The organism is Aquabacterium sp. (genome assembly GCF_016195855.1).
Classification (GTDB): Bacteria; Pseudomonadota; Gammaproteobacteria; order Burkholderiales; family Burkholderiaceae_C; genus Aquabacterium.
The window spans coordinates 1-113883 of sequence record NZ_JACPYU010000010.1 but is presented as its reverse complement, the minus strand read 5'-3'; the positions used below and the strand labels follow the sequence as shown (position 1 = coordinate 113883).

At 65.8% G+C, this 113883-nt stretch carries 107 protein-coding genes and 1 pseudogene (1 of these 108 only partly in view); 47 read left to right on the top strand and 61 right to left on the bottom strand.

Translation table 11 applies throughout. The features are described 5' to 3' along the window. From HY019_RS08955 to HY019_RS08925, 7 genes are all read right to left on the bottom strand, one after another. On the bottom strand, nt 1–379 hold the start of the coding sequence (locus HY019_RS08955) for a class I SAM-dependent methyltransferase (RefSeq protein ID WP_290690718.1). The gene continues 548 nt to the left of window position 1, outside the view; the window shows 379 of its 927 coding nt (coding positions 1–379); it begins with the start codon at nt 377–379; its stop codon lies beyond the left edge, outside the window. Then, entirely contained in the window at nt 376–1083 is a 708-nt protein-coding gene (locus tag HY019_RS08950) for a thioesterase domain-containing protein (protein ID WP_290690716.1), read from the bottom strand. Before HY019_RS08950 ends, HY019_RS08955 begins: the two co-directional genes overlap by 4 nt. After that, on the bottom strand, nt 1020–4679 hold the full coding sequence (locus HY019_RS08945) for an amino acid adenylation domain-containing protein (RefSeq protein ID WP_290690714.1): 3660 nt from the start codon (nt 4677–4679) through the stop codon (nt 1020–1022). Before HY019_RS08945 ends, HY019_RS08950 begins: the two co-directional genes overlap by 64 nt. Further along, nucleotides 4680–5528, bottom strand: a complete 849-nt coding sequence (locus HY019_RS08940) for an iron-containing redox enzyme family protein (RefSeq protein WP_290690713.1) — start codon at nt 5526–5528, stop codon at nt 4680–4682. 267 nt (nt 5529–5795) lie between these two features. Then, nucleotides 5796–6068, bottom strand: a complete 273-nt coding sequence (locus HY019_RS08935) for a cytochrome C oxidase subunit IV family protein (protein ID WP_290690712.1) — start codon at nt 6066–6068, stop codon at nt 5796–5798. A gap of 26 nt (nt 6069–6094) precedes the next feature. Further along, nucleotides 6095–6691 carry a cytochrome c oxidase subunit 3 family protein gene (locus HY019_RS08930; protein ID WP_290690710.1) on the bottom strand — a complete coding sequence of 199 codons (597 nt, stop codon included), beginning with the start codon at nt 6689–6691 and terminating at the stop codon, nt 6095–6097. Nucleotides 6692–6708: 17 nt separating this feature from the next. Further along, nucleotides 6709–7590, bottom strand: coding sequence for a LysR family transcriptional regulator (locus tag HY019_RS08925; protein WP_290690709.1), 882 nt, complete (start codon nt 7588–7590; stop codon nt 6709–6711). A gap of 111 nt (nt 7591–7701) precedes the next feature. Here HY019_RS08925 and metE point away from each other — a divergent pair, with 111 nt between their 5' ends. Continuing rightward, a complete protein-coding gene (metE, locus tag HY019_RS08920) occupies nt 7702–9984 on the top strand; it encodes a 5-methyltetrahydropteroyltriglutamate--homocysteine S-methyltransferase (RefSeq protein ID WP_290690706.1) in 2283 nt (760 codons plus the stop codon). A gap of 12 nt (nt 9985–9996) precedes the next feature. Here metE and HY019_RS08915 read toward each other — a convergent pair whose 3' ends face one another. Next, nucleotides 9997–12108: a diguanylate cyclase gene (locus tag HY019_RS08915; protein ID WP_290690703.1), complete on the bottom strand. Its 2112-nt coding sequence runs from the start codon at nt 12106–12108 to the stop codon at nt 9997–9999. A gap of 187 nt (nt 12109–12295) precedes the next feature. On the opposite strand from HY019_RS08915, the gene HY019_RS08910 reads away from it, so the two are divergent. The 5 genes from HY019_RS08910 (at nt 12296) to HY019_RS08890 (ending at nt 19378) form a co-directional block, all read left to right on the top strand. After that, on the top strand, nt 12296–12991 hold the full coding sequence (locus HY019_RS08910) for a hypothetical protein (protein ID WP_290690699.1): 696 nt from the start codon (nt 12296–12298) through the stop codon (nt 12989–12991). A 221-nt stretch (nt 12992–13212) separates the two neighbouring features. Then, complete coding sequence (locus tag HY019_RS08905; RefSeq protein WP_290690696.1) at nt 13213–16173, top strand: PAS domain S-box protein; 2961 nt, start codon at nt 13213–13215, stop codon at nt 16171–16173. An 86-nt stretch (nt 16174–16259) separates the two neighbouring features. Then, nucleotides 16260–17690 (top strand): glutamate-cysteine ligase family protein, encoded by a 1431-nt coding sequence (locus tag HY019_RS08900; RefSeq protein WP_290690692.1) that lies wholly within the window; start codon nt 16260–16262, stop codon nt 17688–17690. A 17-nt stretch (nt 17691–17707) separates the two neighbouring features. Further along, on the top strand, nt 17708–18757 hold the full coding sequence (locus tag HY019_RS08895) for a M14 family metallopeptidase (protein ID WP_290690690.1): 1050 nt from the start codon (nt 17708–17710) through the stop codon (nt 18755–18757). 105 nt (nt 18758–18862) lie between these two features. After that, nucleotides 18863–19378, top strand: a complete 516-nt coding sequence (locus HY019_RS08890) for an SRPBCC family protein (protein ID WP_290690687.1) — start codon at nt 18863–18865, stop codon at nt 19376–19378. A 33-nt stretch (nt 19379–19411) separates the two neighbouring features. On the opposite strand, the gene HY019_RS08885 is transcribed toward HY019_RS08890, so the two are convergent. From HY019_RS08885 to HY019_RS08850, 8 genes are all read right to left on the bottom strand, one after another. After that, nucleotides 19412–20326, bottom strand: a complete 915-nt coding sequence (locus tag HY019_RS08885) for a cupin domain-containing protein (RefSeq protein WP_290690684.1) — start codon at nt 20324–20326, stop codon at nt 19412–19414. A gap of 10 nt (nt 20327–20336) precedes the next feature. Beyond that, nucleotides 20337–21056 (bottom strand): sigma-70 family RNA polymerase sigma factor, encoded by a 720-nt coding sequence (locus tag HY019_RS08880; RefSeq protein ID WP_290690672.1) that lies wholly within the window; start codon nt 21054–21056, stop codon nt 20337–20339. Nucleotides 21057–21284: 228 nt separating this feature from the next. After that, nucleotides 21285–22628, bottom strand: a complete 1344-nt coding sequence (locus HY019_RS08875) for a HupE/UreJ family protein (RefSeq protein ID WP_290690668.1) — start codon at nt 22626–22628, stop codon at nt 21285–21287. Next, nucleotides 22625–23827, bottom strand: a complete 1203-nt coding sequence (locus HY019_RS08870; RefSeq protein WP_290690664.1) for a tetratricopeptide repeat protein — start codon at nt 23825–23827, stop codon at nt 22625–22627. The genes HY019_RS08875 and HY019_RS08870 overlap by 4 nt, the downstream gene beginning before the upstream one ends. Nucleotides 23828–23850: 23 nt before the next feature. Continuing rightward, entirely contained in the window at nt 23851–24129 is a 279-nt protein-coding gene (locus HY019_RS08865; RefSeq protein ID WP_290690659.1) for a hypothetical protein, read from the bottom strand. 10 nt (nt 24130–24139) lie between these two features. Further along, a complete protein-coding gene (locus tag HY019_RS08860) occupies nt 24140–25798 on the bottom strand; it encodes a DUF4331 domain-containing protein (protein ID WP_290690656.1) in 1659 nt (552 codons plus the stop codon). An 88-nt stretch (nt 25799–25886) separates the two neighbouring features. Beyond that, complete coding sequence (locus tag HY019_RS08855; RefSeq protein ID WP_290690653.1) at nt 25887–26579, bottom strand: DUF305 domain-containing protein; 693 nt, start codon at nt 26577–26579, stop codon at nt 25887–25889. Next, entirely contained in the window at nt 26554–28047 is a 1494-nt protein-coding gene (locus tag HY019_RS08850) for a hypothetical protein (protein ID WP_290690648.1), read from the bottom strand. The genes HY019_RS08855 and HY019_RS08850 overlap by 26 nt, the downstream gene beginning before the upstream one ends. Before the next feature lie 151 nt (nt 28048–28198). Here HY019_RS08850 and HY019_RS08845 point away from each other — a divergent pair, with 151 nt between their 5' ends. Then, the gene (locus tag HY019_RS08845) at nt 28199–28996 is read left to right on the top strand and encodes a Crp/Fnr family transcriptional regulator (protein WP_290690638.1); all 798 of its coding nucleotides are present in this window, start codon (nt 28199–28201) and stop codon (nt 28994–28996) included. Nucleotides 28997–29050: 54 nt separating this feature from the next. Next, the gene (locus tag HY019_RS08840; RefSeq protein ID WP_290690635.1) at nt 29051–29587 is read left to right on the top strand and encodes a TlpA disulfide reductase family protein; all 537 of its coding nucleotides are present in this window, start codon (nt 29051–29053) and stop codon (nt 29585–29587) included. Between the two features lie 30 nt (nt 29588–29617). Here the strand turns inward: HY019_RS08840 and HY019_RS08835 are convergent, their stop codons facing one another. Next, the gene (locus tag HY019_RS08835) at nt 29618–30574 is read right to left on the bottom strand and encodes a TonB-dependent receptor (RefSeq protein ID WP_290690632.1); all 957 of its coding nucleotides are present in this window, start codon (nt 30572–30574) and stop codon (nt 29618–29620) included. Between the two features lie 159 nt (nt 30575–30733). On the opposite strand from HY019_RS08835, the gene HY019_RS08830 reads away from it, so the two are divergent. Genes HY019_RS08830 through HY019_RS08820 form a run of 3 tightly spaced genes read left to right on the top strand, consistent with a single transcriptional unit; the run spans nt 30734 to nt 34533 of the window. After that, nucleotides 30734–32632 (top strand): protein kinase, encoded by a 1899-nt coding sequence (locus HY019_RS08830; protein ID WP_290690622.1) that lies wholly within the window; start codon nt 30734–30736, stop codon nt 32630–32632. 18 nt (nt 32633–32650) lie between these two features. Further along, nucleotides 32651–33724 (top strand): polysaccharide deacetylase family protein, encoded by a 1074-nt coding sequence (locus HY019_RS08825; RefSeq protein WP_290690619.1) that lies wholly within the window; start codon nt 32651–32653, stop codon nt 33722–33724. Then, on the top strand, nt 33721–34533 hold the full coding sequence (locus HY019_RS08820) for a hypothetical protein (protein ID WP_290690615.1): 813 nt from the start codon (nt 33721–33723) through the stop codon (nt 34531–34533). Before HY019_RS08825 ends, HY019_RS08820 begins: the two co-directional genes overlap by 4 nt. Here the strand turns inward: HY019_RS08820 and HY019_RS08815 are convergent. Continuing rightward, nucleotides 34517–35461 (bottom strand): LysM domain-containing protein, encoded by a 945-nt coding sequence (locus HY019_RS08815; protein ID WP_290690613.1) that lies wholly within the window; start codon nt 35459–35461, stop codon nt 34517–34519. The two genes, HY019_RS08820 and HY019_RS08815, sit on opposite strands and share 17 nt — an antisense overlap. A 143-nt stretch (nt 35462–35604) precedes the next feature. Between HY019_RS08815 and HY019_RS08810 the strand changes: the two genes are divergently transcribed. The 6 genes from HY019_RS08810 (at nt 35605) to HY019_RS08785 (ending at nt 43063) form a co-directional block, all read left to right on the top strand. Then, nucleotides 35605–36060, top strand: a complete 456-nt coding sequence (locus HY019_RS08810) for a hypothetical protein (protein WP_290690611.1) — start codon at nt 35605–35607, stop codon at nt 36058–36060. Nucleotides 36061–36218: 158 nt separating this feature from the next. Continuing rightward, nucleotides 36219–37529 (top strand): TolC family protein, encoded by a 1311-nt coding sequence (locus HY019_RS08805; protein ID WP_290690609.1) that lies wholly within the window; start codon nt 36219–36221, stop codon nt 37527–37529. A gap of 8 nt (nt 37530–37537) precedes the next feature. Beyond that, entirely contained in the window at nt 37538–38197 is a 660-nt protein-coding gene (locus tag HY019_RS08800; RefSeq protein ID WP_290690607.1) for a hypothetical protein, read from the top strand. Between the two features lie 14 nt (nt 38198–38211). Then, the gene (locus HY019_RS08795; RefSeq protein ID WP_290690605.1) at nt 38212–39384 is read left to right on the top strand and encodes an efflux RND transporter periplasmic adaptor subunit; all 1173 of its coding nucleotides are present in this window, start codon (nt 38212–38214) and stop codon (nt 39382–39384) included. A 30-nt stretch (nt 39385–39414) separates the two neighbouring features. Next, nucleotides 39415–42528: an efflux RND transporter permease subunit gene (locus tag HY019_RS08790; RefSeq protein ID WP_290690603.1), complete on the top strand. Its 3114-nt coding sequence runs from the start codon at nt 39415–39417 to the stop codon at nt 42526–42528. 40 nt (nt 42529–42568) lie between these two features. Beyond that, complete coding sequence (locus HY019_RS08785) at nt 42569–43063, top strand: hypothetical protein (RefSeq protein ID WP_290690601.1); 495 nt, start codon at nt 42569–42571, stop codon at nt 43061–43063. Between the two features lie 7 nt (nt 43064–43070). Here the strand turns inward: HY019_RS08785 and HY019_RS08780 are convergent, their stop codons facing one another. The 4 genes from HY019_RS08780 to HY019_RS08765 form a co-directional block, all read right to left on the bottom strand. Further along, entirely contained in the window at nt 43071–44468 is a 1398-nt protein-coding gene (locus HY019_RS08780; protein ID WP_290690598.1) for a hypothetical protein, read from the bottom strand. Between the two features lie 103 nt (nt 44469–44571). Next, entirely contained in the window at nt 44572–45453 is an 882-nt protein-coding gene (locus HY019_RS08775) for an acyl-CoA thioesterase II (protein ID WP_290690596.1), read from the bottom strand. A 138-nt stretch (nt 45454–45591) separates the two neighbouring features. Further along, the gene (locus tag HY019_RS08770; protein WP_035036842.1) at nt 45592–45783 is read right to left on the bottom strand and encodes a hypothetical protein; all 192 of its coding nucleotides are present in this window, start codon (nt 45781–45783) and stop codon (nt 45592–45594) included. Between the two features lie 138 nt (nt 45784–45921). After that, nucleotides 45922–46821 carry a LysR family transcriptional regulator gene (locus HY019_RS08765; RefSeq protein ID WP_290690591.1) on the bottom strand — a complete coding sequence of 300 codons (900 nt, stop codon included), beginning with the start codon at nt 46819–46821 and terminating at the stop codon, nt 45922–45924. A gap of 144 nt (nt 46822–46965) precedes the next feature. Between HY019_RS08765 and HY019_RS08760 the strand changes: the two genes are divergently transcribed. Both HY019_RS08760 and HY019_RS08755 read left to right on the top strand, forming a co-directional pair. Next, nucleotides 46966–47343: a cupin domain-containing protein gene (locus tag HY019_RS08760; RefSeq protein ID WP_290690589.1), complete on the top strand. Its 378-nt coding sequence runs from the start codon at nt 46966–46968 to the stop codon at nt 47341–47343. A 20-nt stretch (nt 47344–47363) separates the two neighbouring features. Beyond that, nucleotides 47364–47927 (top strand): c-type cytochrome, encoded by a 564-nt coding sequence (locus HY019_RS08755; protein WP_290690587.1) that lies wholly within the window; start codon nt 47364–47366, stop codon nt 47925–47927. On the opposite strand, the gene HY019_RS08750 is transcribed toward HY019_RS08755, so the two are convergent. Together HY019_RS08750 and HY019_RS08745 are read right to left on the bottom strand one after the other, a co-directional pair. Then, nucleotides 47920–50109, bottom strand: a complete 2190-nt coding sequence (locus HY019_RS08750; RefSeq protein ID WP_290690585.1) for an EAL domain-containing protein — start codon at nt 50107–50109, stop codon at nt 47920–47922. The genes HY019_RS08755 and HY019_RS08750 overlap by 8 nt on opposite strands. Beyond that, nucleotides 50103–50927 carry a response regulator gene (locus HY019_RS08745; protein ID WP_290690582.1) on the bottom strand — a complete coding sequence of 275 codons (825 nt, stop codon included), beginning with the start codon at nt 50925–50927 and terminating at the stop codon, nt 50103–50105. The genes HY019_RS08750 and HY019_RS08745 overlap by 7 nt, the downstream gene beginning before the upstream one ends. 331 nt (nt 50928–51258) lie before the next feature. Between HY019_RS08745 and HY019_RS08740 the strand changes: the two genes are divergently transcribed. The 7 genes from HY019_RS08740 to arsA all read left to right on the top strand — a co-directional run bounded on the left by HY019_RS08740 (nt 51259) and on the right by arsA (nt 57526). Next, nucleotides 51259–51600 carry a metalloregulator ArsR/SmtB family transcription factor gene (locus HY019_RS08740; protein ID WP_290690579.1) on the top strand — a complete coding sequence of 114 codons (342 nt, stop codon included), beginning with the start codon at nt 51259–51261 and terminating at the stop codon, nt 51598–51600. A gap of 11 nt (nt 51601–51611) precedes the next feature. Beyond that, complete coding sequence (locus HY019_RS08735) at nt 51612–52130, top strand: ArsI/CadI family heavy metal resistance metalloenzyme (RefSeq protein ID WP_290690575.1); 519 nt, start codon at nt 51612–51614, stop codon at nt 52128–52130. An 8-nt stretch (nt 52131–52138) separates the two neighbouring features. Then, entirely contained in the window at nt 52139–52642 is a 504-nt protein-coding gene (locus HY019_RS08730; protein WP_290690573.1) for an arsenate reductase ArsC, read from the top strand. An 11-nt stretch (nt 52643–52653) separates the two neighbouring features. Then, complete coding sequence (arsB, locus tag HY019_RS08725) at nt 52654–53736, top strand: ACR3 family arsenite efflux transporter (RefSeq protein WP_290690570.1); 1083 nt, start codon at nt 52654–52656, stop codon at nt 53734–53736. After that, on the top strand, nt 53733–54158 hold the full coding sequence (arsC, locus tag HY019_RS08720) for an arsenate reductase (glutaredoxin) (protein WP_290690567.1): 426 nt from the start codon (nt 53733–53735) through the stop codon (nt 54156–54158). The genes arsB and arsC overlap by 4 nt, the downstream gene beginning before the upstream one ends. A gap of 69 nt (nt 54159–54227) precedes the next feature. Next, nucleotides 54228–55487: a hypothetical protein gene (locus HY019_RS08715; protein WP_290690564.1), complete on the top strand. Its 1260-nt coding sequence runs from the start codon at nt 54228–54230 to the stop codon at nt 55485–55487. A gap of 35 nt (nt 55488–55522) precedes the next feature. Continuing rightward, nucleotides 55523–57526, top strand: coding sequence for an arsenical pump-driving ATPase (gene arsA, locus HY019_RS08710; RefSeq protein ID WP_290690561.1), 2004 nt, complete (start codon nt 55523–55525; stop codon nt 57524–57526). A 46-nt stretch (nt 57527–57572) separates the two neighbouring features. Here the strand turns inward: arsA and HY019_RS08705 are convergent, their stop codons facing one another. Together HY019_RS08705 and selD are read right to left on the bottom strand one after the other, a co-directional pair. Beyond that, complete coding sequence (locus tag HY019_RS08705) at nt 57573–58478, bottom strand: bestrophin family ion channel (RefSeq protein ID WP_290690559.1); 906 nt, start codon at nt 58476–58478, stop codon at nt 57573–57575. 29 nt (nt 58479–58507) lie between these two features. Then, a pseudogene (selD, locus tag HY019_RS08700) lies at nt 58508–59560 on the bottom strand (selenide, water dikinase SelD). Nucleotides 59561–59605: 45 nt separating this feature from the next. Here selD and mnmH point away from each other — a divergent pair. The 6 genes from mnmH (at nt 59606) to HY019_RS08670 (ending at nt 65167) form a co-directional block, all read left to right on the top strand. Continuing rightward, nucleotides 59606–60655, top strand: coding sequence for a tRNA 2-selenouridine(34) synthase MnmH (mnmH, locus tag HY019_RS08695; RefSeq protein ID WP_290690546.1), 1050 nt, complete (start codon nt 59606–59608; stop codon nt 60653–60655). A gap of 1 nt (nt 60656) precedes the next feature. After that, entirely contained in the window at nt 60657–61424 is a 768-nt protein-coding gene (locus HY019_RS08690; protein WP_290690539.1) for an ATP-binding cassette domain-containing protein, read from the top strand. Further along, a complete protein-coding gene (locus tag HY019_RS08685; RefSeq protein ID WP_290690527.1) occupies nt 61411–63090 on the top strand; it encodes an ABC transporter permease subunit in 1680 nt (559 codons plus the stop codon). Before HY019_RS08690 ends, HY019_RS08685 begins: the two co-directional genes overlap by 14 nt. 42 nt (nt 63091–63132) lie before the next feature. Further along, the gene (locus HY019_RS08680; protein ID WP_290690521.1) at nt 63133–63999 is read left to right on the top strand and encodes a putative selenate ABC transporter substrate-binding protein; all 867 of its coding nucleotides are present in this window, start codon (nt 63133–63135) and stop codon (nt 63997–63999) included. A gap of 112 nt (nt 64000–64111) precedes the next feature. Beyond that, nucleotides 64112–64630, top strand: coding sequence for a hypothetical protein (locus HY019_RS08675; protein ID WP_290690519.1), 519 nt, complete (start codon nt 64112–64114; stop codon nt 64628–64630). 69 nt (nt 64631–64699) lie between these two features. Further along, nucleotides 64700–65167 carry a CBS domain-containing protein gene (locus HY019_RS08670; RefSeq protein ID WP_290690508.1) on the top strand — a complete coding sequence of 156 codons (468 nt, stop codon included), beginning with the start codon at nt 64700–64702 and terminating at the stop codon, nt 65165–65167. A gap of 44 nt (nt 65168–65211) precedes the next feature. Here HY019_RS08670 and HY019_RS08665 read toward each other — a convergent pair whose 3' ends face one another. Beyond that, nucleotides 65212–65826 (bottom strand): hypothetical protein, encoded by a 615-nt coding sequence (locus tag HY019_RS08665; protein ID WP_290690499.1) that lies wholly within the window; start codon nt 65824–65826, stop codon nt 65212–65214. Nucleotides 65827–66044: 218 nt separating this feature from the next. On the opposite strand from HY019_RS08665, the gene HY019_RS08660 reads away from it, so the two are divergent. Next, complete coding sequence (locus HY019_RS08660) at nt 66045–66545, top strand: NAD(P)H-dependent oxidoreductase (RefSeq protein ID WP_290691451.1); 501 nt, start codon at nt 66045–66047, stop codon at nt 66543–66545. 38 nt (nt 66546–66583) lie between these two features. Here HY019_RS08660 and HY019_RS08655 read toward each other — a convergent pair whose 3' ends face one another. Next, nucleotides 66584–67348, bottom strand: a complete 765-nt coding sequence (locus HY019_RS08655; RefSeq protein WP_290690494.1) for a sulfite exporter TauE/SafE family protein — start codon at nt 67346–67348, stop codon at nt 66584–66586. A gap of 75 nt (nt 67349–67423) precedes the next feature. On the opposite strand from HY019_RS08655, the gene HY019_RS08650 reads away from it, so the two are divergent. Then, nucleotides 67424–68362 carry a LysR family transcriptional regulator gene (locus HY019_RS08650; RefSeq protein WP_290690490.1) on the top strand — a complete coding sequence of 313 codons (939 nt, stop codon included), beginning with the start codon at nt 67424–67426 and terminating at the stop codon, nt 68360–68362. 3 nt (nt 68363–68365) lie between these two features. Here the strand turns inward: HY019_RS08650 and HY019_RS08645 are convergent, their stop codons facing one another. Both HY019_RS08645 and HY019_RS08640 read right to left on the bottom strand, forming a co-directional pair. Further along, the gene (locus HY019_RS08645) at nt 68366–68656 is read right to left on the bottom strand and encodes a hypothetical protein (RefSeq protein WP_290690479.1); all 291 of its coding nucleotides are present in this window, start codon (nt 68654–68656) and stop codon (nt 68366–68368) included. Between the two features lie 38 nt (nt 68657–68694). Continuing rightward, on the bottom strand, nt 68695–69396 hold the full coding sequence (locus HY019_RS08640; protein ID WP_290690476.1) for a glutathione S-transferase family protein: 702 nt from the start codon (nt 69394–69396) through the stop codon (nt 68695–68697). A 78-nt stretch (nt 69397–69474) separates the two neighbouring features. On the opposite strand from HY019_RS08640, the gene HY019_RS08635 reads away from it, so the two are divergent. Both HY019_RS08635 and HY019_RS08630 read left to right on the top strand, forming a co-directional pair. After that, entirely contained in the window at nt 69475–70359 is an 885-nt protein-coding gene (locus HY019_RS08635) for a LysR family transcriptional regulator (protein WP_290690467.1), read from the top strand. A gap of 39 nt (nt 70360–70398) precedes the next feature. Beyond that, nucleotides 70399–70662 (top strand): helix-turn-helix transcriptional regulator, encoded by a 264-nt coding sequence (locus HY019_RS08630; protein ID WP_290690462.1) that lies wholly within the window; start codon nt 70399–70401, stop codon nt 70660–70662. Between the two features lie 14 nt (nt 70663–70676). Here the strand turns inward: HY019_RS08630 and HY019_RS08625 are convergent, their stop codons facing one another. After that, on the bottom strand, nt 70677–71249 hold the full coding sequence (locus HY019_RS08625) for a flavodoxin family protein (protein ID WP_290690456.1): 573 nt from the start codon (nt 71247–71249) through the stop codon (nt 70677–70679). A gap of 50 nt (nt 71250–71299) precedes the next feature. Next, nucleotides 71300–71800 carry a DUF2938 domain-containing protein gene (locus HY019_RS08620; protein ID WP_290690447.1) on the bottom strand — a complete coding sequence of 167 codons (501 nt, stop codon included), beginning with the start codon at nt 71798–71800 and terminating at the stop codon, nt 71300–71302. Nucleotides 71801–71881: 81 nt separating this feature from the next. On the opposite strand from HY019_RS08620, the gene HY019_RS08615 reads away from it, so the two are divergent. Then, nucleotides 71882–72370, top strand: a complete 489-nt coding sequence (locus HY019_RS08615) for a helix-turn-helix domain-containing protein (protein WP_290690443.1) — start codon at nt 71882–71884, stop codon at nt 72368–72370. Here the strand turns inward: HY019_RS08615 and HY019_RS08610 are convergent. From HY019_RS08610 to HY019_RS08530, 17 genes are all read right to left on the bottom strand, one after another. Next, nucleotides 72367–73491 (bottom strand): TonB family protein, encoded by a 1125-nt coding sequence (locus HY019_RS08610; protein WP_290690437.1) that lies wholly within the window; start codon nt 73489–73491, stop codon nt 72367–72369. The genes HY019_RS08615 and HY019_RS08610 overlap by 4 nt on opposite strands. Next, nucleotides 73488–73982 carry a biopolymer transporter ExbD gene (locus HY019_RS08605; RefSeq protein WP_290690434.1) on the bottom strand — a complete coding sequence of 165 codons (495 nt, stop codon included), beginning with the start codon at nt 73980–73982 and terminating at the stop codon, nt 73488–73490. Before HY019_RS08605 ends, HY019_RS08610 begins: the two co-directional genes overlap by 4 nt. A gap of 7 nt (nt 73983–73989) precedes the next feature. After that, entirely contained in the window at nt 73990–74493 is a 504-nt protein-coding gene (locus HY019_RS08600) for a biopolymer transporter ExbD (protein WP_290690429.1), read from the bottom strand. A 1-nt stretch (nt 74494) separates the two neighbouring features. After that, a complete protein-coding gene (locus HY019_RS08595; RefSeq protein ID WP_290690420.1) occupies nt 74495–75151 on the bottom strand; it encodes a MotA/TolQ/ExbB proton channel family protein in 657 nt (218 codons plus the stop codon). Nucleotides 75152–75204: 53 nt separating this feature from the next. Beyond that, on the bottom strand, nt 75205–75540 hold the full coding sequence (locus HY019_RS08590; protein ID WP_290690416.1) for a hypothetical protein: 336 nt from the start codon (nt 75538–75540) through the stop codon (nt 75205–75207). Next, nucleotides 75537–76220 carry a tetratricopeptide repeat protein gene (locus HY019_RS08585; protein ID WP_290690410.1) on the bottom strand — a complete coding sequence of 228 codons (684 nt, stop codon included), beginning with the start codon at nt 76218–76220 and terminating at the stop codon, nt 75537–75539. The genes HY019_RS08590 and HY019_RS08585 overlap by 4 nt, the downstream gene beginning before the upstream one ends. Continuing rightward, the gene (locus HY019_RS08580; RefSeq protein ID WP_290690407.1) at nt 76207–79020 is read right to left on the bottom strand and encodes a tetratricopeptide repeat protein; all 2814 of its coding nucleotides are present in this window, start codon (nt 79018–79020) and stop codon (nt 76207–76209) included. Before HY019_RS08580 ends, HY019_RS08585 begins: the two co-directional genes overlap by 14 nt. Next, nucleotides 79004–80887, bottom strand: a complete 1884-nt coding sequence (locus HY019_RS08575) for a tetratricopeptide repeat protein (protein ID WP_290690405.1) — start codon at nt 80885–80887, stop codon at nt 79004–79006. The genes HY019_RS08580 and HY019_RS08575 overlap by 17 nt, the downstream gene beginning before the upstream one ends. A gap of 30 nt (nt 80888–80917) precedes the next feature. Then, nucleotides 80918–81505: an AraC family transcriptional regulator gene (locus HY019_RS08570; protein WP_290690401.1), complete on the bottom strand. Its 588-nt coding sequence runs from the start codon at nt 81503–81505 to the stop codon at nt 80918–80920. 12 nt (nt 81506–81517) lie between these two features. Beyond that, complete coding sequence (locus HY019_RS08565; protein ID WP_290690396.1) at nt 81518–82633, bottom strand: DUF3570 domain-containing protein; 1116 nt, start codon at nt 82631–82633, stop codon at nt 81518–81520. After that, nucleotides 82620–82850 carry a DUF4266 domain-containing protein gene (locus tag HY019_RS08560; protein ID WP_290690393.1) on the bottom strand — a complete coding sequence of 77 codons (231 nt, stop codon included), beginning with the start codon at nt 82848–82850 and terminating at the stop codon, nt 82620–82622. The genes HY019_RS08565 and HY019_RS08560 overlap by 14 nt, the downstream gene beginning before the upstream one ends. Further along, a complete protein-coding gene (locus tag HY019_RS08555; protein WP_290690391.1) occupies nt 82847–83356 on the bottom strand; it encodes a TlpA disulfide reductase family protein in 510 nt (169 codons plus the stop codon). The genes HY019_RS08560 and HY019_RS08555 overlap by 4 nt, the downstream gene beginning before the upstream one ends. A gap of 13 nt (nt 83357–83369) precedes the next feature. Continuing rightward, nucleotides 83370–84047, bottom strand: coding sequence for an outer membrane beta-barrel domain-containing protein (locus HY019_RS08550; RefSeq protein ID WP_290690387.1), 678 nt, complete (start codon nt 84045–84047; stop codon nt 83370–83372). Between the two features lie 19 nt (nt 84048–84066). After that, nucleotides 84067–84927: an SH3 domain-containing protein gene (locus HY019_RS08545; RefSeq protein ID WP_290690384.1), complete on the bottom strand. Its 861-nt coding sequence runs from the start codon at nt 84925–84927 to the stop codon at nt 84067–84069. Then, on the bottom strand, nt 84924–85559 hold the full coding sequence (locus HY019_RS08540; RefSeq protein ID WP_290690381.1) for a hypothetical protein: 636 nt from the start codon (nt 85557–85559) through the stop codon (nt 84924–84926). The genes HY019_RS08545 and HY019_RS08540 overlap by 4 nt, the downstream gene beginning before the upstream one ends. Before the next feature lie 14 nt (nt 85560–85573). Then, the gene (locus tag HY019_RS08535; RefSeq protein ID WP_290690378.1) at nt 85574–88561 is read right to left on the bottom strand and encodes a hypothetical protein; all 2988 of its coding nucleotides are present in this window, start codon (nt 88559–88561) and stop codon (nt 85574–85576) included. 62 nt (nt 88562–88623) lie between these two features. Further along, nucleotides 88624–89637, bottom strand: coding sequence for an FAD:protein FMN transferase (locus tag HY019_RS08530; RefSeq protein WP_290690375.1), 1014 nt, complete (start codon nt 89635–89637; stop codon nt 88624–88626). A 212-nt stretch (nt 89638–89849) separates the two neighbouring features. Here HY019_RS08530 and HY019_RS08525 point away from each other — a divergent pair, with 212 nt between their 5' ends. Next, on the top strand, nt 89850–90326 hold the full coding sequence (locus HY019_RS08525; protein WP_290690372.1) for a hypothetical protein: 477 nt from the start codon (nt 89850–89852) through the stop codon (nt 90324–90326). Between the two features lie 25 nt (nt 90327–90351). Here the strand turns inward: HY019_RS08525 and HY019_RS08520 are convergent, their stop codons facing one another. Continuing rightward, nucleotides 90352–92013 carry a GMC oxidoreductase gene (locus HY019_RS08520; RefSeq protein WP_290690366.1) on the bottom strand — a complete coding sequence of 554 codons (1662 nt, stop codon included), beginning with the start codon at nt 92011–92013 and terminating at the stop codon, nt 90352–90354. A gap of 340 nt (nt 92014–92353) precedes the next feature. On the opposite strand from HY019_RS08520, the gene HY019_RS08515 reads away from it, so the two are divergent. Beyond that, nucleotides 92354–92539: a CsbD family protein gene (locus HY019_RS08515; protein WP_290690362.1), complete on the top strand. Its 186-nt coding sequence runs from the start codon at nt 92354–92356 to the stop codon at nt 92537–92539. A 126-nt stretch (nt 92540–92665) separates the two neighbouring features. After that, a complete protein-coding gene (locus tag HY019_RS08510) occupies nt 92666–93235 on the top strand; it encodes a ferritin-like domain-containing protein (RefSeq protein ID WP_290691448.1) in 570 nt (189 codons plus the stop codon). Between the two features lie 60 nt (nt 93236–93295). Here HY019_RS08510 and HY019_RS08505 read toward each other — a convergent pair whose 3' ends face one another. Next, nucleotides 93296–93664 (bottom strand): PRC-barrel domain-containing protein, encoded by a 369-nt coding sequence (locus tag HY019_RS08505; protein WP_290690359.1) that lies wholly within the window; start codon nt 93662–93664, stop codon nt 93296–93298. Between the two features lie 169 nt (nt 93665–93833). On the opposite strand from HY019_RS08505, the gene HY019_RS08500 reads away from it, so the two are divergent. Together HY019_RS08500 and HY019_RS08495 are read left to right on the top strand one after the other, a co-directional pair. Beyond that, nucleotides 93834–94841 carry a PHB depolymerase family esterase gene (locus HY019_RS08500; RefSeq protein ID WP_290690354.1) on the top strand — a complete coding sequence of 336 codons (1008 nt, stop codon included), beginning with the start codon at nt 93834–93836 and terminating at the stop codon, nt 94839–94841. Nucleotides 94842–95101: 260 nt separating this feature from the next. After that, a complete protein-coding gene (locus tag HY019_RS08495) occupies nt 95102–95686 on the top strand; it encodes a L,D-transpeptidase (RefSeq protein WP_290690351.1) in 585 nt (194 codons plus the stop codon). A gap of 6 nt (nt 95687–95692) precedes the next feature. Here HY019_RS08495 and HY019_RS08490 read toward each other — a convergent pair whose 3' ends face one another. Together HY019_RS08490 and HY019_RS08485 are read right to left on the bottom strand one after the other, a co-directional pair. After that, nucleotides 95693–96400 (bottom strand): hypothetical protein, encoded by a 708-nt coding sequence (locus tag HY019_RS08490; protein WP_290690348.1) that lies wholly within the window; start codon nt 96398–96400, stop codon nt 95693–95695. Between the two features lie 76 nt (nt 96401–96476). Beyond that, a complete protein-coding gene (locus tag HY019_RS08485; RefSeq protein ID WP_290690345.1) occupies nt 96477–96989 on the bottom strand; it encodes a hypothetical protein in 513 nt (170 codons plus the stop codon). Nucleotides 96990–97108: 119 nt separating this feature from the next. Here HY019_RS08485 and HY019_RS08480 point away from each other — a divergent pair, with 119 nt between their 5' ends. Then, complete coding sequence (locus HY019_RS08480; RefSeq protein WP_290690342.1) at nt 97109–97885, top strand: DUF4142 domain-containing protein; 777 nt, start codon at nt 97109–97111, stop codon at nt 97883–97885. 32 nt (nt 97886–97917) lie between these two features. Here HY019_RS08480 and HY019_RS08475 read toward each other — a convergent pair whose 3' ends face one another. Beyond that, complete coding sequence (locus HY019_RS08475; protein WP_290690340.1) at nt 97918–98361, bottom strand: PA2169 family four-helix-bundle protein; 444 nt, start codon at nt 98359–98361, stop codon at nt 97918–97920. A gap of 255 nt (nt 98362–98616) precedes the next feature. Here HY019_RS08475 and HY019_RS08470 point away from each other — a divergent pair, with 255 nt between their 5' ends. After that, a complete protein-coding gene (locus HY019_RS08470; RefSeq protein ID WP_290690312.1) occupies nt 98617–99522 on the top strand; it encodes an AraC family transcriptional regulator in 906 nt (301 codons plus the stop codon). Between the two features lie 230 nt (nt 99523–99752). Here HY019_RS08470 and HY019_RS08465 read toward each other — a convergent pair whose 3' ends face one another. The 5 genes from HY019_RS08465 to HY019_RS08445 all read right to left on the bottom strand — a co-directional run bounded on the left by HY019_RS08465 (nt 99753) and on the right by HY019_RS08445 (nt 107123). Further along, nucleotides 99753–101921: a phage infection protein gene (locus tag HY019_RS08465; protein ID WP_290690309.1), complete on the bottom strand. Its 2169-nt coding sequence runs from the start codon at nt 101919–101921 to the stop codon at nt 99753–99755. A gap of 444 nt (nt 101922–102365) precedes the next feature. Then, the gene (locus HY019_RS08460; RefSeq protein WP_290690307.1) at nt 102366–103805 is read right to left on the bottom strand and encodes an amidase; all 1440 of its coding nucleotides are present in this window, start codon (nt 103803–103805) and stop codon (nt 102366–102368) included. A gap of 36 nt (nt 103806–103841) precedes the next feature. After that, the gene (locus HY019_RS08455; RefSeq protein WP_290690305.1) at nt 103842–104909 is read right to left on the bottom strand and encodes an MBL fold metallo-hydrolase; all 1068 of its coding nucleotides are present in this window, start codon (nt 104907–104909) and stop codon (nt 103842–103844) included. Continuing rightward, nucleotides 104906–105751 (bottom strand): fumarylacetoacetate hydrolase family protein, encoded by an 846-nt coding sequence (locus HY019_RS08450; RefSeq protein ID WP_290690302.1) that lies wholly within the window; start codon nt 105749–105751, stop codon nt 104906–104908. Before HY019_RS08450 ends, HY019_RS08455 begins: the two co-directional genes overlap by 4 nt. Nucleotides 105752–105827: 76 nt before the next feature. Further along, nucleotides 105828–107123 carry an alpha/beta hydrolase gene (locus HY019_RS08445; protein ID WP_290690298.1) on the bottom strand — a complete coding sequence of 432 codons (1296 nt, stop codon included), beginning with the start codon at nt 107121–107123 and terminating at the stop codon, nt 105828–105830. Nucleotides 107124–107332: 209 nt separating this feature from the next. On the opposite strand from HY019_RS08445, the gene HY019_RS08440 reads away from it, so the two are divergent. Beyond that, a complete protein-coding gene (locus HY019_RS08440; RefSeq protein WP_290690295.1) occupies nt 107333–107980 on the top strand; it encodes a TetR/AcrR family transcriptional regulator in 648 nt (215 codons plus the stop codon). Between the two features lie 225 nt (nt 107981–108205). Beyond that, nucleotides 108206–108835, top strand: coding sequence for an MBL fold metallo-hydrolase (locus tag HY019_RS08435; protein WP_290690293.1), 630 nt, complete (start codon nt 108206–108208; stop codon nt 108833–108835). Here the strand turns inward: HY019_RS08435 and HY019_RS08430 are convergent, their stop codons facing one another. Beyond that, nucleotides 108836–109735, bottom strand: coding sequence for a M48 family metallopeptidase (locus HY019_RS08430; protein ID WP_290690290.1), 900 nt, complete (start codon nt 109733–109735; stop codon nt 108836–108838). Between the two features lie 60 nt (nt 109736–109795). Continuing rightward, on the bottom strand, nt 109796–111322 hold the full coding sequence (locus HY019_RS08425) for an MFS transporter (protein WP_290690286.1): 1527 nt from the start codon (nt 111320–111322) through the stop codon (nt 109796–109798). A gap of 153 nt (nt 111323–111475) precedes the next feature. Here HY019_RS08425 and HY019_RS08420 point away from each other — a divergent pair, with 153 nt between their 5' ends. Continuing rightward, nucleotides 111476–113176, top strand: a complete 1701-nt coding sequence (locus HY019_RS08420) for a methyl-accepting chemotaxis protein (RefSeq protein WP_290690282.1) — start codon at nt 111476–111478, stop codon at nt 113174–113176. The last annotated feature ends 707 nt before the right edge of the window (nt 113177–113883 follow it).

The following is a 113883-nucleotide window of genomic DNA, read 5'->3' as shown; positions in this document are numbered from 1 at the left end:
GATCCAGCAGGGCGCAGAACCGGTAGGTGTCGGGCCCGAAGAAGATGCTGTCGGCCGCCGTGGTGGGGTAGGCCGAATGGGCCAGCAACAAATCACCCAAGCTGGAAAAACGCAGCCCGGATCGGTAATGTGCCCCCACGCGGTGCAGTTCACCAGCCTGGTCCAACAAGCCCAGCAGTTCATCGCCCAGGAGCGAAGCCTCAAACGGGCGGCTCCAACCGAAGACGTCGCGCAGGTCGCTCGCCAGGCGCAGCCCACCTGGGGCGCGCTCGTCAAGGCCCCGGGCCAGCACGCGCTCGTGCGTGGCAGGGGTGGTGGTAGTGAAGTGGTAGCCAGCCTGGCGCAAGCGCCGGCCGAGATGGACCAAGGCCTGGTTCATGTCAGGGCCTCCTGATGAAATGAAGGGTGGGCCGCGGTAGAAGCAGGCGCCTGCGCCACCGCATGGGATGAGGGATTCAGGCGCGCGCTGAGGTCTGCGGCGATGGCCTCGACATGGCCGGGCGCCATCATGCCCATGTGGTCCCCATCGATCTCGACCTGAGCCCATGGGCCACGCACCATGTGGGCAAAGCCATGGCCGGGGGCCACGCTGCGGTAGGCATCCTCGCCACGAGACCGGTACAGCACCACCGCACCGTGATACGGCTGCAGGCTTTGTTCAAACGCGCTCAGCACACGCGCAAACTCGGCCATCATGTGCGCGTGCATGCGGCGGCGTTCGCTGTCGCCGGGGTCGGGCGGGCCGGCCTGCCTGGCCGCTTCGACCAGCCGCATCCCACGGGCCAGGAGCACGCGCCACCCGCTCTGGGTCAAGGCGTGCCACTGCCTGGTCAACCAGGCTTGGGGGCCTCGCCCCAGTGTCCCTGGGCCCAACGCGCCGGGCAGGCAGGTGTCGATCATGACCATCTGCTCGACACGCTCACCCTGCTCGGTCAATTGCCTGCTGACTTCGTAGGCAATGGCCCCGCCAACGGAGAAGCCGCCAATGACGTAAGGGCCATGCGGGGTGTAACGCTGCATCACCGCCATATAGCTTGCGGCCAGCTCGGCCAGACCTGGCAAGGAGGCACCGCTGCGCACCATGGCCTCCTCGACGGCAGCGAGACCACGTAGATGGGGTTGGGCCCCGTCATGGCCCGAGCGAAAGGCTCGTACAACAAGACCCCAGCAAACAACCATATCGGCGTGCCATGCCCCGCACGCAACTGCATGATCAGCGGCGCCCCCCCCTTGCTGCCCGCGCGAAGATGGGCAGACAAGGCCGCCACCGAGGGCGCCGCCAACAACTCGCTCAAGGAGAGCCGGACAGACAGCGCTGACTCCAGTTGCGTGATCAAACCCATGGCCGCCAGCGAATCGCCGCCCAGATCAAAGAAGCTCTGGTCGGGCTGCGCAGCCACACCGGGCAAGGCGCGCGAGAAGGCTTTCGCCACGATGAGCTCGATGTCATCGCGGTAACACGCAGGCTGGGCCGATGGCCTGACAAGCGGCGCTGGTGCAGGCAGCGCACGCCGATCGACCTTGCCATGGCCCGTGACCGGAAACCGGTCCAGCACGATGAAGGACTGGGGCACCATGTAAACAGGCAGGCAGGCCCTGCAATGCGCATCCAGCGCAAGCGACTGGGGCTGCCCCCCGTCCAGGGCAAGGACATAGGCCACCAGGCACTTCACACCAGGCGCGTCTTCCCTCAACAGCACAAGCGCATCGCGCACCTCCGCATGCTGGCGCAGCGCTGCTTCGATCTCGCCCAACTCGACCCGATGCCCGCGCACCTTGACCTGGAAGTCTGCCCGGCCCACGTAAACCAACTGCCCGTCTGCCTCGAAGCGGCCGATGTCGCCGGTCTTGTATAGCCGGGCCTGTGGGTCAGGGCTGAAGGGGTGGGGCACGAAGCTGTGGGCCGTCAGGTCCGGGCGGCCCAGATAGCCCCTGGCCAGGCCCAAGCCGCCAATGTGGATCTCACCCTCGATGCCGACGGGAACGGGCTCCCCCTGCTGGTCCAGCACGTAGATTTCGGTGTTGGGCAGCGGCCGGCCGATGGGCAAGGCGCGGTCGACGTCCACCACGCCCTCATGCACATACATGGTGCTGGTGATGGTCGCTTCGGTGGGGCCGTAACCCTGGATGAAGCTGGCCGCCGCACCACCCAGGCTTTGCCATTGAGCCAGGTACTCGCCCAACACCTTTTCCGTGCCCACGCCCACGGCCTTCAAGCTGGGCGGCACCTGGCGCTGGTGCGCTGCCAGGTAACGCACCCACTCGTGCCAGAGTGCCGTTGGCAAAGTCAGCACGGAGAGGTGGTTGGCCCGCACGAACTGGTCAAATCGATCCAGCGATTCGAACAGGTCATCTGGCCGGATGACGATCTCGGCGCCGCCGATCAGCGCCGGGTAGATCTGCTCGGCCGCCACGTCAAAGCCGATGGGTGCAGACAAGAGGGTGCGCTCACCTTCACCGAGGCGGTAGACCGCGCGAACAGCCCGGGCGTGGTTGACCAGGGACCGGTGGGCCACTTCAACCCCCTTGGGCTGCCCGGTGGACCCGGAGGTGAAGACGCAATAGACCAGGTCTTGCGGGCTCACATCAGGCCACGCGGCCCGGGCCGACACCGCGGGTGGCGCCCCACCCTGGATGACCAGGAGCGCCTCGCCCAGAAAGACCAGCGCCTGACGCGCGGGTTCATGTGTCACCACGACACGCGCCCCGCTTTGCGCCAGCAGGGACTCGATACGGGCCCTTGGCGTGCCGGCATCCATGGGCACGTAGGCAGCGCCTGCTTTCATGATGCCCAGCATGCCGGTCAGGACATCGAAGCTGCGCCTGACGGACAAGGCCACCAGCTCGCCGGGCTGCACGCCACGCGCGATCAGCCGTCGCGCCAGATGATCCGAGCGCGCATCCAGCTCGGCGTAGCTCAACACGGCATGGCCACATCGTGCAGCCGGGGCATGGGGACTGCGCTGAACCTGCTCGGCGAACAAGGTGTGCATGCACTGCGCCGGAATGGCCGTGCGCGTGGCGTTCCAGCCGACGAGCATGCGCTCGCGCGTGGCCTGGTCCATCAGGGGCAGCCGGGAAATGGGCTGCGCCGGTGTGGCCAGGCTGGCATGAATCAAGGCGGCCACATGCTCATCCAGGGCATCCAGCAAGGGGCCCGGCCAATCAGGTGGGGCCAGCACACTCAGCTCACCCGCGTCGTCAGGCACGCACAAGACCAGGGCGGCATGCGCGGCCAAAGCCGGTGGGTGATCGCCACCGATCTGCATGGCGACCGGCCATCGGTCAGGCCAGACCGATGGGCCATGCAAACCGGGCGTGCGGGCCAGCAGATCCAGGGCAAAGGTGTCCATGTCCACACGCTGGCGGACACCCTGCTGGGCTCGCCCCAGCCACGCTTCAAATGTCAGTGCGGGGTCGTAACTCACGCGCCAGGGCACGATGGCCGCGAACAGACCCATGCCCTGCGTGAGCGCCTGTGGCCTCACCAAGCCGATGTCGAACTCAGCCTCGCGGTTCACGCGCGCCAGGTACAGCGCCCAGGCCGCCTGAACCCAGGCCTGTTGTTGGGACGCCGGCACCTTGGCGAGCGCACGGCGCGATCGCATCAAGGGCAAGCGCTGCAATGCGGGGGGTGGTGGCGCCGACGTGGGCAAAGGCAAGCCGGGATACGAGACCGCCTGTACCCCCCGCGCCAGACAGGACACCCATGCCGGTTCACGCCAGCACACCCGCTCATGCATGGCCGTGAGCTGTGCGCGTGCGGCGTCCGGCAAACTGCGCAGCGTCTTGCCCTGGTGGGGCGAGATCAGATCGATCAGCGCCGCTGGTGAAATGGCACGCCCATTCAGCTCGCAAAAGCCCGACAGCGCCACATCCCCCGATGCCGTGCCCAGCCGCCAAGTGGTGGGGGCCAGCTCAAGCAACGCCCCCGGACTGGCCGTGCCCGGCCCCGGCACAATCTCCGCGTGGCGGACCAGCAGGTAACGCTCACCCAGCGCCAGCTTGGGCAGCGCCAAAGGATTGGCGCCCAGGCCAAAGTCCAGCGACCGCACCAGATCCCGCACCGATGCGGCCGTGCCTGCGGGGTCGATCACCGCTTGCGCAGGCGGGCGCTGACGGGCCCCGAAGTAACTGCGAACGCCTTGCTGCGGCTCGGGCCGCCAGGCCCGCTGATGAAGGTCGTCCAGCAGCTGATCAAATGCTTCAGCTGCCGCATCAAAGCACCGCGTGTTGAGCGTGAAGGCCGTGTCTTGCGGGGACACGGCCAGGCGCCGCTGTGCCAGCACGCGCCCGGCGTCAATGCCGGGTGTGATCTCATGCCAGGTGATGCCGTGCGCTTGCTCGCCATGAAGCAAGGCCCAGGTCGTGGCATGCATGCCGGCATAACGAGGCAACAGGCTGTCATGGAAATTGACGGCCATGCCCGTCACGCAGGCCAACTCTTGAGGAGACAGTATCCAGGGGTTGCGAACGCTGAAGAGGTAGTCGAGGCCGCCATCGGTCAGGCGCGAGGCCCAAGCGCCGCGCTCGCTGACGTGGGCGATGGCCAGCCCTGCTGCGGCCTCAGCCAAGGAGCCATCGGGCGAGCACACCAGCGAGGGCGTCAAGCCGCGCGCGCACAGGGCATGAAGGCACCGGAGCGCCAGCGCGCCCTCACCAATGAGGCCGGTGCGCATTCAAGCCTGCAGCGCGTGATCAGCCAGGCCGAACTCCCGGCGATAGCGTTCATAGGTGCGCGCGCCCGCCTGCAGCCTCATCAGGGCCCCTTCGGCGATGAACCGGGCGACCTCGGGGCGCTCGGTGACCACCGGGATCAGCACCTCATCGCGCCAGGTTTGTGCATGCGCGAGGTCCACCACCGCATGCAGGCGGAAGTAGTGGCTGGCGGCACGGTCGATGCCCAGTCGGTCGAACGCCTGCACCACCTTGACCGCGCGGGTGGGTGCGGTTAGCTCGATGGCCCCCAGCGCACCCAGGGCATGAAAGGCATAACGCCGGTTGTAGCTCAGGCCGACCAGGACATTGCACAAGGCCTGGGACTCAGGCACGATGCCCTCGCCGTCGCTGCCATCCACCTCCAGGATGCGGGCCACGGTGGCCAGCATCGGGCCGTGCATGGCGCCCGATTTGCCTCGCCCCATTTCATCCCAGTAGTTGCGGGCCAGCTCCAGCTTGGCACGCTCGGGCATGCGCACTTGCGTCAGGGCCACCAGGTCGTCGAACCCGGCCTCCCCTGCGACTTCCTGCTGGATGAACCAACGCAGCTGCGCCAGCGTGGCGCGCTCGGCGAGGAACTCGAACAAGGGGTCGAACTGCCCCGGCCCGCTCTCTTTCAGGGCATCGAACCAGGCGGCGAAGGCGGCCGGCTCATGAGGCGCCTGGGCAGCACGCACAGTAATCAGCCGCCGCTCATGCTCCAGGAAGTCGTGCTCCAGCAAGGCCATGTCATGCGCGCGCTGGAGCTCGGCTGGCACATTGTCACCAGGTGTTGCCGGGCTGAGCCGGCCACGGTTGAACTCAGTCAACGCCCGCTGCGTTGACCACTGCTGACTGGATGAGGCATGGCATGACCTGCCAACGGCGAGATGGGCGCCCATGATGTTTCCCTGTGATTATTTATTGTTGAAGCGGCCGAACTCGTTGCGGTAAGCATCGCTGCCAACGACCAGAGACCCCCATCCGGGCTCGAGCGCTGCGCTTCATGTACGCGATTGTGGCGCCTGTCAACACCCTCGCACAGTCCCCTTAAGTGGGACCGGGTTGTTCCTAGTGAGCTGGAAGAAAATCGCCCCTCACCAGCGACTGCCCAGCCAGTAGGCCAGCACGATCGCCACGAGCACCAGGGTCAGCCAGCCCACCATCAAGCGCCGCCACAGCGCAGGGGCATGGCGCAGCTCCATGAAGTCCAGGATCACCAGCATGCCCTTGCCATAGGCCAGCGCAAACATCAGCAACACGGGTGCGATGCCGGCCCGGCCGGACAGGCCGCTTTCCCCCAGGCTGAAGGTGATGAGCGTGGCCACCACCAGGGCCAGCCAGATGCGGTTGATCTTGTTGTTCAGCATGGCAGCTCCGGGGTTCAACGCATCCATCAGCGCATGACGTAGACCAGCGGGAACAACACGATCCACAGCAGGTCGACCATGTGCCAGAAAGCGGCACCGGTTTCCAGCGAGTGGCAATCGTGGCGGCCATATGCGCCCTGCCCGGTCCGCACAAGCAAGATCGCCAGGATCACCATGCCGGCCACCACATGCAGGAAGTGGAAGGCGGTCAGCATGAAGTACAGCATGTAGAAGTCGTTGGTCGACAGGTCGATGCCGGCATGGAGCTTGGCCGCGAACTCGGTGACCTTCATGAGCACGAAGCCGCTGCCACACAGCAGGGACCCGATCAGCCAGCGCCCCCCTTGTGTGCTGTCATCACCGCGCACGGCCTGCACCGCGCGGGCCACGCACCAGCTGCCCGAGATCAGCAGCAGGGTGTTGACCACGCCCGAGTGCAAGTCCAGGGTGCGCTGCGATTCATTGAACAAGGCCACATGGCGTGCCCGCGTGAAGGCATAGGCCAGAAAGAGGATGCCGAAGGTGAGCAGCTCGGCCAGGATCACCAGCCAGATGGCCAGATCCCCCACCAGATGGGGCTCTTCACGAACGTCGTGGGCAAGCGTGGTTTGCGTGGCAGCCATGGCCCATCGTATCGCGCTCAGGCACCGTGGGCCAGCTTCACGAAGGCCTGCAGGTAGTCGATGTCGGCATCCGCTTCGCGCCAGCCCAGGAAGATCTGCTTGGCAATGCCCTTGCGGCCCAGCTTCACCGGTGTGACGGGCATGCTGCGCGCGTAGTCCTTGACCAGCCAGCGCGGCAAGGCGGCCACGCCGCGGCCACTGGCCACCATCTGCAACATGATGTCGGTTGTCTCAATGGTCTTGTGGCGCCTGGGTGCAATGCCTGCCGGCGTGAGGAACTGGTTGAACACATCCAACCGGTCAGGCGCCACCGGGTAGGTGATCAGCACCTCGTCGGCCAGCTGGGCCGGCTCGACATGGCGCGCCCTGGCCAAAGGGTGTCCCGGCCCCACCACCAGCACCTGCTCGTAATCAAAGACCGCTTCAAAACACAGGCCGGGCTTGTACAGCGGGTCAGGTGTCACCAGCAGGTCGATCTCGTAGGCGAACAAGGCCCCGATGCCGCCGAACTGGAACTTCTGTTTGACGTCCACATCCACATCGGGCCATTGCGCCAGGTAGGGCGACACGACCTTGAGCAGCCACTGGTAACACGGGTGGCACTCCATGCCGATGCGCAGGGTGCCACGCTCGCCTTGCGCGAACTGATGCAGGCGATCCTGTGCCTGCTCCAGTTGCGGCAGCACACGGTTGGCCACGGCCAGCAGGTACTGGCCAGCCTGGGTCAGGCGCAGGCTGCGGCCCTCGCGCAACCAGATGTCCGTGCCCAGTTGCTGCTCCAGCTTCTTCACGGTGTGGCTGAGCGCCGACTGCGTCAGGCACAGCACCTGGGCCGCCGCCGTCAGCGAGCCTTGGCGGTCAACCTCGCGAACGATGCTCAGGTGGATGCGCTCGATCATGGCAAATCATGAATGAAAGTAATGGATCGCTGAATTAATACCATTTTACTTCATGGATCGTGATCCCTACCATCGCCTTCGTTTTGAACAAGATCCACAGAAAGACGAAACATGGTCACGACACACAACCTGGGTTTTCCTCGCATCGGCGCCAAGCGTGAGCTCAAGTTCGCGCTGGAGTCGTACTGGAAGGGGCAGACACCGCGCGAGGACTTGCTGGCGGTGGGCGCCCAGTTGCGCCAGCAGCACTGGCAGGCGCAAAGCGGCCTGGACCAGGTGCCCGTGGGCGACTTCGCCTTCTACGACCAGGTGCTGGACATGAGCTTCACGCTGGGCAACCTGCCCGAGCGCGTGCGCGACTTCCATGGCGATGCGCTGGACAACGCCTTCCGCGTGGCCCGTGGCCGCACGGCCAGCCACAGCGAGTGCTGTGGCGGCGGCGGCGTGCAGGCCGGCGAGATGACCAAGTGGTTCGACACCAATTACCACTACATCGTGCCCGAGTTCGCGACGGGCACCACCTTCAAGCTGGACGCCACCCGCTTGCTGGCCCAACTCGATGAGGCCCACAGCCAGGGCGTCAAGGCCAGGCCCGTGCTGATCGGCCCGGTCACCTACCTGTGGCTGGGCAAGGCCAAGGATGCGTCCAACAAGCTGGCCTTGCTGGAGCGCCTGCTGCCTGTCTACGCGCAGCTGCTGGACTTGCTGGCCGCGCACGGTGTCGAGTGGGTGCAGATCGACGAGCCCGTTCTGGTGACCGAGCTGGACACCGACTGGCGCCACGCCTTGAGCCTGGCCTACCACCAGCTCAAGGCCTGCCGCGTCAAGCTGCTGCTGACCACCTACTTCGGGCCCCTGCGTGAGAACCTGCACCTGGCCTGCACGCTGCCAGTGGCTGGCCTGCATCTGGACGCCATCAACGCACGCGATGAGCTGGCGCCCGTGCTGAACCTGCTGCCATCGCACAAGGTGCTGTCACTCGGTGTGGTCAATGGGCGCAACATCTGGCGCACCGACCTGCAAGCCACGCTGGCCTGGCTGGAGCCCGTGCACGCCAAGCTGGGTGAGCGCCTGTGGCTGGCGCCCTCGTGTTCGCTGCTGCACGTGCCGGTGGACTTGAACAGCGAACACAGGCTCGATGCCGAGTTGCGATCGTGGCTGGCCTTTGCCTTGCAAAAGCTCGATGAGCTACGTTGCCTGGCCACGGCCTTGACGCAGGGCCGCGCAGCCGTCCAGGCCCAACTGGCAGAGAATGCCGCGGCCATGGCCTCGCGCCGCACCTCACCGCGTGTGCACAAGCCTGAGGTGCAGGCCGCACTGGCCCGCATCACACCGGCGCTGGGCCGCCGCCACAACCCCTATGCCGTGCGCGCCCGCCAGCAGGCGGCCCTGCTGAAGCTGCCGCCCTACCCGACCACCACCATCGGCTCCTTCCCGCAAACACCCGAGATCCGCCATGCACGCAGCCAGTACAAGGCCGGCGAGCTGGATGAAGCCGGCTACCAGGCCGCCATGCACGCCGAGATCGCCCGCAGCGTGAAAGAGCAGGAGGACCTGGGCCTGGACGTGCTGGTGCACGGTGAGGCCGAGCGCAACGACATGGTCGAGTACTTCGGCGAACAGCTCGACGGTTACGCCTTCAGCCAGTTCGGCTGGGTGCAATCCTATGGCTCGCGCTGCGTCAAGCCGCCCATCCTGTTTGGCGACATCAGCCGCCCGCAGGCCATGACGGTAGGCTGGACACGTTATGCCCAGTCGCTGACCACCAAGCCCATGAAGGGCATGCTGACCGGCCCGGTGACCATGCTGAACTGGTCTTTCGTGCGGGATGACCAGCCCCGTGCCGACACCTGTTTGCAACTGGCGCTGGCCATCCGCCAGGAGGTGCAGGATCTGGAGCAGGCCGGTGTGCGCGTCATCCAGATCGACGAGGCCGCCTTGCGCGAAGGCCTGCCGCTGCGCCAGTCGCAGTGGAAGACCTATCTGGACTGGGCCGTGCAGGCTTTCCGCATCTCGGCCAATGGCGTGCAGGACGACACCCAGGTCCACACGCACATGTGCTATTCGGAGTTCAACGACATCATCGCGGCCATTGCCGACATGGACGCCGACGTGATCACCATCGAGACCTCGCGCTCGGACATGGAGTTGCTCGATGCCTTCGAGCATTTCCAGTATCCCAACGAGATCGGGCCCGGTGTGTACGACATCCACTCGCCCAACATCCCCACACAAGCGCACATCGTGCAACTGATGCGCAAGGCCGCCGAACGCATCCCGGCCGAGCGCCTGTGGGTGAACCCGGACTGCGGGCTCAAGACACGTCAATGGGCGGAGGTGATCCCGGCCTTGCGCAACATGGTGGAGGCCGCCAGGACGCTGCGTGCGGCCTGATGAGGCAGGCGATCAGGCCTGAAGCTGAACGGGCGCCGCCTTGCGTGGCGGCTCGCTGAGTCTGACCGTGTGGCGCCCGGCCTGTTTGGCCTGGTACATGGCGCCATCGGCTTGCTTGATGCAATCGTCTTCGGTGCCCGGCTCGCCCAGGAACAGCGCCACGCCAATACTGGCGCTGCAGTGGTGCTCGATCACCGCGTGATCCCCATCCGGCCTGGGCAGGCGCAGGTGATAGGGCTCTGACAGCGTGCTCAGGATCTTGTCGGCCACGCTCATGGCATGGGCGCGGGCCGCGTCTTCACCGGCATCCAGGTCACCCAGGATCACGACGAACTCATCCCCACCAAAGCGGGCCACGGTGTCGGACTCGCGCACCAGGCCTTTGAGGCGATGGGCCACTTCCACCAGCAGCAGGTCGCCCGCATCGTGCCCATGGCGGTCATTGAGCGGCTTGAAGTTGTCCAGGTCCAGGAACATCAAGGCGCCATGCTGGCCCGTGCGTTTGTGGCGCGCCATTGCCAGCCCCAGCCGGTCCATCAGCAGGCGGCGGTTGGGCAGGCCGGTGAGGGCATCGTGGTAGGCGAACTGCCGCACGCGCTCTTCCATCTGCACACGGTCGGTGATGTCGGTGAGGAAGTTCAAGGTGGCGGGCTGCCCTTCCCACTCGAAGCTGGTGCCACTCAACTCGAACCAGCGCACGCCATGCTCACGCGTGAGCACCCGCACCGGGTATTTGAAATCGCCATCAATACCGGCCAGGCGTTTGCGCCGGTTGCGCACCACCAGGTCGCTGTCGTCCTCGTGGACAAAGTCCAGGAAGGAACGCCCCAGGATCACGTTCTCGGGGTAGCCGGCCAGCTCGCACAGCTTGGGATTGGCAAAGCGGATGAGGTCGCCCTGCACCACGCAGATGCCTTCGTTGGCCGAGTTGATCAGGCAGCGGTAGCGCGCCTCGCTCTGTTTGAGCTCCTGCGCTTCCCGGCTGCGCTCGATGGCGATGCTGGCCAGAGCAGCCGATTGCTCGATGAGCTGGATATCGGCTGGTGAGGGGGCATGGGGCTCGCGGTGGTAGATGCCGAAAGTGCCCAGCACCTTGCCCCCCGATGACAGGATAGGTTGCGACCAGCACGCCCCCAGGCGAGCCCGCGCCGCCAGGGCTTTGTAGTCGGCCCAGTAGGGATGATGCGCGATGTCCTCGACCACCACCCTTTGCCCCTTGAAGGCGGCGGTGCCGCACGAGCCCACGCCTTCGCCAATCTCCAGGCCGTTGATGGCCGCGCTGTAAAAATCGGGCAGGCTGGGCGACACGCTTTCTGCCAGATGGCGGCCTTGTCGGTCCAGCAGCACCACGCTGCACAGCATGCCCGGGTGCAGGCGCTCGATGCCTTGCACCATGGCCACCAGCACCTGCCGCAAGGGCAGGCCACTGGTCAGCAACTCCAGGATCTGGCTGCGGAACTGCTCGGCCCCGCGCTCGTTTTGCAGCGCCTGCTCGGCGTGCTCCTGGTTCATCATCACCAGGCCAATGGCCAGCAAGAGCAGCCCCACCAAGGAGATCACGAAGGTGGCGCTCTGCACGGGGTGGGAGTCCCCCACCGCGGCGATGTGAACCTCGCCCAGGAACATGCCGAGCACGCGCAGCAACATCACACTCAGGACCAGGGTCAAGCCGGTGGCCAGGATGTACTGGCCACGCCCGGGCGTGACACGTCGCCGCTGCCACAAGGTCACCAGCAAGACCAGCGACTGGGCACTGACCAGCAAACCAGCCAGCATGAAGCGCGCACGCTGATCGTGAAGAAGCAGACTGAAGCCCAGCAGGCTCAAGGGCACGGGCAACCACAGCAGCCATCGAACAGGCTGGCGTGCCTGGAACCGGTACAAGCCCTCGCCAAACAGGGCAAACGCGGCCGCAATGGCCATATTGGCCACCACGATGGACAGAAAGTCGGGGATCAGCCCGCGCAGGCAGTAAAGCGCATAACCCAGGCCATGCAGCGCCAGCGCCGTCGACCACAGCAGCAGATCCGGGTGGCGCCGGTATGCGATCACGGCGATGGCCGCACCCGTGACGGCGCTGACCACCATGATCATCAGGAGCATCGTCGGGGTGTGAAGGGCCATGTCAATGAAGAAGGAGGATCAGCCAATTTCGGCAGCAAGTGCCCTGACCTAAAGCCTGATAAGCGCAAACAAACACCGCCTTGAGCCACGACTGCCCCACCGCGGGCCTGACTAAAGTTCGGCTTCCCGTGATGCGCCATATTGCATGGTGCAACGGCACTCAACAAGCCCTTTCGAGGAGAGCCCCATGCTGAACCCACGCCTGACCGCCCCGCGCGCTGTCCTGAGCGCTGCCGCCCTCAGCGGCCTGATGTTCAGCATGGCCGCCATCTCGGCCTACGCCGGCGAGTCCTACGTGAGCGTGGGCCTGCCTGGGGTGGTGGCCGGTTACGCCATCACGGTCAACGAGAAGCTGGGGCTGCGCGCCGATGCGGGCACCATGGGCACCGTGCGGCGCACGCATTCGGTGTCGGGCGTGGGTTTCGACACCAAGGCGCAATACAACCGCTTCGGCCTGTTCGCCGACTACTTTCCCTTTGGTGGGCGCTTTCGGCTGACCGGCGGGCTGACCTTCAACAAGGCCCAGCTGGATCTGAACTCCCGCTTTGATGGCAACTCGTCCATCACCGTCAACGGCCAGACCATCACGCCCTCGTCGGCCGACTATTTCAACCTGCAAATGAAGTTCCCTGCAACCATGCCTTACATCGGTCTGGGCTGGGGCCACCAACCCCGCGCCGCCGGCATGGGTTTCATCGCCGATGTGGGCGTGTCGATCGGGCGGGCCAAGCTCGATACCGACACCAACATCGTGGGCAAGACCTACAGCGGCTACACCGTCACCCAGACTGATGTGGACGCCAAGACGGCCGAGATCCATGACGCCGTGGGCCACATCACCTTCCTGCCGAGTGCCAACATCGGCCTGAACTACCGCTACTGACTGTTTTTCAAGGCTTGGTCGCTGTCGCAGGTCGCCTCGGCAGGGCAAACGCAAGTCCTGGGCTTGAGCCCCGAATGCCGGTACCGTTTCACGACGGTGTCGGCATTTGTCTTTGTGCCTGCCGCCCCCCCTCTTGTCACCAGCACAGATATATCGACAATCGGGCAATGTGGCGAGTCTCGCCGGTCCAGATCAACTCATCGGGGTCGTCTGTAGCATCCATGAACGAACCCAGCTCCACCCGCCTGTTGACCCGTCTGGCCGTGCTGCTCGGCCTGCTGCTGCTTGGTTTTGCCGGCCTGTTTGGCTGGCACGCCTGGCAGGCAACCCAGCAGGAGCAGGTGCGCCAGATGCAGGCCGCCCTGCATATCTCGGAAACGGCGCTGGACCGCTACTTCACGCAGGTGGAAGCCGGCCTCAGGGGGCTGGCCCAGGACCTGGTCTCGGCCAACCGGCTCACACACCCCGAGCACGCCCAGCAGCTGGTGCAACGCTTTCATGCCCTGCACCCCGAAACGCTGGCGGTTCACCTGGTGGCCCCCGATGGCCAGTTGCAAGCCTCCTCACCGGCCCGGGCAGGCCCCCTGCCCTCCCTGGCTCACGAAGCGGCGTTCCAGTATTTCCTGAGCACGCTCGATGCCGACACCCGCATGGATCTGGGCCGCCCTTTGCGTGGTGCCGTGACCGGGCAATGGATTTTCCCTGTGCGCTATGTGCTCAAGGACACGCAGGGGCAAGTCCTGGGCTTCATCGTGTCTTCCATGCCCGTGGACTTCATGCAGACCTTCTGGCGTGGCGCCCCCGTCACCCCGAACGCCACCATCGGGCTGATCCGTGATGACCGCTACCTGCTCACCCGCTATCCCATCCCTGCCAGCGCCCCCCTGGAAACCGTCTATGGAGAACCGCGGGATGGCGCGCTGACGCGCTACCTTGCGCAGAACCAGTTCCCGCTGGAAGGCAAGGTCGAAGGGCCCAACCAGCTGGCGGGCAGCGCGTTCAGCAATGTGTTCCGCCGCATGGCGCATTTCCCGATCACGGTGTTCGTGGCCATGCCCGTGGCCGACATCCAGCGCCTGTGGTGGCAACAGGCGCGCGTGCCCTTTGTGTTGATCGGCCTGCTGTTTCTGGGCGGCTTCATGGGCTACCGCTTCACGCTCGCGCGCCAGCGAAGCTGGAACGCGGAAGCGCAACTCGCCGCGCAAGCGCTCCAGGCCAGCGAAGCAGAGCAGCGCTTCCTCATCGACCACCTGATGGCCGGGGTGGTGGTGCACAGCGCCGATGGCAAGGTGCTGCGCAGCAACCCACAGGCGTGCCGGCTGCTGGGCCTGAGCGCCGAGCAGATGCAAGGCCGCGCCGTGATCGACCCGGCCTGGTGCTTCCTGCACGAAGATGGCACCCACATGACCATCGACGAGTACCCGGTGGCCCAGGTGATCCGATCCGGGCAGGCCGTGGGCGATCTGGTGGTGGGGGTGCAACGCCCTGGTGCGCAGGAGCCGGAGTGGGTGCTGTGCAATGCCTACCCGGAGTTCACGGCGGACCAGACCTTGCGCCAGGTGGTGGTGACCTTTGCCGACATCACCGCGCGCAAACGCATGGCCCAGACCCTGGCCCGCAGCGAAAGCCGCTACCGCATGCTGTACGAAAACAGCATGAACGGCGTGATGATCACCTCGATCGAGGGCGACATCCTGAGTGCCAACCAGGCGGCCTGCGCCATCTTCGGCCTCACGGAAGCCGAGTTGTGCCAGCGCCATCGCCGGGATCTGACTGATGAACACGACCCCAGGGTGGCGGCGCTGATGCAGCAACGCCGGCAAGCCGGTCACGCGCAAGGCGAGATCACCATGCGCCGTGGTGACGGCAGCCTGTTCGACGCGGAGATCTCCACCGTGACCTACTCGGACGCCTTGGGTGAAACTTTGTCCAGCGTCGTGGTGCGCGACATCACCGACCGCCGGCGCGCGGAAGCCGCACTGGTCGCCAAGGACCTGGCCGAGCGGGCCAACCTGGCCAAGAGCGAGTTCGTGGCGCGCATGAGCCACGAGCTGCGCACCCCGCTCAACGCCATCCTGGGCTTTTCACAGATCCTGCAACTCGACCGGCAACAGCCCTTGGCGGGACGGCAACGCGAGTGGCTGCAGCACATCATGCAAGCCGGCGGCCATCTGCTGGCGCTCATCGACGACCTGCTGGACGTGTCGCGGCTGGAGTCGGGCAGCCTGAAGATCGAGCACAGCGATGTGGACGCCTGCGAGGTCGCCCGCGAGGGCGTGCGCGAGATGCGGGTCCAGGCGGCCGCAGCCAGCGTGGCGCTGAGCCTCGATCTGCCCGAGGTGCCCCTGCCTTGCATACGCGGGGACCGCACGCGGCTCAAACAGGTGCTGCTCAACCTGATGTCCAACGCCATCAAGTACAACCGCCCGGGCGGCCAGGTCAGCGTGCGTGCGGAAGTGGCGGGCCCTGTGCTGGGCCTGATCGTGCAGGACACCGGACTGGGCATGAACCCGCAGCAGATCGCCCAACTGTTTCAGCCCTTCAACCGCCTGGGGCGAGAGCAGTCCGCCATCGAGGGCACCGGCATCGGCCTGGTCATCACGCGCAGCCTGATCGAGCTGATGGGCGGCCATCTGAGTGTGCAAAGCCAGGAAGGGCTGGGCAGCGCCTTCCGCATCGAGTTGCCGCTGTGTCAGACGCCCGACGATGCCACCCCATCTGCCTCTCTTTCGCCCCCGGCCTGGCCCGAAGCCGCACACGCGTCGCCAACAGCCGGCCCCAGCACAAAGGTGCTCTACATCGACGACGAGGCCGCCAACCGAGCATTGCTGCTGGCATACGGGCAATTGCGCCCCGACTTGCAGCTGAGCGTGAACGAAGACGGCCTCAGTGGCCTGGCGCAGGCGCGGCAATGGCACCCCGACATCCTGCTGATCGACATGATGATGCCCGGCCTGAACGGCGTGCAGGTCCTGCAGATGGTGCGCGCCGACCCGCTGCTGCACGCCACCCCGTGCGTGGCGGTGTCGGCCAATGCCATGCAGACGCAGATCGACGATGCGCTGGAAGCGGGCTTTGACGGTTACCTCACCAAGCCGCTGGCCGCTGGCGACCTGTTCCGCGAAATCGACCGCATCCGGCAAGCCCTTGTCACGGGCGCGCCAACCAGGCAGGCAACTTGATACGCCTCAAGCCCGGTACGGTTATCGCGTGATCCCGCGCCCGCAAATGGCGATGATGCAAGCTTGTTCACCGCCATCACCACCTCATGGGCCAGGAGATCACCTCAACCCGCTTCACCGAGCAGGATCACACCCGATTCAGCCAGCGGCTGGCCGACGAAACCCGGCTGGCACAAGCCACCTTTGCACAAGGCGGTTTCGCGGCAGATGCCCGCGTGGCCGGCTTCGAGCTGGAAGCCTGGCTGCTGGACCGCCACTTCTGCCCCATCCCCTGCAACCAGGCCTTTCTGGCCCGCATGGCCGACCCACTGGTGGTGGCCGAACTCTCGCGCTTCAACATCGAGCTCAATGGTGAGCCGCAACCGCTCACGGGCCTGGCCTTGTCCCGGCTGGAGCAGGGCCTGAGCCAGACCTGGGCGCGCTGCCTGCAAACGGCGCACGACGAGGAAGCCACGGCCGTGGCCATCGGCACCCTGCCCACGCTGCGCGAGACCGACCTGAACCTGTCGACCATGACGCCCTCCAAGCGTTATGTCGCGCTCAACCAGCAGGTGTTCAAGGCCCGCCAGGGCCGCCCGATCACGCTGGACATCGCCTCACACCGGCCAGGTGAGCCGCACTTGCACACCAGCCATGCCGACGTCATGCTGGAGGCGGCCACCACGTCCTTCCAGGTGCACCTGCAGGTGCCCGCCGCGCAGATCAGCCGGCACATGAACGCCTCGATGATCCTGAGCGGGCCCTTGCTGGCCTTGTCGGCCAACTCGCCCTTCCTGTTCGGGCACAGCCTGTGGCACGAGACGCGCGTGCCGCTGTTCGAGCAGGCCGTGGACTGCGGCAGCGACCAGCATGCACAAGGCCGGCGCGTTGGCTTTGGTGAGGGCTACCTGGGCAGCGACCCCACCGATTACTTTGCCGACAACGCCCGCCGCTACCCAGTGCTGCTGCCGCTTTGCAGCGACACGCCCGACAGCGCCTTCACCCACCTGCGCCTGCACAACGGCACCATCTGGCGCTGGAATCGCCTGCTGATCGGCTTCAACGACAGCCGTCAACCCCATCTGCGCATCGAACAGCGCGTGATGGCGGCCGGCCCCAGCATCATCGACATGATCGCCAACGCCGCCTTCTACTACGGCGTGGTCCACATGCTGGCGCTGGGCGCCACACCACCCGAGGCCTTGCTGCCCTTTGCGCCCGCGCGCGACAACTTCTACCGTGCCGCCCGCGAAGGCCTGGATGCCCCGCTGAGCTGGCTGGATGGCCGCACCCGCTGCGCCGCCGACATCCTCATCGACCTGCTGCCCATGGCCCGCGAAGGCCTGCAGCAACAAGGCCTGGCCTCGCAAGACATCGAGCGTTACCTGGACGTGCTGGCCGTGCGACTGCGCACCCACCGCAACGGCGCAGCCTGGCAACTGGCGCACCATGCCCGGCATGGCGACCTGTTCAAACTCACTGCCGACTACCTGGCCAACCAGCGCAGCGGCCTGCCTGTGCACGAATGGCCTCTTTGACAGCCTCTTTGACATCCATGAAGCTCACCCGCCTCACCGCCCTGCCCGATGGTTTTCTGGACGCCACCGCGCGCGACCTGCACCAGCTCATCGACGGCCCCACCCTGATCCACCTGCCTGGCCGGCGCACACCCGAGCTCTTCGTGTCCGTGCTGCTGCATGGCAACGAGGACGTGGGCCTGGTGGCCATCCAGCAGGTGCTCAAGGCCCATGCCGGGCGCGAGTTGCCTCGGGCCATGAGCCTGTTCATCGGCAATGTCTCGGCCGCGCAAACCGGCATGCGTCGGCTGGACACGCAGCCCGACTACAACCGCATCTGGCCCGGCACCGTGGTGCATGCCGGCACCCCGGAGGCGGCCATCGCGCGCGAGGTGCAAGCCATCATGCTGCAACGCGGCCTGTTTGCCAGCATCGACATCCACAACAACACCGGCCTGAACCCGCACTACAGCGTGGTCAGCCAACTGGATGCGGCCACGCTGCACCTGGCCTTGCTGCTGACCCGCACGGTGGTGTGGTTCCGGGGGCCGCAGGGCTCACAGACCGCGGCCTTCGCCCCGCTGTGCCCCTCCGTGGCGGTGGAGTGCGGCAAGCCCGGCCACCCGGCCAACGAGGCCGCCGCCGCCCGTTTCATCGAGGCCTGCCTGCATCTGGCCGCCTTCCCCGAACATGGCGTGCGTGAGCCCGACATCGACCTGTACCACACCGTGGCCCTGGTGAAAGTGGCGCCCGATGTCGACTTCGGCTTTGGCACACCGCAGCGCCCGCTGAACCTCAAGGCCCAGCTGGACCACCTCAATTTCGTGGAGCTGAATGCTGGCGCGGCCTTTGGCGACACCGCTCTGGCCATGCCACTGGATGTGCGCGACGAAGCCGGGCAGGACGTGGCCCACACCTTCTTCGACACGGGCGACGGCACCCTGCGCCTCAAGCGCCCGGCCATGCCCGCCATGCTGACGCTGGACGAACAGGTGGTGCGACAGGACTGCCTGTGTTACCTGATGGAGCGGGTGCCGTTTGCCACCGTGCAGCAGGCAGATCGTTCGTCGGTCGCGGCCAAGCCGTGACAAGCCTCACGCCAAACGCCCTGGCCACAGCACTTTGCACACATTGCATCCAGCCCGACACGACCAGCGTATGAAGAGGGTTGCCCTCTTTGTGATCGCCCCTGCATGTCCCCGACCCGCTTTGTGCTCATCAGCCGCTGGCGCCTGCATTGTCCCGCGCCGCAGGTGTGGGCCTTGCTCACCCACCTGGAAGGCTGGCCGCAATGGTGGCCGCATGTGCGCGAGGTGAAGATCCTCAAGCGCTCGGCCCCCGGGCAGACGGGCACACATGCGCAACTGACCTGGCAGACCGCGCTGGGCTACCAGTTGACCATCGACGCGCTCAATACCCGCACGGAGCGCCACCCCGATGGCCACGGCGAGATCGAGGGCCAGTCCAGCGGCGATCTGCGCGGGCATGGACTGTGGCTGATCGACCCGGTCGCCCCCGATGTGGTGGACGTCACCTACCGCTATCAAGTCGAGTTGACCCGCCCGTGGATGCGCCGCTTCGCCCCGCTGTTGCGCGGCCTGTTCGCCTGGAACCACTTCACGGTGATGCGCGCAGGCGCCATCGGCATGGCCCGGCGCCTGCATTGCACGGTGTCAGAGATCGCCAACTGGCGAGGTGGCCCGGCCTGATCCAGGCCGAGCCGAGCCGGTCGATCGACGGGATCAGCCAGGGCGCACGCTGGGGTCCACCACCGCGGGGTCGATGGCGCCGTGGAAGTACAGCACGCAGCCCACGTCCGATTGCAGCGCGCCGTGCCCCGTGCCGCGCGGGGCGAACTGGAAGTCCCCCTGGCACAAGAGCACATCGCCCAGGAAGAGGTCGCCGGCCACCATCAGACATTCTTCGCCATGGCCGTGGCCATGTGCCGGCACGCTGGCGCCGGGCTCAAACTGCACCAGCATCGAGATGCGGTCCCCCTCGGCATACAAGGGCTTGATCTGCACACCACGGCGCAGCGGCTCCCAGGCCATGTCGTTGGCGCGGGCCAGATGCGGCATCGCCGTGCGGCCAAAGGCCTCTTCACCAGGCTCGATGCAGCGCCAGTACAGCCGTGTGCCGGCGCTGGCCTGCAGGCGCAGGGGCCCCTGCTCGTTTTCTTGCGGGGGGCACAGCAGGTAGTCCTGTTCATGCAGGGCCTGCCCGTTGACATGGACTTCGCCTTGCAGCACCAGGCACTCATGGGCCTGGCCCGTGGCAGGCAGGCTGCATGCGGCATCGGCCTGCCATTGCAGCAAGCTGCTCTGCGCGGCGTCATCGGCATGCAGCGGGCGTTGCTGCACGCCGGGGGCGAGCATCAGCCACTCGCCATCGTGCACACGCGTGGTCACAAAGGGGCGGTTGGCGGCGGCACTGCGGGCCACGCGCGCCAGCAGCTTGCCGCGCAGGCGGGCATCCTGGGCGGCGTCGGGCTCGATCGGGCTCAAGGCCGTGGCCAGCGTGGGCGCCAGGCCCAGCGCGGCCAGCGGCGCCACACCGGGCAGCGTCTGCGGCTCGAACTCGGCCGGGCCGATCAAGGCGGAGCTGGCGGTGCCGGACATGATGGACGGGGGGGTAGGCGAGGGTGTCAAGGGCTTCATGTCGTGGTCCTCACGCCGCATCATACGGATTGGCCACGTGGTCGCAGCCTGGGGTCAACCACTTGCGCAGGACCGTCAGGGCGCGTCGGATATGGGACTTGACCGTGCCCAGCGGCAGGCCGGTCTGCCCGGCGATTTCTTCATGGGTCAGGCCTTTGAAGAAGGCCAGGGCCACGAGTTGCCGCGGCACCGCCTCCAGCTGACGCAAGGCGCCATGCAGTTGTTCATGGCTTTGCATGGATGCCAGCAGGTCATGCGGGTTGTCGGCGTGATCGCTGTGCAGGCGCTGCGCATCCAGCGCGTCGCCCAGCGCATCAGCCGACACGGTGTCGGCTTGCGCACGGGTGCGGGCACGCAGGGCGTCCAGCGCACGGCTGCGGGCGATGGTCAGCACCCAGGCCAGGGCCGTGCCGCGCTGCGGATCAAAACGGGGGGCCTGCCGCCAGACCTGCCAGAAGGTGTCTTCAGCCACTTCTTCGGCCAGCGCGGGGTTGCGCACGATGCGCAGGGCCAGGCCATACACACGGCCCACCGTCGCGCGGTACAGATCGGCCAGCGCGGCTTCGTCCTGGCGCACCACGCGCGACAACCAGACCTGCAGCTGCACCTCGTTGGCGGTCGGGGGGGGCCGCAAGGGGGGAGCCTCCGCGCACGCCTCTTCAGACGCAGCGTCGAGCCACTCGGCTTCGAGGTCGTCCACGCAGGCGTTCAGATCAGAAAGATCGGTCATGGGAAGGTCCCGACAAGGCTGGGCTTGGGCAGGGCTGGCTCGGCAGTCTGAATTGAATCATGGGCGCGCCTGACTGTGTTTGGCAAATGCCTCGATTCCTTACGCCCTTTCATACCGCGTGGATTCACGCTACCCCTTTCGCCATCATGGCTTTATCGGCAGATGAGCCCGCCTGGGCCCGCCTGGGCCCGCTTGAGCCAGATTCGGCCTGATCAGCCGATCAGGCGCTCAACCCGGCACCCAGCCCAGGGCCACATCGGCCACACGCTGGTACAGCCACAGCGCGGCCAGCACGGCAATGGCCAGCGAGCCCGGCAAGACCACGGCCTGGCGGTACAAGGCCGTGCGCCGCAACCAGAAAGCCAGCGGCAGGACCAGGGCCACCAGCATCAACTGCCCCAGCTCGACGCCCAGGTTGAAGCCCAGCAGCGGCCAGGCCAGGTCTTGCCGGGAAAGGCCCAGGTCCTGCATGGCGCCAGCAAAGCCGAAGCCGTGGACCAGGCCGAAGCCGAACACCACGATCCAGCGGGGTGCGCGCAAGAGTGGCCAGAGGTTGTCCAGCGCGGCCACGAGCACGCTCAACGCGATCAGGGACTCGACCCAGCGCGAAGGCGGCGACACCACGCCAAAGGCCGCCAGGGCCAGCGTCAAGGAATGGGCCAGCGTGAAGGCCGTGACCAGGCGCAGGACCTCGCCCAGCGCGCTGCGCCATTGTTCACGTGGCAACCAACCGAGTGGGGCGGCCATGCCGGGGCCGGCCTCCGCGCGGCGCCACACCGACACCAGCAACAAGGAGACGAGGAAAAGAATGTGGTCCATGCCGGCGGCGATGTGGTCGACGCCGTCGTGCACGTAACGCAGCAGGAGGGCGCTGTGGGTTTCACCATGGGTTTCGCTACCGGAAGCGCTGTCCGCCGTGCGGGGTGGGGCCGCTGATGTGCTCATTGAGGTGGTCGATATGTTCGACACGGGCGAAGCGGCATCGGCCTGCGTGGACAAGGGCACGCCGCCCTGCAAGCCTGTCCAGCTCACATGGTGCTGCGTGCGTGTCACGCCCAGCACCACGCTGCTGACCTCGCGTGCCGTGGCCATGCCCGCGCCCTGCACACGCCAGCGCACGATGCCACGGTGCGTGGGGTCGCTCAGGGCGAAGAGGCGGTAATCCACATCCAGGTCGGACCAGGGCTGGGCCGCCGACAAGGGGCATTGCACGGTCCACGCCAACACCGCGTACTGCCCGTCGGTGTGCGCGATCACGGCCGGGGCCTGGTCGCTGCCGGCCACCGCGGTGCAGGCCACACCGGCATGCGTGAGGCGCATGTGCGGGCGGACGTAGCCCAGCATGTCGGCCCAGCGTGCGCGCACCTCGCCCCAGGTGAGCCGGCCATCGTCGTTGCCATCAAGGGAGAGCTCGCCGTCCAGGTCGCGCAGGGCCACGTGCCAGTTCACCAGAACCTGGCCACCATCTTGCGCGGTCAGGGTCATGTAGCTGTCGCTGGGTTTGTGGGGCCAGGCCGTGCCGGCACTGCACCAGGCCAGCACGCACAGCAAGAGGGCGCGCAGGTGCTTCACAGCCAGGCCTCCAGGCGCTTGTCAGACCAGCCCCAGCGGCGCATGAAGGCACGCACCGCATCGGCCGCCTGAGGCTCACCCGCAGCCTGAGCGGCTTCCAGCAAGATGCGCGCGTCTGCTGGTTCTTTCTGAACCTGCCAGTTCAGTTGCGCCAGCCTCAAGGCCTCTTGGGGGCGCTTGAGCAGGTGCAGCGTGAAGCGCGCTTCTTCGCGCCGGTGCACGCTGTCACCACGTTCGTGCGCGGCGGCAAAGCGCGCACGCAAGGCCTGCACGCTGCGGTCCAGTGCCGCATCGCCCGTGACGGCATAGGCCTGCGCCAGGCGCAGCAGCAGAGCGTCGTTGCGCTCGTGGCCTTTGAGCAGGCTCACCACCTCGGCTGCGCGGCCCTGGTCCAGCAACAAGTCTGCATACGCACCCTGGGTGTAGGCATCGTCCTCAGCGGCCAGCACGGCCTGGTAGAGCGCGGCCGCCTTGTCTGGCTGGCCTTGACGCTGTGCCAGCTCAGCCCGAATGAGGTTGAGGTAGCCCGACAGCTCACGCGGGGCACGGGTCACAAGTTCGGCCAGACCACGCTGGGCGGCGTCCGCAGCCCCCGCCTCCCCACGCTGGCTGTGCAGTTCCAGCGCGCAAGCCTGGGCATGCCAGGGTGCGCCGGCTGGCTTGAGCGCGTTGCAGGCGCTTTGTGCTTCATCGTATTGCCCGGTCACCTGCAGCACCGATGCCAGTGTCAGCCAGGCTTGCGGCTGATCCGGGCGGGCCCGCACCAGGGCGCGCAGATCACGCAGGGCCGCATCGAAGTCATGTGTGCTTTGCAAGATGGTGGCGCGCAACAGGCGCACCTCATCGGGTGGGGCGGGCTGTGACCACCAGGGCGTCAAGGCGGCTTGCGCCTGCCCCAGCCAGCGCGGGTCGCCGTCCTGCCTGGCCCAGCGCAGGGCCTGCCAGGCCACCTGCGTGGCCAGCGCCACATCGGTGGGCCTGGCACGGGCCTGGGCACGCAAGGCGCGCCAGGCTTTTTCCTGCGCAGACAAGGGCCGCTCACGCAGCACCTCCACCACCTCGCTGTCGAGCTGCGGCACGCGGGGCTGGGCGGCGAGGGCCGGCATGCCCCCGCTCAGCAGCACGGCCAGCCCGGCGAGCACCCCGCCCCGCAGGCCCACGCGGAGCCCGCTCGCACGCCTTGCCTCCACCCACTGCATGATGCCCTCCTGTCGCTCGGGGCTCAGACCGGCTCGGCCGTGTCGTCCGTGGCCAGCGACGCCGGGACCGGCAAGGGCTCCAGCGTGTCGGTCGTGGCCGGCGGGGTCGAGGCCAGGCTGCTGGTGTAGCTGGTGGCCACGGCCGCGTTGCTGCTGGCAGCAGGTGCCACTTGCACGGTGGGGTCCGCACTGGCTTGCGCGCTGGGGGCACCGCCGCCGCCACCGCCGCAAGCCGACAGCAACAACACACCCAGCACGGCACCGGCCGCACGCAGCGTCTTCAGGTTTGAAATGGCATGCATGGCGGGCTCCTTACTGCTTGGGGGTCGAACCGGAGTTCGGCGTGTTCAGGTAAGGAAAGCGCGTCAGGAAGGGCACCTGCGCCTGGTCCACCCCATCGTGCACATTGGCGGCATTGGGCAGGCCATTGCTGCCTGCGGCCTTGGCCGTGGCGGTCAGTGAGGCCGTCGTGCAGGTCGAGGTCAGCGTGCCGACCTTGGGCACCACCACCGAACTCAGGCCCAGGTCGATGCTTTCATTGATGGCGCACAAGCCACCCACCATGGCCACCAGGGCGATGTCGACCACGTCATCCTTGGGCCGGCGGCCATTGGGGAAGCCCGCCAGGTCCGTGGCACCGGCCACCGAGCCCGCAGCCAGGATGGCGCCTGCCGCACCCAGGCGGTTCTGGCTGCCCTCGGCCACCGGTGCCACTGCGGTGTTCAAGCGCAGTTCGTCGGCCGCCGCGGTGAGGTTGGCGGGCCGGTTCAAACCGGTGATGCCCGTCAGGAAGGCCGAGACCAGGTCGGTGCGTGGCAGGTTGGTGGGCGCCAGGCCCGCGGTGTCATTGACCAGCACCAGGCCCAGCAAGGCGGGCAAGGTGGGGTTGGTCACATAGGTGGCGAACTGCAGATCGTCCTTGGGCTTGGAGGCGTTGAACTTGTCCTTGTCACGCAAACCGATCACGACCTCGTTGACCAGCGGGTTGCCCAGGCGGGACACCTGCACCCAGGCGCCACCGGCCTTGTCCGTGGTCTGCAGGCCCGATGCGGGTGAGCCATCCAGCAGGCGTGCCTGGCGCATGCTGGCCGTGGTCCAGCCGCCGATGACCGGGTCGCTGCCCGAAGTCAGGCAGGACTTGTGCACCTCCAGCGCCAGCGTGGTCACGTTCTTGTCCTGGATGGAGTTGGCCGCGAAGGCGTTCTTCAGATCCGGGTTGAGGATCTGCGCGGGGGTGGCATTGACCAGGTCGAAGATCGGGCCCAGGTTGACGGCAAAGCCATCCTGGCGCTGGCCCACGAAGACCTTGGCCGGCATGCTGCAACCCGGGATGGTGACGGTGTGGACGTGCTGCTGGGCGTAGTTCTCGTAAGCCGTGCTGTTGCCCAGGGTCTTGTCGCCGATGTAGTCCACCGGCTTTTCAAGGGTGCTCGTGCTGCTGCCCACTTTGGTCAACAAACCGACCGTGCCTTTGCGCCGATCGCCACGCACCACCTTGACGGAATAGGTCTCGGCCACATTGAGGTGGCCATCAGCCACGGTGCTGACGGCGCCGGCCTGCGTCAGCGGGATCGCGACATTGGCATTGCCGATCGCCAGCTCCACGCCCTTGCCATTGTTGGCCAGCGTGTTGTTGAAGCGGAACTGGAAGGTGAGGTCCTCGACCGCATCGCCGTTGTTGTCCACATGGATCTCGTACAGCGCGTTCGGGTCCATCTTGAAGTAGTTGGGGCCGCCGTAGGCATCCTGCAGCGGCTGGTAGTTGGCAATGAGCGTGACGTAGCCCGAGCGGCCGGCCTCGTAGCTCATGAACATGTAGAAGTCGGTGCCGTCCACCTTGGGTGAGGTGGTGATGAAGGGGGCTTCGCGGTGGCTGGAGGCCAGGGCGGTATCCAGGCTGGTGATGCCGGCGCATGCGGCCAGGGTGCAGACAAACAGCCGGCGCAAGGCCGGACGACGAGCGTGTGACATGAGAGGCTCCTGAAGGTGCGAGGAAGAAGGTCTGGGTGTCGCGACCTGTTCTCTACGCCGGTGCGTCGCACATGGATGCACCCCACGCTCAATGCGTCTTCAACCACCTCAGCATCAGCATCAACTCCTGCTGCTGTTCCGCGCTGACGGCCCGGGCAAAGCCACGCACCGCATCCAGCTGCGCATACTCGGATGCGAAGCGTGCCATGACCACGGCCCCTTGATGGTGGCGGACCATCAAGGCGAGGAACATGGCATCAAAGGCCTCTGCCTGCGCCACCGCAGCCAGCGCGTCGAGCTCGGCCGGGGAGGCCAGGCCAGGCATGCCCCGCCCCTGGATGCAGTTGTCGATGAAGCGCTCATAGGCCGGGTCACGACGAGGCGAACGCCCGTAGGCATCGCGCATCCAGTGCATCTCGTCGGTGGGCGCGATGCCGGGTGCCTGCCACAGCATCAACCAGCCCTGCATGTAACCAACCTCCTTGAGTTGCTGGTTGACGATGCCCTGCGCGAGTTGCCGCACACGAGGCGAGCCTTTGGCCAGGGCCATCTGGGCCATGGTCAAGGCCTGCTCGTGGTGCAGGGACATGTCCTGCGCGAAGCCGATGTCGACGGGGCCATGCTCGGGGCCGACAGGGGCGGTCGAGGTGGCCTCGCCCCTCAGCCGTGGCATGGTCGCGAACTCGACCCCGACCACGACGGCCGCCACCAGCGTGATCATCGTCATCAAGGCCAGGGTCTTGAGCCGATCGCTCTCAACGGGCAAGTGGATAAACGCCATGTGTGAACTTCAAGACCATGAAGCCGTTGTCGTTGCAGGTGGCCCAGAGTTGGCCGTTGACGAACTGGGGCGCCGATGAGCACCAGTCGGCCGTCAGATCAGGCAACTTGCTCTTGCTGGCCTGCATCTGCAACAAGGCCGGGTCGGTGATCTGCTTGTCCAGGATGCTGCCAAACGCGGGTGAGGCCACGTGGTCGGAACCGGGCAGCAAGGCGTTCTTGCCTGTTTGCGCGGGCGGGTTGAAGTAGGCAATCTCTTTGGGCTTGAGCGGATCGCGGATGTCGAACACCCGGATGCCCGACTGGAAGTAGCCGCAGGCCAATGCAGTCGGCTCGATGGGGCGGTCTGCCGCGCAGTAGTGCGCGTCGTACTTGAAGACACCATTGCCCAGCCCATCCTGTTTGGCCGCGTCGGCGTTCTCCTTGAGCTGGATGGCCAGGCGGATGTGCGAGACGACAACCGGGTTGAGCTCGTCCGAGATGTCGATGAAGCGGATGCCGCCCCCCAGGCCATCCCCCCCGATTTCATCAATGGCGATCACATAGGGGCGCCCTTTGATCGTCGTGGGCACCGCCCTTTGTGTGGTGCTGCCATCGCGCCAGGTGAGCTTGGCGATCTGCCTGACCCGGCGGTTCGTCGCCTTGCGGTTCTGGATGTCGCTCACATCCAGGATGACCAGCCCTGCCGGAAAGATGCTGGCCAGGTACATGCGCGTGCCGTCGGCATTGAAGGACATGCCGTGGTTGACGAAGATGGTCGAGCCACCGAAGTAGATGTTCACGGGCTTGGCGGGGTTGCTCACGTCGATGGCGCTGAGCGTGCCGCCGGCCAGGCCCGATGTCCAATAGGTCCGGCCATCGGGCGACCACTCGCCCTCATGGGCCACATTGGTCACGGGCAGGGAGTCCCCCGTGTCCGACTTGTTGAGCAACCTGGGGTTGGCGCAATCGGTGATGTCGTACAAGTCCAGCTTGCCCGCGCCCAGCAAGGTACCCACGCCCGCCCCGGCCAGCATGGTGCCCGCCTCATTGACCTTCAGCGACTCCCAGGTGCCCAGCTCGAAAGCACGGGTGGCCAGCGCGCGGGCCAGGACGGGCTGGGCAGGGTTGGACACGTCAATGACCTGCACGCCGGGCGAGGCCTTCTTGCCCCGCCCCGAAGCCGACGTGGCCATGTAGGCGCAATGCCCACCCACCGCGCTGATGGTGGCCGAGCCTTCGCCCTGGTACTGGCCCACCAACGCCAGGTTGCAGGCATAGCCTTGTCGGCTGCGGCCATTGAGCCGGTCTGCCAGCGGCACCTGGCCTTGCAAGCCCGTCTCAGGCCGGTCGCCCGGCCCGCACACCGCGGCGGCCACAGCCACATTGACATCCGTGGAGCGGTCCTCGGCCGCCTGGGTCACCGAGATCTGGCCAGACAACAAGGCCAGCGCCAAGACTGCAAAGGGAAAGCGCGTGCGTTTATCCATCGGGGTCCTCTTGCGTTTGGATACCTGTTCATGACCTCGGTCAAGCCGGCATGCGCCACTGACACGGGCCGCTGATCCTAGGTGGCGATCAAGGCCACGTCACTGACCGTGCAGGCCAAACATTGGCCTTGGCGCAATTGGTTTTCCCTAGATGAATTCGGCCGCCGACACCATCAAGATGAGCCCCTTTCCGCCCCCCTGCACGCACCGCCAGCGCATGCCCGCCATGCAAGTCACCCGCACCTACATCGAAGACATCCTCGGCACGGACGCCTGGTTTGCCAGCCTGCCGCCGGCCATGCAGCAAGGCATGCTGGACATCGCCTCCACCAAACGTTTGAGCAAAGGCCAGAGCCTGTTCTCAAGGGGCGAGGCCACCGATGGCGTCTACTGCCTGCTGGAGGGGCGACTGTCCGCGCGGGATGGCAGCGAGCATGGCGATGAGGCCGTGCAGCTGCACCTCTGCCCGGTCTTCTGGTTCGGTGAAATGGGCCTGTACGACAAGCTGCCGCGCGCCCACCACATCCGCGCCGAATCGCCCGCGCTGCTGCTGTGGCTGGACAACCAGCGCTTGCGTCAGCTCCTGCACGAGCAGCCCTCGCTCTGGTTCCACTTCGGCCTGCTGCTGACACAAAAATTGAGGCTGGCGCTCTTCGCGCTCGATGGCCGCACGCTGCAATCCAATGAGTTGCGCGTTGCGCGCACGCTGCTGATGATGGCCAAGCTCTACACCCCCGGCAAGCAGGACGTGAGGCTGCGCCTGCCGGTGGCGCAGCACGAAGTGGCCGACATGCTGGGCATGTCGCGCCAGACCGTCAATCTCTCGCTGCAACGGCTCAAGGCCGATGGCCTGATCGACATGGCCTACAACAAGATCGAGATCACGCATCTGCTTGCGCTGCAAGAGAAAGTGCGCTTTGCCCACTGGCTGCCCGTGAGCGCGCAGTAAGCCGCCCCACGGCCCGCTCTACACTGGCGGCCTGGCTCTCTTCCTTGCCCGATCATGCTGTCGCACCTCACCTCGCCCAATGCCACCTGCGAAGACCACACTCGCCGCCAGGCCTTGGCCGGTTTGGCCAGTTTCGCCGGCTTGATGGTGACCAGGCCGGCACGCGCCTGGGGCGAGCCCCCCGCCGTGTCGATCAAGGGCGCCTTGCTGGACGGCCAGCCATTTGCCAGCGAGGCCCTCAAGGGCCAGGTGCTGCTGGTGAACTTCTGGGCCTCATGGTGCGCGCCTTGCCGGGCCGAGATGCCCGAGATCGAGGCCTACTACCGCGCCCACCGCGCGCAAGGGCTGGCCGTGCTGGCACTGAGCATGGACGAGCCCGCCGACGAGGCCAAGGTGCGCGAGCTGGCCAAGGGCTGGAGCTTCCCCGTGGCCCTGATGCCGCAGGTCAAGCTCAGCGGCTTTGACCGCATCTGGCGCATGCCCGTGTCGGCCGTGATCGACCGTCAGGGCAAGCTGGTCAAGCAGGACTGGTTCGTGCAGACCGGGCTCAATGCGGCCCAGCTGGATGCCGTCATCAAGCCCTTGTTGTGAAGCGCTGCCGCGGCAACGCCTCGGGCCGCATCAATAGCTGTAATGCACGCCCAGCGAGAAGCTGCTGCGCGGCTCGATCTGCAGGCCGTTGACACGCTGGTAGACCGGCACCTGGAAAAAACCATACAGCTTGAACTGGTTCGTGAGGTTCACAGTGGCACCCGGGCTCAGGTAGACCAGGGTGGCGCCGGAGTTGTCGACATCGGCGTTGTCACCGGCCTCGCGCCGCTCGATGCGCGCATTGAGCTGCAACTGCGGCACCACCATGCCCGCCGACACATAACGCACCCCGGCTGACAGGTTCATGCCCATGCCGGGCTTGAACTCGTCCTTGGCCGTGAGCGGCAGCTGCAGCAGGCCTTGGGCAAAGTAGTCAAGGTGCTGGTTGATGGGGCCAAAGCGGTACAGGCCCAGCAAAAGGTCGGTCGAGCCTGTGCCCGGCTGCAGGCCGCGGTCCAGGGCCTCACCGGCTTGCGGGCCGCCGTTGAAGCGCTCGCTCGTCTTGCCCGTGGGCAGCTTCAGGCCGAACTGCACGCCCCAGTTGCGCTCGGGTGAAAAGCCCTGGTAGCGGCCCAGCACGCGCGCATCACCCCAGGCGCCCGAACGCGAGGTGGACACATCCGTATCACCGTCCACGATGGTCTCGTGGTAGCGGTTGATGTAGGGCAGCTGCAGGCTGACACCCCAGTCGGCGTTGATGCCGTAATCCAGCGTCAAGGTGGTATTGCGGTTGGCCGTTTTTTGCTGGATTTCCTGCTCGGCCGGGTAGCTCACCTGCCCCGCGTCAAAGCGGCCCGTGCCCGTGCGCAACTCGTCCTGGTTGAAGTAGTCATAACGCAGGTCCACACTCAGGCCGGTGCGCGTCGTGAACCCCTGGCTCGCCCAATCGGCGTTCAAGGTGCAACCGCAGCTGGAGCAGGCCAGCGCCAGGGAGGGGCATGCGGCCATCAGGGCCATCGCGGCGTTCAGCGGGAAACGGGATTTCATGGGGTGGTGAGCAGACATCAGTGAAGCGGCGATGTTACCCGTGCCCCCCTGCACCATCCTTGATCTGCGGGGCTTGATTCGCGATCAGTCTGCTGCGACCATCAAAACTTGACCCGCATCACGTCAAGCACCATGACGACCAAACCAGGAGAAGGCCCCATGAACCAGCCCAACGCAGAGGGCCAGGACCTGCCCGACGAAGACAGCGAGGCCACGATCATTGTGCCGGTCTCGCAACAGGCCCGGTACTTTGCCGCCGCAGCGGCCGCGACCAAGGCGGCCCCGACACCGAGTGCGGCGGCCGACACCCTGCCCCCCGCTCAGCCCGCTGCCGCCACCGAGCCGCCTTCTGGCACCCACGGCAGTACGCTCCCGGGCACGCTCCCGCCTGGCACCCTGCCGGGCGCCGGGCAACACCCTGGTGATCTGATCACGCGCCAGGTGGGCCGCTACGAAGTGCGCGACTGCCTGGGCCGTGGTGGCATGGCCACGGTCTACCGGGCACACGACCCCGGCATCGGGCGCGACGTGGCCATCAAGTTCCTGCACGCCTCGCTGTGCGCCGACACCGACTGCCGCGAGCGTTTCCTGCGCGAGGCCCGTGCGGCCGGCGGCCTGTCGCACCCCAATATCGTGGTCGTCCATGACGTCGGCGAGATCGAAGACCGGCCCTATATGGCCATGGAGCTGCTGGACGGCGCCTCGCTGGCCGACATCCTGAGCGAAGGCAAGGCCCTGCCCATCCGCGACACCGTGGTGATGGGCATCCAGCTGGCACGCGCACTGGACTACGCGCACAAACACGGCATCGTCCACCGCGACATCAAACCCGGCAACATCGTGCGCCTGAAGGACGCCCACACCATCAAGGTGACCGACTTCGGCATCGCCCACGTCGAGAACACCAAGGGCGAGCAGCACACGCGCTCTGGCGAGGTACTGGGCACGCCGCAGTACATGTCGCCCGAGCAAACGGTGGGCGGCAAGATCGACGGTCGATCCGACCTGTTCTCGGCCGGTGTGGTGCTCTACCAGATGCTCACCGGCCAGCGGCCGTTCCAGGGCGACAGCATCGTGTCGATTGCCCTGAAGATCGCCAAGGAGCAGCCCACCCCGCTGGACAAGCTGCGCCCCGACGTGCCCACGGCCCTGCGCCGCATCGTGGACCGCTGCATGGCCAAGCCGCCCGAGCAGCGCTTTCAGTCCGGCAAGGAGCTGGCCGATGCCCTGGTCAAGGTGCTGGCCGAGATCGACGAAGCCGCGCTGGCCCGCAACCGCCCGCGCATCATCCCCTTGCGGGTCAAATGGGCCCTCACCATGGGCCTGATCGTGGCCGTGGTCATGGGCCTGACCGCCACGGTGACCACCAAGCGGCAGTACGCGGCCATGCTCAGCCAGGTGACCGACAACGGCGCCGCCCTGTCACGCTTCATCGCGGCGCAGAACGCCTTGGCCGTGCTGTCCGACGACTGGGTGGCGGTGGATGTGGCCTTGCAGGAGATCATGAAGACCAAGGACTTCGACAGCGTCACCGTCATCGACCGCGCGGGGGTGGTGCGTGCCGCCAGCAATGGGGCCCTGGTGGGCAAGCCTTACCAGCCCCCACCCAGCGAAGCCCTCGGAGACAAAGCCGGCCAGATCAAGACCTGGCGCTACACCATGCAGGGCAAAGGCAGCGGCACGGCCATTGGCTTTGAGGCCCCCATCACCTTTGCCAGCAAGAGCCTGGGCCGTGTCGTGCTGGGCCTGCCTGAAGCCCCGCTCACACAGGTGGCGCGCCTGTCCATGACGCTGATGGCCGTGCTGGTGGTGGTCACCGTGCTGGCCGTGGCCCTGGCCATGTACTTCGTGGCCAACTGGTTTGCCCGCCCGATCAAGCTGGTGGCCGACTCCATGGAGCAGATCGCCAAGGGCCGTTTCGACCACCGCATCGCCGAGCACCGCAAGGACGAGTTCGGCGAGCTGTACGTGTCCTTCGACCAGATGGCCCAGGCCCTGCAGGACCGTGCAGCTGGGGCCGCGGCCACCACCATGCCGCCACACAAGGCGGCAGCCTGAGCGCACCGGGGGGCCCACATGCAGCGTTGCACTCAGGGCTGGCGCGTCATGCAGGCCTTGCGCCGTGTGCAGACCGCGCTTGGCGCGCTGGCGCTGGCGCTGCTGGCCTCCTGCGCTCATTCGCCACAAACCGGCGGCCCTGCATCCATGGCGGGCGCGACACCACCCGGCAAGGTGCTCGGCCGCAGCGACAAGCTGTTGATCTACCAGCGCGCCCCCGGCGAAACCCTGCGCCAGGTGGCCGCGCGCTTTCTGGGCTCAGCCGAGCGCGACTGGGAAATCGAGGACTTCAACAAGCTGCCCCCCACCGCCGATGGGCCACAGGCCCAGCAGACACTGGTGATCCCGCTCACGCAGCGCAACCCCCTGGGCGTGTACAGCGACCGCTACCAGACCGTCCCCATCCTCTGCTACCACCGCTTCGGCCGCACCAGCAACGGCAAGATGACGGTGTCGACCACGGCCCTGGCGGCCCAGCTGGAGTGGCTGGTGCGCAACCAGTTTCACGTGCTCAAGCTCGCCGACCTGCGGGACTGGCTGGACGGCAAGCGCGCCCTGCCCTTGCGCTCGGTGGTGATCACGGCCGACGATGGCTACGCGTCCTTCTACCACCATGCCTTCCCGCTGCTCAAGCAATACGGCCTGCCCGCCACCTTGTTTGTGTACACGGACTTCATCGGTGCCGGCGACGCCGTCGACTGGGCCGAACTGCAGGAGATGAGCCGCTCCGGCCTGGTCGATGTGGCCGCCCATTCGCGCACCCACCGCAACCTGATCGAGCGCCAGCCCAACGAGACCGACGAGGCCTACCAGCAGACGCTGCTCAACGAAATCCGCACACCGCAAACGCTGCTGTCGCAAAAGCTGGGCATCCCCATCGCGCACTTTGCCTACCCCTATGGCGACGCCAACGAGGCCGTGCTCACGACCATGGCGCGCCAGCGTTACCAGCTGGCCGCCACCGTGAACCCGGGCGGCAATGCCTTCTTCTCCGAACCCCTGATGCTCCGGCGCACCATGATCTACGGTGACATGAGCCTGGAGGACTTCAAGGCGCGCCTGCAGATCAGCCGCGCAACAGGTGGCCGATGACGCTGCGCCGCACCTCGCGCCCTGCCCGCTCGGCCCACGGTGTGCTCGCCCTGAGCCTGGCGGCGGCGCTGCTGAGCGCGTGCACCACCACGCCCCCGGTCAGCGGCACACGGCGCGAGGCCGCGCCACAAAGCGCCTTCGAGCAACAACAACTGGCGAGGGCCCGCGCGCAAGCCGCCCAAGGGCACCTGGCCGAAGCCGCCACCCATTGGGAAGTGCTCAGCGTGCTGCGCCCCGGTGAGCCCAGCTACAGCCAGCAACTGGCCCAGGTGCGCGCACAGATTGAACGCGAAGCCAGCACCGAGTTGAGCGCCGCCAAAGCGGCCCGCCAGCGCGGTGCGGTCGACGACGCCATGGCGCACTACCTGGCCGTGCTCGCCCTGCAGCCCGACAACGAGACGGCGGCCGACGCCTTGCGCGCCATCGAGCGCGAGCACAACAAGCGCGATCACCTGGGGCGGGCCTCCCGCCTGACGCTGAGCAGCCGCTCGCAAAAAGACAGCCTGCAGGCCGGTGGCCAGACCGCCACCAGCTTGTCAGCCCAGCGCAATGACCTGGAGCACGCGGCGCTGCTGGCCGGCCAGGGCGAATTCGATGACGCCATCACGCTGCTCAACCAGCGCCTGAAGACACGCCCTCAGGATGGCGCAACACGCGAGCTGCTGGCCGACGTCTACTTCAGCCAGGCCGAAGCCCTGGCCCCGCGCAACAAGGACGGCGCGGTGGGCGCACTGAGGAAATGCCTGCAGCTGCTGCCCCGCCACGCGGCCGCGCGCCACCTGCTGACCCAGCTCACTTCAAAGCCTTGACCTTTTCCTTCAGGGCGATGGCTTTTTGCCGCTCCAGACGGGCGGTGTCATTGCCGGGATCCAGCTCCAGCACCTTGCTCCAGTTGGCGATGGCGCCATCCAGATCCTGGCGGGCCAGCGAAGCACGCGCCTTCTGGGTGTGCTGCTCGATCAGCTTCTGGCGCTGCGCCTCGGCCTTGGCTTTGGCGGCGGCCGCCGTGTCCACGGCCGGCGCCGGGGCAGGCTCGGCGGCGGGGGGAACGGGCACCACAGCCGGCACCGACGCGGCCACTGCAGGCGCAACGGGCACAGCAGGCGTGGCAGGCATCACTGCGGCCGGCGGCGCGACAGGCGTCGGGGCTTGACGGGATGACTTGGGCGCGGGCTTCACGGTCGAACGCGCAGGCTCACGCTCCTCCGCGGGCGCGCGGCCCGGCACCCGGATCACCTGTCCACCCGCCACCTGCTTGGGCACCTTGATGTCGTTGTAGCGGGCCAGGCCGTAGAACAGGTAGATGTCGCCCATGAAGTGCCCAGCGATCCGCGACAGGGACTCCCCCGGCTTGACCGTGTAGCTGAAGGACTCGCGGCCGAACAGGCTCACCGGATCCAGGTTCAACTGGCGCAAGAGGCTCACGGCCAGCTTGTTGTTCGGGTCCAGGTTCACGGCCTTGCGCAACAGGGCGCGGGCCTCATCCTCGTGGCCGTCTTCCAGCTCTTCGACCGCAGCCTGGGCTTCTTTCTGCGCCTGCACCTGTGCGGCGGCGCTGGGCGGCACCCCCGGTGCGGCCGGCTCGGGTGGCCCCATCTGGGCGGCCCCGGGCACCGGCCCCTGCAACACGGGCTCGGCAGGCGGGTGTTTGGACGCACAGGCGACGAGCAGGCCGGCCATGGCCAAAACGGCGGCCCGTGCTCCCCAGGCCCGCCAGATTGATTGAGTTGCTTGCATAGTGATGTCCATTTTGCAGCGTTTCCATTACATTGATGCGCTACGCTTTGAGCGCGGTCAGATGGCCGCTTGCAAAAAAGCCTTGACCTTCCCCCTGTGTCAGGGTTCATAGTAAACACATCTGCCCACATCGCGCCACGCCCATGCCGTTTCGCCCCAGCCTTCACCACCAGCGCCGCTTCTGCGGCCTGTTGCTGTTGCTGTGGCTGTTCGCGGTGCTCAGCGGCACGGTCAACGCCTGTGTGCTGGCCGAAAACGCCCCGTCAAACCAGCCTGCCCACCACGAACATGGCGGGCACGCGCTGGCCCATGAGGACATGGAAGAGGCTGGGCACCTGAACGGGCACCTGCATGCAGACGACGCGGCCCACCACCATGCAGACGAGCACGTGGCGTGCCACAAGTTCTGCCAGGACGAGGCCCGCACCCTGCCCCCCAACAAGCACCTGGATGGCGCCGACTTTGCGCCCGTCCTGCTGCTGTACGGCAGCCCCCTGCTGCCCGAGGCGACAGCCCCCCCGTCTGTCGCACATGCGCCGCAACGGCCCCAGGCCCACGGCCCCCCCCTGGTCATTCGCCTTCTGCGTCTGACCCTATGACACCCCCAGGCAACTGATCTGGCCCGGACAGGCACGTCCGCGCCAGCGGTTGCCTTTTGTCTGGCTCCGCGCGGCTTGGCCGCGACCGGGGCCATTCGCCGTGCCCCTCGCGCCCCTCAAGCCCCGCGTGCCTCGTGCACGCCCAACGCCAGTCCATCATGCGCACTTGTCTCTTGCGCCAGATCGCCCGCCTGCTGCCCCTGCTGCTGACCCTCGGCAGCCTGGGCGTGCAGGCCCAGGATCTGCCCGCCACCTCATCCGGCTCGCTTGCCTCACCACCGGCCACCCTGGCCGATGCCCTGGCCCAGGCCAGCGCGCGCGACCCCCAGGCCGCCCAGCTGAACGAGCGGCTGAACCAGGCCCAGGCCGGCATCGACCTGGCCCGCAGCCTCACCCCCGGTCCGGCCGCCGTGTCGCTCAACCACCTGAACGACCGCTTGCAACAGAACCAGGGGCGTCGCGAATGGGAGGTCGAGGTGGCCTCCCCCTTGTGGTTGCCTGGCCAGCAAGGCGCCAGCCAACGCCATGCCGAGCGCACCTTGGCCGAACTGCAAGCCCGCCTGGCCCTGCGCCAGCTGGAGCTGGCCGGCGCGCTGCGTGAGCAATGGTGGCAACTTGCCCAGGCCCGTGCCGCACGCGAGCTCGCCCAGCAGCGCCTGCAAACCGCCAACGACCTGGCGCAGAGCGTGCAGCGCCGCTACCAGAGCGGCGACGTCGCCCGTGTGGACGCGAACCTGGCGCACGCCGAACGCCTGAGCGCCCAGGCCGAAGCCCTGGATGCGGACACCGCCTTGCTGCAAGCCCAGCAGGCCTACACGGCCCTGACCGGCATGGCACCACCGCCCAGCTTGCCGCCCGAGCCCGCCCCCGATCCTGCCCCGGCCACCTTGCCAGGCGCCGCTTCCACCGACACGGCCGCCACCGAGCTGGAGGCCCACCCGCAATGGCAAGCCCTGCAACGCGCCGTGGACCTGGCCAACAGCCGCCTCACCTTGCTGGACAACAGCCGCCGCGATGCCCCCGAACTGGCCCTGCGCTGGACCACGCAGCGCGGCGACGCCCTCAGCCCCTACGACCAGGCCGTGGGCATCAAGCTCACCGTGCCCCTGGCATCCAGCGACCGTGTGCGCCAGGACAGCGCCGGCGCACGGGCCGAACTGGCCCAGGCCGACCGCGAACTGGCACAGACACGCACACGGCTGGCGCAGGCCCTGCAAAGCGCACAGACCGAGCTAGTCACCACCCGGGCCCAGCAAGCGCTGGCCGCGCAGCGCAGCGCCCTGACGGCCGACAACCTGAAGCTGGCCCAACGCGCCTTCGACCTGGGCGAGCAGGATCTCGCCACCTTGCTTCGCGCGCGCAGCGCCGACCACGAAGCCAGGGCCTGGCTCACCCGCCAGACCTTCGCCTACCAGGCCGCCGTGTCGCACCTTCAACAGGCCAAAGGTCTGCTGCCCACCCAACCATGAAGCCCGCCATGCACCCGCACCGCCCCCTTTCACACCAGGCTCTGCGCCGGGCCCTGAGCTTGGCCCCAACCCTGGCCCTGGTTCTCGCCCTGACCTTGACGCTCGCCCACGCCCCCGCCTGGTCACATGGCGGCGAAGACCATGGCGACACGCCTGCGGCCAGCACCCCGGCCCAGCAAGCCCCGCGTGCCAGCGCACAGACCGACAGCTTCGAGCTGGTGGCCGTGCTGGATCAGGGTGACGCCCAGCACCCGGCCACCTTGACCATCTACCTCGACCAGCTCGACACCAACGAGCCCGTGGCCCAGGCCAGCATCGACGTGGAAAGCGGTGCGTTCAAGGCCAGCGCCCAGCCCGTAGGCCCCGGCGTCTATACCGTGCCGGGCAGCGCGTTTGCCAAACCCGGGCGCTACCCCCTGACCTTCACCGTGCAAAGCGGTGACACCGCCGACCTGCTCGACGCCACGCTGGTGACCGGCGCACACGATGCCCATGGCGGCGAGCCCACCCAGGCCGCTGGTACGGCACACAAGCTCTGGCCCTGGCTGGCCGCAGGCGTGGCCGTGCTGATCGCCCTCGGCGCCGCCGCAGCCTTGTCGGCTCGCCGCCGGCAACGTCGCGGCACGCACAGCGCCACACACAGCAGCAGCCACACCGGCCCGGTCTGACAGAAAGCCCTACCATGATGACCCTCCGCATGCCCCCCCTTCAGCCCACGCTGCAGCGTGGCGCCGCCACCTTGCTCATGCTGGCCGGCCTCGCTTTGACGAGCACCGCACACGCCCATGGCGACGAACCCCACGACAACCCGCCCGCCACCGCGCCCGGCCCCAAGGCGGCCAGCGTTTCATTCAAGGACGCCAGCGCCCCCCAGCGCCTGCCCGACGGCAGCCTGTGGCTACCCAAGACCGTGCAGCGCCAATGGGGGCTGCGCACCGTGCCAGCCAAGGTGCAAACCCATGCCCTGGCGCTGGAGCTCAACGGCAAGGTGCTGCCCGACCCCAATGCAGGCGGCCGCGTGCAGGCCACCCAGGCCGGTCGCATCGAGGCGGGCCCCAGCGGCCTGCCCGTGCTGGGCACCGCGGTGCGCAAAGGCCAGGTGCTGGCCTACCTGCGCCCCGTGAGCAGCAGCCTGGAGCGCGGCAACCAGCAAGCGGCACTGGCTGACCTGGATGCGCAGCACGCCGTGGCCGAGCGCAAGCTGGCCCGCTATGCGCAACTCGAAGGCGCCATCCCGCAAAAGGACATCGACGCGGCCCGCATCGAGCGCGACGCGCTGCAACAGCGCCGCGCCGCCGTGCGCGGCAGCCTCAACCAGCCTGAAGCCCTGATCGCGCCTGTCGACGGCATGCTGGCCGCCAGCAACGTGGTGCTGGGCCAGGTGGTCGATGCCCGCGAGGTGCTGTTCGACATCGTCGACCCGGCCCGCCTGATGGTGGAAGCGCTGGTCTATGACGCGGCCCAGACCCGCGGCCTGAGTGAAGCCAGTGCCACCGTGCCTGGTGGTGTGGTCACGCTGCGCTTTGCGGGCGGTGGCCAGCAATTGCGCGAGCAGGCCATGCCCGTGCTGTTTCGCGTCACCCACAGCACCGCGCCCCTGGCCGTAGGCCAGACGCTGCAGCTCACCGTGCGCAGCCCGCAGGCCATCCAGGGCGTGGCCATCCCGCGCAGCGCGCTGGTGCGTCGAAGCGCGGGCGACACCGTCGTGTGGGTGCACGACGCACCGGAGCACGTCGCGCCGCGCGTGGTCAGCACCGCGCCGCTGGACGCGCTGCGTGTCGTCGTGACACAAGGTCTGCACGAGCACGACCGCATCGTCACCGATGGTGCCAGCCTGCTGGCCCAGGTCCGCTGATGTGCACCCCACGCGTCGAGAAAGGTCCTCATGTTTGACGCCCTCATCCACACCAGCCTCAGGCAACGCCTGATCGTGCTGGCCCTGGCCATGCTGCTGGTGCTCTATGGCGCCTTCATCGCCAGCCAGATGCCGGTCGATGTCTTCCCCGACCTGAACAAGCCCACCGTGACGCTGATGACCGAAGCCGGCGGCATGGCCCCGGAAGAAGTCGAGCAACTGGTCACCCTGCCGATCGAGACCAGCCTCAACGGCATGCCCGGCGTGACACGGGTGCGCTCGGTATCGGGTATCGGTCTGTCGGTGATCAACGTCGAGTTCGACTGGGGCTCGGACATCTACCTCCATCGGCAACAGGTCAATGAGCGCCTGGGCCTGGTGCGCGATCAGCTGCCCACCGGCATCACGCCGCAACTGGGGCCCATCTCGTCCATCATGGGTGAGATCCTGCTGATTGCCCTGCCCGCCGATCCGGCCCTGGTCAGCCCCATGCAGACGCGCGAGTACGCCGACTGGGTCATGCGCCCGCGCCTGCTGACCATCCCGGGTGTCGCCCAGGTCATCCCCATCGGGGGCGAGGTGCGGCAATACCGTGTGGAGGTGCAGCCGGAGCAACTGCGTGCCCTGGGCATCGAACGCACCCAGCTGGCGTCGGCCCTGCAGGACTTCGGCAGCAACACCAGCGGGGGCTTTCTGCAGGCCAATGGCCGCGAGTACCTGGTGCGCCAGATCGGGCGCACCAGCCGCATCGAGGACCTGCAGCGCGTCGTCGTCGGCGTGCGCAACGGGCAAGCCATCTTGCTGATGCAGGTCGCCAAGGTCAGCATCGTGGCCGCCACCAAACGGGGCGACGCCAGCTACCAGGGCAAGCCCGCGGTGATCATGTCGGTGCAAAAGCAACCTGGCGCTGACAGCGTGCGCGTCACGCACGAGGTGGAGCAGGCCCTGCGCGAGCTGGCCAGATCACGCCCCACCGGGGTGGCCGAGCCGCGTTTCCTGTTCAAGCAGGCTGACTTCATCACGCACTCGGTGAACAACGTGGAAGAGGCCCTGCGCGATGGCGCCGTGCTGGTGGCCATCGTGCTGTTCATGTTCCTGCTCAATGTGCGCACCACCTTGATCTCGCTGAGCGCGATCCCGCTGTCGCTGCTGGTCACCGCGCTGGTGTTCCACTTCATGGGCCTGTCCATCAACACGATGACACTGGGTGGCCTGGCGATTGCCATTGGCGAGCTGGTGGACGATGCGGTGGTGGGCGTGGAGAACGTGCTGCGCCGCCTGCAGCTCAACCGCGATGCCGCCGAGCCCCGGCCCGCGGCCGAGGTGATCGCGCGCGCCACGCTGGAGGTGCGCTCGGCCATCGTCTACGCCACGCTGATCATCGTGCTGGTCTTCGTGCCGCTGTTCGCGCTGCCGGGCATCGAAGGGCGTTTCTTCGCGCCACTGGGCGTGGCCTACATCGTGTCCATCCTGGCCAGCATGCTGGTGTCGGTCACCGTCACGCCGGTGCTCGCCTTTTACCTGCTGCCCAAAATGGTTCAAGGGCAAACCAAGGGCCCCCATGACAGCCCGCTGGTGCGCGGCCTCAAGCGCATCAACACTGGCGTGCTGCACTGGGCCTTTGCGCATGGCCGCACGCTGCTGGCGCTGTCGGCACTGGCGGCCATCACGGCCGTGGCCTCGCTGGCCTGGATGCCGCGCGCCTTCCTGCCGCCCTTCAACGAAGGCACACTGACCATCAGCCTCTTGCTCAACCCCGGCACCTCGCTGGCCGAATCCGACCGCGTCGGCACCCTGGCCGAACAACTGATCGCCAGCGTGCCCGAAGTCGTACAAGTGGGCCGCCGCACCGGGCGCGCCGAGCAGGACGAACACGCCGAAGGGGTGCACTCCTCCGAGATCGAGGTGGACCTCAAGCCCTCCGACCGGTCGCGCGAGCAGGTCATGGCCGACCTGCGCACCCGCCTGGCGGCGCTGCCTGCTGCGGTCAGCATCGGCCAACCCATCTCGCACCGGCTGGACCACCTGCTCTCGGGCGTGCGCGCGCAGATTGCGCTGAAGGTCTATGGCGACGACCTCGACACCTTGCGCGGCCTGGCCGCCGACCTGCAATCACGCCTGCAAGCCGTGCCCGGCCTGACCGATCTGCAAACCGAAAAGCAGGTGCTGATACCGCAACTCAAGATCCGCATCGACTACGACGCGGCCTCGCGCCTGGGCGTGGCACCCGGCCCCTTGCTGCGCACCTTGCAGGAGCTGATCGAGGGCGAGCGCATCGGGCAGATCGCGCAAGGCAACCGCCGCTTCGACCTCGTGATGCGCCTGCCCGACACCCGGCGTGACGCCACCCACCTCGACAGCCTGCTGATCGAAACGCCCACGGGCCATGTGCCCTTGTCGCAAGTGGCCAGTGTGGAAGACGGCGACGGGCCCAACCAGATCAACCGCGAGAACGCACGGCGGCGCATCGTGATTTCGGCCAACACGAATGGCCGCGACCTGTCCGCCGTGGTGGCCGACATCCGCCAGGTGCTGGCCGCGCAGCACCTGCCCGAGGGCTACAACACCGCGCTGGAAGGGCAATTCCAGGCCCAGGAGCAGGCCTCGCAACGCATGGCCTGGCTCAGCCTGATCTCGCTGGGCCTGATCTTCATGGTGCTCTACAGCCGCTACCGCTCGGTGGTGCTCACCGCCATCATCATGGCCAACATCCCGCTGGCCCTGGTCGGCAGCGTGGTGGCGCTGTGGTGGTCCGGGCAGCCCTTGTCCGTCGCGGCCCTGGTGGGCTTCATCACGCTCACGGGCGTGGCCACGCGCAACGGCATCCTCAAGATCAGCCACTACATCAACCTGTGCCGCAACGAAGGCGAGACCTTCAGCCAGACCTTGATCGTGCGCGGCTCGCTGGAGCGCCTCACCCCCGTGTGGATGACCGCGCTGGTGGCCGCCTTTGCCCTGTTGCCGCTGTTGATGTCGGCCAGCGCGCCAGGCAAGGAGATCCTGCACCCCGTGGCTGTGGTGATCTTCGGTGGCCTGATCAGCGCCACGCTGCTGGACACCGTGCTCACGCCCGTGATGTTCTGGCTGTGGGGGCGCCAACCCCTTGAACACTTGCTGGACGCCCGGCAAGACGAGCCCTTCTGACCTCCCCCTCGTCCCTCCCCTTTTGACAAGGAGCAACACCATGACTGCATCCACCTTGAACCCCGCACGCCGCACCTGGATGGCCACTGCCCGCGTCGGCCTGATCGGGCTGATGGGCCTGGCTGGCCTGATGGCCCACGGCATCAGCCTGGCGCATGACGACGCCTACCTGGACACACTCACCACCCCACATGGCGGGCAGCTCCGCATGGCGGGCGCACTGCACCTGGAGCTGGTGGTCAACCAGGCCGGCCAGGACGCCAAGGATCGCCCCATCGAGGTGTATGTGACCGACCATGCCGGCACCAAACAGCCCACAGCCGGCGCGAGTGCCACCATCACACTGCTGTCGGGCAAACACAAGGTCACGGCCGCGCTCAAGCCCGATGGCGACAACAAGCTCAAGGGCCTGGCCAGCTATGCGCCCACGCCAGACCTGAAGGCCATCGTGAGTGTGACCATGCCTGGGCAAGACGCGCAGCAGGCGCGCTTCACACCGCTGGCGCCACGGGCAGGCCACCCCAGCAAGCCTTGAGCCGGCGTCATCGGCCCGCGGACATGACACCGCAGCGTTCCAGCAAGGCCTGCCCGATCACGGGGTCAGGCTTGCCAGTCATGTCGGGCGCCATATAGCCATCGACTTGCTGGTCGCTGCCCATCAAGGGCGACAAGGCCATCCAGCTGGCCATCAAGGGCGACATCTGGGGAGCCAGCGCCGGGCCTGAAAGGGGCGGCGCAATGATCTGGTGCTCACCCAAACCCGGCAGCGGTTGCCAGCTCAGCACACGGGCCTTGTCGATGATCACGCGCCGGACCAGCGAGCGCCCCTTCGGGACGCCATCCTCGCGCACCGAGGATGCCCAGTGCACCGAGTTCACGTGCGTTGCCTCATCGCTGTGCACAACCAGCGGGGCAAATTCCAGCACCACCTGGGAGCCGATGCGGGTGCGGATGGTCACGGGGCAAATCGACGTGGCCTTATCCTCGCCAACTTCCATGCACACGCGCTGCCCCAATGCCTCGTTGACCTCCTGACACCCCCTGCCCGACACCACCACCCTGGCGGCATTGATCTCGCCCACGCCCAGCAGTTGAACCGCGATCACGGAGAACACAGAGAAGTTGCCCGTTGCGCTCAAGACCAGCACGAGCAGCGCTGGCGCCAGTACCGCAGCCAATCGGGCCATGCCACGCCCTTCCATGCTGGCGATCAGCCAGGCGGCGAACGCAATGGACAGCACCAGCACGAAGAGCAGGAACACCGCCTGCCCACCACTGGCCGTGCGGATGTCGCCAGAGCGGCCGATCAGCACGATGAAGGTCACCGGCAGAACCAGCAAGGCGGCTGACAGCCAGATCACCGCACACGACCACAAGGCGGTCTGGCAGGGCCGCGTACAGGCATCGAAGTACGGCGTCGATTTGGACAAGGGGCTGGCAGGACTGGGGCCCATCATCCAGCGACGATCCAGCCAGACGCCCAGAATGGGCGATCCGATGCTGATCACGCCAGCCAGTACCCAGCCCCACGCATTGGGCATCAGCTCGAACAGGCACAAGAGCGCCAACGCCCAGATGGCCGCAAACGCCAGTGCAATCAGAAAAAGATGCCAGGGTCCTACGTTGCGCGCGACCGTGCGGGCGGTCGCCAGCAGCCAACCAGGCATGACCAGCACCAGCATCGTGTAGATGCCAATGAACAGCCCCAGCAGGGCCACGGCATACAACAAAGACGTTGCCGACTCGAGGTTGACATCCGGCATGAAGCCGATGCGCCCGAAGTACATCAGGACAAGCAGCCCGCCGAAGACCAGGGTGCCCGTCGAGAGTGACTTGATCGGGTTGTCGAGAAGATAGTCCAGCAGCCGGTCGGCAAGGGACGGCGCAGGCGCACAGGCCTGGTCCGCCGCCGCGCCCGGGGTCGCGGTGGTAGGTGTCATGTTGCTCTCTGAAATGAATGATCAGCGCAAGTTTGTGCTTGCGTCTGGCCCCCTGCGGCAAGCCGCACGGGCACAGCAACATATCACCAGATCGGGCGGGGCGTCAGCGCTTGAGCCAGGGCCGCACCATGCCCTCCTGCATCACCGAGGCCACCAGCTGCCCATCGCGTGTGTAGAAGCGGCCCTGGCACAAGCCACGCGCGCCACCCGCGCTGGGCGAGTCAAAGACATACAGCAGCCAGTCGTCCAGCCGGAAGTCACGGTGGAACCACATGGCGTGGTCCAGGCTGGCCAGGCGCACCTCGCCCCGAAACAGGCTCAGGCCGTGCGGCGCGATGGCCGCCAGCAGCAGGCCATGGTCCGAGCCATAGGCCAGCAAGGCGCGGTGCACGACGGGGTCATCCGGCAAGGGCGCCATGGCGCGCACCCAGATGGCGATGCTGCCTTCACGCTTGGGTGGGTTCAACAAGTCCACAGGCTCGACCGGGCGGTATTCGAGCCCGCGCGGCGCCAGGGTCTTGTCATGGAAGTAAGGCGGCAGATGCGGGATGAGCGCCTGACGCAACGCGTGCTCGCTTTGCAGCCCTTCGGGGCCCACCACCTGCGGCATGCTTGCCTGGTGCTCGACACCATCAGAGGCGGTCTGGAAGGAGGCATTCATCTCGAAGATGATGTTCTCGCCTTGCCGGGCCACCACACGGCGCATGCTGAAGCTGCGGCCATCCCGCACGCGGGTCACTTCATAGTCGATGGGGGCGTGTTCGCCGGGCAGCAGGAAGTAGCCATGCAGCGAATGTACAGGCCGGTCGTCAGCCACGGTCAGGTAGGCGGCCCGCAAGGCCTGTCCCAAAACCTGCCCCCCAAACACCGCAGGGGTGCCGATGTTGTCGCTCTGGGCGCGGAAGTGGTCACCTCCCACGGCATCCAGTTGCATCAAGGCCAGCAGTTGGTCAACCTGTTGACGGGCGTGGGTGAAATCGGTCATGGGCACAGCAGACAAGGGATACAAACACAGCGTTGCAGTATGCAGGCTTTGCCCATGCTGCACGTGATGCCGTCACCCTTGGCCCCATGAAAAAAGGCCGGGGCATGGCCCGGCCTTCTGGTGCAAACCTGAAAAGGTTTACTTGCTGGCAGCAGGTGCAGCGGCTTCGGTCTTGGCAGCAGCCTTGGCCTTGTGGTGCTTGACCTTGTGGTGCTTGGCAGCGGGGGCCGAAGCAGCAGCCGGGGCGCTGGCAGCGGCAGCAGGTGCCTGAGCGAAGGAAGCGGCAGCGAACAGACCCAGAGCGGCAGCGATGATGAGCGACTTTTTCATGATGAACCTTTCAGTACAGAACCAGTTTGGCGGTTTGGTGGTGGCTGATCTGCTCAGCCATGGTTCCTTAACGGGGCCTTGGTGCCAGCGGTTGACAGGCCGCAGAAAAATTCTGAACAAACGGGCTGAGGGGCAGGTTCAACGCGCCCTGTCACGCAAGGCTTGCAGCGCATCCAGCGCAAGGCGCACACGCGGCGGCATCAGGCGCGATGAAGGCATGACCGCGCTGACGGGCATGGGCGCAGGGCGGCATGCCGGCAGGACCTCGACCAGCTGGCCGCACGCCAGTTCATCACGGGCCATGTAGTCAGGGATCTGCGCCAGGCCCAGCCCGCCCACCGCGGCGGCCACCATGCCCTCGCCATCGTTGACCATCGCCCTGGGCTCGGGATGCAGCTCCACCTGCCGCCGCCCCTGGCGCAACTGCCATGGCCGGTTGCGCCCCGAGGAAGGTTGGCGAAACAGCACGGCCGCATGGGCCGAGACCTCTTCGATGCGCGAGGGCGTGCCGTGTAAGGCCAGGTAGTCGGGGCTGGCCACAACGATGAGTTGCTGCGAATCAATGCGTTTGGCAATCAAGGTGGAGTCCCGCAGCGTGCCAACACGGATGGCCAGGTCCAGGCCATCGCGCACGATGTCCGAGTAACTGTCCTGCAAGCGCACATCCAGCTGCAAGGTGGGGTGCTCGCGCACCAGTTGGGCCAGCAAGGGCAGCACGAAACGGCGGCCATAGGTGATGGGCACGTCGATGCGCAAGGTGCCCGTGGGCTGGGCGCGTGCCCCCGCGGCTTCGGCCTGCAGGTCTTCGACCTCGGCCAGCACACGCTCGCAACGCTTGAACAAGCGCTCGCCGTCCGGCGTGAGGGTGACACGCCGTGTGGTGCGGTGAAAGAGCTTGACGCCCAGACCTTCTTCCAGACGGGCCACGCTCTTGGCGATGGTGGAAGGCGAGCTGCCCAGGTCCCGCGCGGCCTCGGCAAAGCTGCTGCGCCGCGCCGTCTGCGCAAAAGCCAGGAATTGCTGTAGTCCGGTGCTCATGAGGTGGCCGACGATGGATTGCCGAATATTTGTCGGCAATGTTACGACACTGAAGCCCGTTCTCAAGCAGGCGGCAAATCCAGATACTGCCAACAGTCCAAGGCGCCCCGGACCTTCATCAACTCAACCGAACGTGGAGAAACCATGAAAGTCAACGACGACGCTCGCCCCAAGGCGAGCCCCATTCCCGGCATTGCCCACATCACCCTGGCCAGCCACGCCGATGGCCTGAGCGAGTTGTCCGTCTGGCGCCAGACCATGAGCCCCGGTGCCGCCACCCCGCCTCACCACCATGACTGCGATGAGGTCGTGCTGTGCCTGGCCGGTTGGGGCGAGGTGCACAGCCATGGCCAGGTGCAACGCTTTGGCGCAGATGCCACCTTGATCCTGCCTGCCGGGCGCGATCACCAGATCTTCAATGTCGGCCCCACGCCGCTGGAGACGATCGGCATCCTGGCCGCCACCCCGGTCGTGACCCGCCAGCCAGATGGCGTCGAGCTGACGCTGCCCTGGAACAGCTGACACCACACGGAGAACCCATCATGCAAGCTCACCTTGATTGGCTGGCGCTCGGCCTGGCGGCCAGCCTCATCAGCCTGTCGGCCACCGCCGCCGAGACACCCCCACTGGCGCGCGGCGCCTACCTGGTACACGGCATCGGCTGTGCCGACTGCCACACCCCGCTCAAGATGGGCGCCCATGGGCCCGAGCCGGACTTCTCGCGTGGCCTGTCCGGCCATCCGCAAGACATGAAGCTGGCACCGCCGCCAGCCGGGCGTGGTGGCTGGGTCTGGGGCGGCTCGGCCACGAACACGGCCTTCCATGGGCCGTGGGGCATCAGTTACGCCGCCAACCTCACGCCAGACACGGAGACCGGGCTGGGCGCGTGGACGGCTGACCAGTTCGTGGCGGCCATCCGGCAAGGCAAGCATGCGGGATCAGGGCGCCCCATTGCGCCCCCCATGCCCTGGCAGTCTTTTGCCAGGCTGGACGACACCGATCTGCGTGCGATCTACGCCTACCTCATGGCCCAACAGCCCATCCACAACCTGGTGCCGGAGCCCAGCCCGCCTGGGTCGTCCCAGGCGCACGCCCACCTCAAGTGACCGTGGCCCGCGGCCCGGTGCTGGGCGCCGGGTGGGCCTGTTGCTCGGCCTTGTGGGGCAGCACCTTGTTGTCCAGCAGCAAGGCCTCGAAGTCCACCGAGGGCACAGGCTTGGCAAACAGAAAGCCCTGCTGCTGCGCGCAACCATGGGCCAGCAGGAAGGTGGACTGCCCCATGGTCTCAACCCCTTCGGCCACGACCTGCAGGCCAAAGGCCCGGCCCAGCGCGATGACGGACACCGCGATGGCGCCATCTCGCCCACCGCGCCACGCATCGGTCACAAAGGAGCGGTCGATCTTCAACTCGTCAATGGGGAAGCGCTTGAGGTAACCCAGCGAGGAGTAGCCGGTGCCAAAGTCATCCAGCGACACACGGAAGCCCAGCTCGCGCAGCTCCTGCAAACGCGCCACGGCCCGCTCCACATCGGACATCAGCAAGGACTCGGTCACTTCCAGCACCAGGCACGAGGGGTCCAGCCGGTAGCGCGCCAGCAAGGCTTCCAGCTGCGCGCGCAAGCCATCATCGGCAAAGCTGGGGCTGGACAAGTTCACCGAGACCGGCACCATGCGCAGGCCCATGTCGGCACGCCGTCGCAGGTCGGCACACGCGGTCTCCAGCACCCAGTCCGTCAGGGGCAGGATCAGGCCGGACTCTTCAGCCAGCGGGATGAACTCCCCGGGCGAGACCATGCCGCGTTCGGGGTGCTGCCAGCGCACCAGCGCTTCCGCGCCCGTGATGAGGCCGCTGCCGGCGTCCACCTTGGCCTGGTAGTGCAGGCGCAACTGGCCAGCGGTGATGGCATGGCGCAGATCGGTTTCCCGCGCCAGGCGCGCACTGGCCCGCACGTTCATGGCCTCGTCAAAGAATCGGTGCTGCGCCCGGCCCGCTGACTTGGCGGCATACGCGGCCTGCTCGGCACAACGGGTGAGGCCTTCGGCATCGGTTGCATCGCGTGGATACAGGGCGATGCCAATGCTGGCGGTCAGCACCAGCTCACGGTCCTCGAAGGCAATGGGCTCGGCGATGGCTTGCAGCAGGCGGTCGGCCACCAATGCGGCCTGCTTGTCATCGGCGATGTCGACCAGCAGCAAGGTGAAGGCATTGGCCCCCACACGCGACACCATGGACTCCTGGTTGGGTGCACGCGCATCCATGGCCAGGTCCGAGGTGCGGATCGAGGCCTTCAGGCGCCCGGAGATCAGGCGCAACACGGTGTCACCCTGGGCATAGCCAATGGCATCGTTGACGCTCTTGAAGCGGTCCATGTCGATGTACAACATGGCGCAACCGGCGCTCAGGCGGGCCGAGCGGTCCAGCGTGGGGCCGACCATCTCGCTGAAGAACTGCCGGTTGGGCAGGCCTGTGAGCACGTCGTAATGGGCCAGGCGCTTGATGCGCTCTTCGGCTTCCACGCGGTCGGTGATGTCCTGCGTGATGCCCTCCACCGACACCTGCCGCCCATTGTGGTCGATGACGGCAGCAGCCTGCTCGAACACGGTGCGCACTTCCCCATCGAAGCGCCGGATGACGAAGGTGAGCTGGTAGGGCTCGCCCTCGACCAGGGCCGCCAGCCGCAAGGCACGCACGGTCTCGCGGTCGGTGTCGGCGATGATGGACAGGAAGTCGTCGGGGCGCGCTTGCGCGACCACCTCATCGGGCGCCGCCAGCACGCGCGCCAGCTCGGGCGAGCAGACAAAGTGCTGGCCGTCGGCGCCCCACTCCCAGCTGCCCATGTTGGCGATGTGGTGCGCACGCTCCAGCCGTTCGCGGCTGCGGTTGGCCGATTCGATCGCCACACCGGCCCGCAAGGAGTAACGCACGCGGTGCGTCAGCAGCGTCCAGTTGATGGGTTTGGAGATGAAGTCGGTGGCCCCGGCTTCATACGCCAGCTCGACGGAGGCACTGTCATTGAGGCCCGTGAGCATCAGCACCGGCACGCGGCTGCCAAAGCGCGTCTGGCGCAAGCGCCTGCACACCTCGTAGCCATCGAGGTGCGGCATCATCACGTCCAGCAGCAGCAGGTCGAAGGGCACCTGCTCGATCAGGGCCAGGCCCTGCACGCCGTCTTCGGCCTCGCAGACCTCAAAGCCGGCGTGGCGCAGGGTGTGGGCCGCCATGCCGCGCAACAGCGGGTCATCGTCAATGATGAGCAAGCGGGGGCCGGTGTCATCGCGTTTCAGCATGGTCTCACCGCACTTTCTGGCATGAGGGCATGGGGACGTCCGAGCATGGCGCAAAGCCTTTCGTATTCCTTGTCGAACCGACTCGGCAGGTGCGACATGTCGTGGTTGCCTCTTCTTAACTGCACTTCCGCATCGCCCGCGCAGGCGGCCATGGCCATGGCCCCGACTGCCGCACTGGACGATTTCAGGCTGTGCGCGGTGCGTTGCACCGTCTGGGTGTCCCCGCTGGATGCCGCGTGCTGGATCGAGTTCAGCTGGGCGGGCAGGGACTTGAAATACAGGTCCAGCACGATCCGGCCATAGTCCGGCTGCGAGCCATCTGCCACCATGGGCAAGGCCGCCAGCACGGAAGGGTCAAACACCGTGGGTGCCGCACCGTGCGCACCAGATTCGGCCGCGGCTTGCGCCGGGCTGGCCCGCTCACCATGGCGTGGGTGGCGGCCCCAACGCTCGATGGCCAGGGCCAGGTGGTCGATGTCCACCGGCTTGGTCAGGAAATCATTCATGCCCACGGCCAGGCAGGCATCGCGGTCCACGGCGAAAGCCTGCGCGGTCAGCGCGATGATGGGGATGCTGATCCCACCGGGGCCGGCTTCACCCGCGCGCAGGCGGCGCGTGGTTTCCAGGCCGTCCATATCGTGCATGCGGCAGTCCATCACCACGATGTCGTAGTGCGCGTCGCGCACGGCGCTCAACGCGGCCGGGCCGCTGTCGACGGCGCTCACCTGGTGGCCGAAATAAGTCAGTATCTGGCAGACCACGTCGCGGTTCACGACCTCGTCTTCGACAACCAGCACATGAAGCGGTGCCTGCTGCATAGATCTCCCCCACCCTTTTGGACGAATCTGAATCCCAGTATTCGGCACAGCCTGCACCGAACTTGAGATATTGAGAATAACGTGGGGCGTGTAGATGGGGATGATTCACGTCACCCAGGTGCACAGGCCTATTTGAATCTGTCTGTTAACGCATAAACACCCGCCAGCGAGAATATATGACCAAGGTATTTTTCGGGTTTGACCGAAATACCCAAATTCATATTCAGGGCAGCGGATCTCGCCGCGCCAGACTGACGCGACGCATGCTGCCGGCCCGACATGGACATCCGAAAGGGCTTGACCTCCTCAACATTTCAACTATCATTGAAATATGGAAGAGCAAGACGTCATCAAGTCCCTGGCCGCCCTGGCCCAAGCCGTGCGCCTGCGGGTGTTCCGCGCGCTGGTCGTGGCCGGGTTCGACGGCCTCACGCCCAGCGCCCTGTCAGAGCAGCTGGAGGTGCCCGCCACCTCGCTGTCTTTCCACCTCAAGGAGCTGATGCACGCCGGCCTGGTCTCGCAGGAGCGCGACGGGCGCCACCTGATCTACCGCGCCTCGTTCGAGCACATGAACGGCTTGCTGCACTACCTCACCGAGCACTGCTGCCAGGGGCAGGCGTGCTCACCCGCCACCACCACCGCCAACACGGCGCGTGGCTGCACCACCTGCTGAAGGAGATCCCCATGAAGCGCTTTCACGTCCACGTGCATGTCGATGACCTGGCCCGCAACATCGACTTCTATTCCAAGATGTTCGGCGCGGCCCCTGCCCGTGTCGAATCCGACTACGCAAAGTGGATGCTGGATGAGCCGGCCGTCAACTTTGCGATCTCCACACGCGGCCACGGCCACACCGGCGTGGACCACCTGGGCATCCAGGTCGACAACGATGCCGACCTTCTGGCCATGAAGACCCAGGCCCAGGCGGCGGACCTGTCGCTGATCGACGAAGGCGCCACCACCTGCTGCTATGCACGCAGCGACAAGCACTGGGTGATCGACCCGCAAGGCCTGCCCTGGGAGCACTTCCAGACGCTGGGCACCATCCCGGTGTTCCGTGAAGAGGCGCCAACGGGCACGGCCACCGTGGACAGCACGCCCGCGAGCCAGGAGCCCGCACAGGCGAGCGCTTGCTGCTCGCCCAAGATCAGCGGCAAGCCCATCGGCATCCCCGTCAAATCCTCACCATCCAGTTGCTGCTGAGCCCTCGCATGACCACGCACGTCCTCATCCTGTGTACCCATAACTCTGCCCGCAGCGTGCTGTCTGAAGGCATGCTCAACCACCTGGCCGCCAAGCTGGGCAAAGACGTCAAGGCACACAGTGCAGGCAGCGCGCCCAGCGGCCGCCTGAACCCGTTCGCCATCGAGGCCCTGAACAACGCGGGCATCGACACGTCTGCCTACCGCAGCAAGAGCTGGGATGAGTTCAGCACCGATGGCGCACCACCGCTGTCCATCGTCATCACGGTGTGCGACAGCGCCGCGGCCGAAACCTGTCCGGTGTTTTTCGGTGGCCACGGCCAGCCTGTGAAGGTGCACTGGGGCTACCCTGATCCGTCCAACGCCGAGGGCGGGGATGAGGGCAAGCGCCGGGCGTTCGAGCTGACGCGCCAGGCCATTGGCTACAAGATGCTGCAGTTGCTGGCCTTGCCACTGGACACGATGGACAAGCCTGCCCTGGCCGATGCGCTGAACGCCATCGCCCGCAGTTGAGGACCTTGACGATGAACACCACCGTTGCCGCCATGGCACCACCCAAACCAGCGCCTGCGCCCATGAGCGTCTTCGAGCGCTACCTGACCGTGTGGGTCTTCCTCTGCATCGTGGCCGGCATCGCGCTGGGCCAGGTGCTGCCCGGCGTCTTTCAGGCCATCGGCCACATGGAAGTCGCCAAGGTCAACCTGCCCGTGGGCCTGCTGATCTGGGTGATGATCATCCCCATGCTGGTCAAGGTGGACTTCGCCAGCCTGTCCCAGGTCAAGCAGCACTGGAAGGGCATTGGCGTCACCTTGTTTGTCAACTGGGCGGTCAAACCCTTCTCGATGGCCCTGCTGGGCTGGCTCTTCGTGCGCCACCTGTTCGCGCCTTACCTGCCTGCGGGTCAACTGGACAGCTACATCGCCGGCTTGATCCTGCTGGCTGCGGCGCCGTGCACGGCAATGGTGTTCGTGTGGAGCCGCCTGACCAATGGCAACCCGCTGTTCACCTTGTCGCAGGTGGCCTTGAACGACAGCATCATGGTGTTTGCGTTTGCGCCCATCGTGGCGCTGCTGCTGGGCCTGTCGTCCATCGTCGTGCCCTGGGACACCCTGGTGACCTCGGTGCTGCTGTACATCGTGATCCCCGTGGCCTTGGCGCAAATGCTGCGCAAGGCGCTGCTCCAGCGCGGCCAGGCGGCCTTTGATGCCGCATTGGCCAGGATCGGCCCGTGGTCGATCACGGCCTTGCTGGCCACCCTGGTGCTGCTGTTTGCCTTTCAAGGTGAAGCAATCATCAAGCAGCCGCTGGTGATCGGCATGCTGGCGGTGCCCATCCTGATCCAGGTCTTCTTCAACTCGGCGCTGGCTTACTGGCTCAACCGCCGCGTGGGCGAATCGCATGAAGTGGCCTGCCCATCGGCCTTGATCGGCGCCAGCAACTTCTTCGAGCTGGCCGTGGCCGCCGCCATCAGCCTGTTCGGCTTTGAATCGGGTGCCGCCCTGGCCACCGTGGTGGGCGTGCTGATCGAGGTGCCCGTGATGCTGCTGGTGGTCCGTGTGGTCAACCAGAGCAAGGGCTGGTACGAGCAAGGACAATGCAAGCCATGAACACCGTCACCATCTATCACAACCCGAAGTGCGGCACCTCCCGCAACACCCTGGCCCTGATCCGCAATGCGGGCATCGAACCGCAGGTCATCGCCTACCTGGAGACCCCGCCCACGCGTGATCAACTGGTCCAGTTGATTGCCGCGAGCGGCCTGCCCGTGCGTGAGGTCTTGCGCAGCAAGGGTGAGGTCTATGACGAACTCAAGCTGGACGACGCCAAGTGGACGGACGACGAGCTGCTGGACTTCATGGTCGCGCACCCGATCCTGATCAACCGCCCCATCGTGGTCACGCCCATGGGCACGCGGCTGTGCCGCCCTTCCGAGCTCGTGCTGGACATCCTGCCGCAAGCCCAACAAGGCCCCTTTACCAAGGAAGACGGTGAAGTGGTGATTGACGCGCAAGGCCGCCGCCTGGTCTGACGCACCTGCTTAACGGGCAGGCTTGATGGGCAGGCTTGACCTGCCGCCCCAGAGGATCACACTGCTGCCATGGACACTGCCGAAGCGCTCAACCTGGGTTGTTATTGCCGCACGCTCAGCGCCGAGAAGTTGCAGCGGCAACTGGAGACAGATGCCAGCCTGTCCGGCATGGCGCAAGACATCGCGCGCACACGCCCGCATCTGTTCTCGTCCACCGTGGTCTTTCTGGCCCAGCCCGTGGTGGACCAGATCCGGCTGGCGGTGCACGCCCTGGAGCGCGTCATGGCGCAGCCGGCCTACCAGGCTCAGGCACTGGAACGCGCACCGGCCATCGCCCGGCATGACTTCGGCCCCCTGGGCATGTTCATGGGCTATGACTTCCACCTGGGTGCGCAAGGGCCCAGGCTCATCGAGGTCAACACCAATGCCGGCGGCGCCTTGCTCAATGCGGCGCTGGCCCGCGCCCAGCAATCGTGCTGTGAAGCCCTGAACTGGGCCTTCCAGCCCGACCCGACGCTGGCCGGTCTGGAGGACGCCTTCTTTGAAATGTTTGCCAGCGAATGGCGACGCCAACGCGGTGACGCGCCCATGGGCCTGGTGGCCATCGTGGACGACGACCCCGCTGCCCAGTACCTGGCGCCCGAGTTCGAGTTGTGCCGCCAGATGCTGGCGCAGCGTGGTCTGGATGCCCGCGTCGTGGCGCCCGAGGCCCTTGAATGGCGCGGTGGCCAGCTGCTGGCTGATGGCGGCGTGGTCAGCATGGTCTACAACCGGCTCACCGACTTCTACCTGGCCGAGCCGGCGCACGGCGCATTGCGCAGTGCCTATGAAGCCGGGGCCGTGGTGATGAGCCCGCACCCGCGTGCGCACGCCTTGCACGCCGAGAAGCGCAACCTGGTCGCCCTCAGCGACGCGCCGCTGCTGGACTCCTGGGGCGTGAGCGAGGCCGATCGCGCGCTGCTGGCGGCGGTGGTGCCGCCCACCGTGCAAGTCACGCCCGAGCGGTCCGAGGCACTCTGGGCGCAACGCCGCCAGTGGTTCTTCAAGCCCGAATCGGGCTACGGTGGCAAGGCCGTCTACCGGGGCGACAAGCTGACCCGCCGCGTCTGGGAGGACATCACCGCGGGTGGCTTCGTGGCGCAGGCCATGGTGCCGCCCAGCCAGCGCCTGATCGAGGTGGACGGCGTGCAGACCGACCTCAAGTTCGACATCCGGGCCTATGCTTATGCGGGACAGGTGCAGCTCCTGGCTGCACGCATGTATGCCGGGCAGACCACCAACTTCCGCACACCCGGCGGTGGGTTTGCGCCTGTTGTGGTGGTGCCCTGACTCGTTCGTCAATATTCAGACCAAGGACCATCGTCATGGACATCCAAGTGCTGGGCCTGGGGTGCAGCAAATGCCACCTCACCATCGAGATGATTGAACGGGTGGCCAAGGCCGCTGGTGTCGCCATCGAGATCACCAAAATTGAGAGCCCCGACGAGATCATGCGCCTGGGTGTCAAGGCCACACCGGCCGTCATGATCGGTGGCCAGATCGTGCACAGCGGCGGCTTGCCCTCGCATGAAGCCGTGCAGGCCTGGCTCAAGCCACAGACCCAAGATCAAACGACGGGCTTTCTGAACCATCCGACCCGGCACCTGTTCTTCACGGGCAAAGGCGGCGTCGGCAAGACATCCTTGTCCACCGCGACCGCGCTGACGCTGGCCGACGCCGGCAAGAAGGTGCTGCTGGTCAGCACCGACGCGGCATCGAACCTTGATGAGATGCTGGGCATCGCGTTGCGCAACACGCCCACGCCCGTGCCGGGTGCACCAGGGCTGTCGGTGCTCAACATCGACCCCGATGTGGCGGCCGAGACCTATCGCCAACGCGTGATCGCGCAGATGGAAGGCAGCAGCACCGAGGCCGAGCGTGCCACCGTGCGCGAGCAGCTGTCGGGCGCCTGCACCACCGAGATCGCCTCGTTCGACGAGTTCTCGAACCTGCTGGCTGGTGACGCCGCCGGCTACGACCACATCGTGTTTGACACGGCACCCACCGGGCACACCCTGCGCCTGCTGAGCCTGCCCAAGGCCTGGAGCGGCTTCCTCAAAGGCAATGACCGCGGCGCCTCCTGCCTGGGCCCGCATTCGGGCCTGAAGATGCAGGAAGTGCGCTTCAATGCGGCGCTCGCGGCCTTGTGTGACCCGGCGCTCACCACCATCGTGCTGGTGGCGCGGGCCGACCGCGGCGCGCTGGCCGAGGCCGCTCGCACCGCCGATGAGCTGCGGGCATTGGGTCTGAACAAGCAGGAGCTGGTGGTCAACGGCGTGTTCAAAGCCACCGCCCCGGATGACAGCGTGGCCCATGCCCTGGAGGCGCTGGGCCAACAAGCGCTGGACGGCCTGCCCGAGGCCTTGCGGGCCCTGCCCCAGTACCGCGTGCCCCTGCGCCCATTCGACACGGTCGGCCTGCCGGCCCTGCGTGCGCTCTTGCCTGACCGGCCCACCCCTGCCGACCTTGTCCCCGCCCCCCAGGCCGATGCCCCGCTGTCGGCCGAACGCCTGGACAAGCTCGTTGACGAGCTGGCCGCTGCGGGCAAGGGCCTGATCATGGTGATGGGCAAGGGCGGCGTGGGCAAGACCACGATCGCGGCGGCGCTGGCCATCGGCCTGGTGCGCCGCGGCCTGGCCGTGCACCTGAGCACCACCGACCCGGCCGCGCACCTGGCGATGACACTGGATGGGCAACTGCCCGGCCTGAGCGTGGACCGCATCGACCCCAAGGTCGAGACCCAGCGCTACATCGACAAGATCATGGCCGCCAAGGGCAGCCAGCTCAACGAGCAGGAAAAGGCCTTGATGCTGGAAGACCTGCAATCGCCCTGCACCGAAGAGGTCGCCGTCTTCCATGCGTTCTCGAAAACGGTGGCGTCGGCCCGCAGTGCCTTCGTGGTGCTGGACACCGCCCCCACCGGCCACTCCCTGCTGCTGATGGACGCCACCGGCGCCTACCACCGCCAGATGGTGCGGGCCTTTGAGGGCCAGGGCACCACCCACGTCGTCACGCCCTTGATGCGCCTGCAGGACCCGGCCTACACCCGCATCGTGCTGGTGACGCTGCCCGAGACCACGCCCGTGTCGCAAGCGGCGGCCTTGCAGGACGACCTGCGGCGCGCGCACATCGAGCCTTACGCCTGGGTGGTCAACAAATCGATCCTGGCCACCGGCACGCAAGACCCCACCCTGCTGGCCCGGCTGGCCGGCGAGCGCCATCAGATGGCCCGCATCGCCCATGGCCTGGCGCAACGCACGTTCGTGCTGCCCTGGACGCCCCAGCCGCCCGTGGGCATTCAAGGGCTGACGCACCTGCTGGAGGCCTGACACTCCGCCAGGCACCACCCCAGAACCAGACCGTCTGGTGTGCCCGTCAGTTCAACAGATAGCCCACTGGCTGCGGCACCGCCGGCAACTCGCGGTCACCCAGCATTTCCAGCAAGGCCGCTTCGATGTTGATGGCCATGGCGTCCAGCGCCAGGTCATTGGGCATGGTGCCAAAGGGCTCTTCGATCTCGTCGCTCAGGGCTTCGATGGCAAAGAAGGTGTAGGCCACAAAGCACACCATGAGCGGCGTCATGACCCCGATGGCTTCCTGCAGCCCGAACGGCAGCATCAGGCAGTAGACGTAGACGGTGCGGTGCAGGATCACCGAATAGGTGAAGGGCAGCGGCGTGTAGGCAATGCGCTCGCAACCGCCATAGGCGTCGTTCAGGCCAGACAAGGAGCGATCCAGCTCGGCCGCCAGGATTGGCGACAAGGCGCCTGACTCGCGCTGCTGGCGCAACTGGCCCGCCAGCCAGCTCATGATCTGCAAGGGCGGCGAGCGGCGGCCGGCCAATTGCGGCAAGAGCTCGGCAGGCAAGAGGCGGCGCATGTCCGGCTGGTTATCGGAGTTGCGCAACTGGTGCCGCACCGCGTGCACAAAAGCAGCCAGGCCCATCACGAAGGGCCGCGGGTCAGCCGGGGTAAAGGAGCGGTACTGCCGGGCCGCGTTGCGGCTGTCCGTCAGCAGCTTGCCCCACAGCTTGCGTGCCTCCCAGTAGCGGTCGTAACTGGCGTTATTGCGAAAGCCCAGGAAGATCGCCAGGGCCACGCCCACCAGCGAGAACGGCACCGGGGTCAGGGTGATCTTGTGGTGCAGCAACTCGCCGTGGAAGATCACCACGATGACGGACACCAGCGCCGTGACGACCAGTTGCGGCAGGATCTTGTTCAGGATCGAACCTCGCCACACAAACAACATGCGCAGCCAATTGGGGCGGGGACGAACGATCACGCAACAACTCCCGAAAAATGGGGCCTGACTTAGTCAAACTGCAACTGGGGCGCGGCACCAGGCGCCGGCGCCGCCAACTGCCCGATCACCGCCGCCTGCGCAAAGCCTGCGCACTGGAACTCGGCCAGCACCGCGTCGACCGCATCAAGCTGGCAGCTCACCAGCAGGCCCCCGCTGGTCTGCGGATCGGACACCAGCGCCTGCATCCAGGCTGGCGCCTAGGCAGGCCAGCGCACCTCGGCCCCATAAGCCGCCCAGTTGCGCGCCGAGGCCCCGGTGACGATGCCTTCGCGGGCAAACGCGGCCGCCTCTTCGATCAGGGGCAACTGGCCCAAGCCCACCTGGGCATCCAGCCCCGAGCCCCGGCAGATCTCCAGCAGGTGCCCCGCCAGGCCAAAACCCGTCACATCGGTCATGGCGTGCACGCCGCTGAGGCCGCCCAGGGCGATGCCCACGCGGTTGAGCTGGGTGGTGTGGCGCAGCATCTGCGCATAACCCTGCTCGGTCAGCACGCCTTTTTTCAGCGCCGCCGACAAGATGCCCACGCCCAGCGGTTTGCCCAGCACCAGCACGTCACCGGCCTGGCCATCGGCATTGCGGTGCACGCGGTCCGGGTGCACCAGGCCCAGCGCCACCAGGCCGTAGATCGGCTCCAGCAGGTCGATGGAGTGGCCGCCCGCAATGGGGATACCGGCCTCGCGGCACACCTCGGCCCCACCAGACAGGATCTGCCCGATCACCTCGGGCGGCAGCTTGGCAATGGGCATGCCGACCAGGGCCAGCGCCATGATGGGGGTGCCGCCCATGGCGTAGATGTCGGACAGCGCATTGGTCGCGGCAATGCGGCCAAAGTCGCGCGGGTCGTCCACGATGGGCGTGAAGAAATCGGTGGTGGCCACCAGGGCCTGCGTGTCGTTGAGGCGGTAAACCGCCGCGTCGTCGCTGGTCTCCAGCCCCACCATCAGCTCGGGTGGCACCAGGCCTTGCGGCGCGCGTGACAGAATCTCGGCCAGCAGGCCCGGCGCGATCTTGCATCCGCAGCCGCCGCCATGCGAAAACTGAGTAAGGGCAATGGAAGTCATGGGTCAACAGAAGTTCAAGGCGATTGTGCCAGCGGGGGCGCCCCGATGAGCACTCGCGGCCCGGTCCAGGTGGCCGATCGCCATTTGTTCGACTGCCTCATCGACGCCCGCTCCCCTTCGGAGTTTGCGCTCGACCACATCCCCGGCGCCATCAACTGCCCCGTGCTGGACGACGACGAGCGGCGCATCGTGGGCACGATCTACAAGCAGCAAGGCGCCTTCGAGGCCCGCCGGGTGGGCGGCGCCATGGTCGCAGCCAACCTGGCCAAACACCTGCAAGGCCGTTTTGCCAACATGCCGCACGACTGGAAGCCCCTGGTCTACTGCTGGCGCGGCGGGCTGCGCAGTGGCTCCATGGTGGCCTGGTGGCGCCTGGTGGGCTGGGACGCGCAACAGCTGGCTGGCGGCTACAAGCGCTGGCGCCAGCACGTGATCGCCGTGCTGGAGGCCCTGTGCCCGCAGTTGCAGTTGCACGTGGTCAGCGGCGCCACCGGCAGCGCCAAGACCCGCGTGCTGCATGCCCTGGCCGAGCAAGGCGCGCAGGTGCTGGATCTGGAGGGCCTGGCCTGCCACAAGGGCTCGCTGCTGGGCGCTGTCCCCGGTGTCGAGCAGCCTTCGCAAAAGGCCTTCGAGACCCAGCTGGCCACCGTGATCGAGGGCTTTGACCTGAGCCAACCCGTGTTCGTGGAGGCCGAAAGCCGCAAGATCGGCCGCATCTCGCTGCCCACGGCGCTGATCGAGCGCATGCGTGCCAGCCCCTGCCTCGAGATCGAAGCCCCCGCCGAGGCCCGGCAGGCCTTCTTGTTGCGCGACTACGCCTACCTGGGCGACGACGGCGAGGCCCTGGCGCAGCGGCTCGATGCGCTGCGCGCCCTGCATGGCAAGGACACCATCGCGCGCTGGCAAGACTGGGCCCGCCAGGCGCAACTGGCACCGCTGTTTGCCGAATTGACCGAGCTGCATTACGACCCCTTGTACGCACGCTCGCAGGCCCTGCACTTTCACCAATGGGCCGAGCGCCGGTCGGTGCCCACGCCCGCGCTGGACGAGGCCGCCATTGCGCAACTGGCCCGCCAGCTCCTGACCCTGGTCTGACATGCCTACCCAACCCGCACCCACCGTGCAGCTTGCGCACGTCAGCCGGCATTGGGGCAGCCAGGCCGTGCTCAAGGACATCAACCTGCGTTTTGGCGCCGGTGAACGCGTCGCCCTGATCGGCCCCAGTGGCGCGGGCAAGTCCACGCTGATCCGCCTGATCGCCGGCGCCCTGCGCGCCACCTCCGGCACCATCGAGGTCAACGGCCACGCCCTGGCCGGCATGAGCTGGCGCGAGTTGCAACGCTACCGGTCCACCTGCCGCATCGTCGAGCAGCAGAACCTGCTGGTGCCGCAAGCCAGCGTGCACAGCAATGTGGTGGCGGGCCTGTTGTCGACCTGGCCCTGGTACAAGGCGCTGCAAGCGGCGTTGATGCCCGTCGAGGTGAGCCGCGTGACCGCGCTGCTGCAATCCCTGGACATGGCCATGCACCAATGGGACAAGGCCGGCGAGCTCAGTGGCGGGCAGATGCAGCGTGTGGCCATAGCGCGCGCGCTGATCGCCAACCCCAGCCTCTTGCTGGCCGACGAGCCCACCGCCTCGCTGGACCCCAATACCGCCAAAGCCGTGACGCGCCTGATCGTGGACCAGGCCCGCGCCCGCGACATGTCCCTGGTGTTCTGCACACACTGGTTCGACATCGTGCGCCAGGACTGCACCCGCGTGATCGGCCTGCGTGGCGGCCAGGTGATGTTCGATTGCCCACCGGCTGAGGCCACCGAAGACCGGCTGGCGCAACTCTATGCCGGCAGCCATGAGCGCATCTGACCGGTCCGCTGATCAGGCCTGGCGGGCCGAACGCCAGGCGCACTGGCGCCAGTACGCGATGTGGCTGCTCATCGGTCTGTCCGGCTGGCTGTGCCTGGCCCTCACTGGCGCCCACCCCACCAAGTTGTTTGACCAGGATGGGCTGCGCAACGCGGGCGACATCCTCACCGGCATGGCCCACCCGGATGTCTCGCGCGACTTCCTGGCCCGCGTGTTCGAGCTGTCCGTCGAGAGCCTGCTGATCGGCATCCTGGGCACCGTGATGGCCGTGCTGCTGGGCACCAGCCTGGCCTTCTTCGCCATCCGCGTGCCGGACCTGCCCGACCCGCCGCGCCGGGCCCCCGCCTGGGTGCGCCACAGCCTGGCCCTTGCGCGCTGGCTGACACGCCTGGTGCTGAGCGTGCTGCGCGCCATCCCCGAGATCGTGTGGGCCTACCTCTTCGTGCGCCTCATCGGCCTGGGCCCGGGTGCGGCCGTGCTGGCCATCGGGCTCACCGTGGGGGGCAACATCGGCAAGCTGTACGCCGAGCTGGCCGAGGCCGTCGAGCCCCGCACCGTCCAGGCCTTGCGCGCGGCAGGCGCCTCCCGCTGGGCCATCTTCCTGCACGCGGTGCTGCCCCAGGTCAGCCGCCAGTGGACGGGCTACGCGCTCTTTTGCCTGGAGTGCAACATCCGCATCGGCACCATCCTGGGTGTGGTCGGTGCAGGCGGGCTGGGCAGCGAGATCGGGCTGAGCCTGCGCTACTTCCAGTACGACAAGCTGGCCACCACCTTGCTGGCCGTGCTGGCCTTTGTGGTGGCGCTGGAGCTGGTCAGCGCGCAGCTGCGCCAACGGCGTGCGCGCTGGTCACTGGGCCTGGCGGCCATGGGCAGCGCCTGGGCCCTGCACCAGCTGGACATCCCCTGGGCCGACCTGCTGAGCAGCCAGGCGCCCCCGCTGCTCACCTTCGACAAGCTGGTGCTGGACGCCCCCTTCGTGCAGGCCGTCGCCGCCCAGATCGGCGAGACCTTGATGATGGCCTGGGTTGCCACCCTCGTCTCCGCCGGCCTGGCCTTTGTGCTGGCCCCGCTCGCCGCCTCGCACCTGATGACCGGCAGCTACCTGAGCGACCCACCGCGCACCGCGGCCCTGTCCAGGCTGTGGCGCCAGGCCCTGAAGTGGGCCAGCCGCGCCATCTTGCAAGGCACCCGCGTGGTCCCCGAACTGACGCTCGCCCTCGTGTTCGTCGTGTGGGTCGGTGGTGGCCCCTTGGCGGGCATCATGGCCATTGCGGTGCACAACATCGGCGTCATGGGGCGCCTGTTTGCCGACGTGTTCGAAGAAGTCGAAGCCGGCCCGCCCGCGGTGTTGCAAGCCCAAGGCGCCGGCACACTGGCCACCTTCCTCTTTGGCGTGCTGCCGCAAGTCAAGGCCCGCCTGGCGGCCTTCACGCTCTACCGCTTTGAAGTCAATGTGCGCGCCACGGCCATGGTGGGCTTCGTGGGCGCAGGCGGCATCGGCAACGCGCTGAACACGGCCATCAGCCTGTTCCACATGCGCGACCTCACCTTGCTGCTGCTGACCATGCTCACGCTGGTCGCGGTGGTGGATGCGCTGGGCGATAAAGTCCGTGCACGCATCCTGTCTGCGCCCTTCTCCAAACCGCTCCTGGCGCCTTACGCTTGAGCCCCCTCGCCCCATCTTCCAGCCAACCCAAGGACACCCCTCATGACCACCGCCCCCCTGGCCCGCCGCGCCATCTTGCTCAGCCCCCTGCTCGCCCTGGCCGCCCAAGCCGTGCAGGCTGAAGACGTCATCCGTGTCTCCGGCATCCCCGACGAGAACCCCACCGAGCTGGCCCGCAAGTACCAGCCGCTGGTCGAGCACCTGCAAAAGCACCTGGGTGTCAAGGTCGTCTACGTGCCGGTGATCGACTACGGCGCGGCCGTGTCCGCGCTGGGCGCAGGCAAGATCGACTTTGCCTGGCTGGGCGGCTTCACCTTCGTGCAGGCCAAGGTGATGTCGGGCGCCAAGCCCGTGGTCATGCGCGACATCGACCGCGAGTTCCACAGCGTGTTCATCGCCAACACGGCCTCCGGCATCAACAAGCCTGAAGACATGCGCGGCAAGAGCTTCGCTTTTGGCGCCAAGAGCTCGACATCGGGCCACCTCTTCCCGCGCTACTTCCTGAGCAAGCAATTCAAGATCGACGCCGACAAGGACTTCGCCGGCGCCCCCATCTACAGCGGCGCCCATGACGCCACCGTCAAGATGGTGGAATCGGGCAAGGTGCAATCGGGCGCACTGAACATCGAAGTCTGGCAACGCCTGGTGGCCGGCGACAAGTTCGACAAGAGCAAGGTCAAGGCCATCTGGACCACGCCCGCTTTTGTGGACTACGTGTGGGCCGCCCGCAAGGACCTGCCCGCCGCCACCGTGCAGAAATTTGCCCAGGCCTTCCTGAGCCTGGACGCCAGCAAGCCCGAAGACAAGGCCGTGCTGGACTTGCAGGGCGCGAAAAAATTCGTGCCCGCCAACGTGGAAGACTTCGCCGTGATCGAGCAAGTGGGCCGCTCGACCGGGCTGCTGAAGTAAAGCCGCAGAGCCGGGCCCCGGCCCACATCCGTAACAGGCTTGATATCCCTTGCAGTGACGCGAAAACCGCCGCAATATGGCGCTATCGATGTTGCTGCAGGAGGGCCAAGCCATGAAAGAGCACATCCAAACTGAACCGGTCAGTCCGGTGTTCACGGCGGCAGACGCCCCGCTTCATCTGGCCAACGGCTGGCTGCAATCGCTCCGGTCGCTGGAGAGTTGGGGCGCCTTCCTGGTCAAGGAGACGGGGGACATGCTGGAAACCAAGCCCGCCGCGCCCGGCCCCACGGGCATGGCCGGGGTCATGATGGCCGACGCGATGATGTTCTGGGCCGATCAGTTCCTGGCACAGCAGCAACTCGCTGGCGCCATGCTGGAATCCTGCATGCGCTGGGGCAAGGATGTCGAGGCGGGGCTGGCCGAGGTCATGAAGCCGCCCAGCGGCCAGGCCCTGCACATCACGCCCGACTCGGCGGGGGTGGCCTTGAGCTCACTGGATCCCACCCCAAAAGGCATCGTGGACGCTTTCGCGGGCACCGCCAACGCCATGATGCAGGCCTGGGCCAATGCCCTGGAGCATGAGGTGGAGGACGCGCAAACCACCCAACCGGCACCTGAGCAGCGGCATTGACCCGCAGCTCGTTTGACGTGATCATGGTGGCGCCGCCCGAAGTGCGGGCGTCACCACCAGGAGGCTGCGATGGGCGAACGTCTGAATGTGGGTGAAATCTGCACGCGCGAGGTGGCCATTGCCTTTCGCGACACCGATCTGGTCGCCGCGGCCAGGCTGATGCGAGAGGCGCATGTCGGCGCGCTGGTCGTGGTCGACGAAATGCCGGGCAAACGCATGGTGGCCGGCCTCATCACCGACCGCGACATCGTCACCGCCGTCATCGCGCCGGGGCTGGATCCCCGCACCCTCAATGTCGAAGACGTGATGACCGAGCCCGTCCTGACGATGGACGAGGACGACTCCCTGATCGACCTGCTGCGCATGATGCGTGACAAGGGCGTGCGCCGCGTGCCGGTGCTGGGCGCCCAGCGTGAGTTGATCGGCCTGGTGACACTGGACGATGCGCTGGAGATCCTGGCCGAGGAGCTTGACCTGCTGGTCGGGGCCATCGGCAGCGAGGCCCGGCGCGAGCGCCTGCGGCGGCCTGCCGTGTGAGGCTGGCGCCGCACCCAACCGCACCCAACCGCACCCAACGGCGCTCAGCCCGCGTTCATCCGCTGGAAGATCTCCACGGCACTGATGCGCCGGCACTGTTCGCGGTCGTGGATGTCGCTGGTGTCGAAGAAGTAGGCGTATTGCAGGCTGACCTCAGCCTGCTGCTCGACGATCTCCCATGCCCTGCAGGACGCGGGGTCGGAGATCGCGTCGCGCATGGCATCACGCTCGGGTTTGGTCTCCAGGTACTCGGCCAGCGCGGCCCTGGTGCGGGCATGGTGCTGGTGGTCCGGCAAGGGCAGGCCACTGCTGTGATAGCCGCAGCACATCATCTGCTCCAGCTCGTCGTAGACCTTGGCGCGATCGGCCATCTCCTGGGCCCGCCGCTTCGCGTCGTCGTGCTCGAACTGCCGCTGCCAGTCGGGCACGCCCTTGGCGATCAAGGCCTCTTCGGCCCTTTGCAAGAACTGCGTCTGCAAGATCCGCATCTCCTGCGCCAGCACACCGGGCGTCTGGTTGGCAGGGGTGTTGGGCACTTCGACGCACTCACCGTCGTCCAGATACTGGTAGATCAGCACAGGCGACTGGGCCGCGTCCTCACCCGTTGGCATGGCCAGCTTGTGGGGGCGGGTCTTGTCGATGCTGGCGGTGCGGGTCATGGCAGGTGGGGCACTGGGTGCACAAACGCTGGGCAGCGATGCTTCCGAAGCATAGAGGCGCGGGCATCGGGCGCAACGAGGGCCGCGCATGCCTGGCCGGGGTTCGTGAAAATGAACCGGTATTCATGCAGCGTCTTGGGCCTTTTTACAGGCCGGCTTCATTCGGCGCAAGGGGGTTTGCGCCTGCCAGACAGCCCGTCATGGCCTATGCTGCCCGCATGAACGCCACCAAGTCCCTGCTGATCGTCTACCACTCCATGACGGGTGGCACGCGCCAGATGGCCGAAGCGGCGCGTGCCGGCGCCCAGGCCGAATCCGGCATCACGGTCGAGCTGCTGCATGCCAGCCAGGCCGGCGCCGACGACGTGCTCGCCGCAGACGGCTTCCTCTTTGCCACGCCGGAGAACCTCGCTGCCATCAGCGGGCAGCTCAAGGACTTTTTTGACCGCAGCTACTACGCCGTGCTGGACCGCATCAACGGCCGCCCCTACGCCAGCCTGATCTGTGCCGGCAGCGATGGCCACAACGCAGCCCGGCAGATCGAGCGCATCGCCACCGGCTGGCGCCTCAAGCCCATCGCCGAGCCGCTGATCGTGTGCACGCATGCGCAGACGACGCAAGCCATCCTGGCGCCCAAGCACATTGACGCCGATGAGCTGGAACGCTGCCAGGCTCTGGGCGAGGCCATGGCGACCGGCCTGGTGCTGGGCGTGTTCTGATCGGGCGCTGGCCCAGCCCGGCCACCCAGCCCGGCCATTCAGGCCAGCAAGCGGGGGCCGATGATCAACCACAGCGCGGTCGCGGCCAGCATCACGGCAAACGCGGTGCGCATGGGCCGCTCGGGCAGGCGGTGGGCCAGGGCCACACCCGCAGACACGGTCATCACGCCGCCCAGGGCCATGGGCACACCCAGCGTCCAGTCCACGCGCTGCGCCTGCGCATAGGTGGCCAAGGCCACCACCGAGCTGGGCGCCACCAGGGCCAGCGACAGGCCTTGCGCCGTGGTCTGGCGCTGCCCCAGCCAGCCCGACAGCAAAGGCCCGGCCAGCAAGCCGCCACCAATGCCCAGCAGCCCCATGCTGCTGCCGCCCACCATGCCCACCAGCGGCAGCACACGCAGGCTCAAGCGCCGCTCCGGAGGTGGGGCCGTTTGCCGCGCCGTGCTCAGCAGGCGCAAGGCCAGCAGCCCCATGGCCCCGCTGAAGAGCCAGCGCAGCACCTGCGGGTCCATGCGCGTGGCCACCCGGGCGATCAGCCAGGTCGTCAGCGTGGCCGACAGGCCAATGGCCGCCATGGCCCGCCACGGCATGGGATGGCGCTGCTGGTAGCGCCACCAGCCCACCAGCAAATTGGGCACCATCAGCACCAGCGCCGTGCCTTGGGCAAAAGGCTGGTCCATGCCAAAGCCCAGCACGAACATGGGCACGGCCACGATGCCCCCGCCGATGCCAAACACCCCGCCCAGGAATCCCAGGCCGGCGCCCATCAGCAAAGCAGTGAAAAGGTGAAACGCGAGCAGCATGAGCTGGCATCATATTGATGCGACCCACAAGCACAATCAGCCAAACCGCATTCCATCATTGCGATCAATGCACGAATGAACACCGTTGCCGATCTGGCCTTTTTCGTGGCCCTGGCCCGCCAGCCCAGCCTGGCGGCAGCGGCCCAGGAAATGGGCATCACCCCACCCAATGTCAGCCGGCGTCTGGCCGCACTGGAAAAGCGCCTGGGGCTGCGCCTGCTCAACCGCACCACGCGCCGCCTGAGCCTCACGGCCGAAGGGCAGCGTTACCTGCAGGAGGGTGAGCAGATCCTGCGGGATCTGGAGGGGCTCGAAGCCTCGCTGGTGGCGGACCGTCAAGCCCCCAAAGGCCTGCTCAAGGTCAACGCCACCTTCGGTTTTGGCCGGCGCCACCTGGCACCGTTGATCTCCGAATTCGCCCAGCGCTACCCGGAGGTCGAGGTGATCCTGGAGTTGACCGATCGCCCGCTGGACCTGAACGAGCATGGCATCGACGTGGGCATCCAGTTCGGCCCGCCGCCTGATGCAAGGGTGCTGGCGCGGCGCATGGCACGCAACCGCCGCCTCTTGTGTGCCTCACCGGCCTACCTGGCCGAGGCCGGTGTGCCGGCCACCCCGCAGGACCTGGCCCGACACCGCTGCATCGTCATCCGCGAAAACACCGCCACGTTCAACAACTGGCAACTCGTCCAGGGGCCGGACAAGGTGCTGGTGAAAGTGCGTGGCCCACTGAGCACCAACCATGGCGAGATCGCGGTGGACTGGGCCCTGGCCGGCCACGGCATCGTGCTGCGTTCGGAATGGGACGTGGCCAGCTACCTGCGCAGCGGCCGCCTGCAGCGTGTGCTGGCCCCGTGGGCGGGCGACATGGCCGACATCCACGCCGTCTACCCGCAGCGGCATCACATGTCGGCCAAGGTGCGCGTCTTCCTGGACTTCCTGGCCGAGCGTTTTGCGGGCTACCGCGCAGGCCCGGATGCCGCGCAGGACGAGGCCTCGCCCCCGCCTTGGTAAAGGTCAGACCTCCAGCGTGTAGACCTCGGCGGCCATGCGCTCCTGGGTGCTGTGCCCTTGCAAGGCCGCATCCCACTCGGGGCCCGTGGCCCCTTTGACCGGCTGGATGCCCTGGATCATCTGCGCCACCTCGGGCACCCCGCCGTCGTACTCGTCGACCTGATGACGCGTTGCCAGGAAAAGCCGCGACACCGCAGCGCCACCCGAGTCGATGACGACCACATAACGCACAGGCGCGCGCCCCGACCACTCCACATGGTCTTTGGGTTTTTCAATGCCGTAGGTCTGGCTCATGCTTTGATGGTGCCACGCCCGCATGCGGGAAGGGTGATTTACCCCTGCTGGCCTGACAAGCTTTCCGCCTGCATGAAATGGGTGGACAAGGCCGATCGCCGCTCGATCACAAAGCGCCGGAGCAGGTCGGCGTAGTCGGGGCGGGCCGCATCGCGCACGGAAGGCCGCAAAGCCAGCGCCCGGCGCCACGCACGCACCTTGGGCGTGTGGTCGAACACACCCAGATCCACCTGTGCTTCAAAGACATCAAAGTAGCGAAAGATGGGCCCGAACACCGCATCCACCACACTGAAACGCGCGCCGTCGAAATAAGGCCCCTCACCCAGCACCGCCTCGATTTGCGCAAAGCGCGCCCGCAAGGTTTGCGCGCTGGCCTTCAGCACCGTCTGATCAGGCGCGTTGTAGAAGGCGGCGATGGTGTTGAGGATGGCCGAGCCAAACTCCATCCAGCCACGGTGCCTGGCCCGCTGGCGCGCGTCCTGCGGATGCAGCCTGGGCAAGGTTGTCTCATCCAGAAACTCGCAAATCACCGCAGACTCGAAGATGGGCTCGCCATCGGCCAGCAACACCGGCGTCTTGCCCAGCGGGGACACTTTCAAAAACCAATCGGGCTTGTTGGACAGGTCGATGTCCACCCGCTCGAACGCGATGCCCTTTTCCAGCAGCACGATGGCCGCTCTTTGCACATAGGGGCACAGCTTGTGGCTGACGAGGACCAAGGATGGTGTGGCGGTGTTCATGTCGGCATGCCTGCTCGGTTGAAGAGGCTTCACGATAAGATTTCCAATCCGCAATGCCAATATGCACGAGTGCAAAGCATGATTGCAAAAATGCAATACAAACTGACAGCCGGCGACCTGGCGTTCCTGCTGGCCCTGGTGCGCACCGGCACACTGGCTGCGGCGGGTGAACGCCTGGGCGTTGACGGCTCCACGGTGTTCAGGGCCTTGCAGCGCGCCGAGCAAGGCCTGGGCGTGCGCCTGTTCGAGCGCACGCGTTCGGGCTATCAGGCATCGGAGCTGGCACTGGAGTTGGCCGGTCATGCCGAACGCGCAGAAGCCGCGCTGGAGAGCGCGCGCTCGGCCGCCCAGGCCAGCCCGGGCCAGGTCTGCGGCACGGTGAAGATCACCACCACCGACACCGTGCTGCACGCGCTGGTGGCCCCTGCGCTCAAACCGCTGCAGGCGGCGCACCCGCTCTTGAGCTATGAACTGGTGGCCGGCAACGAACTGGCCAGCCTCACACGGCGGGATGCGGACATCGCCGTGCGCGCCACCAGGCGTCCACCGGCCCACCTGGTTGGCAAACATGTGGGGCCCATCCGCGTGGGCCTGTTCACCGCGCGCAAAGGGGGCTTGAAGTCCTTCGATGCCAAGGCAGCGGCCACCGCCAGCTGGATCGCCCCCGACGACGCCTTGCCCGAGCACCCCTCCGTGCTGTGGCGCAAGAAGCACTTCCCGATGGTGCAGCCGCGCTATCGCGTCAACAGCATCCTCACCGTGGCCGAACTCGTTGGGCAAGGCATGGGCATTGGCCTGCTGCCTCTTTTTCTGGCCCATGCCCGCAGCGACCTGCGTCAACTGGGTGGCGAGATCGAGGCTTGCCAGACTGAGCTCTGGTTGCTGACCCACACGGACACCCGCCACCTGCGCCGCGTGTCAGCGGTGTACGGGCACCTGGCCAGACACCTGGCGCTGGCTTGACGGCGCCAGCACCAACATCCCCTGGGTGACAATCAGGCCATGGCACAAGGTAAACGCATCTCGGCAGACATCGGCGGCGACGCCCTCCAGGCGATCAAGGACATGGGGGCCGCCGCAAAGATGGCCCGCACCAAGGCAGGTGAAGGCCAGGCTGCTGCTGCCACCCGCCTGGGCGTGCATGTCCAGACCATCGCACGGATCGAATCCGGCGAACCCGGGGTCGCGATCGGGCACGTGATGGGCATGCTGGCCTTGTACGGCATCTCGACCACGCTGCAACCGCCAGACGACAAGCCCGATTGACGCCTGCCATCAGCTCATGAGATGGTGCCACCGACCCGGCCCATCGTCTGGGCCACATGCTGGCCGAACATCCGGGCCGTCTTGAGGTCGCCCGCAACGAAAGCACCTGCAGGCGCACCATGCGCTGCCTGTGCCATCAGCCCGGACCACGAGCCCAGCCTGTTGACGGCATCGCCATCGGCCACGCCCTGGCCCTGCTCAGGCAGGAAGGGGTTCCCGACCCACAGCATGCCGTGCTGCATGGCGAAGACGAACATCGACATCAAGGTGGACTGCTTGTCGCCTGCCGGCAGCGAGGACACGGTGAACCCGGCGGCCAGTTTGCCTTTGAGCCCCTGGCTTCGCCAAAGGCGCCCCGTGGCGTCCATGAAGGTCTTGAAGCTGCCCGACACCCCGCCCAGGTAGGTCGGCGAGCCCAGGATCAGGCCGTCATAGGGCGTGAGCCCGTCCGGGTTCTGCGCCAGGTCCTCCGCCCGCAACAGATGCGCCTCGACGCCCGGCACGCTGCGCGCGCCGTCCAGGACGTGGTGGGCAAGGTGCTCGGTATGCCCGTGGGCGCTGTGGAAAACGATGGCCAGTTTTTTCATGTTCGTGACTCCGGCAGAACGAGGAATGGAGGGGGCAAGGCGCCAGGGCATCAAGCTGCGCGCACCAAGGGCGCGAGCAATGCCGCAGACAGGTAAAGGCCCAGGCCAAAGACCGTGTGATTGGCCAGGCTGCGCAGGCAGTTTTTCAAGGGTGTCGGGGTCCTGGACGAAGCCAGGCCCGCACCCATGGCCGGTTGCATGACGAACAAGGGCGCCAGCACCGTGCACATGCCCACCGCAACGGCGGGCACCAGGGTCGGGCTCGCCACCCACGCGTGGCCTTGAACCGCCACCAAAAGCGAGGCAAAAGCAATGCCCACCCCGTAGTGGATGAACCAGCCCCATGCGCGTTCACCGGCAATGGGCTCAGCCTTGCTGATGGCCACATGGGCCACCTTGCCGCGCAGCAGATGCCCGCCCCAGCGGCCAATGAAGGCCATGTTCAGCGATGGGACACCCGCGCGGCGCAGCACCATGAGCCACAGGTCCATGAACGCCGTGGCGCCCATGCCGATAAGGGTGATGAGAAAAGCTTCTTGCAGCCATGTCATTTGCGTACCTCCTAGGTTGACCAATGAGCCGATGAAGGTCACTATAGAAGTTGAAGTCAACTTCAAGTCAAGAGGTTTTGGATGGACATTGCGGAAGTCGCGAAACGGTCTGGCGTGCCGGCCTCGACGCTGCGCTACTACGAGAAAAAGGGGCTGATCGCCTCTGTCGGCCCTCAAGGGGTGCGGCGGCGCTTCAACCCGGACGTGCTGGACCAACTGGCGTTGATTGCACTGGGGCAGGCCGCGGGGCTGGCGCTCGACGAGATCCATTCGATGCTGTCGCCCAGCGGCGGCCCGAACATCGACCGCCAATTGCTCGCGGCCAAAGCGGATGACATCGATGCAACCGTCAAGCAGCTCAGAGCGGTCAGCCGTGGCCTGCGGCATGCGGCGGCGTGCCCGGCACCCAGCCACGCCGAGTGCCCCACGTTCCAGGGCTTGCTCAAGGCGGCGGCGGCTGGCGCGCTGGATCGACAGCGCCTGGGCCGCACTCTGACGCCGGCGCCCCGATCGAGTCGGGCGGTGCCCGAACATGCGGCACCAGCGACAGCGGTCAAGAAGCGCCGTTAAGAGGGCAGGAAGTCCACCGGCCAGGTGACCACCATCTGGTCCACCTCTTTCGCACCGAAGTCAAACTGCCGAATGCGCGCCAGCAGCTTGCTTTCCAGCTCGGGCGAATGCAGCTCGCTGGAGACCACGCGACAATCGAGCACATTGCCGCCCGGGGCGATCTTGAGCTCGACCACCACCTTGCCCTGCAACGTCGGGTCCTCACGCAAGGCACGGTTGTAGATGGCGTAGATGGCGCCCTTGTGGCGTTCGAAGACCAGCTTGATCTCCTCGATCGAGCGTGAGGCCTTGCCGCTGTTGCCGCGTTGCAAAGTGCCACCCGCACTGCCGCCGCCGCCCGCCCCCACACCCGTGCCACCGGCATGGCGCCCACGCTCACCGTTACCCGCGACGCTGCCGCCCTGCCCGCCCCCCACCACACCCTCCACCAGCGTGGTGGACCGCCCTGCCAGCCCGCCCCCACCGGTGTTGCGGCTGTAGCCCGAGGTGTTGATGCCCCCGCTGACACCCGCTGCGTTGGAGGTGATCAAGGCGCGTGATGGCAGCCCGGCTTCACGGCCGGCCCCGACACCCGCGCCCGTGCCACTGCCGACACCCTTGCCTTGCTGGATGTCGGTCCGCAACTGAACGGCGGCTGGCGCCCCGCTGATCTGCGCGATCTCGTCTTTCGCGGCCAGCAGGCCGATGCCTGCCACCTTGCGGCGCGCCGCCTCGACTTCTCCGGCCAGCTTGTTCGCGACCGGCACACGCGCTTCGGGCACCGGCGGCGCTTCGTCTCGCTCGACCTTGCGCGCCACAGTGCGAACAGGGCGACGTGGTTCCGGCTGGGCCACAGGGGCTTTGCTGACCGTGGGCTCGGCCGGCTTGCTCACGGGCTCGACCAGCGGCTTGACCGGCACCGGCGGCTCATGCTCCAGCAGCAGCTTGGCCAGCGGCGGCGGCAGCGCCTGCTGCTGCGTGCGATCGGGCTCCGGCCTGGGCCACAACAGCAAGGCCAGGCACAGCAGCACCGTCGTGATCAGCACCGTGCGCGAGACACGCCGGAACAAGCGCTCATCGTCGGCCGAGTCCGACCACGCCAGCACCGGCGTGCGAAACGACACCAGGGTGGCCGCGCTCATGATTCAAACCTCTGCCGAACCGCGAACGAGACATCGCCAAAGTTGGCGCGGGCACTGGTGGCCATGACCTTGCGCAGCAGGCGGTAGGGGATGTCCTTGTCACCCATGATCGTCAGGCGCCGGGCATGCGCTTCGTTCTCCGGACGAACCACCTGGCGGCTGGCCAGCACATCCAGCTCGGCCTTGAGCGGCTCGATCAGGTCGCCCGCCGTGTTGATCACATCGGCCACCGCGGCCACCTTGCGCCCCTCCACCAGGATCTCGGTGGCACTGACCACGACCACCACGGTGTCACGCGGCTGCGTCTGCGACACGGACTCGGGCAGTTGCACGGCCTTCGGGCTGGGCAGTGTCTCGACCCCACCGGCGTTGGACAAGAGGAAGAAGATCAGGATGGTGAACACGTCGATCAGCGACACCAGGTTCATGTCGACCATGCTCTGGTGGCGTGCGCGCCGCGCGGCACGCTTTTGTATGGGGGTGAGTTTCATGGCCCCTCTAGCGGTTGGCGATCGGCGCGTCGCCAATCGAGATGTTGGGGAACAGCTCACCACGCACCACGCTCGCGCCCTGCACCACATGCCCGGCGCGCACGGCGTCCATCACCTGCACAAGGGTGTTGTAGGGGGTATCGGGTTGCGCCAGCACGGTGGCCTCGGCCTTGTCCGGGAACTTGGCCTTGATCTGCTGCACCAGCCGCGCCAGCGAGGCCACATCGGGCACGGTGGGTGCGGCCGCCGTGTTGGGGATGCGCTCGATGAGCCCGCCCACGCGGTCACCCACTTCCAGTGCATCAGGGCGGATCACGATCTCCAATTGCAGGTCGTTGACCTTCAGTTGCGCCACACCCGAGCTGGGTGCGGGCAGGCTCAGGTCGATCACCGCCAGGCGCGTGAACACCGCCGTGGAGAGCAGGAAAGGCACCAGCACCACGATCAAGTTGATGAACGCGGTGATCTCCAGGTGCGCTGGCGTTTTGCGCAAGCGTCGGATGCGTGCCATGTCAGCGAGCCGCGGCCTGTTGCTCGGCGCGGATGCGCATCACGACGTTCAGGAAGCTCATCTTCGCGGCTTCCAGCCCGTCCACGATCTCGCTGGTCTTGGCCTGCAGGAAGGCGTGGATCAGCAGGAAGGGGATGGCCACCATCAGCGCAAACGCCGTGTTGTTCATGGCGATCGAGATACTGGCCGACAGCATCTCGGCCTTCTCGGCCGGGTTGACCTGTGCCACGGCGGTGAAGCCCTTGATCAGGCCGATGATGGTGCCCAGCAGGCCCACCAGCGTGATCACGTTGGCAAAGGTGGCGATGTAGTGCGTGCGCTTTTCCAGGCGGGGTACGATCTCCATCATGCCTTCTTCCATGGCGGCATCGAAGTCTTCACGGCGGCCGGGGCTTTGCATGCGGTCCAGGCCATGGTGCACGATCTTGCCCACCGCCGCGTCGGACTTGGCCGCGAGGTTCTGCACCTCCTTGAACTGCCCCTTTTGCAGCAGGGGCAGCAGCTGTGCCCAGGCCTTGCTGTTGTCACTGCGCGCACGCGAGAGGTAGACGAAACGCTCGATCGCGATCGCCACGCCCACGGCCATGATCAGGATGCTGGGGTAGATGAACAGGCCGCAATCCTGGAAGAACTTGACGGCGGTTTGGAAGGCATTCATATCTCGAATCTCCGAAGGCAAACTGGAATGGGGTGCGGGTGAATGGAGCGGCGTCAAGGCTTGGTCGGGTTGCCGGGCGGCGTGGCCTTGGCGGCTGCAACGGCTGCTACTGCCGCCGCGGTGCGCTGCTGCGTCTGCGCGTCGTACTGCACCTGGCGCCGGAACACATCGCGGTCCACCGGGGCCATGGCCTCATCGACGACACTGACCAAGGGGCGGCCGGCCAGATCACCTGGCGTGGGCCGCTTCCAGGGCACGATGTACAGGACCTTGGGCAACTCGCGGTTGCCGATGATCTGGGTGCGGTCGATCTCGGCGCGGTCTTGTGCGAAGGCCTTGGCGGCACACAGGCCCAGGCAGGTGATCACCAGGCAGGTCAGACGCATCATGATTTGTCCTTTCCAGCCGCGTGGCTTGAAGCGGGCTTGCGGTTCTTCAACTCGGCCACCCACTTCTTCACGGTGGCATCCCCGCTGGGGGTTAGCGCCAGGTAGCGCTCGTATTGGGTCAGCGCACGGCCGGGCTCGGCCAGGTACAGGTCGTAGAGGATGCCCAGGTTGAGGATGGCCTCTGCGTAGCGGTCATTGAGCGCAATGGCCTTTTCATACGCCTCGCGCGCCTTGTCAAACTGCCCTTGCTGGCGGTAGGTGATGCCCAGCTGGTTCAGGTAAAGCGCCTGATTGGGGCTGAGCTTCACCGCCAGCTCCAGCTCCTGCGCCGACTCGGCCAGCTTGCCGGCCTGGCGCTGCATCAGGCCCAGGTTGGCATGGGGGCCGGCCAGCGCCGGGTTGGCGCGCGCCAGGGCCCGAAAGCCACGCTCGGCCAGGGCCGTGTTGCCAGCGCGCAAGGCACGGGTGGCCTCGTCAAAGGCGCGCTGCTCGGCGGCACTGGGCAAGGCCTCGGTGGGCACATGCCCATCAATCTGGCTGGCGGTTGACGCCGTTGATGCGGAGGGCGATGCAGGTGCCCCCATCAGCGACTTCCGTTGCGCGTTCGTCCAGGCGCAGCCGGTCATGCCGACCATCAAGGCCACGGCAGCCGTGCGCCACAAGCCATCAGCGAATCGCATCAACCACCCCTTCGCTGCGTTCGTTCTTGCCATAGCGAACGGGCTGCAGCTCTCGCAAGGCCGCAAAGCTGCGCTTGACCCACTCGTCATAGATGCCGGCAGCCGCACGGCGTGCATTCACCTCGTGCAACTCGCTGGCCTTTTCCTCGAACGGGAAGGCCTGCTCTTCCAGCATCACGTTGTATTGCTCCAGCTCGACCTTGGACAGCTTCCTGGGCCGCTCCGAGCCCATCAGCGCCTTGCCGAAGTCACGGTACAAGGCGGCGATGTGAAAGGTCGCGGCGGTGCTGACATCGGCCACACCGTAGTCAGCGGCCACGGCATAGGCTTTCAAGCCCTCTTCCATCCGGGCCTTCTTGAGCTTCAACTGCTTTTGCAGGGGCTCGACCAGGGCGACCTTGCGATAGGCCTGGGCCACCGGTTCGGCCAGCGCCAATGCGGCCGTGGCACCCAGGTAGCGGGTGCGGTCCGTGCGGGCGGCGCCCCCGTTCTGATCGGCCTGCAGGATGTCTTTCATCAGCGCCAGCTCACGCGCGGTGTTGCCATCCTGCCCGGCGAGGTGGGCCAGGCGCGCACGGGCCTCGATGGCGGGCTCCAGCGGTGTCGGGCGCTGTGCCAGCGTCAGCGCGAGATGGCGTTCGTAGGCCTTGGCGGCCGGCCCACGCGCCCCGACCTTCTCGTGGTACTCGGCGGCCTGCCAGAGCGCATCGCGCGCCACCTTGGGGTCCTTGCTGGTGGTGGCCAGGCGTTCGAGCTCGCCCGCCGCGCTGCCCCACTGCCCCTGCTCGATGTAGGCCACGGCCAGCTTCGGGCTGACGTCGGCCTGCAATGGGTTGTTGGGATAACGCTGGCGGAAGTCCTCCAGCGTGCGTGTGGCAGCGTCCCAGTCCTTGAGCGCGATCAGCGCGGCCGCGGCGTCGTACTGCGCAGTGGCCCGCACCGCCGATTGCGGTGCGACCTCGGCGACGCGGGCGAAATGCGCCACCGCCTCGCGCAACTGGCCTGCAGACCGGGCCTGCTCGCCTTGTTTGTAGACCGAGGCGGCCTGGCGCTCGATCAGCTCCTGACGGCCCGGGGCCTTGGCGGCGGTGAGCTTGAGCACCTCGCCATAAGCGTTCTCAGACACATCGAAAGCGCCGCGCTCAAATGCGGTGTGGGCCAGCACCGTCCAGGCCACACGGCGCTGTGCCTCGGCGGCCGGGGGCTGCAGATCCAGCACCTGCTGGGCCACGCTCGCGGCCTGATCGCCATCGTGCAGGGCATAGAGCTTCTCGGCGGCATCGGTGAGCACGGGGCCGGCGCGGCTGTCGGCTGGGAAGGCCCGCGCAAAGCGCAAGGCGCTGGCCACGCTGGCCTGTTGCAAGGCGGGCAACTGGCCAGCGTCCGCCTTCTTTTGCTCTTGCGCATGGCTGAGCAAGGCGGCATAGCCCGCGTCCGCGCTCTTGTCGTGCGGCGGGTAGTCGTAAGCCGCCTTCTCGTACTCGATGCTGGCTTCGGCAAAGCGCGCATCTTCAAACAGCAGTTCGGCCAGCAGGAAGTTGTTCTGCGCCGCTTGCGGATCCGCGGGGAAGGAGGCGAGGTACTCGCGGTACCAATGCACCGCCTCCTGGTAGTCGGCCGAACGTTTGGATTGCTGTGCCTGTGCGTGGTGGTGGCGTGCCAGCTCGGCCAGGTGGGTCTTGAGCAGCGGCTGCGCGCGCGCCCAGGCCTGCGGCTTGGCGTTGCGGAACGCGCTGTGGCGTCCATAGCGCGCGGCATAGTCCTTCTTCGCCGCGAGCGCCAGGTTGGCGAACCCGCCGCGCTCGTAGATGTCGATCACGCGGGCTTGCAAGACCGGGGCCTGGGCATCAAAAGGCTCACGCTGTGCAAACAGGGTGAAGGTGTCGGCCGCGTCCTTGGGCCGGTCCTGCTTGATGTAGAGCTCACCGAGTTGTTCGTAGACACGGAAGGCGTAGGCGCGGCGCAGGGGCGTGTTGATCAAGGCCGGGATGGCTTCCGCACCCTGCAGGTTGGCCAGGCTCAGGCTGGTCACCCGGAAGGTGTCTTCGACCAGCTCGCGGTCTGCGCGGGTCAGGCCCTCGCTGGCGTCCAGGCTGTCATCGTCAAGCACATTGGCCAGCTTGAGGTCCAACACCCCGAAGAAGGCCTGCAAGGCGTCATCCAGCCGCCCCTGCTTGAACTGCGACCACCCTTGCATGTACAGCGCACGGTCGTGATACGGACTGCCGGGGCCGGCGCTCAGCACGGCGGCATAGGCCTTCTCGGCCTGCGCGTAATCACGGGCTGTGAACAAGAGCTCGCCCCGGCGGAACTGGGCCTCGTCACTGACGGCGGTGGCCGGGAAGTCGCGCACCAGCAGGGTCAGCGTCTTCAACGCGGCATCCAGGTCGCCGCTTTGCTCCTGCGCACGTGCCAACTGGTACAGCACGCGGTCATTGTTGGGGTCGGCTGGATAGGCCTTCAGGTAGTCCTGATAGCGAGCGATCGCGGCGCGGTAGTCCGGCGCACCGGTTGCGGCGGGATCGGCGCTGGCGCTGTCGGCACGGTCCATTTCCAGGTCACCGATGCGGCGCAAGGCCTCGGCACGCTGCGCTGCGTTGGGCGCCCCTGCCAGGAACTGGCGGTAGGCCTCGATGGCCTGCGCCTCGTTGGTGTGGATGGCCTGGTCCTTCTCGACCGTGATCTCGCGGTGGGCCAGCGACTGGATGGTGGGCTCGTTGTCGGGTGTGCCGCGCTTGCTGGCGCACGCGGTGAGCAGGCAGGCCAGGGCCAGCACGGTCAGCTTAGGGCTTGGACGCATCGTCTGCCCCCTTGTTCGCACGGTCATACAACTGCGCCACCGCAAAGCGCGCCTGCATGGCATAGGCATCAAGCCGCGCTTTCTGGCGGGTGAGTTCCGCCACGGCGATGTCCTGCATGAGGCCCTGCTGCTCCTTGCTGAGCGCGGCCAACCTGGGCAGCATCGCGTCAATCACGGGGCTCAGGGCCTTGATGCGTTGGTCAAACAGATCGAAGCGCGCTGGTTCGTCGCGTTGCGCTTGCGCGAGGGCGGCATCCCGGCGCTGCGCTTGGGCCAGCCCTTCGCGGATCACTTGCAGGTTCTTCCTGGCCTCCCACACGCGCTCCGGGTAGGTTTGCGCCAGCTGCCAGGTCAGCGTGCCCGCAGCCAGGCGGACGCGATCGCGGGCCTGCGCGATGTCCGGCGCGGCATCGGGCTGCGCGGTCATCGCTTTCACGCGGGCGATGCGAGCGAGCAGTTCACGCTGCTTGCCATCGGCAAACGCGACGCCATCCTGATCGGCTTCGCCTTGCGTGACCTGGGCCTGGGCGGCATCCAGGCGCTGGCGCAGGTTTTCAATGCCCGCTTCGCTGGCGCGGGCGCGCACCTGGGGCAGGCGCTCGGCAAAGGCCTTGCGACGCGTTTCGAGCATGTCGTTGAAGGTATCTAGCTTGCCGCGCCAGGCCTGGAGGTTGGCCGTGAGGTAGCGCAGGTCGCGCAGGTTCTTGAAAGCCTCCTGGAACTCATGCTGAGCCAGCAGCGCTGTCAGGTGCGCGGCATGCGGCAACTCGGGCAGCACGTCCATGCGCCAGGCTTTCCCCATGTCGTCGCCGGGGTTGCTGGCCAGCAAGGCGTCCACCAACTGACCCGAGCGGATGGCCTCGATGGACGCATCCAGGCTGCCGCGCTCGCGCTCGAAATCGGCGATGGCGTTCTGGTAGTGCGTCAGGGACTGGGCATAGGCGCCCAGCTCGGCATAGGCATAAGGCACGGCGATGCGTGCTTCGAGTGCGGCCGAATCGCTGACCTCTCTGCCACTGAGCTCCAGCCAGGGCGCGAGCGCCAGTTGCGGGTCATTCAGGGCATCGGCGGCCCAGCCAAAGCCCAGCAGCGCCTTGTTGGCTTCCAGGCTTTTCAGGCGCACACGCGCCAGGTAGGTGCGCGCGGCCTGCGGCTGCTTGTCGGCCAGGGCGGCAAAACCCAGGGCCAGGTTGGCACGGTCTCGCAGGGCACGGAACTCTTCGTTCTCGGCATAGGCCTGGCCCAGCTCGTCCAGCAGGGCCGTGCCACCGGCCTTGTCTCCCGACTTGATCTGCGCAATGCCCAGGTTGAAGCGAACGTAGCGGGCATCCGGCGCCTTGGCGCTCATCGCGCTCAGCGCCTTGGCCGCGCCGCTGTAATCGCTGCGGGCCATCAGCAGGTTGGCCTGGAGCAAGCCGCGCTCTTCTTCCAGCTCGGGTGGGAGCGCCTGCTCGACCCGTGCCAGGGCCTCTTCGGCGGGCGCCAGATAGCCGCGCTGGTAACGGATCTTGGCCAGGTAGAACCAGGCACGATCGCGCACGGCAGGCGGGGCCCCCTTCTCGATCAAACGGGTGAAGATCTCACCCGCCTCGCGGTGCAAGCCGTAGGTCAGCAACATGCCGCCGCGCAAGACCTCGGCCTCGTCGGCGTGGGGCGCCACGCGCTCGAAGTGCTGCGAAACCATCAAGGTCGTGATGGACGTGAAGTACTGCGACTGAAAGAAGTGGAACAGCGTGTCGCCATAGTGCGGCGCCTGGACCTCGTGCAAGGGCGGCTCGTCCGTCGCCGATGCGAACACAGGCCAGCCTGAGGCGAGCACACAGGCTGCAGCCACCGCCAGGCGACGCCAGCGCAGTGGGGTATGCAAACGAGAACCAGATCGACAGGGCATGACCGCTTACTGCCAGACTTTGACGTTGAACTCGGGCTGCAATTTGGCCGTGGCGTCCTGGATGCGCAGCTCGATGTACTTGGCGTCGGTGCCCTTGTCGAACTTCACGGTGGCGGCACGCTTGTAGTCACGCTCATGCGGCCCGCCACCGGTGAAGAAGGCGGTCAGCTCGTGCTCGCCCACACGCAGGTTGCCCAGGTAAACGCGTTGCACGCCGCCGCGGTGCAGCGCGGCCACTTCCAGCGGCGTGTAGAGGTAGTTCGCCACCACCTTGTCGTCCAGCCTGATCTGGACCGAGTCCAGCGAGAACATCTTGCCCACGTCCATCGAGACGAAGACGGCGACCTGCGTGCTGGCCGGGAACAAGAGCTCTTCTTCCAGTACGAGCAAGTCCCGATTGAGCTTGATCACGTCGCTCTTGACGTCCTGGATGCGGTCGTCGAGCGCGGCCGGCTCCGGCGTACCGCTTGCGGCCGCTGGGGCAGGGGCACTGGCTGCAGCCGCAGGCACCGCATCGGCGGCACGCGCAGCAGGCAGCAGGGCCACGCCCATGAGCAGCGCAGTGAGGATCAGTTGGAGAGAGCGATCACGCATGGCTGGCCATCGTCAGAAGTTGGTTGACAGGAACAACTGCAGCACGCTGGCTTTGTACGAGTACAGATTGCCGGTGCGGATGTCGGTGAACTCACCGAACTTGTACTGCACGTACTCAAGCGCGCCATTGAGCGTGACGTCGTATTGGCCCGGTACCTTCCTGATCGTGTAGGCCACTTTCCCGCCCAGGCTGATGTCATGGAAGGTGCTCAGCTGCCTGTTGCGCGACACGTAGAGCGTCTCGGCCTGCGCGTTGTTGCTGTAGAACAGCGCGTGCTGTTGCGAGTGGTAGCGCAAGGTGAGGTCCGCCAGCCAGTCGTCGCCGAAGTAGCGGCTGTAGGTCACATCCAGCGTGCTGGCCTTGATGCCCCAGGTATCCCAGTAGTAGCGGTAGCCCACCTGCATGGCATCACGCGAGCCCAGGTCGCCCACCACGCGCCACTTGAGGGCACGCGATGACCTGGTGCCTGGCACACGCTCGGGCACCGCCGCGCCGAACACATAGGCCACGCGGTAGGGGCTGCCCAGGAAGCCATCATCGGCCAGCGCCTCCAGGTTGAGGCTGGTGATCCAGCGCGGCGTGAGGATCAGGGAGGAGCCCAGCCGGTATTGCCAGTGCGTGGCGGTGGCCTTGAAGCCCGGCTCGGCATGCTTGCCGACCTTGTCGTCGCCGTGCGTGAAGCCCATGTTGACGGTTGACATGCCGCCAAACACTTCCTGTGCGATGTCCAGCCCGACACGGTTGGCCGTGTAGTCCGGCTCCTTGCTCGACGAGGTCGACAGCGTGAGCTTCGAATCTCGGTAGACGTAGTCGGCAGACAGGCCGTACTCGGTGCGGCGCTCGGTGAACGGGCTGGCTGCCGTCACCACGTCGATCGACGCGTTGCTGACCGCGTCGACGTAGACCGTGCCGGTCACGGCCACCTTGTCCATCACGCTCTTGCGCAGCAGCAGTGCCGGGCCACTGGCCTTGACCCCACCGCCGTCGTAGCGGTGATAGAGCAGCTCGGCCTTGTCCGCCCCGAGGTCGACCGCGCGCGCGCCGCTGGCGGCAAACAGGCTGCCCAGCAGGCCTGCCAGTTGACGGGCGATGGTGGCCCACCGAGCGGGTCGCTTAATTGCAGCCACAGCCGCCTCCTTGCACGCCGGTGGCACCGCGCGCACCTTCACGCACATCGCGCACGTGCTCGCGGCTCTTCTCGGCGAGCGAGCCCCGCTCGAAGCTCATGATCGGGTCGGCCAGGCGCTCGCGCTCATACGGTTTGACCCAGGGTTGCATCGCGCACCCCCCCAGCAAGGTGGCGCTCAGGCACGCGCCGGCCAGCAAGTGCATCCGGGTGCTCATTTCAACAGCTCCCGGATCTGCTTGTCGTACACATCCTCGTAGCCGCTGAGGTAGCCACGGTGCACATGGCGCACCTGGCCATCACGGTCGATCAGCACGGTCGAGGGCATGGTGACCAGGTCGTACTGGCCGCTGACCTTCTTGTCCGTGTCCAGCAGCACCGGGAACTTGAGCCCCAGCTTGGTCGCCATCTCGGCGGCGCTGCGCGGGTCGTCATCCACATTGACCCCCAGCAGCACGAAGCCCGACTTGCGGTACTTCTCGTACAGGCGGTTCAGGTGCGGCATCTCCTGCCGGCAGGGGCCACACCAGGTCGCCCAGAAGTTCACCATCACCACCTGGCCACGCTGCTCCTGCAGGCGCAGGTTCGGGCCGTTCATCGCACGCAGGGTGAAGTCTGGCGCGGCCGTGGCGGGTGTCACCGCCTGCGCCGCAGCGCTGGCCAGGGCCCCCACGGCGGCCAGGCACAGCCAACGGGTGGCGCGGGAAAACAAGGTCGTGGTCATCGTGTGCGCTCGCTCAGAAGATGACCGTCAGGCCGGCGGTGAACTCAAGGTTGTGCGTGCTTTGCTGCTTGCCCAACAGGTCGAGCGTGAAGATGTGGTCACGCGCGTCAAGTTGCAGGGCGGCCCAGTCGCTCATGTAGACGCGAAACCCCGCGCCGAAGTTGAAGGTCTGGCGCGTCTGGTTCACGAACTTGGTGCTGCCCACCCCACCAATCAGGTACAAGGCCGCAGGCTTGGCGTGCTTGCTGCCAATGAAGATCTCGGCTGGCAACACGTTGTAGCCCACCGAGAGGTTGTAGTAGCTCAGGCTGGCCGTGGGCTGCTCGAACACGCCGCTGGGCAGGATCTGGCGGAAGGCCTCATCTGACACCTTGGTCTTGCCATAGACGCCCTCGACAAAGATGTCTTCGGTGACCGCGTAACCCAGACGCAAACCATACACGGCGTGGGCACCAAAGTTCTGCGTCGCATACGTGCCGGCGAACAGCCCCAGCTCGAAGTCGTTCGAGGGGTACTGGGGCAGCGCGACCTCGCGGCGGTCAAGCTGCGGCACAACGGGCTGATCGGCATTGGAGGGTGCGACAGGGTCAGCAGCCAGCGCCCCGCCAGCCGCCGCCAGCAGCGGCACAAACACGGCCGCGCGCATGGCGGCAACAAGTGACTTGGTGATCATGGGGATGGTGTGAAACATGGGGCTTTCCACTCAGACATCAGAAGAAGAACGCCATGCCCAGCGTCCAGGCCCGGAATTCGTTGGTATGGGTATCAGAGAAGAAGACGGTATGGAGGCTGTAGTCCGCGCGCACAAGGAAGCGGTCGCTCAGGTGGTAGTTGACGCCCGCAGTCGCGTTGGCGAGCTTGGAGCGGGTGGTGGTGGCGCCCACCAGGCTGGCATTGGGCACGTACTTGTATTTGCCCATGCCGATGGACGCAAAGGGCGAGAAGCGTTGGTCCGACCAGGGCTCGGTGAGCAGGCTGAGGTGCCAGAAGTCTGCGCCGGCAAACTTGCCCTGCACCTGCCCGACGGTGCCCTCCAGGCTGAGCGTCTCCGACAGCCGGTAGCTGGTCCAGATCTTGAGCATGGGCTCGGCATTGAAGCGGCCCCATGCAGCACCCAACTGGACACGGCGGCTGAGGTAGTCGTCGATCAGGATGTCGCGAAAGCTCTTGGTGGCACCAGACGCGGTCAGCGTGGTCTCCAGTTGCTGGCGCGAAACCCAACCCATCTTGCCCCCTGCCGTGCGCACCCGGAACCAGTCGGTGTGGCGCAACTCGATCTCGATCCACTCGGCGCGGGCCACGACGAAGAACACGGGGAAGCCGCGCCCCGGCCCGGTGCGCAACTCGATGTAGGGATCGCTGACTTGCAGGCGCTCGGTGGCTGGCGATGGCGCGGGCGCAGGGGCCGGTGTGGCTACGGGTGCTGATGCAGGTAGTGGTACTTGTGCTGGTGCAGACGCCGGAACAGAGGCCGCCACGACCTCATCGGCAGCGCGGGCACCCGTGGCCCCGAGCAGCCCCACCGTCACCGCCAGCACAACGGCACCTGAACGAAGGAAGGTGGCCATCATGGTGGGTTGCAGGCCCCGGTCAGGCGATTGGCAGGCGTGAACAGCGCGTCGGCTGCGACACTGAACTCGTCCTGCCCTGTTGGCATGGGGTGCGTGATCCAGTAGCTGATGCGTTGCGCGTTGGGGTCGCTGGTGTCCTGGATGATCTGGCCACCACCATGCAAGACCAGCAACAAGGGCTTGGCCAGCAGGCGGCTCTGCGTGGGCGAGCCCACCACGACCGCGCCCTGGGCGGAGTAGAAGTTCTTGTACATGTCGCTGGCACGGATCACATCCGGCGTGTTGGCCGGGTCGCCCAGGTCCACCTCCTGCGCGGAGGGCACGAGCCGGAGCGCGCCGCCCGCACCGGTGGTGGTGTCATGGCAACCGGCACCCGCGCAGCTGTTGGTGGCACCACCGCCCTGCAGCGCCGGCAACTGCGCGATGAGGATCGGGTTGATGCACTTCTGGAAGTAGGCGAACGACAGGCGCTGGCCGCCCGTGGTGGCCGGGTTGCTCACCGTGGCGGGGTTGCTGAGCGGGTTCGCCGAGCCACCACCGCCGCCACAGGCCGTCAGGCCCAGAGAAAGCGCAAGCGATAGAGAAAGGGCGGCAGCGCCTGGCGCCCTCACGTCCATCACACGTCTGTACAAGCACATCATGGACATCAGCAACCTGTCGCGATCCAGTTGGCAATCTTGGTGTAATTCGCGCTGCCAACCGGCAGCACCGCGGCGCCCCCTACCGCGCCCGTCGGGTGCGGCGCGGTCGAAGGCTTGCTCAACAAGGCGTTCGACGACGCATTGCAGGCATTGGAGATCATCGTCAGCGTGACGTTGTAGTCGCCTTCGACATCACCCGTCAGCACGAAGCGGTTGTTGCGGAACGAGGTGCCTGGTGGCGTGGCCGAGGCACTGCTGCCCAGCGCCTGGTGGCAGCCGCTCGCGCAGGTATCGCGCAGAACCGGGAACACCTGCGTCGCAAACGCCGTCTGGCTCAAGCCGGTGATGACACGCACGCCCGAGTTGCTGTTGAACGGGTCGTTGTAGTACTTGCCACCCAGGTCGATCCACTCGGCCACAAGGCGCTTCTCGGCCTTGGTGAGCAAGGTCGAGTGATCCGGCGCTGTACCTGGCGGGTTGGGGTGCGCCAGGCGCGCCGCACTGCCCGAGGACAAGGATTGCCCCCACAGGATCTCGGCGAGCCGGCTCTTGCGTGTCAGGCCCAGGGCCTCGCCCTCGCTGGCCGCGGTGTCCACCAGCGCGGGGCCACGCGCCACCACGCTCACGCCCTCTTCGATGCGCAACACCGGGTTGCCGTTGGCATCCAGCAAGGGGTCACCCAGCATCAGTTCCTGGTAGGAGGACATGCGGCCTGACCCGCCCACCGTGCCGCTCAGATCCAGCTTGGCCGGGTCGTTGTGGCAGGTTGTGCAGGTGTTCGCGCCGTTGACGCCACGCGCACGCGTCCACAGCGGCTGAATGTGCTCGGGGTAGTTGATCACGCCATTGGTGGGCGCCGCGGTGACCAGATCGCTGTAGCTCAAGGTGATCGCCGTGCGGGCAGTCACGCCAGGCTTGTTGGTGTCTGCCCAGATGTCCGTGTAGACCATGTTGGGAGCGAGCTGCAAGGCTGTCGGGTCCAGACGCGTGCGGGTAGCGGCCATGGTTTCACCCGGCAGGTGGGCAGCCTGCATGCTGGCAATGAGCCCAGCGGGTGTGCTGTTGACCACGGCGCCCGAGTTGATCGCCCCACCACGGCGCGGGCTGTGGCAGCCATCGCAGGTGCGGCGCTCACCCGGTCGCACCTGGATCCAGTTGGTGTGGGTCTGGAAGGCACGGCCCTCGGCGTCGATGACGGCCAGCCCGATGGGGGTATCGGCCGGCACCTGCAGCTTGAACGACCCATCTGGCTCGATGGGCGCATAACCCAGGATCTGCTGCATCTCGAACTCGGTCTCGCCAATGGCGCCACGTGTGCCGGTCATGCCCACGGGGGGTGCCACGGCCCGGAACACCCGGATGAAGCGCGCCGGCGCACAACCATAGGCGCGGTCAGCCGGGTCTTTCATGCGCAGCAAATCGGCGATCAAGGGGCGGGTGTCCAGCGGGTCGCTGGGTGTGGTCTTGGCGATGGCCGTGGTGCAACCGGAGGGCAGATCGGCGGGCACCAGCGCGGCGTCACCCATGCGGCCCAGGCCATCGGTGTCGTACACGCTGCGCACTTCCAGCAAACCCATGTTCTGCTGCTTGAGCGTTTCGTCCAGATTGGTCGCGTCAACCGTGCTGGGCTCGGGGCGGGCCTCCAGGGCAACCGGGTGGGTGTACATGAAGCCGTCAGGCGGCGCGGCCACGTTCAGCCAGGTCTGCTTGGCAGGGTCAAACATGTAGACCGCATAGGACGGGGCCACGTTGTCCTGCAACTCGTCGGTCAGGGCTTCGCTGATCAGGCGGTTTCCGTCGGCCAGACGCGCCCGCTCGGCATCGCTGAGCGTGGCGCACGAGACGATCACACCTTTGCGACGGACCTGGCATGGCGTGTACGACAAGAGCACGCGGTCCGTGCCATCCCACATGGGGTAGGGTGTGGTGATGCGCCCGTAGCGTGACAAGCCTCGGTCAAAGTTCAAGGTGTTGGCCGAGGGTTGCGCCTGTCCGCCCACCGCAGGCACGGTGGCATTGGCCGGGGTGTTCTGCTCGGAATAGTTCGCCGCATCGACAAACACCAGCGCACCGCCCTCATGCGTGCGCGACAGCGGCATCAGGTCAGAGGCCACATAGCCTTTGTACTTGCCCTTGGGGTCCATCTCGCGTGGGTGCAGGAAGCTGTTGCCATCGCTGTGCGCGCCATACAGCACGAACAGGTCGGTGCCATCGGGCTTGATGCGAAAGATCTTGAAGTGGTTGCGCCCGCCCACGTGGTCCCAGCGCGAGAACATGATCTCGCCGTTCTGGCGCACCACCGGGCTGCGGTCATGGCTCTGGTTGAACGAGATCTGCGTGATGTTGCCGCCATCGGCGTCCATCGTGTGCAGGTTGAAGACGCGCTCGCGCTCGTACTCGTCCAGCGCGAAGTAGCTGTGGCCCAGCGCCTGGTTGACCTTGGACTTGGTCTGGCGGTTGGAGGTGAAGACCACACCGCGCCCACCTGGCAGGTAGGTCGGGTCCACGTCATCGTCATCGGTCGAGCTGGTGAGTCGGCGATAAGCGCCCCCCTTCAGCCCCCCATTGCTCATGTCGTATTCCCAGATGTTCCAGCGGCCCGTGCAGGCGCGCTCGGTGCCGATCATCGCGGTGTTCGTGCTCGGGCAGCGCATCGCGAAGAGGATCTTCTTGCCGTCGTAAGAGACCTCTGGCCCCGAAGCATCACCCACGCCTTGCGTGAACTGCGTGGTGATGTTGTATTCAGGCGCGCTGGGCGAAGACTTTTCCCTGATCAGCAAGTCCCCGCCTGGCGCCGTTGGCGCCCCATTGGTCGGGTTGGCCGAGATCGTGTTGACACGCTTGGCATAGGCAATGGGCGTGTCGCTGACGGACGCGCTGGCAGGATCGGCATTGGAGCCAGACAGCGAGGACGAGCCATCCCCGCTGCCGCAGCCACTCAAGGCCAGCAGCAGCGCAGCAGTGGTGCATGCGAATGAGACATGACGTTTCATGATGCGAGCCTCCTCCTGTATGTGCTTGTAGACGAACGCGATGGACGTGCTGGTGGGGCGACTCAACATGCCTGCCTCGGGGCAGCTGCTGTCAAACCGGAAGAAAAGTGCAAGGCGCCTGACGCGTCCACCACGACCGCGTCCACGCCGCAAAGGGACTCGATCAGGGCCAGGCCCTTGTCCACGCCCAGCACGAACACCGACTTGGACAAGGCCTCGGTGGTCAGCCCGTCGTTGGCCAGGATCGTCACGCTGCGCACACTGGCGGGCGAGCGGCCCGTTGCCGGGTCGATCAGGTGGTGGAAGCGCTCACCGCCCTCATCGAAGAAGCGCTCGTAGTCGCCTGATGTGGAGATCGACACGTCTTCAAGCGGCAGCACGGCCACCATCTCGCCAGCACGCCGCGGGTCGCGGATGCCGATGCTCCAGGGGCGGCCGCGGTGGTCACCGATCACACGGCTGTCGCCGCCAGCACTGATGTTGGCGTGCTGGATGCCCAGCTCACGCAGAATGGCCGCGGCGTTGTCGACCGCATGGCCTTTGGCAAAGCCACCCAGGTCAATGCGCATGCCGGGCCGCGCGAAACGCAAGGTCTGCTCGGCGGTGTCCAGCACCAGATGGCGCCACCCCACCGCAGCACGGGCGTCTGCCAGCGCTTGCGCACTGGGGCGAATGCGCTCACGGTAATCGTAGAGATGGCCGATCGCGGCGTAGCTGATGTCGAACGCCCCGCCGGAGAGCTCGGAAAAGGCCAGGGCACGCGCGATCAGACGCATCATCTCGGCACTCAAGGGCACAGGTGCCGTACCCGCATCGCGGTTGATGCGCGAGAGCTCGGAGTCGGGTTTGTGCGGGCTCATGACCCGGTCGATGCGGTGCATCTCGGCCATCACGGCGTCCATGGCGGACTCGCCCTTGGCGCGGTCATCGCACCACAGCTCGACGCTGATGGCCGTGCCCATGATGGCCTCTTCGCGCTTGAGCCAGCCGCGGTCGACACCCTGCGCCATCTGGCCTGCCTGAGGGCCGATGCGGGGGCGGGTGTCACGAAGATGAGCCTTCAGCGCGCCGAACATGCTGTTGCGATTTCCTGTTGGTGATGGGGCCGGCGCTGGCTTGAAACACGTGCCAGGACCTGCCTTCACGCAGATCACGCGCCTGTGGTCAGACCCGGGCGCACCATGGAAACCTGGTACTGCAGTTCGTTTAATTCACGCTAACGTCGGTGTTACCGAGTATGCGGGGACTCTTTTCAGACAGACTGCGAGCAGATGAATCAGATGTAAGCGTGCGCATCTCACATGTGACCCGTGCCAAACTCGAACGCCAGCTCAATCGGACCTGCACCGTGGCCTCAAGCAACCATGACCCGAATGCCCTGCCCCCCCATGCGGACGGCGGACAGCGCCTGGCGGTGATCGCGCAAGCGCTGTACCTGTGCAACCTGCTGGTGGCGCCGGGCCTGGCCTTTTTGGCGCTGCTCTGGCTGTGGTTCAAACACAAGGACAGCGCACCACCACTGGCGCGCCAGCACCTGGCTCAGGCCACCTTTGTCAGCGTCATGGGCGGGATCCTGATCGTGTGCATCACCGTCGGCCTCATCGCGATGGGCGGGCTGCACTGGCCCTGGACCTGGGTGGTCGTCATCACCTACTTCGTCTGTATACATGGGGTGCTGGTGCTGATGGGCATGTTCGCGCTGGCCAAGGCCATGGCTGGCCAGCCGTGGCGCTACCCGCTCATCGGGCCCCGATCACGCCCCTGATGCCGAGCGCCCCCCACCCACAGGCTCAGATGACCGTGCCGATGTCGTTTTGCACGATGAGGTCCAGCGCCCGCTCCACGATGGCCGCAATCGTCATCGACGGGTTACAGGCACAGGTCGCACCGGGCATCAGCGCCCCGTCGAGCACATAGAGCCCACGTTGCCCCTTGACGCGCCCTTCGGTGTCGCAGACCACGCCCATGCACGCCCCACCCAACGAGTGCCACGTGGTGTTGACGAGGTCATTGGTGTTGATCAACGTACCGTCGCCGTTCACGATGGTCTTGAGACGATCGTTGATACGCTGGGCAACCACCGCATCCCCCTTGGAGGGCCAGGTCAACTCGACCTTGTCGGTGAGGAAGTTGTAGATGAACTTGCCGCGCCCTTCGCTCATGCCATAGCCCACCAGCATGGTCGAGTGCGTGTCCGACGACGAGGTCGTCACCGTGCTGCCAGCGGGCAGCAGCGCCGAGGACATGGCGTCGGTACCCGCTGCGCTGGCGTTCTTGGACGAGGGCGGCAGCGAGGCCTGGATCACGGTGTTGGCGGGCTGGCCGGGCGTTGCCCAGTCCTTGCTGCCAAAGACGACGGGCCCACCTTGCACCGGGCCAAAGGACTCGGCCTTGCTCGTCCAGACATAGATCTGGTCGCCATTGGTGCCGTAGCCCTCGCCCACACCTGCGGGCAAGCCCTTGATGTCACCCCGTGCCTTGGCACGAACCAGCAGCTTGGAGGTGTTGACCGTGCCGGCAGACAGGATGAGCGTCCTGGCCGTGATGACCTTGCGCTCCAGCACGGTGCCCGTCTCGTCGGTGCGATCGGCGTACACCAGCCACTGGCCATTGGCCGCGCGCGCGATGCGGGTGACATTGTGCTGGGCCTCGACGGTGGCATTGCCGGTGGCGATGGCCTGCGCCAGATAGGTCACATCTACCGAGTGCTTGCCACCGTTGTTCACACCCAGCGCGCAGTCACCGTTGGTGTAGGACGGTTTCATCTCGCCGCGCAGTTCGGCCAGCGCATAGTTCCAGTCGATCGGCATGGGGATCTTTTCCAGATTGAAGCCGGCTGCCTGCACCTTCTGCGCAAACACGCGTGACGCCTTGTAGGTCGGGCTGTTGGCCAGCTCGTCCGGTGCGGTGGCCACCTGCAGCATCTGCGCCACCCGGGGGTAGTAGATGGACCGCATCGACTCCCAGTCGATCTGCGGGAAGCAGGCCTTGAAGAGGCTTTCCGTGGGCTGCAGCGTCATGCCCTGGTAGATGAGCGAGCCACCGCCCACGCAGGCCGGCGTGACGGCAATGATGCCTTTGCCAAAGAAGGGCTCCAGCAGCCCGACATAGGGGTTCAAGCCAATGCGCTTGCCGTTGACTTCGGGCCAGATGTTGTAGAAGAGATCGCGCTTGTCCAGGGTCGTGGCATGCGGAAAGGTTTCTGCATTGGGGCCTGTGGGCCACCACTTGCCACGCTCCAGCACCAGCACCTTGATGCCCGCCTGGGCCAGACGCAAGGCGGACACTCCGCCACCAAAGCCCGAGCCGATGATCACCACACGCTCTTGCGAATTCGTGGTGGGGATGGCGGCCTGGGCCAGCCCGGGCATCGACGCCCCGACCGCGGCACCGGCGCCTGCTACGGCTGCGGCGCCATTGCCAAGGAATTTGCGGCGTGAAATGCGTTTCATGTAGACGTCCTCAAATATCAGATCGATGCGAACGGAATGCAATGCAGGCTCTGGGCACTTGGCCGAGGCCCTTCCGGGCGCATTTTTGTCAGCCGCTCACCGCGCTTCAATAGCTGGGCTGACCAAGCTATTAACTGATCTGACACAAATCAGGGAAAGTCCTGGGGCGCATCCAGGCAACCGTGCGGACAGAAGCCCGTCGCCATCCCTTCGGGTTGCATTGCTTGATGCTGCAGGGGACGTGCGCTGCCGAACAGACCGCCCCCACCCGCTCCGGTACACCCGAACCAGGTGCAGGCCTTTCCTGTGCCACCTTTCAATCAACCAATCGAGGTGTGACATGAACAAGGACCAAGCCAAGGGCGTCATCAAGGAAGCCACAGGCAAGATGCAGACCAAAATCGGCCAGGCCATTGGCAGCAACACGCAACAGGCCAAGGGCGTTGCCAAGCAAGTGGAAGGCAACATCCAGAAGAAGGTTGGCGACACCAAACAGGCCGCCAAGGACCTCATTGACAAGAGCTGACACCCAGGCAGAGGTTGACCGTGCCCTTGAAAACAGGGGCACGGACGCCAGGCCGAATCACACCGCTGCTTTCAAGGAGATCCCATGAGCCACACTGACAAAGCGCCCTCGAACAAGAACAAGGGCATGGCGCAACAGCAAACTGATTTCACGTCGGAAGGCGCGCCGCCGCCCATTCCCAGCCTGAGCTTGAACATGAAGGCCATTGAAGCGGCCACGCGCGATCTGGAGCAAGGCTCCATCACGCCCCACTATGGCTCCTGCCGCCAGGATGTCATCAAGCTGCTCAACGACGCACTCGCCACCGAATTGGTCTGCGTGCTGCGCTACAAGCGCCATCACTTCACGGCAGACGGCCTGGCATCTGCGAAGATCGCGCAGGAGTTTCTGGTGCATGCCAACGAAGAAGCCGTCCACGCGGACCGATTGGCGCGCCGCATCGTCCAGCTCAACGGCGCACCGGACTTCTCGCCGGAGTCGTTGACGCAGCGTAGCCATGCCCCTTACGACGCCTCGCTCGATCTCAGGGAGATGATCCGCGTCAACCTGATGGCCGAGCGCGTGGCCATCGAGGCCTACAGCCAGATGATCGACCTGATCGGCAACACCGATGCCACCACACGGCGCTTGCTGGAAGACATCCTGCGTGAAGAGCAAGCGCACGCAGAAGAGCTCAAGGACTGGTTGGTGGGCTAGGTCAGGCAGAGTCGAGGGATGGCCAAAGCCCGGACACGGCCCGGGCCTCGTTGCGCCGCCTTATTCCCAATAGGGCGCGCGGTCGTAGTAGCTGGACAGCTCACGGTTCCATTTTTCATCGCTCATGGCCGGCCAGTGATCGGCATCAAAGCCGGGAGCGGCCTTCAGCGTTTCCTTGGACGCATCGAGCACGTATTCGTTTTCGGAAGGGTTGTAGGCAAATGCACTGAAGGGAATGGCAAAGAGCTTTTCACCCATGCTCAGAAAGCCACCAAACGACACGACGGCATAAGCCACCTTGCCCGTCTGCGGATCAATGACCATTTCCTTGATGTCGCCGAGGCTTTCATGCTTGGGGTTGACGACGCTGGTGCCGATGATGCTCGATGCCTTCATCGGCGAGTTTGAAAACGTTTGGGATTGGGTCATGTTTGAACTCCTGTTGAGTCGTGAATGAAGACCGGCCCCCACGTTCGTGCGAGGTGAAAGCCTGTGGTGAGCCTAGACGCTGAGCCAAGCACACACCGTGCGCAAGCGCACCGAAGGCACCGAAATATGCAGGCACCATGAGCCTGCTTCGCTGAAATGAATGGCCCGAATGAGAAGACGCACCCATACCGCCCTGTGGGCCAAGGCGCTGAAGCGCAGCATGGCCGTCATCACCCGCAGCAGCGTGGGGGTGGGCAAGCGCATGGTGAGGCAGGCGCTCAAGGACACGATGGACCGCAAGGGGCCACCACAAGGTGATGGGGACTGGATTGCGGGCGTGGCCATCGGGCTCAAAGGCGTGCGTCGATTCCGGCTCTACCGCCCACCCGATATACAGCGCGGCGAGCAACTGCCCTTGCTGGTGATGCTGCATGGCTGCGGACAGGACGCCAGGAGCTTTGCCGCGAGCACGCGGATGAACCGGGTCGCGGCCCGAGAACGCTTCATGGTGCTCTACCCGGAGCAAGAGCGCATGGCCAACGCACAAGGCTGCTGGAACTGGTTCGACACCGATGGTGGTCGCGCATATGGCGAAGCAGCGTTGATCATGAAAGCCATTGACCAGGTCTGCCTGATGTGCCCGGTCGATCGGGCTCACATCGCCGTAGCGGGTCTTTCAGCGGGCGCCAGCATGGCGGCGCTGCTTGTCACGCGCTACCCCGAACGCTTCAAGGCCTTGATCATGCATTCGGGCATCCCACCTGGCACGGCGCATTCGGGTCTGTCGGCCCTTGGCGCCATGCACGGCCAGCGCACAACCAAACCGCTGGCAGCCAGCTCGCTGTCGGTGGCTGCCGTGTGGCCGCCGCTGTTGGTGATTCATGGTGCAGCGGACCTCATCGTTTCGGCCAGCAACGGGCGCGCAGCGGTACGGGTCTGGGCGACCGCGGCCGGTGCGCAGGCGGGCCACGTGCGCCACGTTCAGCGCGGCAAGCGCTACCCCATGACGGTGACCGACTTCAAACGCCAGGGGCACATGGTCGCCACCCTGGTCGAGGTCGGGCAGCTCGGCCACGCATGGAGTGGCGGCGCGGCCAGGCACCCATTCAGTGATGACAGGGGGCCGGATGCATCCCGCATGGTGTGGGCGTTTGCCGCCAGACAGTTTCGAGGCTAGCGGACACCCGTGTTGCCTGCCGCCAAGGCGTCGAGCCGGTCGTCATGCGGGGCCCGACCAGAGGGCCAAAGCCCTCGCGCTCGAGACAATTGGGAGGTCATCAGCCGTTTATTGCCGTCATCGCTTTGACGCCGCATTCCTAAAATCGCGCGTGCACTCGCATCCGATCCGGATTTGCCGATTGGCCTGAGCGAGCGTTTGCTGGCGATATGGGCGACGGCTGGATGCGGCACATTGTTCTCTTGTGGATGAGCCTGGTGATGTCAAGCGCACCAGGCGTTTGCCTGTCAGCGGCCCCGGCCACCACATCGACTCAAGGAGGCGCGGCGGCGTCCTCGGTCGCGCTGGACTACGCCCGGTACGTCTTGTCAACCGGGGATCACCAAGGCATGCCGTTTGCCATCGTCGACAAGATCGCTTCGGTGATCCTGGTCTATCGCGCAGACGGCACATTGGCTGGCCAATCCACTGTCTTGCTAGGGCAGACCAAGGGCGATGCGATCGTGCCCGGTACGGGCGAACGCACGCAAGCCAGGCGCCTGAGCCTTGCCGATCGCACGACACCGGCCGGGCGCTTCGTCAGCGAACCAGGTCATAACGAGGTTGGCGAGGCCATCGTGTGGATTGACTACACGGCGGCCTTGGCCATTCACCGCCTTCGCCCCAGCCCACCGCAGGAAAGGCGCGCACAACGCATGGCCTCCCGCAACCCTCAGGACAAGCGCATATCGGCGGGCTGTGTCGTGGTGCCGGTGGCGTTCTATCTTGATGTGGTCCAGGCTGTGCTCGGGCACCGCAAAGGTGTCGTCTATGTCATGACGGAAGACGGCCACCGACCAACCTGACGCCCCTTACCTGGCGGCGCTGCTGGCCATCGCAAACACCTGCTGGATGGGCTTGCGCTCTGGCAACACGTACACCAAGGCCCGCTGGCGTTCAAACACGGGGCGGATCTGGGCCTCATAGAAGGCCACGGGCACGTTGATGCAGCCGTACGAAATGCGCTTGTCTGCGATGTCCGGGGACGCCAGACGAGCCAGACGGTGCTCTGCTGGGTTGGTGGTCAGGACGCGGTGAATCGACACCCCCGCGTCATAGTCAACCCACACGACATCTTCGCCACGGCTGTCATGGCCTCGCTCTGCCAGGAAGCGGCCCGCCGGCGTCGTGCGCTCCTCGGGTCTGACCTCTGCCACCGGGCGCTGGCCGATGCCGGGCACGGTATCGTCACCGCGGGCGGCACCCAGCAACACGGACGTCGAGCCGCGCAACCTGGCATCCTCATCAAACACATACAACCTGGCTGCGCGCTTGTCGATGACCAGAAAGGCCGATTGCTGGTTGTCATGCGTGTCGCGGATCCATTGGCGAACCTGCCGGGCGTCACGGGAAAGCAGATCCGCCCCCACCTCCTCTTGCCCTTGTTGAGCCGACACACCGGAGAGGAATGGCTTGGCCGGCTCCAGCTGATTGGGACAGAGCACAGCCAGGATGGCGATCGCCATGACCAGGCCTCGGCCAATGCCCTCCATCAGGTCGAGCCAGAGCTGTGTCCACATGGTTTCTGGGGCCAAGCGCGCCCACCCAAGATGCTGGGCACGCCCGGCATCTCAGATGCAGCGTCAGCCTGGCCGATCAGTTGCGGTCTGCGCGAGCCGGGCGTTCGCTGGACGGCGTGGCGCTGGACGGGCTCGAGGGATTGGAAGGTGAGTTGTCCATCGTATTGGTATTGGGATGGGCGCTGTTGTCAGGCGTCGTCCCCATCGAGTTGGGCGTTTGCTGCTGGCTGGGTGCGGACAAGCCGCCAGAACCCATCGGGGATGGGGATGGATCAGCCTGCGGCGCGGTCTGAGACGGCACAGATGGGTTGTCTGGCTTGGTGTCAGGGCTTTGCGCGTAGACCAGCGCCGTGCCGCCAACCACCGCCAGGCACACCGTCGATGCAATCATGAATTTGGGAATCCGCATGTCACTCTCCTTCAGTCGTGTGATGAACACCTTGGCGCTGATCGGGATGGACAGCGCGGGCGTCACCATCTCTTGTAGCAAACGGCGCGCCCGCACCAGCCATGCTGCTGCCGCAGGAGGATGCGCCTGCGATGTGCCGGGCAACAGGTAAGCTTTACCGCTGCCTTGCAAATACTTCATGGTGTGAAGTGGCAGGCATCACACGGAAGCAGGTGGAGGCTGGCCATGGCGATGGTGCGGCAAGAACGGGCACGTTGCATGCCACCAGCATCAGACCAGATATGGGTGGAGGTGCAACCATGAAACGGCGGATGTCGGCCCTATCAGGGCTCATTCTCTTCATCGTGCTGGATACCATGCTGCTGCTGAGCGGATGCGACCAGGCACCATCGCACGTGCAGGCAGATGACGTACGTGCATCGACAGGTGCCGGTCGTACCACGGTGGCCGACGGCGCGGGCCGATCTGCGCCACCGACGCTTTATGGCGCATCTGCCCCGATGGCCCCCGGCAGCGATGGCTTGTCGCCCATGCTGGCCAGCGCGCCACCTGGCGCAGGGCCGGTGAACACTGGCAACGCTGCGGCTTCAGGCCCGCAGGCCACCACCACAGCGACCGAGCCCGCGCCCCCACCCATCATGCTCAACGCCACGGAGGCTCAGTTCTTTGCGCAGGCCGGGGAGGTGCTCATCTTCGAGGCCCGCGCGGCGGAAATCGCGGCCACCCGGGCCGACGACTCGGCCGTCAAGTCCTACGCCGCCATGTTGATCAGTGACCAATCGGCCATGACAGGCGGCCTGCAACAATTGGCTTCGCGTTTGCATGTACCCCTGCCGGTGTCGCTGTCCCTGGCCAGACAACAGACCCTGGATGGGCTGGTTCAAGCCACGCCGGAAAGCTTCGACAGGCAATTCGTTCAGATCGCGGGTAGCCGAGCACAGCAAAGCATGATTGCGCTCTTCGAGCAAGCGATGAGAGAGGCACAGAACCCCGCGATAGTTGACTATGCCAATGGGGCCTTGGCCATCTTGCGTGCGCACCTGAGCACCGCTCAAAAGCTGCCCATCCAGGGATGAGGCTCATGCGTGCTCGTGAAGCGCAGCCTGTTCTAATGGGCCAAGGCCGCGCGAAAGCGGTCACGCAGACGGCGCATCTGTTCATGGTTGCGTCGCACCCCCTGGTATTGGTGTTCAACGAAGCTGCGAACAGGTTCCGGCAGCATCTTGTCCAATGCCTGGCGGTAATGAGCCTCGGCCACGTCTTCGCGGCGCTCGCATGCTTCCAGCAGGGTCAGGTCGGTACAGCGATCAAACTGGTCATCGCACGCGATCCGGTGGCTGCTGACGACATCGACCACCTTATCGGCGCCGTCCTCTCGGCCACCACACTGGCCCAGCAAAACCTTCAACTCGCTGATGGCACAGGCGCAGTCTTCGGCGCGTGCGGCAAAGATATCGCGGAGATCGGCACAGGACGCGTGTTTCGAGGCATCGATAAAGCCCCATTGCCCGTCTCTGCTGGCCTCCATCAAGTCAATGAGGATGTCGATCATGTCGTTTGACGTCATGGTGAACTCCTTCGCGCCCGGTATTGACGGGGCTTGCTCATGAACCTGTAGCAGGCAGCGTGCCCATGAGGGGCTGATCATGCCCGTGACGGCGGGCAGCGCATACACCATGCCATGGACGTGGGCTACCGCCGCGAAAAAATGCCAGCGGATCCTCACCCATGTCAGCAACTTTTGTCAGGTGTGTCAGCCTGAACACCTGCATCATGACCACCGTGGCTGCATGAGGCGGGAGTTGATTTGAAAGCGCTGACCCAAGAACACTATCGCGCACGGCTTGCCCGTGTGCTGGATCACATCAACGCGCATCTCGATGAGGGTGTCAGCATCGAGACGCTGTGCGACGTGGCGGCATTCTCGAAGTTCCACTTTCATCGCCAGTTCAGCGCCGCTTATGGGATTGGTATTGGTCGATATCTCCGTCTGTGCCGATTGCAGCGGGCCTCGGCGCAACTGGCCTTTGACGCCCACATGTCCGTGACCGAGATCGCACTGGCAGCGGGCTACGACACCCCAGAGGCTTTTTCACGGGCGTTCAAGGAGTCGGTTGGGCGCACGCCAAGTGCATATCGCCAGTCACCCACATGGGTCTCCTTGCTTTTGCCCTATCCCTTCATCCTTGAATCGAGGAGCGCCACCATGCACAACACTTTCACCTTGGATCAAGTTGAACTGGTCGACCTTCCCGCCATTCCCGTTGCCCGGCTGACGCACCATGGTGCCCCCTCCCGTTTGCATGAAACGATCAGGCAGTTCATCGCCTGGCGCCAATCGGTCGGGCTGACACGTGCGGTCAGCGCGACCTACAACATCTTCCATGTCGAGCAGGACACGGCTCCCGAGGACTTCCGTGTGGACTTGTGCGCCGGCACAGACCGCCCTGTGCCCCAGAACGACCAGGGGGTCACCGCCACCGTGATCCCCGCCGGGCGCTGCGCGATGCTGCGTATCGTTGGATGCGCCAACGACCTGGAACCCGCAGCCACCTTCCTGTACCGCGATTGGCTCCCCGGCAGTGGTCAGGAATTGCGAGATTTCCCCATGTTCTGCCGACGCGTCAGCTTCTTCCCCGATGTCCCGGAAGAACAAGCCATCACGGAGTTGTTCCTGCCTCTGCAATGCCCGGGCAGGCAGGGTGCAAGCTGATCCCCGGCCGCGCCAGGCCGGATGATTGATGTGGATTGAATGGACGGAGGCATCGTCGGACCAGGAAGCAAAGCAACGAGCAGGCAACGGCTAGCTACCAGACGGAAGCGACGCTTCTAGCGACCATTCTGCATTCCGTACACCCGCTTCGCAGCGGGTGCGGTCTTCCTCGGCGTGAAACCAAGCTCACGCTTCAGGACCGGAAGCCGTCATTGGCTCGCCTACTGCTGCTAAATCATGGCGACGACTTCCGCGTGAAGGCGGCGTAGGTGCAGATCGGACATGTCCAAGATCGGTTCGTACATGAACGAGTTCAGATGGATGTTCTCCGGCGTCATGAGCAGAACGCGCTGAATGACGCCCGCGTTGTCGAGCTCCGCAGGGAAGTCGGCTCGGTAGCGCTTCAGGAGCGCGGGAGTCTGATTGGCGGTAATACCGGCTAGCCAGACCGCATCGTTGATCTTGGCGGCCATGAACCGCTCAGCCTGCAGGCGGGTAGCGATCGCCAACACGACCTTGTTCTCGAAGTTGATGCCGTCCGGTGCCTGCAGACAGGCAGCGACCTCTGCGGCAAGAAGATCAACGACGCGGGCCGCAGGGTTGCCCGACTGTCCGGCGGCACCAAACAGCCTTGTGTAGATGTCATCAAGATCCGCCACGGTGATCTGGTCCGTGCCGCCCTTCCAGTGAAGCAACGAAGTGAGGAGCAAGTAATCCGGGTCGGCTTCGCCTTTCGTGTACTCGATGAGGTTGCGCATAAAGGGCACGCAGCAGATCTTCTTGCGGTCGTCGGTAAAGAACGCTGGTTTCCAGGCATTAATAAAGACGTTGCGTACGCCCTGAGCCGCCTCGAGCGTGACGCCGCCAGTCGTCTTTGACACCATGAAGCAGTTCTTCCGCTGAACGAGGCGGCGGCTCTCGATGGTCCGGTAGAAATCGAAGTTATGGGTCAGGATGAGCAGCTTGAAGTGCTGATCCTCAGCCAGGTCGGAGAGGTACTGAACGATAGCGTACTTGTTCTTGTAGTCGAAGGAGTCCGCGATGTCGTCAACGACCAGAAGTGTCTGCTGACCAGCCGCACGACGTACCTCGATGTCGAACAGCATGTTCAGGACGTGGAACGCCCTCTTCTCGCCGGTGCTGAGTGTTTGCAAGAGGGCGTCCCGCTCGACTGGCGCATGGTCGTTGCCGTCCTTGAACACGAAGCCCAGACGAGGTGCCGTTTCCTTGCCTAAGACCACCTGAATCTTGTTGGCCACTTCAAGATGGAAAGGGACGATGAAGCGGTTGTTGAACATGTCAATGACGCTTTGCCATTGCGTGTGTTCCTGGCCAGCCTGTGCCTCGATCTCGGCTGATCGCAAGGCAGCCTGTTCGACCTTGTTGATCAGGTCCACGTACAGAGCGTAGTTCGCCTTGAGGTACGACATCCAGAGCTTCTTGTTGAAGGCAGCCGGGTCGGCGAGCTCAGGCAGGAGGTCTTCGTGCCCTTGCAAGTACGACTCAAACTCGCGGAGCTGCGCGTTCTTTTGGATCTGCTTCTCGAGCTCCTCATACTTCTGGCGCAGCGCAGCATCCTCAGAAATCTTGGCGCGCTCCGCATCAACAAGGGCTTGGAGCTCGGCCTCAGAGTTGATCTCCTTTTTTTCTTCGCCGTTGAGGCTCACCGAATGCTTGGCCTTGAAGAAGCCGCTGGCTTTCAGCTCCTTGGCCACGTTGGTGGCCGCGTAGTAGTTGAAGCCGCCTTTCTTGAAGTACTTCGAAGCCGCGAGCAGTTCGTTGTACTTCCTCGTGTAGTCATTGATAGCCGTGCGGAAATCACCTTGTGCCAGGAACGCGACGACCCGCTCGTCGTTCAAGACGTCATACGGCACGTCCTTGAAGACGGGTTCCCAGTCCTTGGCTAACTCCTCTTTCAAACTGGCGAGCGTCGCATCAAAATCCCCGCTGGTAGGTGCGAACACCGACAAGACCTCGCGTTCAATCAGTCGTTTGGTTTTTGCGGTGGCCTTGACTGCGGTTATCAGGGCTGCCCGCGCAGCAGTGACGCCCGCGTGCAACGCTTCGTATTCCTGCCGGAGGGCGGCATTCACCAGGAGGGTCGCAGTGGCGTTTCCCTTGCTGGCAAATTCCTCATAAGGCCTGAGCACAAGCACACTGGCAGCGCCGATGTCGGCACTGTTCTCATCCTGGACCACACGCACGGTGGCGCGGTTCGGGAAGATCCGGTCCCGAGATGCCTTGCTGTCGGCGATGTCCTGGAAGGTGCTTGCCAGCGAACTCTTCATCGATCCGTTGGGCGCGTAGATGGCGATAGCGGCATTGCCACCGAAGTCCAGCACAACGTCCAGTTTGCGGATTCCATAGCAATGCTCCAGCTGGAGCTTCAGCTTGTCCATGTTCTCTCCCTCGTCGTCGTTCTAGGGTATGTGTTCCCAAGCGTAATTCCAAGTCGGACCGCCCCGGAAACGAAGCAGGCTGCCCCCTGGCATGCTAAGGGGGAAACGCATTACCTGAGGAGAGGCGCCTGTTGGTCGGGGGAAGTCTGCCGCCCCCGGTAGATTGAAGTGGTCAGCCAGGTCGTCAGGTTTCGAGTGACCGCATTCAGAAATCGCCGACATACGCCGATGGGAACCGAGCTGCGGCCCCAGCCTCAAGCCGACATCACATCATCGATGTGTCGGTTGTGCAGCGATTGCTGCCGATGATGCTCGGACATTGAGTTCACGGTTTGTGCCACACAACGGGCATCCACGCACCAGTGACATCTCGAACCCAATGGCCGGCTTCAAAGTCTGCCAGACCTTCATCCCACAGCAAGGGGACCTCAAGCAATGTGCGACTCAAGGCGCCTCAATGCGTGGAAACTTCACCTGCGCCTCCAGTTCGAAAGCCAGCGACAGCAGCTTTGATTCGTCACCAGCCTGTGCCGACAGTTGGATGCCGATCGGCCGTCGATCCGTGCTGGTCATCCCCATCGGCAATGAAATGGCGGGGGTGCCCAGAACGTTCTGCATGGGCGTGATGCCAACATAGCCTGTTAGTCGCGGCAACAGTTCCTCGGGCGCACGCTGCGGGCTGAGATAGCCCAGTGCAGGCGAGGCATGCGCCACCACCGGGCTCAACACCGCGTCGAACGGCGCAAAGTGAACTTGATTGAAGCGCTTGAATTGATGCAAAGCCACCAATGCAGAAGGCATGCGAAACCAATTGCGCTGGAAGAAATGCATCAGCTCCAGGCTTAAACCCTCGTACTGAGACAGATCCCAGTCGGAGCCCTTGAACATCAGGCGCCCGAAGCGCGCCACACTGAAGCTCATGAGACCCCAGTAGAGCACAAAGGCATCGACATAGCGCTTGTTCAGGCCTGCCTGAATAGGCTCCACAGCGTGGCCCGCGGCCTCGAGCAAGCGCGCCGTGCGAAGCAGCGTCGCCTGCGTATTCGCGTCGACGGGCACATCGCCAGCCGCACTCAACAGCAGCCCCACCTTCAGTCGTCTGGTGCTGGGCCCCTCCACCAAGCCAACGCGAGGATGGCGACGGTTGTAGAACGTCTTTTCTGCCTCGGCGAAGAACATGGCGGTGTCGCGCACCGACCGGGTCAGCACGCCCTCAGAGACCAGATTCAAGGGCAGGTAGCGAGACACCGCGCCATTGACGAAACGATCACGCGACACCTTGAGCCCCACCAGTCCGCAGGCCGCTGCCGGAATGCGGATGGAGCCGCCTCCGTCATTGCCGTGGGCGATGGGCACGACGCCTGCAGCCACCAAAGCAGCGGCGCCCCCTGATGAGCCGCCAGCGGAGTAGCCCGTGTGCCAAGGGTTGGCCGTGGCCGTGCCGTCCTGGTATTCGGTGGTGCCATTGAAGGCATACTCGGGCAGCGTGGACTTGCCGATCACGTTGAACCCTTGCGCCAACAGCTGCGCAGCAAAGGGGTCGTGTCGCCTGGCCTTGGCCGACTTGAAGATCCGCGAACCAAACTGCGTCGGAAAGCCTGCCAAATCCGCGGTGTCCTTGATGAAGGTGGGCACACCGGCGAAGGCTCCTTGCGCATGCGTAGCGCCTCCAGGCGAGGGCTCCGCCCAGGCGCGCGCCTGATCGTACGTGCGCAACGCAATGGCGTTGAGACGAGGGTTGACCTGCTCCGCACGGGCGATGGCGGCTTCCGTGACTTCCCTGACCGACACGTGGCCCCGTCGAATTTGCTCTGCCAGGCCGACGGCGTCCAGATCGCCCAAGGCATCGGGTTGAAAGGCGTGGACCGGGGACACAGCAGACATCGGCTTTTCAATCGACTGTCGTTAAATACAAAAAGTTTACACAGAAGACCTTGCAAGGCCAGATGTCAGGCGCGCTTGCTTGCGGAAGTGATCCAAGGCGCCCAGCGGCCCGACCAGACCGCCCGTGTCCAGGCCCCACTCGCGATACAGCGTGCACGCCGACGTGAACAGACGCTCAGGCGCGATCCACGCGGCGAAAGGCGAATCTTTGAATCCCTCAGATTGAAGGCAATGGCGGCTGGCCGGTTCAGGGGGCATGCCGGCCCTGGCCATTGGTTCCAGGCTGGACTGCAGCCAATCCCAGTAGTCGATCTGCGATTGCACATCAGCCAAGGTCGCCAGTGGACCATGCCCGGGCACGATGACCTCGGAGTGCAGTGCCTTCACCTGCTCCAAGGCCGATACGATGCGAGAGACGGGACCGGCCCACGCTACCGGCGTGACGCCCACAAACAGGATGTCGCCGGTGTAGACCACCTGACGCTCCGGCACATGCACGATGCAGTCCCCATCGGTATGAGCAGGCCCCACTTCCATGAGCCGCAAAACCACGCCATTGACCTCGATCGTGGCGGTGCCACTGAAGGTCTGGTTGGCGGCCATCACCTTCACGCCACCGAACCGATAAGGGCGCAGCATGTCGCCCATGTAGCGCCCCAAGGCATCCACATCTCCGATGGGCAAGCGCTGGAACAGCTTGGACCCCCATTGCAGTGCGCGCAACTGTGCAGGCGGATGCTGGTGGATCTGCCGGGCGCTGGCCTGCGTCGACGTAACGACCCGATCTGCGAACAGCTGGTTGCCCCAGCAATGGTCGCCGTCGGCATGCGTGTTGATCACATGCGAAATGGGCGCGCGCTCAATGACCGTTGCCGAATGAACCAGCATCTCGCGCATGAAATGCAGGTCCCAGCAGGTATCGATCAGAACGGATTGATCGCCACAACGGATCAGGCCCAGGTTCGTTTCTCCCCAGCTGCCATTGGGGACCATCCATGCGTAGGTGTCTGCCCTCAGCTCGTAGAGCCCTTCGTCGAAATGTGGCAGTGCGCCCATCCGGGTGCGCTGACGGCCCGTTGCCGCGATCAAGCGCGCGTTGTTCATGTGGCCCATTGGTGCTTGATCTCCCCCACCTCTTCGATCATCAGGCGCAGCGTATCGCCAGGCTGGAGCCAATGTCCATTCTCCAGCGCTGTCCCGAAAGGCAGCGTGCCGCTTGCAATGAGCTCTCCGGGCCACAAAGGCTCGTCGGTGGACAGGTGGCTCAAGGTCTTGGCCCAGCCATGCAGCATGTTGGCGGTACTGGTCCTGGCAACGATCCGCCCATTGATCTCGACGAAGGCCTGGAGTTGATCGATGCGGGGCAGCACGTCCTGTGCGTCCACCAGCTCGTCGGACATCGAACTGCAAAAGTGCTTGCACTTCTGCGGCCCCAGGCCTGTGGCCATCTCGCTGCGCTGGACATCACGCGCACTCCAGTCGTTGACCACCACAAAGCCGCCGATCGCATCGAGCGCCTCTTGGTAGGTAGCGTTGAGCAAAGGCTTGCGCAACACGGCGCCGAGTTCCAGCTCGTAATCCAGCGCCTTCGTGAAGCGGGGTGGCCGGATGGGCGTGCCGCTGGGCACGAAGCTCAAGTGGTTGCCAAAGTAGTAGACCGGCTGGCGGTAGGCCAGAGGGTGAGGCTTGAACGCCGGGAATGGTTTGCGCAACAGCCGTTCGTACAAGCTCGTGAACACGTGAGCGGCCGGCATGAAGCGTTTGGCATAGCCTCTTGATGACTGAATCCAGTGCTGCTCATAGAGGCTGCAGTCTCGAAATGACAGTGGTTGCAGCGGCAAGGTGACATCGCTCATGGGTTCGGGCAACCAAGACCGCGTTGCGGCTTCCTCTGCAGTGGCCCAGCGCCATTGACCCGCTTCTTCAAGCTGCCAAACCTTGGACATGAGATGACCTGAATACTGACGGCGCCAGCGCATTGCGTTCTCCTGTGGTGTGGATAGTGGAGTGGACATGAGCAGCTCATGCTCTGCTGGTATCAGGCACAAGGTGCCCGCGCAACCATGCTTGCGACAGGTCCAGCCAATCGTTGTAGTGCCCCATGGCGCAGTGGTCGTCGTTGGGGTAGAGCTTCAGCGTGCCCTGTTGGGCACCCTTTGCCAGATCGATGGAGTCCTGCGTGCTGAGCAAGGTGTCCTTATCGCCATTGATGACCAGCAAGGGGATGTTGATCTGACGGTAGCGTTGTTGGAGCGACAGGGCCTTCAGCTTCAGGCCAAGGTCCATCAAGGTGTGGGCACCCGTGGTGTTCAGCAGGGCTTTGATGATGATGTCGGGGATGCCGATCGTGCTCTTGACCTTGAACGAATGATGCGTGGGCGCCCCGCAAGCGACGGCACATCGCAACTTCTTGCTGCTACCAGCCATCCGCGCCGCCCAATAGGCGCCGAAGCTGACACCGACGAAGCCCACACGAAGTGGATCGATGCGGCTGTGGCCAGACAGGTTCTCGATCACGGCGTGATAGATGGCCTCGGAGGCCAATGACATCCGCTGGCGATAGCCGTAGGTTCCAGGCATCTCCATGATGAACACGGCCATGCCTGAGTCGTGGTACCGGAGCAAGGGAATCGCCAACTCTTGAACCGTGCCCTCCAGTCCGTTGGTGATGATGGCCAGCGGATGGCGCGCGGTTCCAGCGGGCGTCACGAGATAGCCTTCGACCGCGTCACCATCCACCTCGATCTGGTGTTTCTCGATCACCATGCCCACCAGCGGGCCCACGATGGCGATCAATTCGTCGAAGAGCGCGCGCGACCGCGCGTAGGCCTCCATGCGGGCCATCGTCCCGCCCGGGAACGCGCTGACCTGGTAGTAGGTGATGGCCTTGACCAGGCTTCTCAAGGCTGTCATGGCTCGGTGGCTGCCAGGCGATGCCTGCTTGTCAACGGACGACACCGCAGCAGCCGCTTCGTTCAGTGTCATCAACGCCGCAACCCGCTTGCCAAAGGGTGACAAGGCATCACGAAGCGCGACCCAATTCAGGCCTTTGGTATCTGCGGCATCGGCGGGCACCGCAGAGAACGCGCCGGCAAAGCCGGGCAGCACGGTCTCGATGGATGCCAGTTGTTCTCGGGCCAGGGCATTCCAGTATCCGCACCAGGCTTCATCCTTGAAGGACCGCACGCCGTTGAGTTGCGCAGCAAAGAGGCCAGGATCCAGGCCGCCCATGGACGCATAGCGCTGGACGAACAAAGCTGGAAGAAAGAAGCCCGCCCCCAGCCGCTGAGCGGCCAGCTCGGTGGTCCTGCTCAGCATGCAGTTAGTGATGAACATCCGCCGCAGCGCGTCTTTGATAGATCTCATTCCATGTCCATAGGCCTGGGGGGCAACGAGGCGTTCCATGCAGGCATGAACACGCCTGCGCTGCATCCGCTGCCTGAGTGCAGGCACTCACTATTGAACACACGTTCAATAGTGCAATTATGCGTACACTGTTGACTGCGTGTCAAACAGTGAGAGGGTGCATGCCGAAGAAGGGTCTGCCAAAGGAGGCCATTGGCCCGCGTCTGGAGCCTGATGCCCGTCGTGCGCACTTGCTGGCTGTGGGTACATCCGTGTTCGGCAGCAAGGCCTACGACGAAGTCCAGATCGACCAGATCGCACAACAGGCGGGGGTGTCCCGCGGGCTGCTGTATCACTACTTTCCCAGCAAGCGGGTCTTTTTCGCGGCCATCGTCCAGGTTGGGTATGACGAGATCCTGGAGGTCACGCGCCCGGATCCTTCGCTGTCACCGGCCGAGCAATTGCAGACGGGACTGGGGGCTTATCTCGACTATGTCGAAAGCCATCCGCATATGTATCGGGCCATATTCCGCAGTGCCGCCAGTCTGGAGCAGACCGTCCAGGAGGTGGTCAACCGCAATCTCGATCTGCAAACCAGGCGCATCCTCACAGCGCTTGGGGGCACGCCGGCGCCCCAGTCGCTGCCCTACCTGGCTGTCCGCGCCTGGCTGGCATTCCTGATCCAGGCTGTGCTGGATTGGCTTGATCACGGCGCCCAGGGCGACCGCCAGAAACTGATCGATATCTGCGTGGGTGCACTTCGGGGAGCGACGGTGGCGGCGCAACAATCTGTGAACCCAGCTCACAACGTGGGCCGTGCATTGACTTAGCGGTCTCTGCACAGGTCAGGCTGCTATCGCCTGCTTTGCAGACCGCCACGCCGCCCGCATGGCACGAGTGACTGGTTTCGAACTTGGTCGCCATTCAACTGCCAAAACTTATCGGCAGCAACCAGATTTGACTGGGGCACCCTACCCACAGAGTGCTACGCTCCCAAAAGTCGTTTCGAATCAATGCGTTTTGAAACTATGTTATCCGATACCTCTCTTCCAGCCATGTTCCAACGTCTCACCATCCCCGTCACGTCCTTTGAACAGAACTGCTCTCTGGTCTGGTGCACGGACACCAAGGAGGCGGCCCTGATCGACCCGGGCGGTGATGCCGGCACCTTGCTGGAAGCCATCGAGGCGCGTGGCCTGACGCTCAAGGCTTTGTGGCTCACGCACGCGCACATCGACCACGCCGGCGCCACCGGCCACTTGGCCAACACCCTGGGCCTGCCCATCATCGGGCCGCACCCTGGCGACCAGTTCTGGATCGACGCCCTGCCCCAGCAAAGCCAGATGTTCGGCTTCCCGCAGGCCGAGGCCTTCAAGCCCACGCAGTGGCTCAAGGAGGGCGACACGGTGCAGATCGGCCTTTGCAAGCTGCAGGTGCTGCATTGCCCGGGCCACACGCCCGGCCATGTGGTGTTCTACGAGCCCACCACGCGCCACGCCTTCGTGGGTGATGTGCTGTTTGCCGGCAGCATTGGCCGAACAGACTTCCCCGGTGGCAACCACGCCGACCTGATCAACGCGATCAAAACCAAACTGCTGCCCCTGGGCGACGACGTCACCTTCACGCCCGGGCACGGCCCGGAGAGCACCCTCGGCGAAGAGCGCGTAGGCAACCCCTATCTGTGATCAGCGCGGCGTATCGGCCACGCCCCAGTAAGCCAGGGGCTCGGTGGCCAGATGGGCCGCGCCGATCTTGCGTGGCGCATCAAAGCGTTGATCGGGCTTGGGGGCTTTCTCGTACAAGGGCATGACCTTGGGCAGATTGGCCTGGATCTCCTGGATGCGGTTCGAGCTTGAAGGGTGGGTGGACATCCACTGCGGCGGCGCGCCCTTGGACGCGGCGGACATCTTCTGCCACAGGCTGATGCCCGCACGCGGGTCGTAACCGGCACGCGCGGCCAGCTCCATGCCCACCAGGTCGGCCTCGGACTCGTTGCCGCGGCTGAACTTCAGGGTGAGCAACTGGCCGCCCATATTGAGCAGCGCATCACCCATATTGCCCAGGCCGAACAGGCTGGAGATCAGCCCCGCGCCCATGCGGGTGGCCGAGGTCTTGCCCATCTGCTCGCGGGCATGTTCGCGCAGGGCGTGCGCCATTTCATGGCCCATGACCATGGCGACCTCGTCGTCCGTGAGCTTGAGTTGATCCAGGATGCCGGTGTAGAAGGCGATCTTGCCGCCGGGCATGCAAAAGGCGTTGAGCTCTTTGGAGTTCAGCACGATGACCTGCCAGCGCCACTGTTTGGCACGCGGGTTCCAGTCCATCGCAAAAGGGATGATGCGGCTGGCGATGGTGCGCAGCCTCAGCACCTGCGGGTGGTTGTCGGGCAGCAAGGCGCCCTGGGTCTTGGCCTCGGAGGCCAGTTGCAGGTATTGCTGCTGGGCGGCAGCCTCCACCTGCTCGGCGGGCACCAGGCGCGCCAGCACGGACGTGCCACGCTCGACCTCCACGCCTTCGCGCGCCATGGCCACAGGCGCCACCGCGGCCAGCGAGAGCACGCAAGCGGACAGGAGGCTGGAAGCCATTCGATTCAAACCAGACAGACTCATCACGACACCAAGGAAACAGGAAAAGGGCCTGCAGACTTAACGCAGCCCGGCCTTGTCCAGCATACGCCGGACGGATGGCAACAGCACATAAGCTGGGAACGACAGCCAGAAAGTCAAGAAGAAGAACACCGCGTAGCCCATCTGCTCCACCCCCAGGCCACCCGCCCAGCCCGCCACGGCGCGCGAAAACGCGAAGATGGACGAGAGGATGGCGTACTCGGTGGTGGCGCGCTCCTTGTCGACAATGCCCATCAAAAAGGCCATGAAGGCGCCGGTGCCCAGGCCGCTGGTGAAGCTCTCCAGGCCGCTGGCGCCATAAACCGCCGCTTGATAGTGAATACTCACTTGCATGCCAGGCTCGGTGTGCGGCACATACCAGGCGGCCAGGGCATAAGCCAGGTTGGACAAGGCCTGGGCCAGGCCCAGCACCCACAGGCCCTTGAAGATGCCGACGCGGTCCACATACCAGCCGCCCGCCAGGCCACCGGCGATCGACAACCCCAGGCCCACATTGACGCTGACCAGGCCGATCTGCGCCGGGGTGAAGCCCGCGTCCACCCAGAAGGGTTTGACCATGAAGCCCATGGCGGCATCACCCAGCTTGAACAGCAGGATGAAAAGCAGCACGGGCAGCATGCCCGGACGGGCCAACAGCCCCACCCAGGCGCCGAACACGGGGCCATCGGCCATGGCGTGGGCCTGCGGGCCGTGCGCCGCCCGCACCATCAGCCCGGCCCCGGCAAACATCAGCCCGACGGGCACCGCCCCCTTGAACCACCAGGTGCCGCTGACAGCTTGCACGGCCTCCCAGCCCACCGCCTTGGCAACCGGGCCCAGCACCGGCCACAGCAGGCCGGCCAGCACCAGACCCAGGGCCAGCAGCCACAGCGGTTGCTGGCGCACGGCCTCCCATTCGCGCGCCGATGCACCCTCGACTCGCGCCACGCGCAGAGGCTGGGCCGGCGCCATCAGGATGGACGCGCCATTGATCAGCATGAGCACGGCGCCCAGGCCATAGGCGGCCGTCCAGTTCGGGTGGCCCGGCTCGCCCAGGCTGCCGGCCACGACCAGCAGGCCGCCCGCCGCCAGCATGCCCACGCGGTAAAAACCGATGCGCAGGCCGTTGGCCACGCCGTACTGGCCTTTGGACAGCAGCTCGATCGTGTAGCCGTCGGTGGCGATGTCATTGGTGGCCGACAACATGGTGAAGGCAGCGAGCAGGGCCCAGGGCCAGGTGGCGCCCTGCCCCAGCGCCTGCGGGTGCAGGGCCAGCGTCGCCAGCACCAGGGCCATGCCGGCGTTGGCCCCCGCGATCCACCAGCGGTGCCCGCGCCAGGCGTCGATCAGCGGCGCCCACAGGAACTTGACCGTCCAGGCCAGGCCCAGCAGGCTGAGCAAGCCGATCTCGGCCGGGCCCACGCCCGCCTGGCGCAGGTTGACCGGGAACAGGTCGTAGAACAGCCCCAGTGGCAGCCCTTCCGAGAAGTACAGCAGGGCCACCCAGGCCATCACGGTGCGGGGGCTGGACAGGGGCGACAAGGGTGATGGCGACGAAGGTTGCATCCGGGGATTGTAGGAAGCCCCTGACAAGGCCAGTAAAGGCCCCGGGAAAACGGACTTTTCACACGTTTACCGGCCACGGCGAGCGAGATGATCCCGATGGCGTCGACACGCAGTTGGTCGTCTTCGCTTTGCGCTGCGCGCGCAGGAGGCTCTATGAACTTTCGTACCCGGATCCGTGTGCTGCCCCTCAGTGCGGCTGCCGTGTTTGTCATCGGCATCGCGGTCAGCTTCTTCGTGGGTGAGCGCACCTCCAGTGTCCTGGCGCACCTGCATGAGGTCGACAACCCGCACATGGCCTATGTGACGGCCATTGACCGCAGCGCCGAGCAACTGCGCCTGACCTTGCAGACCGCGGCCGCCGAGGGTGACAGCGAGCGCCTCAAGGAAACCGACGCCATGGTGGCCACGGCCCGCGAAGCCCTGGCGGGCATGCAGAAGCTGCCCGAGAAGGCCGCCACGGCCAAGGAGCTGGACAGCGTCTTCGACACCTACCAGAGTTCGGCCATCGGGGCCACGCGCGCGCTGGTCAGCAAGCAGGACCCGGGTGATCAGCTGGGCAAGATGCAAGGCGCGCAGGCCAGCCTGCAAAAGCTGCTGGAGCAGCACAAGAAAGCCGCCAAGGCCGCCATCGACGAGGCGCAAAGCAGCGCCACACAGGGCGTCAACAACAACCTGTGGGTGACGGTGCTGACCGGCATCCTCGTGCTGACGGTGCTGGGCGTGGCCTCGCAGGCCATCGTGACCTCGGTCTGGCGTGACCTGGGGGGCGAGCCCGCCGACCTGCGCGACCTGGTGGGCCGCATCGCCGAGGGCGACCTGAACCTGGCGCTGCAGCACAACCCCAAGGACACCCGCTCGCTCAAGGCCTCGGTGATCACGATGACGCACCGCTTGCGCGACACCATCGGCGTGATCCGCCATGCGACCGACTCGATCAGCACGGCCTCGTCCGAGATCGCATCGGGCAACCAGGACCTGTCGCAGCGCACGGAGCACACCGCCTCGAACCTGCAGCAGACGGCCAGCTCCATGACCGACCTGACCAACACCGTGCGCCAGAGCGCCGATGCGGCCCGTCAGGCCAACCAGATGGCCACTGGCGCGGCCACCGCGGCCCACCGCGGCGAAGAGATCGTCCAGCAGGTTGTGTCCAACATGGCCGAGATCAATGACGCCAGCCGCAAGATCACCGACATCATCACGGTGATTGACGGCATCGCCTTCCAGACCAATATCCTGGCCTTGAACGCGGCGGTGGAAGCCGCCCGTGCCGGCGAGCAAGGCCGTGGTTTTGCCGTGGTGGCTGGTGAGGTGCGCACCCTGGCGCAGCGCAGTGCGCAAGCGGCCAAAGAGATCAAGACCCTGATCAACTCGTCGAGCGAGAAGGTCGAGTCGGGCTCGAAGCTGGTGCAGGACGCGGGCCAATCGATGAGCGAGATCCTGGGCAGCGTGCAGCGGGTGTCGGACATCATTGGTGAGATCACGGCTGCGGCGGGCGAACAGAGCCAGGGCATCGGGCACGTGAACCAGTCGGTCAACCAGCTTGACCAGATGACGCAGCAAAACGCGGCGCTGGTGGAGCAATCTGCCGCTGCGGCAGAGAGCCTGAAGGACCAGGCGGCCAAGCTGGCGCAGGCGGTGGCGGCGTTCAAGCTGGGCCAGGCGCAAGGTGGGGCCATGGGGCAAGACACCCATGTGCACAAGGTGACGCCGGTGATCAAGCCGCGGCCCGCAGCCAGTGTGGCTTTGGCCAAGCCGGTTGCCCCCTCCGCACCCGCCCCACGGCCCAGCTTGCCGGCGCCTACTGTGGCGGCTGCGGCCCCCAAGTCGGATGACGATTGGGAAACGTTCTGAGCGGCTTTTTTTAGGCAACGCATAGCGCCTATCGGGAGAGCGCGGGGCGCGGCCGAGGTGGCATGCGGCGGGGCTTCATGTTGACGGTCCTGCCGCAGGCAGGACTGCCCTGCGCTGCTCCAGGCAAGGTGGCGCTGGCGAACTTCCTGCGCGCCCTGACGGCCGCTCCGGTCGAACAACGCCAGCGGGTCAGATGACGAAGCGCGCTGCGCGCGCCCACCTTGCCACTGCGCTGCTCGGCGTCCCCAAGGCGCCACGCCGCACACCACCTCAGCCTTTGATCGCCCCGCTTGAGTGCTGCCACGGTTGCTGGCACGACAGCAGACCAAGCGTTAGCTCAGCGACAGTACAGGCACGGGCACCCATTGACAGCGATCGCAACAGCACTGATCCATCGAAGCCTAGCTCGTGATTTTCACCAGAACCAGCGACCTGTGCACGCCACGAGCGAGGTGGAAAAGGGCTGAGCCGGCATCTGGCCGGGCGCCTTGGTGACGCCGAGACGCGCAGTGGCGAGGTGGGCACGCGCAGCGTGCTTCGTCATCTGACTGGCCCGATTTGTTTGAGTGAAGCGGCGCAGCCGCGCAACGAGGTTCTATGTTTTGACGCAAGCGTTTTGTACGCCCATCTGGCTTGCATCAAAGGTTTTTCCACTGCGCCAGATTGCCCATGCGACTCTCAGAAGCTTGCGAGCCAGAATGACGAGG

Coding starts and splice junctions, on each gene's coding strand:
- HY019_RS08950 (WP_290690716.1), bottom strand. CDS start 1,083: ATGGTGCGCAGCGGTGCCTCCTTGCCAGGTCTGGCCGAGCTGGCCGCA.
- HY019_RS08945 (WP_290690714.1), bottom strand. CDS start 4,679: ATGCGCACCGGCCTCATTGGTGAGGGCGCGCTGGCGCTCCGGTGCCTT.
- HY019_RS08935 (WP_290690712.1), bottom strand. CDS start 6,068: ATGCTGAACAACAAGATCAACCGCATCTGGCTGGCCCTGGTGGTGGCC.
- HY019_RS08930 (WP_290690710.1), bottom strand. CDS start 6,691: ATGGCTGCCACGCAAACCACGCTTGCCCACGACGTTCGTGAAGAGCCC.
- HY019_RS08925 (WP_290690709.1), bottom strand. CDS start 7,590: ATGATCGAGCGCATCCACCTGAGCATCGTTCGCGAGGTTGACCGCCAA.
- metE (WP_290690706.1), top strand. CDS start 7,702: ATGGTCACGACACACAACCTGGGTTTTCCTCGCATCGGCGCCAAGCGT.
- HY019_RS08915 (WP_290690703.1), bottom strand. CDS start 12,108: ATGGCCCTTCACACCCCGACGATGCTCCTGATGATCATGGTGGTCAGC.
- HY019_RS08910 (WP_290690699.1), top strand. CDS start 12,296: ATGCTGAACCCACGCCTGACCGCCCCGCGCGCTGTCCTGAGCGCTGCC.
- HY019_RS08905 (WP_290690696.1), top strand. CDS start 13,213: ATGAACGAACCCAGCTCCACCCGCCTGTTGACCCGTCTGGCCGTGCTG.
- HY019_RS08900 (WP_290690692.1), top strand. CDS start 16,260: ATGGGCCAGGAGATCACCTCAACCCGCTTCACCGAGCAGGATCACACC.
- HY019_RS08895 (WP_290690690.1), top strand. CDS start 17,708: ATGAAGCTCACCCGCCTCACCGCCCTGCCCGATGGTTTTCTGGACGCC.
- HY019_RS08890 (WP_290690687.1), top strand. CDS start 18,863: ATGTCCCCGACCCGCTTTGTGCTCATCAGCCGCTGGCGCCTGCATTGT.
- HY019_RS08885 (WP_290690684.1), bottom strand. CDS start 20,326: ATGAAGCCCTTGACACCCTCGCCTACCCCCCCGTCCATCATGTCCGGC.
- HY019_RS08880 (WP_290690672.1), bottom strand. CDS start 21,056: ATGACCGATCTTTCTGATCTGAACGCCTGCGTGGACGACCTCGAAGCC.
- HY019_RS08870 (WP_290690664.1), bottom strand. CDS start 23,827: ATGCAGTGGGTGGAGGCAAGGCGTGCGAGCGGGCTCCGCGTGGGCCTG.
- HY019_RS08865 (WP_290690659.1), bottom strand. CDS start 24,129: ATGCATGCCATTTCAAACCTGAAGACGCTGCGTGCGGCCGGTGCCGTG.
- HY019_RS08860 (WP_290690656.1), bottom strand. CDS start 25,798: ATGTCACACGCTCGTCGTCCGGCCTTGCGCCGGCTGTTTGTCTGCACC.
- HY019_RS08855 (WP_290690653.1), bottom strand. CDS start 26,579: ATGGCGTTTATCCACTTGCCCGTTGAGAGCGATCGGCTCAAGACCCTG.
- HY019_RS08850 (WP_290690648.1), bottom strand. CDS start 28,047: ATGGATAAACGCACGCGCTTTCCCTTTGCAGTCTTGGCGCTGGCCTTG.
- HY019_RS08845 (WP_290690638.1), top strand. CDS start 28,199: ATGAATTCGGCCGCCGACACCATCAAGATGAGCCCCTTTCCGCCCCCC.
- HY019_RS08840 (WP_290690635.1), top strand. CDS start 29,051: ATGCTGTCGCACCTCACCTCGCCCAATGCCACCTGCGAAGACCACACT.
- HY019_RS08835 (WP_290690632.1), bottom strand. CDS start 30,574: ATGAAATCCCGTTTCCCGCTGAACGCCGCGATGGCCCTGATGGCCGCA.
- HY019_RS08830 (WP_290690622.1), top strand. CDS start 30,734: ATGAACCAGCCCAACGCAGAGGGCCAGGACCTGCCCGACGAAGACAGC.
- HY019_RS08825 (WP_290690619.1), top strand. CDS start 32,651: ATGCAGCGTTGCACTCAGGGCTGGCGCGTCATGCAGGCCTTGCGCCGT.
- HY019_RS08820 (WP_290690615.1), top strand. CDS start 33,721: ATGACGCTGCGCCGCACCTCGCGCCCTGCCCGCTCGGCCCACGGTGTG.
- HY019_RS08815 (WP_290690613.1), bottom strand. CDS start 35,461: ATGCAAGCAACTCAATCAATCTGGCGGGCCTGGGGAGCACGGGCCGCC.
- HY019_RS08810 (WP_290690611.1), top strand. CDS start 35,605: ATGCCGTTTCGCCCCAGCCTTCACCACCAGCGCCGCTTCTGCGGCCTG.
- HY019_RS08805 (WP_290690609.1), top strand. CDS start 36,219: ATGCGCACTTGTCTCTTGCGCCAGATCGCCCGCCTGCTGCCCCTGCTG.
- HY019_RS08800 (WP_290690607.1), top strand. CDS start 37,538: ATGCACCCGCACCGCCCCCTTTCACACCAGGCTCTGCGCCGGGCCCTG.
- HY019_RS08795 (WP_290690605.1), top strand. CDS start 38,212: ATGATGACCCTCCGCATGCCCCCCCTTCAGCCCACGCTGCAGCGTGGC.
- HY019_RS08790 (WP_290690603.1), top strand. CDS start 39,415: ATGTTTGACGCCCTCATCCACACCAGCCTCAGGCAACGCCTGATCGTG.
- HY019_RS08785 (WP_290690601.1), top strand. CDS start 42,569: ATGACTGCATCCACCTTGAACCCCGCACGCCGCACCTGGATGGCCACT.
- HY019_RS08780 (WP_290690598.1), bottom strand. CDS start 44,468: ATGACACCTACCACCGCGACCCCGGGCGCGGCGGCGGACCAGGCCTGT.
- HY019_RS08775 (WP_290690596.1), bottom strand. CDS start 45,453: ATGACCGATTTCACCCACGCCCGTCAACAGGTTGACCAACTGCTGGCC.
- HY019_RS08770 (WP_035036842.1), bottom strand. CDS start 45,783: ATGAAAAAGTCGCTCATCATCGCTGCCGCTCTGGGTCTGTTCGCTGCC.
- HY019_RS08765 (WP_290690591.1), bottom strand. CDS start 46,821: ATGAGCACCGGACTACAGCAATTCCTGGCTTTTGCGCAGACGGCGCGG.
- HY019_RS08760 (WP_290690589.1), top strand. CDS start 46,966: ATGAAAGTCAACGACGACGCTCGCCCCAAGGCGAGCCCCATTCCCGGC.
- HY019_RS08755 (WP_290690587.1), top strand. CDS start 47,364: ATGCAAGCTCACCTTGATTGGCTGGCGCTCGGCCTGGCGGCCAGCCTC.
- HY019_RS08750 (WP_290690585.1), bottom strand. CDS start 50,109: ATGCTGAAACGCGATGACACCGGCCCCCGCTTGCTCATCATTGACGAT.
- HY019_RS08745 (WP_290690582.1), bottom strand. CDS start 50,927: ATGCAGCAGGCACCGCTTCATGTGCTGGTTGTCGAAGACGAGGTCGTG.
- HY019_RS08740 (WP_290690579.1), top strand. CDS start 51,259: ATGGAAGAGCAAGACGTCATCAAGTCCCTGGCCGCCCTGGCCCAAGCC.
- HY019_RS08735 (WP_290690575.1), top strand. CDS start 51,612: ATGAAGCGCTTTCACGTCCACGTGCATGTCGATGACCTGGCCCGCAAC.
- HY019_RS08730 (WP_290690573.1), top strand. CDS start 52,139: ATGACCACGCACGTCCTCATCCTGTGTACCCATAACTCTGCCCGCAGC.
- arsB (WP_290690570.1), top strand. CDS start 52,654: ATGAACACCACCGTTGCCGCCATGGCACCACCCAAACCAGCGCCTGCG.
- arsC (WP_290690567.1), top strand. CDS start 53,733: ATGAACACCGTCACCATCTATCACAACCCGAAGTGCGGCACCTCCCGC.
- HY019_RS08715 (WP_290690564.1), top strand. CDS start 54,228: ATGGACACTGCCGAAGCGCTCAACCTGGGTTGTTATTGCCGCACGCTC.
- arsA (WP_290690561.1), top strand. CDS start 55,523: ATGGACATCCAAGTGCTGGGCCTGGGGTGCAGCAAATGCCACCTCACC.
- mnmH (WP_290690546.1), top strand. CDS start 59,606: ATGAGCACTCGCGGCCCGGTCCAGGTGGCCGATCGCCATTTGTTCGAC.
- HY019_RS08690 (WP_290690539.1), top strand. CDS start 60,657: ATGCCTACCCAACCCGCACCCACCGTGCAGCTTGCGCACGTCAGCCGG.
- HY019_RS08685 (WP_290690527.1), top strand. CDS start 61,411: ATGAGCGCATCTGACCGGTCCGCTGATCAGGCCTGGCGGGCCGAACGC.
- HY019_RS08680 (WP_290690521.1), top strand. CDS start 63,133: ATGACCACCGCCCCCCTGGCCCGCCGCGCCATCTTGCTCAGCCCCCTG.
- HY019_RS08675 (WP_290690519.1), top strand. CDS start 64,112: ATGAAAGAGCACATCCAAACTGAACCGGTCAGTCCGGTGTTCACGGCG.
- HY019_RS08670 (WP_290690508.1), top strand. CDS start 64,700: ATGGGCGAACGTCTGAATGTGGGTGAAATCTGCACGCGCGAGGTGGCC.
- HY019_RS08665 (WP_290690499.1), bottom strand. CDS start 65,826: ATGACCCGCACCGCCAGCATCGACAAGACCCGCCCCCACAAGCTGGCC.
- HY019_RS08660 (WP_290691451.1), top strand. CDS start 66,045: ATGAACGCCACCAAGTCCCTGCTGATCGTCTACCACTCCATGACGGGT.
- HY019_RS08655 (WP_290690494.1), bottom strand. CDS start 67,348: ATGCTGCTCGCGTTTCACCTTTTCACTGCTTTGCTGATGGGCGCCGGC.
- HY019_RS08650 (WP_290690490.1), top strand. CDS start 67,424: ATGAACACCGTTGCCGATCTGGCCTTTTTCGTGGCCCTGGCCCGCCAG.
- HY019_RS08645 (WP_290690479.1), bottom strand. CDS start 68,656: ATGAGCCAGACCTACGGCATTGAAAAACCCAAAGACCATGTGGAGTGG.
- HY019_RS08640 (WP_290690476.1), bottom strand. CDS start 69,396: ATGAACACCGCCACACCATCCTTGGTCCTCGTCAGCCACAAGCTGTGC.
- HY019_RS08635 (WP_290690467.1), top strand. CDS start 69,475: ATGATTGCAAAAATGCAATACAAACTGACAGCCGGCGACCTGGCGTTC.
- HY019_RS08630 (WP_290690462.1), top strand. CDS start 70,399: ATGGCACAAGGTAAACGCATCTCGGCAGACATCGGCGGCGACGCCCTC.
- HY019_RS08625 (WP_290690456.1), bottom strand. CDS start 71,249: ATGAAAAAACTGGCCATCGTTTTCCACAGCGCCCACGGGCATACCGAG.
- HY019_RS08620 (WP_290690447.1), bottom strand. CDS start 71,800: ATGACATGGCTGCAAGAAGCTTTTCTCATCACCCTTATCGGCATGGGC.
- HY019_RS08615 (WP_290690443.1), top strand. CDS start 71,882: ATGGACATTGCGGAAGTCGCGAAACGGTCTGGCGTGCCGGCCTCGACG.
- HY019_RS08610 (WP_290690437.1), bottom strand. CDS start 73,491: ATGAGCGCGGCCACCCTGGTGTCGTTTCGCACGCCGGTGCTGGCGTGG.
- HY019_RS08605 (WP_290690434.1), bottom strand. CDS start 73,982: ATGAAACTCACCCCCATACAAAAGCGTGCCGCGCGGCGCGCACGCCAC.
- HY019_RS08600 (WP_290690429.1), bottom strand. CDS start 74,493: ATGGCACGCATCCGACGCTTGCGCAAAACGCCAGCGCACCTGGAGATC.
- HY019_RS08595 (WP_290690420.1), bottom strand. CDS start 75,151: ATGAATGCCTTCCAAACCGCCGTCAAGTTCTTCCAGGATTGCGGCCTG.
- HY019_RS08590 (WP_290690416.1), bottom strand. CDS start 75,540: ATGATGCGTCTGACCTGCCTGGTGATCACCTGCCTGGGCCTGTGTGCC.
- HY019_RS08585 (WP_290690410.1), bottom strand. CDS start 76,220: ATGCGATTCGCTGATGGCTTGTGGCGCACGGCTGCCGTGGCCTTGATG.
- HY019_RS08580 (WP_290690407.1), bottom strand. CDS start 79,020: ATGCGTCCAAGCCCTAAGCTGACCGTGCTGGCCCTGGCCTGCCTGCTC.
- HY019_RS08570 (WP_290690401.1), bottom strand. CDS start 81,505: ATGCGTGATCGCTCTCTCCAACTGATCCTCACTGCGCTGCTCATGGGC.
- HY019_RS08560 (WP_290690393.1), bottom strand. CDS start 82,850: ATGAGCACCCGGATGCACTTGCTGGCCGGCGCGTGCCTGAGCGCCACC.
- HY019_RS08555 (WP_290690391.1), bottom strand. CDS start 83,356: ATGACCACGACCTTGTTTTCCCGCGCCACCCGTTGGCTGTGCCTGGCC.
- HY019_RS08550 (WP_290690387.1), bottom strand. CDS start 84,047: ATGTTTCACACCATCCCCATGATCACCAAGTCACTTGTTGCCGCCATG.
- HY019_RS08545 (WP_290690384.1), bottom strand. CDS start 84,927: ATGATGGCCACCTTCCTTCGTTCAGGTGCCGTTGTGCTGGCGGTGACG.
- HY019_RS08535 (WP_290690378.1), bottom strand. CDS start 88,561: ATGAAACGTCATGTCTCATTCGCATGCACCACTGCTGCGCTGCTGCTG.
- HY019_RS08530 (WP_290690375.1), bottom strand. CDS start 89,637: ATGTTCGGCGCGCTGAAGGCTCATCTTCGTGACACCCGCCCCCGCATC.
- HY019_RS08520 (WP_290690366.1), bottom strand. CDS start 92,013: ATGAAACGCATTTCACGCCGCAAATTCCTTGGCAATGGCGCCGCAGCC.
- HY019_RS08515 (WP_290690362.1), top strand. CDS start 92,354: ATGAACAAGGACCAAGCCAAGGGCGTCATCAAGGAAGCCACAGGCAAG.
- HY019_RS08510 (WP_290691448.1), top strand. CDS start 92,666: ATGGCGCAACAGCAAACTGATTTCACGTCGGAAGGCGCGCCGCCGCCC.
- HY019_RS08505 (WP_290690359.1), bottom strand. CDS start 93,664: ATGACCCAATCCCAAACGTTTTCAAACTCGCCGATGAAGGCATCGAGC.
- HY019_RS08500 (WP_290690354.1), top strand. CDS start 93,834: ATGAGAAGACGCACCCATACCGCCCTGTGGGCCAAGGCGCTGAAGCGC.
- HY019_RS08495 (WP_290690351.1), top strand. CDS start 95,102: ATGTCAAGCGCACCAGGCGTTTGCCTGTCAGCGGCCCCGGCCACCACA.
- HY019_RS08490 (WP_290690348.1), bottom strand. CDS start 96,400: ATGTGGACACAGCTCTGGCTCGACCTGATGGAGGGCATTGGCCGAGGC.
- HY019_RS08485 (WP_290690345.1), bottom strand. CDS start 96,989: ATGAAGTATTTGCAAGGCAGCGGTAAAGCTTACCTGTTGCCCGGCACA.
- HY019_RS08480 (WP_290690342.1), top strand. CDS start 97,109: ATGAAACGGCGGATGTCGGCCCTATCAGGGCTCATTCTCTTCATCGTG.
- HY019_RS08475 (WP_290690340.1), bottom strand. CDS start 98,361: ATGATCGACATCCTCATTGACTTGATGGAGGCCAGCAGAGACGGGCAA.
- HY019_RS08465 (WP_290690309.1), bottom strand. CDS start 101,921: ATGGACAAGCTGAAGCTCCAGCTGGAGCATTGCTATGGAATCCGCAAA.
- HY019_RS08460 (WP_290690307.1), bottom strand. CDS start 103,805: ATGTCTGCTGTGTCCCCGGTCCACGCCTTTCAACCCGATGCCTTGGGC.
- HY019_RS08455 (WP_290690305.1), bottom strand. CDS start 104,909: ATGAACAACGCGCGCTTGATCGCGGCAACGGGCCGTCAGCGCACCCGG.
- HY019_RS08450 (WP_290690302.1), bottom strand. CDS start 105,751: ATGTCCAAGGTTTGGCAGCTTGAAGAAGCGGGTCAATGGCGCTGGGCC.
- HY019_RS08445 (WP_290690298.1), bottom strand. CDS start 107,123: ATGCTGAGCAGGACCACCGAGCTGGCCGCTCAGCGGCTGGGGGCGGGC.
- HY019_RS08440 (WP_290690295.1), top strand. CDS start 107,333: ATGCCGAAGAAGGGTCTGCCAAAGGAGGCCATTGGCCCGCGTCTGGAG.
- HY019_RS08435 (WP_290690293.1), top strand. CDS start 108,206: ATGTTCCAACGTCTCACCATCCCCGTCACGTCCTTTGAACAGAACTGC.
- HY019_RS08430 (WP_290690290.1), bottom strand. CDS start 109,735: ATGGCTTCCAGCCTCCTGTCCGCTTGCGTGCTCTCGCTGGCCGCGGTG.
- HY019_RS08425 (WP_290690286.1), bottom strand. CDS start 111,322: ATGCAACCTTCGTCGCCATCACCCTTGTCGCCCCTGTCCAGCCCCCGC.
- HY019_RS08420 (WP_290690282.1), top strand. CDS start 111,476: ATGAACTTTCGTACCCGGATCCGTGTGCTGCCCCTCAGTGCGGCTGCC.